Here is a 115,343-nt window from a genome sequence, read left to right on the forward strand (position 1 = left end):
GGATTTACTTAGTGTCGACAGGCCCTAGCAAGAAGATCGTTCTGTTATAAAAACGCATAAAAAAACCGGGTAAAAAACCCGGTTTTGCATTTTAAGGTGACGTTAAATAACGCGGACGTTAACGCAACAGCGCTTCAATATCGTCGTCACCGGGAATGGTAAAACTGGAGTTGGAGCTGATGATCTGACCGTCGCGGTTAATCAGGTATTTGTAAAAATTCCACTTCGGTGCTGTGTCCTGGCGGGCCACTTCTTTAAACAGCGGATGAGCGTTATCGCCTTTTACCGGCACGGTCGCCAGCATGGTAAAGCTGACACCAAAATTCTCGAAGCAGATGGTCGCCGCTTCTTCTTCTGATTTGGCTTCCTGATCAAACGAGTCCGACGATACACCAATCACCACCAAGCCACGATCTTTGTATTTTTCGTGAATGGCTTCCAGATCGCCAAACTGCTTGGTGAAGCCACAATGACTGGCGGTGTTGATTAACAGTACCGGTCTGCCCTGCACCACTTCACACAGATCCAGCGTTTTGGAACTGTGCAGCTTTTTCATTTTGTGCTGAAAAATCGGTGCACAGGCATTGCCCTCAGCGGTGGTGGTAAAAGCACTGCGATCGATGGCAACCGCCTGGGTTGAACAGGCACTGACACTGAGCAGCAAAGCGCCCATGGCGAGTCGTTTAAGCAGGGGAATAACAGTCATGGTGTTCTCCGCAGGAAAGGGTTGATGTCACAGAACATCAACACTATACAAAACCTATACAACAAGCAATGAGCGCCGCTAAAGGCGGGTTTATTCCATCGCCTCGCGCAGGGCTTCGTCGAGCTCATTCGGCTCAACCAGCAGCGCTTCTTCTTTCAGGTTGGGGAACACCACCAGATAGGTTTCATCGGCGGTCAGGCCCGCTGTCCAGCGCTCCAACCAGACGTCCAGTGGCACGACTTTGGGGGCACAGTCTTCCCACTCGCCGTTTGCCCATTCAGCGGCATAGTCTGCATGGGGCCAGACAGGCAGGCAGTTATCGCCTTCTGAGGTCAGGGTTACCCAGCCTTCGTCGTTGGCCAGACTCCAGATTTCGCCGTGCGCCACGACCTTGTCGATAAAATACTGATAGCGCTGATGATTCGACAGTTTCAGGCTGGCCTGATGTTCTTTCTGACTGAGGGTATAGCTCATGATGCGTGCCTTAATGCGGGCGTTAAAAAGCGCACTATAAGGACTCGTAGCGGTTAAGTCATTACAGATATTCAGCGTCCGGATCGCTGCCCGCTCCGTTCAGCTGCTGCTCCAGATAATCAATCAGCAGGCGCACCTTGGGCGATAAATTGCGGCTTGGCGGATACAGCGCCCAGATACCTTCACGCGAGGGGCGGATGGCCGGCAGCAGGCTGATCAGCTCGCCGTGCTCAATATAGGGCTGCACGTAATAATCCGGCAGTTGCACGATACCGATGCCTTTCAGCGCCGCATCCAGCAGCGCCGGGCCACTATTAGCACTGAGACTGCCGCTGATATGCACCACCCGCTCGCGACCCTGTTCCTGAAAACGCCAGTAATCGAGGGTACCGGCCAGGCAATTATGCTGCTTCAGTTCCGCCAGCGAATGCGGCTCACCATGGGCCGCCAGATAGCCCGGCGAAGCGCAGGTGTACTGCTCACGCGATGCCAGACGCCGCGCCACCAGCCGATCGTCATCGAGTTTGCCAAGTCGCACGGCCATATCGTAACCGCCGCCGACCAGGTCGAGCTTTTCGTTGGTGAGCAGATAATGCAGCTGAATCTGCGGATAACGCAGAGCGAAGTCATTTAACAAGGGCGCAATATGGCGCTCGCCGTAGCTCATCGGCGCAGTGATGCGCAGCTTACCCTGCGGCGTAGCCTGCAGATTGCCCAGCGCCAGCTCCGCCTCGGCCAGACCATCCAGCAGCAGGCGGCAGTGCTGGTAATAGAGTTGTCCGGGTTCGGTCAGCGCTACCCGTCGCGTGGTACGGAACAGCAACTCACTGCCGAGACGCTGCTCCAGCGCCCGCACCTGACGGCTCACCTGCGCGGTAGACAACCCAAGCTGCACCGCCGCCGCGGTAAAACTGCCGGATTCCGCCACCGCCACAAACTCACGGATGCCCTCCCACTGGGGTATTGATTGCATCTTTCTCGCCCGATTATTACCAATATGTAAAAGTGATTTTATAACCAGCAGGATTATCTCACCAAAAGAAATGATTACACTGCCTGTTCAGAATTTTTTACTCATCATCTTTGCTGTTGGAGATACACCATGACCGCAGAAACCATTACCTGCCGCGCCGCTATTGCCTGGGGCCCGGGCCAGCCGTTATCCGTCGAAGAAGTTCAGGTAGCGCCACCCAAGGCTGGTGAAGTGCGTGTGCGCATCGTTGCCACCGGCGTCTGCCATACCGATGCCTTCACCCTGTCCGGTGAAGACCCTGAAGGTATTTTCCCAGCCATTCTCGGCCACGAAGGCGGCGGTATTGTGGAATCCATTGGTGAAGGCGTGACCAGCGTTGCCGTTGGCGACCATGTGATTCCGCTGTACACCCCGGAATGTGGCGAATGTAAGTTCTGCCTGTCGGGTAAAACCAACCTGTGTCAGAAAATCCGTGCCACCCAGGGCAAAGGCCTGATGCCGGACGGCACCAGCCGCTTCTCACAAAACGGCAAAACCATTTATCACTATATGGGTTGCTCAACCTTTTCTGAGTACACCGTGCTGCCGGAAATCTCTCTGGCCAAGGTCAACCCGACGGCGCCACTGGAAGAAGTCTGCCTGCTGGGCTGTGGCGTCACCACCGGTATGGGCGCGGTGATGAACACCGCCAAAGTAAAAGAAGGCGATACCGTGGCTATTTTTGGTCTGGGTGGTATTGGTTTATCGGCGGTGATTGGTGCGGCCATGGCCAAGGCCTCGCGCATCATCGCTATCGACATTAACGAAAGTAAATTCGAACTGGCCAAGCAGCTGGGTGCGACCGACTGCGTAAATCCGAAAAACTTCGATAAGCCGATTCAGGACGTGATCGTCGAAATGACCGACGGCGGCGTGGATTTCTCGTTCGAATGCATCGGTAACGTTAACGTGATGCGCTCAGCACTCGAATGCTGCCACAAAGGCTGGGGCGAATCGGTGATTATCGGTGTTGCCGGTGCCGGTCAGGAAATTTCCACCCGTCCGTTCCAGCTGGTTACCGGCCGCGTCTGGCGCGGTACCGCCTTTGGTGGTGTGAAAGGCCGCAGCGAACTGCCGGATTACGTTGAGCGTTATTTAAAAGGCGAATTCAAACTGAGTGATTTTATTACTCACACCATGGGTCTGGATGCCATTAACGACGCCTTCGATTTAATGCACGAAGGCAAAAGCATCCGCAGCGTTATTCATTACAACCAGTAAGGGGCTGTTATGACGGACGTGAATACCGATGTTGAGCGCCTCAGCCAGAACAAAAGTTTTGGCGGCTGGCATAAGCAATACCGGCATCAGTCGGCGGTGCTTAACTGCAGCATGCGCTTTGCGATTTTTCTGCCGCCACAGGCCAGTAACGACAACCCGGTGCCGGTGCTTTACTGGCTGTCCGGCCTGACCTGTAGCGATGAAAACTTTATGCAGAAGGCCGGCGCCCAGCGCCTGGCCGCTGAGCTGGGCATTGCCATCGTCGCCCCGGACACCAGCCCGCGTGGCGACGGCGTGGCCGACGATCCGCAGGGCGCTTACGATCTGGGCTTGGGTGCCGGTTTTTACCTGAACGCGACTCAACCACCCTGGGCCGCGCACTACCGTATGGAAGATTATGTACTGCAGGAATTACCAGCCTTAATCGAGGCGCTGTTTCCGGTAAACGACAAGCGCGCCATCAGTGGTCACTCTATGGGTGGACACGGTGCGCTGACGCTGGCTCTGAAAAATCCGCAGCGTTTTACCTCGGTGTCGGCGTTCAGCCCGATCAGCAACCCGAGCCGCTGCCCCTGGGGCATCAAAGCGTTCAGCGCGTATCTGGGCAACGACCGCGAGCAGTGGCTGGCTTATGACAGCAGCGAGTTAATGCGCAACAGTCCTGCGTCAGCGCATTTACCCGCGCTGGTCGACCAGGGTCTGGCCGATGATTTCTTAAGCAACCAGCTGCACCCGGAAACACTGGAAGACGCCGCCAAAGCCAGCGGCTATCCGCTGACCCTGCGCCGTCATGAAGGCTACGATCACAGCTACTATTTCATCAGCAGTTTTATTGATGATCATCTGCGTTTTCATGCGCAGTATCTGGCTGGCTGATCAGCCAGAACGGTAAAACAAAAAAGGCAGTGGATTGCTCCACTGCCTTTTTTATTGCCCGCGATCTTCAGCCGGCGTTTTGCGCACTCTCTATCAGTGCACAAAAATTACTTTCAGCAATAACAGCGCCGACAGCACCCAGACACCGACAGACAGTTCACGCGCTTTACCGCCCAGCACTTTCGCCAGTGCATAGGTGATAAAGCCCAGCGTGATGCCATGGGCAATGGAGAAGGTCAGCGGCGTCATCAGCAGCACCACAGCCACCGGCGCGGCTTCGGTCAGGTCTTCCCAGTCCACTTCTTTCAGCGTGAACAGCATCAGAATCGAGACGTAAAAAATCGCACCGGCCGTGGCATAAGCCGGGATCATACCGGCCAGCGGTGCGAAGAAAATGCTCAGCAGAAACAGAACGCCGACCACAACCGCCGTTAAGCCGGTACGGCCACCGGCGGAAACACCGGCCGCACTTTCGATATAACTGGTGGTGGTTGAGGTACCCAGCATGGCACCGGTCACGGTCGCGGTACTGTCAGCCAGCAAGGCCTGCTTTAAGCGCGGCACCTGACCGTCACTTTTGGTCAGACCGGCACGCTGGGTCACGGCAATCAGGGTGCCGGAGGTATCGAACAGATCAACAAAGAGAAACGCGAAAATAACGCTCAGCATCGCCACATCGAAGGCTTCTGCCAGATTCATCTGCATAAAGGTCGGCGCGATGGACGGCGGCGCAGAAACAATGCCCGTATATTCCACATGGCCGGTGGCTACCGCGATAACACTCACCAGCAACACCGCCAGCAGTACCGCACCGTGGATATTGCGCTGGGTAAAGGCAACAATCAGGAAGAAACCAAGGATGGCCATCGCAGGGCCGAAATCACCTAAATTGCCCAGACTCACCAGCGTCGCCGGATGCGCCACAATAATGCCGGCATTCTTCAGAGCGATCAGTGCCAGAAAGGCGCCGATACCGGCAGCAATGGCTTTTTTCAGCGTGACCGGAATGGCATTGATCGCCCATTCACGGATCTTAAACAGACTGAGCAGAATAAAAATACAGCCCGACAGGAAGACTGCACCCAGTGCGGTCTGCCAGCTGTACCCCATACCCAGTACAACACCGTAGGTAAAGAAGGCATTCAGCCCCATCCCCGGTGCCAGAGCTACCGGCAGGTTGGCCCAGAAGCCCATAATAAAGCAGCCAACAGCCGCCGCCAGACAGGTCGCCACAAATACCGCACCATGGTCCATACCTGCATCGGCCAGCATCGACGGGTTAACGAAAATAATGTACGCCATGGTCAGGTAGGTGGTAACACCGGCCAGCAGCTCGGTGCGTGCATTGCTGCCGAAACGCGACAGCTGAAACAGCTTTTCCAGCATGGGAAGAACCTTTGTTGGTTAGCGAAACAAGCCCGGCAGCCAGCATTCATGCGGCCTCGACTCAGGCAGACTGCTGCCATGAGCCATCCGCATCCGGCGAAGGGAGACTTTTTGTGGCCGCGGATTATAATGCCCAGCTGGCCAAAGCCCAAGAAAACCTGACTGAATGGTCGGTTCTTTTGCCGGCCAGCACCGCAGGCCATACGCCGCACCCGCTCTTATATCCACGTACATTGCCGTACCCGAACCGACAGAGACAGACCATGAGTGCCTACAGCCAGGAAATTAAAGACGCCATCCGTACCGTAGCCAACTGGCCGGAAGATGGAGTGATGTTCCGCGACATCATGCCGCTGCTGCAGAACCGTGCCGTATTCCGCAAGCTGATCGACAGCTTTGTACACCGCTATCAGGACCAGCAGCTGGATGCCATCGCTGCCATCGACGCCCGCGGCTTTATCCTCGGCGCGCCGCTGGCCTACGAGCTGGGTCTGAGCCTGGTACCGGTGCGCAAGAAAGGTAAACTGCCATTTAAAACCGTGACCCAGAGCTATGATCTGGAATACGGCAGTGCCACCATAGAACTGCATACCGATGCCTTTAAAGCCGGCGACCGCGTACTGGTGATGGACGATCTGATCGCCACCGGTGGCACCATGCTGGCGGCCTGTGAACTGGTGCGCCAGCTGCAGGCCGAGGTGGTGGAAGTCGCCGCCATCATTGACCTGCCAGACCTGAAAGGCAGCGAAAAACTGCGTAACGCCGGTTTCGACGTTTATGCCATCTGCGAATTTGACGGACACTAAAAGTGTCCGCTAAGAGATAAAAAATCATGAGCCTGCGCCATTTTGTAACCCATCAGATCAGCAAAGACATCAAAGACCCGGCAGCAACGCTGGTATGCAGTGAACAGGAAGCCGATCTCGACAGCGAACTGGTCGCCCACTTCTACGCCCAGACTGCGGCGCAGCTAAAAGCCGTGCTGACCCAGCGCGCGGGTAAGCGTTACGGTATTTTTCATCCGGAAATTACCCAGGCACGGGCGCAGATTCAGGACTGGCAGGGCGAGCGTCAGAGCTTTGTTGCCCTCACCCGCCGCCTGAGCAAACAGTTCGCCAACGCCCTCGACAATACCGAGCTGGCACTGGAAGGCTACCTCGCCTTCTTTTACGAGCAGCTGGCCGACAGTGACCGCCTGTACATGTTCCACCTGCGGCGCAAAAGCAGCGTATCGATTAATACCGATATGACGCTGAGCGAAACCCATTATCTGGATTTTTCCAATACCGGTTTTGGTGTCATGCTCAACATCACCGACTGGCTGGCCGATGACGACAGCAAATACCTGACGTTCAGTTTTGGCCGCGGCGATAAACCGCTGCAGAACCAGTTTGCCGAATGCATTGGTTTTACCGATACCTTAAATACCGCTGCCGAAACCGAAGAGTTTCTGGAAATTGTTGACGAGTTCAGCCAGACCCTGAGTCCGGAAGACAGCTTTGAATACAAAACCAAGGTGGTGGATTACTGTATTGAGCAGGATCTGCGCGGTGAACCAGTCGTGTTCGATGAGCTGGCCAGCTATATGGAAACCCAGGTCAAAGCCGAACCGGCCAAAGCCTTTGCTCACTATATTGTCGACAAACAAAAAGAACGCCAGCAAAGCCAGCGACAAAACAGCGGATTAACGCCGGAGCAGCTGGCGGCTCAGGGAGCTTCACAACAGGTAGTGGCGGAAGCCATTAAAACCGAGCTGATTCCCGATCGTAAAAAGCTGCGGGGATTTATCCGCTACAGTGGTAAAAATAAAGACCTGAGTCTGAGTTTCTCTGCCAGCCTGCTGGATAAAGATATTATCTTTGATAAAAGCAGTAACGAGCTGCGCATCACCAAGGTGCCGGAGTCGCTACTGAAACAATTAAAAGAATCCTGATTACCGGCAACGCCGAAGAATAAAAATCCGGACATAAAAAAAGCCGCAACTGCGGCTTTTTTTATGCTTTTAACTCAGGATTCAGCACTGGCTTCGGGCTGCAGTTTCTTCAGTAATAACTCACGAATGGAGTCACAGGTGCGGGTCACAATAAAAACGGCTGAGCGTTCGTTATAGGCCAACAAAGTACTTTCCAAAAAGCCCCACTTGCGCTCAACCTGGGTACGTAATTCCGCATCATCCAGTTCGGCAGTTAACGCCTTGAAGAGTTTATTCTGTTGTTCGATACCGGTATCCGTCACCGACAGACCACCGAAAATATTGATATTAAAAAACAGATAAGCAGAAACCATATGTTCAAGACTATCGAGCATATTTAATATGCGCCGGGTTTCATTATCCAGTACCGAGGTATCAGGAATACTGCCATCGAGTACCGCATACAGTTTGTTGTAGTTTTCATTCAGACGGATGGAAAAACTAACGTCTTCCGCTTTTGCTGCAATTGCACGGTTGCTGTCAACGAACTGAGTCATGTCTTGCCAGGCAGGTGCCAGCTCTGGCCAGGTTGCTTTAAGAGCGTTCGCCAGAGCCTGCCCTTCAGCCAGTACGGCATCCAGACGCTGTGCGGATTTACGATCACCATGCTGTAAAGAATAAAGGCTGAATTCAGCACTGCTGCGATAGGCCAGAGTCTGCAATAACAAGCGCTGGCGCACTGTGTCGGCGCTCAGGTTTACCTGAGGCTGGCTTGTATTTACCGGGTTTTCATCAGCATTCACCTGAGCTGTATTCATCAATACTGACCCAAGGGCCATCATCAGTAACAACAGATGCTTCACTCGTTCGTACTCCTTGTTTGCGGTGTTTGCTTAATACAGAGACAGGACAGTTAATCTGCCGCTTGTTGTTTTTTCATTGGCTGAACCTTCTCTTTAACCGGGCCATGGTGTCAATAGTGGTTTGTCATAAAGGCGGACACTAACCCCCGGAATTTTGTGGTACGTCCTTTTTGCCGGTAAGTGCGATAAGATTGTCGCGATACACCATGAAATCTGGGCATACCGTTCCAATTTAGCGGAAGTCATATGCCAAATGTATGACAGGGGTTTTAATGACCGAACACAATATCAGCCATTGGCAACACCCACACCACTTCAGTGGCAGCAATCCGGATGGCGAGCGCAATACCTTTTATGTACTGATTCTGACCGCCGTTACCATGGTGGCAGAAATTATCGCCGGCGCCTGGTACGGCTCCATGGCACTGCTGGCCGATGGCTGGCATATGGGCACCCATGTGGCCGCCTTTCTTATTACATTATTCGCTTACCGTTATGCGCGCCGCCATGCCAACAATCCGGCCTACAGTTTCGGCACCGGTAAGGTGAATGTTCTGGGTGGTTTTGCCAGTGCAGTGGCGCTGGCGGTGGTGGCCCTGGTGATGCTGGTTGAATCGGTGGTACGGGTATTTGAACCGCACGCCATTCAGTTTGATCAGGCAATTCTGGTGGCTCTGCTGGGCTTAGCGGTTAATCTGGTCAGTGCTCTGTTGCTGAAAGACCATCATCATCACGGCCATGCGCACCACGATCACGATCACGATCACGATCATCATGATGATCACAGCCATACTGGCCATGACCATAATTTACGCGCCGCTTACCTGCACGTACTGGCGGACGCCATGACCTCGGTGCTGGCTATTGCCGCGCTGCTGGGCGGAAAATTCTTCGGCCTGAACTGGCTTGATCCGTTAATGGGTATTGTCGGTGCACTGATTATTTCACGCTGGGCGATCGGTCTGGTTAAACAAAGCGCACCGGTATTACTCGACGCCAGTATCAGCGATCAACAGCGTGCCGCTATCCGTCAGACCATTGAACAGGATGGCGATAATCAGGTGGCCGATATTCATATCTGGAAAGTGAGTGGTAATGATTACGCGGCGATTATTTCGCTGGTTACCCACCAGCCACGCCATACCGATCACTACAAAGCATTGCTGAGTGATTTCCGCCAACTGGCACATATCACCATCGAGGTGAATGAATGCCGGATGCCGGAGTGCCCGGTTAACCGTCCGCAACATTAGGGCCTGTCGACACTAAGTAAATCCGGCCTGCTGAGAGCCAGTTTTTCTCAGAACAAGGAGAGAGGAGTGATATTAGCGGGCTAAATGAATGACGAGCGACGATGTTGATGGGAAAAACTAGCCTCAGCCCGGAGGGTTATGGCTAAAAATCCCTCATCCTGCGTTGCTGTTCGTTCGCTTAACCCGTTAGGCCACACTCTCAGCGCCTTGTCTGAGGAATTTTTAGCCGATAACAGGCCTGTTTAATTAGTGTCGACAGGCCCTAAACAGAACAAACATAAAGCAGGGAGTGCGATGAATAATCTTGCAGATAATATCTGGTCTTTTGACGGGGAAGCGGTACCTTTTTTCACCCTTCCCTATACCACCCGCATGACAGTGATTCGCCTGTCATGTGGCTCGCTCTGGATACACAGTCCAATCCGCCTGGATGAGACACTGAAGCAGCAGATTGATCAGCTTGGCCCCGTTCGCTATCTGATAGCACCCAACCAGCTGCATCATCTTTTTCTGCCCCAGTGGCAGCAGCAATACCCTCAGGCGCAGCTGTTCGGAACTCAGGGTGTGCAACAAAAACGTACCGATATCCGCTTTGACGGAGTGTTCACCCCCGACTTTACCGCCCCCTGGCAGGAGGATATAGAACAACTGCTGTTTACCGGCTCTGCGGTGATGGAAGAAGCCGTATTCTTTCACAAAGCATCAAAAATACTGATCGTGACAGACCTGATCGAAAACTTTGCCCCGGATTCTTTTACCCCACTGAAACGTCTGCTGGCCAAAGCCGCAGGGATTCTCGCCCCCAACGGTAAAATGCCGGCCGACTGGCGTTTAAGCTTTTTGTTTCACAAAGCTGAAGCCCGCGCTCATATGCTACGGATTATCAACTGGCAGCCGGAGAAAATCAGCATGGCACACGGCCTGATGGTTGACAGCAATGCCGTCACTTTTTTGCGCCGTTCATTCAACTGGCTGAATCTTAAACAAGAGGATGTGCAATGAGAGCGTATACAGGTTCCTGCCACTGCGGCGCTGTAAAATTTTCTTTTAGCCATGAAGAAATAAGCGAAGGCCTGCGTTGCAATTGCTCCATCTGCATCCGTAAAGGCGCCTTAATGACCAGCTTTGTACTGGCCGCGGATGAGATAACCATCGACGTACAGAATGACGCCCTGGCCACCTATGAATTTGCCAGCGGCATCGCCAAACATCACTTCTGCCGCCATTGCGGTATTTATACGTTTCACCAGACCTTGCGCAAGCCTGGCCATTACCGCGTGAATATCGGCTGCATTGAAGGTATAGACCCGTTCAGCCTGCGTACTGAAGTATTTGATGGTGCGGCGCTGTAAAACGCCGCCTGCAGCGGTTAAAACGCCTCAGCTCTTTTTGCCGGACTCATCAGCAATACGTTTCACCACCCGGGCGGCGGCAACAAAACCAAAGGTACCGGTCACCATGGTGGCCGAACCAAAACCCGATGAACAATCCAGCCGCGTGCTGTCGCCGTCAAAGGATTTGGTCTGACAGACACTGCCATCCGGCTGCGGGTATTGCAGCTGCTCGCTGGAAAATACACAGGGAATAGAATAATTACGCGCCGCATTACGCGAAAAATTATATTCACGCCGCAGTAAAGAACGCACCTTGCGCGCCAGCGGGTCATTAAAGGTTTTATTTAAATCCGCGACCTGAATCTGCGTCGGGTCAGTCTGACCACCAGCAGCACCGGTGGTAACGATACGGATTTTATTGCGTTTACAGTGCGCAATCAGCGCGGCTTTATTCTTCACGCTGTCGATGCAGTCGATCACATAATCCATGCCGGTATGGATTAATTCACGCTGATTATTGACGGTCACAAATTCCATCAGCGCATGCACTTTGCACTCCGGATTAATGCGACGGATACGCTCGGCCACGGCTTCGACTTTCAGCTTGCCGATATCACCGCCCAGCGCATGAATCTGACGATTGGTGTTGGTGACGCAGATATCATCCATATCGATCAGGGTGATTTCCCCAACGCCGGAGCGCGCCAGTGCTTCCGCCGCCCAGGAGCCCACGCCGCCAATGCCGACCACACAGACATGGGATGCGTGCAGACGCTGAAGACCGGCAACGCCGTACAAACGGCCAATACCACCAAAACGATCAAGATAGTCGGGAGTCATGCACACCTTTTGAGCAATAGCAGATCAATACCAGAGCAATATCAGGCGAACACAAAGAAGCGCCGCCGTTAATAACGGCGCGCAGTATATCAGAGGGTAGAGACGCGGGCTGCCTGCAGATTGGCAGATGTTGATGCCTGAGCATTGACCATTGGCTCTTTACGGCGCAACCAGCGAGCCGTTTCGGCAATACGGCGCAGCGAAGGCTCACCACGGTCATATTGCAGTAACAGAGTCTTGGCTTCGGATGCCGGCAACTCGCCCAGCAGACCGGCTTTCAGTTCCGGAATCGGGGCAATACGTGCGGTCAGGGTACTGACAAGTAACGGCAGGAACGCAGACGATAACCGTGCATGTTCACGATAATTAAGGGTTACAACAGCAGCGTCGCCTTCCTGCTCGATAACCAGATGGTCATTGGTCTTCAGCGGCCCTTTCACCAGCTCAAAAAAAGCACTGAGGTCGGCGGCATAGGTGTTCCAGACATCATCACCGTGAACCACCGCAAAAGCTTCCTGCCACAGCTGGCGGAAACGGTAGGCGCTGATCTTGTCTTCCAGCACTTTAAATTCAAGGCGTTCCGGCTCTGCAACAGCGGACTCGGTGGCGGCAGTCTTATCAGCCGCACTGACCTCAGCGGTATACAGTGCAGTCAGAAACCAGGGTTTATTGAGCGTCTGAAAAATACCAACGCCCTGTAACTCAGCCGCCTGACTCTGGACGGACCAGATCAGGGCAACAATAACGGTTAACAGATTACGCATGGTGAAGCCTCCACTCCTGCTTTCAAACAACTCAATAAACACCCGTATAATGTTCCCTCAATCAACGGGCCTCAACGACCCTTTGCGCCACCAGAGAAAGGTTTTGCAACCTCTTAAAATGTGAACTAATTCCTTGTTTTTAATCACAAAAATAAAGTCAGTTGCGGGCAAGTACAAAGCGGAAAGGGATATCAAATTCGAAGTTTTCTCCCTGCAGAAGCTCCGGCACCGGAGGGTATGGCGCGGCTTTTTTCGCAGCCCGTAATGCTGCCCGGTCGAGCAGACTGACCGCCGAACTTTCACTGGTATCGGCAAGCAGTAACTCCCCCTCGCGATTCAGCTGCAAACTCACACGTACCGTGCCTTCCAGCCGTTTTCTCAGTGCCTGATCCGGGTACTGAACCTGGCTATTGGCCAGCCGTAACAAGGCACGGTAATACTGCATCTCAGCCTGCTGCCGGGCGATCAGCTGCGCTCGCGCGTGCGCCTGTTCGGCTGCTGCCAGAACACGCTCTTTTTCGCGTTTTTCTGCCATTCTGGCCGCCAGATCCGATGCCGTTTCCGGCTGTTTTTTCCGCTCCGACACCTCCGGCAGCGACACCTGCTCTGTAACCGCTGGCGGCGTTTTTACTGCAGGTTGTGACAATTTTGGTACATTTGATTCCACTTTTTGCGCCACCACCGTTACATTTTCGGCTGCGACAGGTCGCGCCGCTGTGACCGGTTGTGCCCGGGCGGTGTGATCCGCATCACGTTTCAGCCAACCAGCAATAACCTCTGCCCGTCCCGGTTTCATTTGTCTGGCATCCCAACTGGCTTTCAGCTCGCTGCGCTCCGCTGCTTTCATCCGCAGCAGGTCTTCACGAAATCCGGGAGACTGCGGGAACTTGCCAATCCAGGCAGCCAGCAACAGACGCACAAAACTACCATCCTCAATCAACAGCACTTCCACATCATTGATCAGCACACGGCAGGGACCGCTTTCATTACTGATCAGCATCCGGTCTCCCTCACGCAAATCATCTTGCAGCAGATTGGTAAAGCGGCTGATATCTTCCAAACGCGCATTCATTTCCGCTTCACTCAGATTGATGGCCAGCCCTTCATTCCACAGCCGGTAAAAACGGCGCGGCGATATGCGCTCCGCCAGCACACGGATTTCCAGAGCCAATGGCTGCTCTGCGCTCAGCCACTGCTGGCTGTCGTTCAGATCGCTGTAGACAGCCGCCAGATACACATCGTTATTCAGACGGCGATAAGTTCCCATCGCCTGTAACTCAAGCGCCTGGGCAGGAGCCAGCCAAAAAGTCAGAAAGAAGAGTAAGAAGCGCATCGTCGGTCATCCTGAAAGATTTCCGGCGATTCTAATAAGAAAAGATGACAGAAAATTGTCGGCAGCAAGACCTGTGTCAGGACAGATTCACCAACTCAATAAAGGAAGTCAGCGGTAAGGCATCGCGCACCAGCTGCTCCTGACGTTCCGGATTACGGATGTCCTGTAAAGTTACCCGTGCCAGTACCTGGGTAATCAGCTGATTAATACCGCCCCAGTTAGCCGATAACGAGCAACTGGCCGTGATATCGCACTGGTGATCATCAGCAGCACATTCGGTCAGGGCAACCGGCCCTTCAAAAGCCTGCACCACATCCAGCATACGGATCTGCCCCGGAGCCCTGGCCAGGCGGTAGCCGCCACGGGCACCACGCTGTGCAATCACCAGCCCACTGTCGACCAGGGCTTTCATCACTTTACGTACCGTGGGCAGCGCCAGCCCGGTCAGACCGGTAATGTCATCGGTCGACAGCTTAACCGCACCGGCCTGCGCCAGCTCATTTAATACCACCACACCGTAATCGGTAAGCTTGCCTATTTTCAGCATAAACCTGTCCTGCCTGATTCCTGAGTCAGAAGACCATCCAAACGAGAATATGTCGCGATTGGTCAGAATTCATCCGCTTTGCTAGAATGCGCACATCCATTAAAGCATACCAATACGGTATTGATTAATATACCCGACTAAATTACTCTGTTATTACCCTGATCTGCGTTAGAATACGCGCTAAAAGCGCACTACACATCAGGCATCCCCCGGGACGGAGCGGATGAACATCAGGGTAAACGCCAGACGCGGGTCCGGCGCACAGCGGTTTCACTGAGCGGAACTGCAGGCAGATCGGGCCGCATCCATATGAGAGAGTTCACTATGAGCAGCAACGCTGAAATCGAACGCCGCATTGGTAATGACTACCAGGCCGGCTTTGTTACCGACATCGAGTCAGACACCATTGCACCGGGCCTGAGCGAAGATGTGGTGCGTTTTATTTCCGCCAAAAAAGGTGAACCCGAGTGGATGACCGAATGGCGTTTAAAAGCCTTCCGTGCCTGGCAGGAAATGGCTGAGCCAACCTGGGCGCATGTGCACTACCCGGAAGTCGATTTCCAGGCGCTGTCTTATTATTCCGCGCCGAAAAGCATGGCTGACAAGCCGAAAAGCCTCGACGAAGTCGACCCTGAACTGCTGCGTACCTACGAAAAGCTCGGTATACCACTTCATGAGCAGATGGCACTGGCCGGCATCGCCGTCGACGCCGTATTCGACTCGGTATCCGTTGCCACCACCTTCCGCGCAAAACTGGCGGAAGCCGGTGTTATTTTTATGCCGATATCCGAAGCCGTGCATGAGCATCCGGAACTGGTTAAAAAATACCTCGGCACCGTGGTGCCACAGCGTGACAATTTTTACGCAGCGCTGAACTCAGCCGTATTTTCTGACGGCTCCTTCGTGTACATCCCTAAAGGTGTACGCTGCCCGATGGAGCTGTCCACTTACTTCCGTATTAATGAAGCCAAAACCGGTCAGTTTGAACGTACCTTAATTATTGCCGACGAAGGTTCCCACGTGAGCTACCTCGAAGGCTGTACCGCACCAATGCGCGATGAAAATCAGCTGCATGCAGCGGTGGTTGAACTGATCGCGCTGGACAACTCCGAAATTAAATACAGCACTGTGCAAAACTGGTATCCCGGCGATAAAGAAGGCAAAGGCGGTATTTACAACTTCGTAACCAAGCGTGCCGTTGCCCATACCAATGCCAAAGTGAGCTGGACTCAGGTAGAGACCGGTTCTGCCGTGACCTGGAAATACCCAAGCTGTGTATTAAAAGGCGATAACTCGGTCGGCGAATTTTATTCCGTGGCGTTAACCAATAATTACCAGCAGGCCGATACCGGCACCAAGATGATTCATCTGGGTAAAAACACCCGCTCGACCATTATTTCCAAAGGTATTTCTGCCGGTAAAAGTCAGAATGCCTACCGCGGTCTGGTGCGTATGAATCCGACCGCCGCCGGTGCGCGTAACTACACCCAGTGTGACTCGCTGTTAATCGGTGATCAGTGCGGCGCCCATACTTTCCCTTATATCGAAAGCAAACATCCTTCTGCGGTCGTGGAGCACGAAGCCACCACCTCAACCGTCAGCGACGACCAGTTATTCCTCTGCCGTCAGCGTGGTATTGATACCGAGAAAGCCGTTTCCATGATCGTTAACGGTTTCTGTAAAGAGGTATTCAAAGAGCTGCCGATGGAATTTGCGGTGGAAGCCGGCAAGTTACTGGAAGTGTCACTGGAAGGTTCTGTCGGCTGATTAAGGCCAGACTTAACCGCGACTAAAAAATTGAAATTTATCTGCCACTGCGCGGATGACAGACTGAAAAAAGGTACTGCTAACCATGATCAGCATTAAAAACCTGCACGCCAACGTTGAAGACAAAAACATTCTCAAAGGTCTGAACCTGGAGATTAAACCCGGTGAAGTGCACGCCATCATGGGTCCGAACGGTGCCGGTAAAAGTACTCTGGGCAACGTTCTGGCAGGTCGTGATGGTTATGAAGTGACCGACGGTAGCGTCACCCTGAACGGTAAAGATATTCTTGAGATGGAGCCGGAAGAACGTGCCCGTGAAGGTTTGTTTCTGGCGTTCCAGTACCCGGTGGAAATTCCCGGTGTCTCCAACCTCGAATTTTTAAAAGCCTCTGTTGATGCCGTGCGCGCTCATCAGGGCAAGCCTGCACTGGACTCCGTTCAGTTTTTAAAACTGGCGCGGGAAAAATGCAAAGCCGTTAACCTCGACCAGAGCTTCCTTAAGCGTGGTGTGAACGAAGGCTTCTCCGGCGGCGAGAAAAAACGTAATGAACTGATGCAGATGATGCTGCTCGAACCGTCCCTGTGCATTCTCGATGAAACCGACTCCGGTCTGGATATCGACGCCCTGCAGGTGGTGGCCGAAGGTGTTAACGCCATGCGCGATGCCAACCGCAGCTTTATTGTGGTGACCCACTATCAGCGTCTGCTCGACTACATCGTACCGGATTACGTTCACGTACTGGCCAACGGCCGTATCGTTAAATCCGGCGGTAAAGAGCTGGCACTGGAGCTGGAAGAAAAAGGCTACGGCTGGCTGGAAAGCGCAGACAACGGAGCGGCGTAACATGGCAGAACAGTTTCACGCACAACAGCTGGCGCTGGCCACAGAGCAGGCCCGCAACCCGCTGCTGGCTGCCCTGAATGCAGCCGGTCAACAGGCCTTTGCCGCAGCGTCTGTGCCCAACCGTAAAACCGAAGCCTGGAAATACACCTCGCTGCATAACCTGCTGACCGGTGATTTTCAGCGTACTGCCAGCCAGTCGGACTTAACCGCCGGGCTGCGTGAAGTGGCTACTCTGGGCAGTTTAAAAGCAGCACGACTGGTATTTATTAATGGCCAGTTAAGCAGCGAATTATCCGATGCCCTGGCGCTGCAACAGGTTACCCTGTTCAGCCAGGCAGATGCAGAGCAACAGGCATTAATCAGCCGGCATCTGGGCACTGTACTGGCACAGGCCAGCAGCAATAACAGCGGCAGCGCGCACTTATTTAATGACCTGAATAATGCCGCCCTGAACGATGGCGTACTGATTCTCGTCGGCAAAAACCAGCGCCTCGAACAGCCGCTGCAGATCAGCTGGCTGAGCAGCAATAATCCGCAGCCTTTCAGCATCACCAGCCGTCTGTTAATGGTACTGGAGAGCGGTGCCGAAGCAACGCTGGTTGAGCATTATGCTTCCGATGAACAGCCGCAAAACAGTTTTACCAACGCCCTGACCGAGCTGGTGATTGGCGATAACGCCCGCCTGCAGCATTACCGCCTGCAATTAATGCAGGAAGATGCCCTGCACATCGGCAGCACTCATGTTGATCTGGCACGTGACAGCCAGTACAGCGCTTTTCATCTGGGCCTGGGCACCCGCCTGACCCGTAACGATATTGTGGTTAATCACAATGTTGGTGGTTCGCACTGCGAACTGAACGGCGTGTATATTCCGCAGAACCAGCAATTGCTGGATTTCCACACCTGCATTGAACACAAAGTGCCGCACTGCACCAGCAATGAAGTATTCCGCGGCATTATGAATGATAAGGCCCGTGCCGTATTTAATGGCCGTATTCATATTCATCCGCAGGCGCAGAAAACACTGGCCGAGTTAAGCAATAAAAACCTGTTGCTGACCAACACCGCCGAGATTTACACCAAGCCGGAACTGGAAATCTACGCCGACGACGTAAAATGTGCCCATGGTGCCACCGTTGCTCAGCTGGAAGAAAAAGCCATGTTCTATATGCAGAGCCGCGGCATCAGCAAAAAAGAAGCTGAAGTCATGCTCAGCTTTGGTTTTATTAACGAATTACTGGAAGCGTTACCGCACGAAGACATCGCGCTGGTATTGCGTCCGTTACTGGCGCACCGTTTTGGCCGCGATCAGTCGTTAAGCCGTCATCTGCTGGAAAATGAAACCGCCGGTCTCAGCGGAGAAAGCGCATGAGTACAATCAGCCCGGAACAATTAAACAGTATCCGCGAACAGTTCCCTGCCCTGCATCAGGAAGTGAACTGCAAGCCACTGATTTATCTGGATAACGGTGCCACCACGCAAAAACCGAAAGCGGTTATCAATGCGCTGAGCCGTTATTACGAGCACGATAACTCCAATGTTCACCGTGGTGCTCATACCCTGAGCGACCGCGCAACTGAATATTTTGAAAATGCGCGTAAAACCGTACAGCGCTTTTTAAATGCGGCCAAAGCGGAAGAAATTGTCTGGACCCGCGGCACCACCGAAGCCATTAATCTGGTAGCCGCCACCTGGGGCAGAAGCAATATTAAAGCCGGCGACCGTATTCTGGTCTCTGGTATGGAACACCACTCCAATATCGTGCCCTGGCAGATGCTGTGCGAACAAAGTGGCGCCGAATTACTGCCGATTCCGGTACTGGAAAACGGCGAGCTGGATATGGCCGCCTTTAAAACCCTGCTGACTCCCGAAGTAAAACTGGTTTCGGTTGTACACGTATCCAATGCCCTCGGAACCATTAATCCGGTAGCCGATATTATTGCTCTGGCCCATGCCAACGGCAGTAAAGTGCTGATCGATGGTGCGCAGGCCGTTGCTCACTGGGATATCGACGTGCAGGCGCTTGACGCCGATTTTTACGCCTTCTCCGGCCATAAACTCTTTGGCCCAACCGGCATCGGCGTACTCTATGGCAAAGAAACTCTGCTCAATGCCATGCCACCTTATCAGGGCGGTGGTGAAATGATTGAGCACGTCAGCTTCAGCAAAACCACCTATAACGTTCTGCCGTATAAATTCGAAGCCGGTACGCCAAATATTGCCGGCGCCATTGGTATGGCAGCCGCCATTGATTATTTAAATACCCTCGACCGCAAAGCTCTGGCAGCCCATGAAGATGCGCTGCTGGCGCGCGCCAACGAGCTGGCCGCAGAAATGGGTGGCATCCGCATTATCGGTAATGCCGCCAACAAGGCCTCGGTATTCAGCTTTATTCTTGAAGGTGCGCACCCGGCCGACGTCGGCACCCTGCTCGACCAGCAGGGTATTGCGGTACGCACCGGCCATCACTGCGCCATGCCGGTGATGGAGCAATTTAAAGTTCCCGGCACCGTGCGGGCGTCTTTCTCCTTCTACAATACGCTGGAAGAAGTGGACGCACTGTTTAAAGGCCTGGAAAAAGCCAAACTGTTTTTACTCTGAGGATGGAAGGACAATGAGCACCGAAACCTTTGATCCAAAAGCACAACCGGCCACCTACGACCCAAATGCGGTTGCCAGCGCCAGTATGACGGAAGCGGCTATCAGCCATATCCGCAAACAGCTGGCGAAAAATCCGGCGATGAAAGGTATTCGTCTGGGTGTGAAAAAAAGCGGTTGTTCCGGCTTTAAATATGATATCGAATTTGTCGAACAGGCTCATGACGGCGATCAGACCATTCGGGTGGCCGACGATATACTGCTGTTTATTGCCGCCGATGCTGCACCTTATGTGCGCGGCACTGAAATTGATTTCAGCAAAGAAGGGTTGAACAGCACCATTAAGTTCAACAATCCGAATGCCAAAGATCTCTGCGGCTGCGGTGAATCATTTTCGGTTTAACCGAAGCTGCTGAGGTTTGTTGAAAAACGTCACGGCAGTAGCAACATTCATGAAGCGTCACAAGCGCAGTAGCTTCATACAGGAGTCAACGTGGAAAGAAGAATGGTCGTGGCACATGCCACCTGCCCCGCCCGTATGGTGCCATCCGGTACGCCAACCACCATTCCGGCCGGCAGCTTTGTCACCATCAATCAGGCTCTGGGTGGCAATTACACCGTGACACTGAACGGCAATATGCTGCGCGTTGACGGTACCGATGCCGCGGCTCTGGGTCTTGAAGCCGAAGAAATTGAATTTGAACAGCGCAGCGACGGTCTGGTGCATGAAGATCAGATCCGTCAGGCGCTGCGCACCATTTATGATCCGGAAATTCCGATCAACCTGCTCGATCTGGGTTTGATTTACGGTATCGATATCGACAATAAAGCGGTAAAAATCCGTATGACCTTAACCGCGCCAACCTGCGGTATGGGCCCGGTACTGATCTCCGATGTTAAATACCGTGTGGCCAAGGTACCGAATGTGGAACGCGTTGAAGTTGAACTGGTGTTCGACCCGCCGTGGAGCCGCGACATGATGACCGAAGAAGCCCAGTTAGAAGCGGGTTTATTCTTCTGATAAAAAAACGGGGCATCAGCCCCGTTTTTTTATTTCCGCTTTAGCCTCAGGCTTCCGGCTCTTTGGTTCCCGCCGGGTTCAGATCCAGCAGCATGTGTCCATAAATGGACTGGCTCTGCAGATCCACCACAATCACCATCGCTACTCCCTGATACTGGCTGTTGATCAGCACGTGTTCGTACTTATCTTCCATACGGTACACATGGGTAACGTTACCGGCCCGGCAATCTGCAAAGGCAAAATCTTCGGGTGGAATCGCGGCAACGTATTCCCAGAAATCAACCACTGGCTCACCGGCCTCAACCCGCTGTGGGTTGATACGGGTTTCATGAAATTCCAGCGGGTTCAGCTTACGGGTCTGCATCGTTATCTCTCGTTAAAACAGGTTCTTCAGTTTGTCTTTAGCTTTTTCTGCAGCTTCTTTTTTCTTGCGCTCAGCTTCCGCTTTAGCGGCTGATTTTTCCGCATCCAGCTTGGCTTTAACTTCAGCTTTTTCCCGCTCTGATTTTTCGCGGGCTTCACGCTCTTTCTGCGCCTGATAATCTTCAAGGTTCTGACCAGCCAGCTCTGACACCTTGTTCAGGCGCTGATCCAGCGTGCCATCCAGCTGGTTAAACTCACCCAGTTTTCCGCCGTAGTCACCGATATAACTCTGCAGTTTCTGCTCCAGTCTGGCCTGCAGCTTCGCTTCAAGCTCCGCCTGTTTATCTTTGAGGCGGGCACCAAAAGCGGCATTTAATTGCTTATCCAGATCTGAACCTAAACTGAAATCCGGCGAGGTGATTTTACCACTGGCTTTGGCATTCACATCAAACTGCTGCACTTTCGCCAGTGCCAGTCCCAGTTCTTTGGCAAAGGTTGTTTTACCCTTACTGCTGAATTGAGTACGGCCAAACTGTGCATCACTCTGGGCATTCAGTTTACCCTGACTGACAACGGCCAGACCCTGTAACTGTACCAGTGACGAAGCCAGTTTGGCGCCGGCAACGCCCAGATTCATATCATGCAGTTGCCAGTCTTTAATATTCAGCGTCAGTGTATCGGTACCCGGCGTTTTACGGTGGTCGAGTACAATATCCACGCTCATATCTTCAACCTGCTTTAAGCCTGAGCCATTGATCAGAACCCGCGTCGGACGACCTAACACCCGCGGCTCACTGGTAATATCCTGCGCACTGATCAGCAGATTTCCGGAAGCTGTGCTTGCTGTCAGCTGTGCATTACGCAGTAAAAAGCCCGGCCATGGATTATCCGACGGAAAATGCACAAAGCGGCCATCCCGCGGAGCTTCTGGGCTTTCTTCCTCTGCCGCACTGTCTGCTTCATCTTTAGCCAGATACGGCTTTACTTTTTCATACCAGTACAGGGCTTTTTCCGCCCATTCACCAGCCTGCTCGCCGAAGAGTAAGGCACTCATATTGGCAGCACCACCGGCACTGAGCTGATATTTTCCACGAATACTGTCGAGGTCTTCACCCGGAGCTGCTTTTAATGCTTTGAGTTTGTCACTGATATCGCTACGGGCCTCAGCCACTGCTTTTTTGGCCGTTGCAATTGCGGCTTTGTCATTTTTGAAACGGGCTTTCAGTTCATCCAGTTTTTTCTTACGCGCTTTAAAATCATCCAATGATTTAAAGCTGCCGGAGGTCAGCGCTTTGATTTCCTGCTCGTACTGACTCAGGGCTTTATCATCGGGGACATTGCTCAGTGCATTATCGACAGCATTTTTATTGCTGGAGTAACTTTGCTGGAATTCGGTACCGGCCTGCTCGGTGCGCAGGGATTCTCGCGCCAGTATTTCTTCGGCACTGGGGAGGTCCACACTGCTGAAAGACGAAGCCGCCTCTTCTTTGGCTGCAACCTGCTCTGCTTCGTCTTCTTTAACCGCCTTTTTCTCCAGTGCACCGGAAGTCGTACGTGCAGTACCGAACTGCAGATTATCCACGGCCAGATCACTGATAATGGCTTTACCAAGAAACAGTGGCGCCAGTTCCAGTTCTGCGGTCGCTTTATCCAGCTGCAGCACATTGGTCATTGGCTTACGGCTGTCAGCAACCGTCAGATCATGAATAACAAAGCCCAGCGGGCTTAAACTGAGCGACACACTGTCCACTTCCACTTTGGCATCGGCGGCATCAGAGCCAAACGATTCAATGCCTTTTTCGATTAACGGGCCGGCAAGAAACCAGAACAGGGCAACCAGAACCAGGGAAATAACGATAAATGCGGCCAGGCCTGACCAGCGAATCCATTGCTTCATAGCCTTACTCCGCGATTGACTTATACAGGTTGTAGAATTTCGAGGCTTTTAATACCTGAGCAATTTTCAGTTTATTAAACCAGGCCAGTAAGCGATGACGGTACAGATTGATCAGTACTTTGCTGAGCACAAAAACCGGAACCGCGGCCAGCAAGCTGATGACCAACCCACCCAGTACCAGAGAATGATTAAACGCGGTCATACGCCAGAAATCGCTCTGATACATATCGCGCCAGGTGTCCACTAACGCCGGATTTGCCAGCAGACTTTCGCCCAGACGTGCTGCATAAGGATCGATAAACCAGGCCAGTGCAGAGAAGGCTGCGACCGCAAGGAAAAATGCACTCAGATTGATGCGCAGAATAAATGCCAGCAACATAATGAGGGCATTGTGCGGTGTAAACATGGGGGTCAGTGCGACGATCAGGGCTAATGAAAAGGCCAGCGCAATCTGGCCCGGTGCTGATTCAGAATTCAGCGCTTTCAGCAGTTTTGCCAACATACTCAACATAATGCATTCCCGGCATCCTATTTAATGCCGCACACTATAGCATGTGACCTGTGACGAAACAGTGGACGTCACGGGTCAGATAAAATGAGCCAGGGCCTGTTAACACTAATTAAACAGGCCCTAGGAATGCACTCAGCCGGCACGGAAACGCAGTGCGATAAATACGCCGCCAATAATCAGTGCCATCGCCAGAATACTGAGCAGATCCGGCAATTCAGCCAGAATCAGACTGCCCATTAATGTTGCCAGAACCGGAACCAGCAACTGCAACTGTGCGGCCCGCTGTAACCCCAGCGCCGGCAACAGGCGATACCAGCCCCAGTAACCTAAACCCGATGCCAGAACGCCCGAAGTCAGTGCCAGCAGAATTCCCTGCCACGGCAGCGCATTTTGCAGTCCGCTTGTTACCGGATCAGCAAACCAGAATAGCCAGACCATCAGCAACGGCAGCAATAACAGGGAAGCGCTGACAAAAGCCCCCTGCACATCGCGCAGCGGTTGTGACGAGCCCTGCCCCAGCACCACAAACGCCGCCCAGCCCAGACCGGATAACAGCATTAATAAGGAAGGCCCCGGATCCGGCAGCTCATTGCCCGGCAGCAACAACATAACCAGCCCGACAAAAGAAAGCATAACCCCCGCCAGCGCCATACCCTGCAAACGCTGACCCCGCAGGTGGGCTACCAGTAATAAGCTGAGCTGCACGGTGGCAAATAAAATAAAGGCACCAACTCCGGTATCCAGTGCCAGATAGGCGTAAGCAAAAGCCAGGGCGTAGGTCAGCAGCGCAGCACCGGTATAAGCATCACGCCACTGCAGAGCCGGACGGCCGCCAAATGTCAGTAATAACGTCAGCGTCAGCGCCCCACTGCCAAGGCGCAGCGCACTGAACAACAGAGGATCCAGCTCATAAACCGAGAGCGCCCAGCGGCACAGCAGGGAGTTGGCGGCAAAAGCCAGCAGGACAAAAGTAATCAGTAACGGCACAGGCCCTCCGCGGGTGACAGATTAAGCCGATGAATGGGAATCATATTTTTTTGTCTTCTTTATCAATTAACATTTGTACTGCTCAGCAAGATCGTTGAATATTTGCAACTGTTGCACAAAAGACAGTAATTCGCCGCATCAGTCTCTTCTGTTTTCCCGATGACGATCACCCTGCCACCGATTGTCCTCATTGGAGCAAAAGAGCAAATTCTGCTTGCACCTGCCAGCGGTATTGTGAGCAATTTGGTTCACTATCAGCTCAAAGAGAACCTGTCTGACCAGCAAAACTGGCCCGCCAGATAAATCAGGTTCATAGTAAAAGCCACGCTCCGGGCCACTCAGGATGAAGCCTGGAGCGAATCAGAGCGGCGGGCAATGAGTAGTAAATCAGTAAAACAACGGATTGTGATTATTCCATACAAGTAAACAATCCATTCCGTATGGCTCACCTAGTCACCGCCGGGGTGAGCCGTTATAAATCTGCCATCAGATTAACAGCAGTATTCTGTGGGCCTGTTGGGAAATATCCCGGCCTATTCCACCACACCAGATCAACAAGACTGCTCAACGACGCACCGTCACTTTACGAGGACATTATGGGAAAATTTGAACCACGTATCCGCTACAGGCTCCTTCTCGCAGCAGCCAGCGCAGCATTGCTGACTCTGGCCGGATGCAGTGAGCAGCAAGCGGCTGCACCACAAGCCATGCAGATGCCACCACCAGCGGTCGATGTCGTCACCTTACAGAGCCAGCCTCTGGAGCTGAAAGACACACTGGCCGGACGTGTATCGGCATTCCGTACTGCGGAAATCCGCCCTCAGGTTAACGGCATTATTCTCAAGCGCTTTTTTGAAGAAGGCGCGACGGTAAAAGCCGGAGACAAACTGTATCAGATTGACCCGACGCTTTATCAGGCTGCTCTGGCCAGTGCAGAAGCTCAGCTGACCGTGGCTGAAGCCAACGCTTACGCTGCCAGCCTGAAAGCCAAGCGCTACAAAGAGCTGTCGAAAAAATCGGCGATCAGTGCCCAGGAAGTTGATGACTCAGAAGCCGCTGCCAAACAGGCTGATGCTCAGGTAAAAGCAGCCCAGGCCGCAGTGCGCAGTGCCAGAATCAATCTGGGATATACCGAGATTACTGCGCCGATTCCCGGTGTTATCAGCCGTTCAACCATTACTGAGGGTGCGCTGGTTTCTGCTCAGCAGGCAACCGCTCTGACCACCATCCGCCAGCTGTCACCTGTGTATGTTGATATTCAGCGTCCGGCCGCGTCTCTGGTGAAGATGAAAAATCCATCACTGTCGCGCGTTGTTACTGTTGAGCTGGATGACGGCACCCCTTACAGCGAATCCGGTGAGCTGCAGTTTGCCGATGTCAGCGTTGATCCGGGTACCGGCACCGTTAACGTCCGTGCTCAGTTTGATAATAAAGAAGCACTGTTGCTGCCTGGCATGTTTGTCCGCGCCAACGTACCAAGCCAGCGTATTGAAAACGCCATTCTGGTACCGCAAATCGCCATCATCCGTCAGGCCAACGCAGTTACCACTGCCATGGTTGTTAATGAAAGCAATACCGTCGAAATGCGGGTTGTTGAAGTCAGCCGCGCAATTGATGACCAGTGGCTGGTTAAAAGCGGCCTGCACAACGGTGATCGCGTGATTGTCAGCGGACTGCAAAAGGTAAAACCGGGCATCGTTGTGGCCCCGGAAGAAGCCAAGACGACCAGCGCCAAGCCTTAAGGAGAATCCTGAAACATGGCTAAGTATTTTATCGACAGGCCGATTTTTGCCTGGGTGATCGCCATCATCATTATGCTTGCGGGCGTGATGTCGGTGATCACGCTGCCGGTGCAGCAGTATCCGACCATCGCCCCGCCATCTGTGCGTATCAGTGCGGTGTATCCGGGTGCCTCGGCACAAACACTGGAAGACAGTGTGACTCAGGTTATCGAACAGAACATGACGGGTCTGGATAACCTGCTGTACATGTCCTCTCAAAGCAGCAGTGCCGGTAGTGCCACTGTGACTCTGACCTTTGCCGCCGGTACCGATCCGGATATCGCGCAGGTACAGGTACAGAATAAACTGGCGCTGGCCGAAGCCCTGCTGCCACAGGAAGTTCAGCAACAAGGCGTCAGCGTTACCAAGGCTTCCACATCGTTCCTGATGGTGGTCGGTCTGGTTTCAGAAAACGCCGGTATGAGCCGTGCTGACCTGGCCGACTTTGCCTACAGCCAGCTGAAAGATCCGCTGTCCCGTACCTCTGGTGTCGGTGAGATCCGTGTCTTTGGTTCGCAGTACGCCATGCGCTTATGGCTGCAACCGGAAAAACTGAACGCCTATGGTCTGACGCCGCTGGAAGTTAAAGCGGCCGTCGGTGAACAGAACACGCAGTTTGCTGCCGGCCAGCTGGGTGGCCTGCCTTCGGTGCAGAACCAGCAGCTGAACGCGACCATCATTGCTCAGACCCGTCTGGAAGCGGTGGATCAGTTTGAAAATATTCTGCTGAAAGTGAACACCGATGGTTCTCAGGTACGCCTGAAAGACGTTGCCCGTGTTGAACTGGGTGCAGAAGACTACTCAGTATCCAGCTTTTATAACGGCAACCCCGCAGCCGGTATCGCTATTCAGCTGGCTTCCGGTGCGAACGCTCTGGACACCGCCAAGGCCGTACGCGAGCGCATCAGCGAGCTGTCAGCCTTCTTCCCGGAAGGGGTTAAAGCGGTGTACCCGTACGACACCACGCCGTTTGTACAGATTTCTATCGAAGAAGTGGTTCAGACCCTGATCGAAGCCGTTGTACTGGTATTCCTGGTGATGTACCTGTTCCTTGGTAATTTCCGCGCAACCCTGATTCCAACCATTGCCGTTCCGGTGGTTCTGCTGGGTACTTTTGGGGTTATGGCCGCCTTTGGTTACAGCATCAACACGCTGACCATGTTCGGTATGGTTCTGGCCATTGGTCTGCTGGTGGATGACGCCATTGTTGTGGTGGAAAACGTTGAGCGGGTAATGGATGAAGACGGCCTGCCGCCAAAAGAAGCCACACGAAAATCCATGGGACAGATCACCGCCGCACTGGTCGGTATTGCTCTGGTTCTGTCAGCGGTATTTGTACCTATGGCCTTTATGAGTGGTTCTACCGGCGCGATTTACCGTCAGTTCTCACTCACCATCGTATCGGCTATGTTGCTGTCGGTGATGGTCGCCCTGATTCTGACCCCGGCGCTCTGTGCCACACTGCTGAAACCTGCTCACAAAGGTGAACTGGAACATCAGAAAGGTTTCTTCGGCTGGTTTAACCGTACCTTTGCCAAAGCGACCGATAAATACATGGGCGGCGTCAGCGCTACCCTGAGCCGTCCGGTTCGTCTGGTGGTTATTTACATCATCATGCTGTTAATCATGGCGTTCCTGTATGTACGTCTGCCAACCTCCTTCCTGCCGGAAGAAGATCAGGGCGTACTGATCAACCTGGTGCAGCTGCCACAGGGTGCAACTCTGGAACGTACCAACAAGGTCATGAAAAAGCTGGAAAACCACTTCCTCAGTGAAGAAAGCGTTGAATCTATTTTCACCGTTGCCGGTTTCAGCTTTGCCGGTCAGGGTCAGAACATGGGTCTGGCATTCGTTAAACTGAAAGACTGGGATGAACGTAAAGACCCGTCACAATCCGCTAATGCGATTATTGGCCGTGCCTGGGGCGCTGTCAGTCAGTTTAAAGATGCAACCGTCTATCCGATTAACCTGCCACCGATTCCCGAACTGGGCGTTGCTTCAGGCTTTGATGTAATGCTGCAGGATCGCAATAACCTGGGTCATGACAAGCTGGTCGGCATCCGTAATCAGCTGCTGGGCATGGCGGCACAGGACTCTCGTCTTGCCGGTGTGCGTCCGAACGGCATGCAGGATGTACCGATCTTCCGTATCGATATCGACTACGAAAAAGTGAAGTCTCTGGGTCTGAATATCAGCGACGTTAACTCTACGCTGAGCACCGCCTGGGGTGGCTCATACGTGAACGACTTCCTTGATCGCGGCCGGGTAAAACGCGTCTACCTGCAGGCTGATGCACCGTACCGCATGCTGCCGGAAGATCTGGAGCAATGGTATGTGCGTAACCGCGACGGTGAAATGGTGCCTTTCAGTGCCTTTATCACCACTCGCTGGGACTTTGGCTCTCCGCGTCTGGAACGCTATAACGGTGTTCCTGCGCTGAATATTCAGGGCCAGGCGGCACCGGGACTGAGTACCGGTGATGCAATGCAGGCGATCGAAGAGATTGTGGCCAAGCTTCCGCCTGGTGTCGGCATTGAGTGGACAGGTATGTCCTATCAGGAACGTGTGGCTGGCTCACAGGCTCCGCTGCTGTATGCCATCTCGCTGCTGGTGGTATTCCTTTGTCTGGCGGCATTGTATGAGAGCTGGTCGGTACCCTTCTCCGTCATTCTGGTGGTACCACTGGGGATTCTGGGTGCACTGATTGCGGCCAACAGCCGTGAACTGGCGAATGACGTTTACTTCCAGGTAGGCCTGCTGACAACCATTGGTTTGTCAGCCAAGAACGCCATCCTGATTGTAGAATTCGCCAAATCGCTGGTTGATCAGGGTAAAGGTATTGTGGAAGCGACTCTGGAAGCAGCCCGTATGCGTTTGCGCCCGATTCTGATGACCTCCATGGCCTTCATTCTCGGTGTACTGCCGCTGGCCATCAGCACCGGCGCTGGCGCCATGAGCCGTCAGGCCATTGGTACCGGTGTGATTGGTGGTATGTTGGCAGCAACCTTCCTGGCCATTTTCTTTGTGCCACTGTTCTATGTGCTGGTGATGAAACTCACCCACAAACTGCGCGGCCAGAACGCACAGTAAGAACCAGCGCCCGGCATCGCCGGGCGCTTTTTTCTCCCCTCATTATTGATACCTGACAGGTCATAAAGAGACAGCTGCATCTTTCGCTTGCACTTTTTGTCCTCATCGCACTACCCTCTGCACCAATACGATAAATAACAATAAGAAGGTTCCCTATGTTACGCACTCTGATGATGACACTGCTGTTGACGGCGACGGGCCCGTTATGGGCAATCACCGTAGAGAATGTTGATGTTCCTGACGTTGTTCCGGCAACTGCCGACTCGCCGGAAATGACACTGCGTGGCGCTTCTGTACGCCGGGTATATGGCTTTGTTGAAGTCTATGTTGGTGCTTTATATCTGAAGAACAGCGCCCTCGAAGATAAAGAAATTATCCGGGTCGATGATCCACGCCGCATGGTGTTCTACGTTACCTCCGAGCGTGTCAGTGCACGACGCTTCACCAACGCGATTCAGGAAGGTCTGGCCATTAATATCACCACCGGTGAAATGGCAGCCATGAGCGAACGTGTAAACCAGCTAGTCAGCCTGTTTGATCACAAGTTTGTTGAAGGTACTGTGGGTTATATCGAGTGGGTTCCGGACCTGCAGGAATCCCGCATCGTCATTGACGATACCGTGCGCGGCAGCGTTCCGGGTAAAGACCTGAATGATGCTTTACTGAAAATCTGGATCGGCGATCATCCGGTCAGTGAACGTTTTAAAGAAGAAGTGCTGGGTCACCGTGACAGCTGAGTAAACCCTAACGGCAGTATTTTTTTATCCTGTCGTTCAGAGCATCACGTCGTTGACGCTTTTTCTGCATTGCTTCAAGGCTGGTTGAACCATAAGGTTTGGCACTGAACAGGCGCAGATCGTAGCGTGCTTTTTCACATTTAGCCGCACGTTGCTGCGCCTGCTTCTGTTCTTTTTCCTGTGCCAGACGCTGAGCTTTGCGTCTGGCTTTATCCGCCTTTTCTTCTGCCCGGTAATCCCGCCCTTCTGTCAGCGAACGTCCCTCCCGCCTGGCCTCATCCGGTTCATACCGATTCAGCGGTTCAAGCTCTACGGTTTCGGCATGTTGCTGTGATGGCGGACGGTCAGAAAACTGCACCTGCCCCTGCTCATCCACCCAGCGATAAATATCAGCCTGTGCAGACAGACTGTTTAACAGCAATAAAGCGATCAGATAGTGAAAACTCATCCTTGAGTCCTCCGTCAGAAAATTACATCTGCGCCACCAGATTACGCACCAGCAGCTGCACGCTCTGGCGTCCGCGGAATTCATTAACATCCAGCTGAAACACGCAATGCGCCCACTCCGCCTGTGGTTGCGGCCAGACTTTGGGGTCGATATTAAACCAGATGGCATCCAGCGCCAGGTCCGAGCCTTTGGGCTGCAACACCAGCTTCAGATGACGTTCGCCAACGATACGCTGCTGCACTAAACGGAAATCGCCACTGAACAACGGCTCAGGAAATGCCTGCCCCCAGGGCCCGCCCCAGCGCAGCAGCTGCGCCAGCTCAAGGCTGAATTCCGCCGGACTCAGCTCACCATCGGTTTCAATCCGCTGCTGTAACTGCGCCTCACTCAGATGACGACAACAGACCTCATCAAATAAGCGCGAGAACTCTGCCAGCCCTTCAGCATGCAGAGTCAGCCCTGCCGCCATCGCATGACCACCAAATTTTTTCATCAGATGTGGCGCGCGTTTATCAACCTCATCCAGTGCATCACGCATATGCAAACCGGGGATAGAACGCGCCGAGCCTTTCAGCATGCCCTGTTCATCCGCTGCCAGGGCAATGACCGGGCGATGTACTTTTTCTTTGATGCGCGACGCCAGAATACCAATCACACCCTGATGCCAGTCCGGCTGAAACAGACACAATCCGGTAGGCAGATTGTCGTCCGCCTCAAAACGGCTTAAATACTGCAACGCTTCCGCCTGCATACCCTGCTCGATTTCACGCCGGTCACGGTTCATCTCATCCAGCGTCTGTGCCAGCTGCGACGCCCGTCCGGCATCATCACTCAACAGGCATTCAATCCCCAGCGACATATCGTCCAGCCGGCCGGCGGCATTCAGACGCGGGCCAATAGCAAAGCCAAAGTCGGCAGCAATAATGCGCGACGGCTCACGCCCGGCAACCTGCAACAGCGCCAGAATGCCTGCACTGGCATGCCCGGCACGGATACGACGTAAGCCCTGTTCCACCAGAATGCGGTTGTTGTAATCGAGCGGGACAACGTCGGCGACGGTTGCCAGTGCCACCAGATCCAGCAGCTGCGCCATATTCGGCGCCGGCTGTGGCAATTGCCCCAGCTCAGCCAGACGCGCGCGCAGCGCCAGCATCAGATAAAACACCACCGTACAGCCACAGGCCGCTTTACTGGGAAACTCACAGCCCGGCTGATTTGGATTAACAATGGCCGCCGCCTCCGGCAAGGTTGCTCCCGCCAGATGGTGATCCGTCACCAACACCGGAACTCCGGCCGCCTGTGCAACCTGAATTCCCTCATGGGAGGCAATACCATTATCCACCGTCATGATCAGATCCGGTTTCATCGACAATGCCACCTGCACCAGTTCCGGTGACAGGCCATAGCCAAAATCGAAGCGGTTAGGCACCAGATAATCCAGATGGCGCGCTCCCAGCAAGCGCAAAGCACGAATCGCCAACGCCGTGCTGCTGGCACCATCGACATCAAAGTCTCCGACCACCAGCAAACGCTTCTGCTGCCTCACTACCGGCAATAACAGCTCCACCGCAGCGGTGATGCCTTTCAGTAAAAAAAATGGCAGCAGCCCCTGCAGGCTGAGCTCAAGCTGTGAAGCTTCGGCTATACCACGGGCAGAATAAACGCGCTGCAAAACAGGGTGCACTCCGGGTAACTGCAACCCGACAGAGAAAGGACGCTGACTGATCTGAACCATGAATTATCGTCTGAGAAAAGAGGTGAACCTGCGTGCATAAGCACGGATACCGAACTGAGACCGGCAGTTTAACAGCCCCGGCTTTTCCTGTCCGGCTGGCAGCGGGATAAAGGAGCCGCTACTCCTGCGGTCTTACCCGTACAAAACGGGCAAAACGAGGTAAACCATGCTCCGTCAGACCGTTATAAGAGAACGTTACCTGCGCACCGAGCGGTGGTGGCGAAAAACGTTCATCATCACTGAAGCCGGTTCCCAGACGGAATTCGCGGCCATCGGCGGTACGTACAATCAATGCCCCCAGTGCCCCACGGTATTTACCTTCGCCGGCAACATAGCCAACAACTTCGGCTTCATCGTCCTGACTCAGCTTCATTTTTAATAAGTCATCACTGCGCGCTACCTGATACAACGACTGACTGCGGCGCAGCATTAAGCCTTCTCCACCGGCAGCAGTAATGATCTGCAGTTTTTTTTCCAGTTCCTGCTCGCTGCTGACTTTACTCTGGTCAAGCACTTTAAGCTGCGGGTTGGACTGTTGTGCTACCAGTGTGCGCAGCACCCACAGCCGCTCAGTAAAAGGGGCTGCCATTTGTGGCAGATCGAAGACCATGTATTTTACTTTCATCCAGTCATCGTCATTTGCATGATGACGTCTGACCAGACCACTGACAAAAGAGAACTGCCCGCGACCAGCCCATAATTCGCCGTCCAACGGATTTTTAGGTAACGCGGAAAGGAACCAGGCGGGCGCATTAATCGGTCGGCCACTGCGGGTTAATAATTGCTGACCATTCCAGTATGCACGGACACCATCAAGCTTTTCACTGACATAATACTGGCTGACGTCGATACCTTTGCTGTACACCTTGGCCAGCATCAACGGTGGCGGGATCAGTTCCGAAGCCATCAGCAGCTGTGGCCAGAACCCGACCAGCAGCAACATCAGCAGCGCAATTACATTATCCATGGCCAGTCCTCCCTGAACACACCATTGGTCTTTGCCGACAATCCAGTCAATCAAGCAATTGCTTCAGCCAAATACCAGCATTTACTGTAATTTTCACACTTTCAGACGAGTCTGCCCTGCTTTCATCTGTCTGCAGGCTGCGCGCTTGACAGAATAACGCTGAACGCTAATCCTTGAGCTTCCTTAATGTACATCAATATTATGCAATTTTATTTACTTGGCCTTGGCAGCAATATCGACCCGGAACAGCATCTGTTAAAAGCACGTGACGCACTCGCGTCTCTTGGCGTGATTTGTGCGGAATCAGCGATACTGAGAAGTGCTCCGGTCGGCGATACTTTTCATTTTGAATTTAAAAATCAATTGCTGATTCTGTCGTCAGAATTATTACCCGGGCCGCTGAAGCAACGACTGCAGAAAATTGAAGTGGATCTTGGCCGTGAGCCTAAAAATCCATCGCGCAAAGTCAAAGACCGCACAATAGATATTGATATTTTATGCACCGCAGCGACAGAAACCGACTGCCGCCACGCAATTCTGGAAGAGAGCTACTACCGCGAATTACAGCAATTGTGGAATCAGGAAGAAAACGTCTGATCGTAGCGGTTGGCAACAAAGCGCCCACCATCGACGCGCATCACCGTACCGGTTACCGCCTCAGCCTGCAGTAAATAATCGCAGGCACGGACAATTGCACCATAACCCAACTCTTCACCGATCAGCGATTGCGACAGCACTTTTTTCCGGTACGCCTCATCATGCTCAGGTAAAAACTGAATCGGCCCGGGCTGAATAATATTCACCCGCACCCTGCCCGCCAGACGCTGCGCCATGCTCAGGGCAAAATTCTGTAACCCGGCTTTTGCGGCGCAATATGCGGAAAAACGCTGGTTAGGAATATCGGCATAAATATCACTGAGACACACCATTGATGCGCCCGGATTCCATGCGCTGCTCAGCGCTTCGGTAATCAGCGCCGGTGCCAGTACATGAACGCGCTGGTGCATTTCATGATGGGCAATCAGATCACTTGCGGCGGCATCGGGGACAAAGCAGGAAGCATTATGAATAACCGCATCAAAATTACCCAGCGCCGGTAATTTCAGAGCCAGCTGACGGATATCCTCACGGTCTGCCAGATTCGCCCGTACACTGGTCAGTGCCGCATGATCGGCTAATTCATTTGCGCTGTTGTAGTGCGCAACAACCTGCCAGCCCTGTGCCAGATAATGTTCGGCCAGTACCTTTCCCAGCCGCCGCCCGGCACCGGTAATCAGAATACGTTTGCTCATGACTTTTCCACGCGCAGAAACAATAAAGCCGGTACGTTAACCGGCTTTATTGCAGCTGTCACGGATGACGGAAATTACTCTGCGTGCAGTACACGTTCATGACTGAAGTGCGCCCTGACTTTTTCCGCATCGTTAAAAGGTAAATTGCGGTTTTTACGTGACAGCCAAAGCTGAATACCGTCGTCATAATGTGACGATGCCGGATTACCGGACTGCCCACCGGCAACAATCAGATTCAGCGGTTCCGGCTGACTGAAATCGACGATCATACGCATTGCCGGAATATTCCAGACGGCATAATCCGAGCCCAAATCGTAGCCTGCCACATTCAGCGTATTACGGTTACCACCAGCCGGATACGGTCCGCGGTCGGTGTAATCTGCCAGACTTTCCACCGCCGCAGCTTTCAGACCGGAGAGAAATGGCAGCATGTGCGTGGTTTCGGTTTGCCAGTGATAAAACGCCAGATCACCCCAGCGCCACTGGCTGTCATCCTCACCTAACTGTTGCTGCAGATAAGGCCAAGTCGCCGCCAGTGCGCGGGCAATAATCTGCCCCGGCAATTCGCTATCAGCGGTATTCATATCATCCCAGAACGGTGCCCAATTGCTGCCCTGTGTACGCCCAAGTAAATGATCCTGATAACCGGAATAGGCACGGCCATTCATCGCCAGAAATGCCTGCCAGAGCTGGCCGTCTTCAGGCCCCAGTTCATCCATAAAAATCGCGCGGATCAGATTATGCTCAAAGCCACCCCACACCGCTGCGCTGCGTGAGCCTTCCGCCATATCGCCGTCAAAGCTGCGGATAATCTGCAGCACGTTCTCAGCATCAGCCTGCTGTGCCTGTGGTAAAGCTGCAATGCCATCGCGGATCATATTTCGCCACGCTTCAGTACCCCAGAGCTGCTGCACCTTGGCAACCAGAATATCGCGCCGGTCAGCCTGCATGGCTTCCATGCTGGCATAGTCGTGGCCACCCTCCTGCTGCGTCAGCATTTGCATAATGCGCTCGGAACGTTCCGGGTAATACCAGGAGCTGGTCAGACGCGGGCTGTAATCGGCTGCCACCGTGCGGTTATTACCTGTACCTAAATAACCGCTTTGCGGGTTACGTGAACGCGGTGTATCGGCCCCACCCCAGTAACCCTGCCAGTCATACTCGCCGGTCCAGCCAGGGCTTGGAAAATGGCCGCTGCCGGCTTTGCGTTTGGGGTAATTACCCGTGACCTGCCAGGCAACATTGTCTTTGTCGCCATAAATCACGTTCAGGTGAATAAAGCCGACGCCATTTAATGCCTGCTCGGCTTCATCCATGGTTTTGGCTTTACCCAGATTAAAAAAGGAGTCGATGGTGTTATCCGGAAATTGCGCCGTCCAGCTTAATGCCAGACCAAATTCCGAGCTGGCCGGAATAGCGATCATCTCATGTTTGGGTTTGCCCTTAATCGCCGCATTCAGCAACGGGCCATGGCGTGTGGACTGCACTTCAATGATCACCGGCTCTGCACCTTTAACCTGAATGGTTTCGCTGCGGCTGCTGACCGGATACCACTGCCCCTGATACAGATATTCGGTTTTACCATCGCGCTCGCGTAATTTCTCCAGAAACACGTCCTGGGTATCCGCCATCACCATGGTTTCACCCCAGCCGATATGGCCGTTGTAACCGGTGACCAGCGCCGGAATTCCCGGCAAGGTAATGCCCACGCCGCTGTATTCCGGGCTTTTCACGCCCATCAGAATCCAGGTCGACGGATGCGATAACAACAGGTGGGTATCGTTGGCGACCAGTGTCGCGCCGGCGGCGGTTTTATCTTTATGTACGCCCCAGTTATTGGAGGCGGCAATGCCCTGACCGTTAATCCGCTTCAGCTTCTGCTCAACCGCAGCCAGATAGCTGAGCTGTTCTTTAAGGGCAGCCACAGAGCTTTCCGTGCCGGATAAACCCACACCGGCAAGTTTATTGGCTTCTGCCACATCAATGGATTCATCCGGATAAATAGGCGCCAGATACGCCGCTTTTTCCACGCCCAGTTTTTCTGCCAGCTGCAGAAAGCCCAGCTCTTCGTGCAGATTAAAACCCACCCCCAGGTTGAGCATCACAAACAACCCCAGCGTATTAGCGGGCTGCCAGGCTTCCGGCTGATAATCGTTGATGGTCAGCTCCAGCGGCAGACGATCACGGTGGCTGTTAATGTAAGCGTTAACTCCGGCAGCAAAGCCTGTGAGGTGCTGTTTCAGCTCCGGGCTTAATGCGGCATAGCGTTCTTCAATAATCTGCGGAATACCCAGGGTGCGCATGTAGATATCCATATCCAGCGCGATATCACCGGTCATCTCCGCTAAGCGGCCACGCGCCAGCAGATTCATCGATACCATCTGCGCCAGACGGTCTTCTGCCATGGCATAGCCGATGCCGAAGGTCAGATCCTGCAGGCTTTGCGCTTCGATAAAGGGCACGCCGTATTCATCGCGACGGATACTGACATCTTCCTGCAGACCACGAACCTGAACCACACCCACAGAAGGATCAAGATTGCGTTCGCTGATCCAGTCAAATACCTGGCCGCAACCCGCTAATAAAGTGGAAGCTGCCAGAAGCGGCAGAAACAAGGCCTGACGCAGACCCATGTGCTGTTTGTACTTTTTATTATTCACAGAGATACCCGTGCCGCAGTTGCGACTCATAAGAAAAGGTGAGAACGCAGCGGATTATGGCGGGCAGGCCAACAGGCGAACAGGGACTTTTGTGCCAAACGGACACGGAATGACAAGCAATAAAAAAGCCCGTATGCGAACATACAGGCTTTTTATCAATTTTGGTTGCGGGAGCAGGATTCGAACCTACGACCTTCGGGTTATGAGCCCGACGAGCTACCAGACTGCTCCATCCCGCGACAATTGCTTCACTACTTTCTGACGTTACAACCAACAGAAGCGGTTGGTTGCGGGAGCAGGATTCGAACCTACGACCTTCGGGTTATGAGCCCGACGAGCTACCAGACTGCTCCATCCCGCGTCAGAGGCTGCGAATAATACGGATGACCCCTTATGCTGTCAAGCCTAACATTTTGTTTTTTAGGTATTTTTCCCGCAACGACCAGGAATTTACAGAAAAGTTGCATCATCGTCTGGCGTGTATGGAATACAGGTGGTACGTTATCTGAACAAAAAATAACAACAATAAAAATCGAGCATATGAGTTCGCATCCGACCAATACTTTGACGACGGCGGCTTTGCAGCCATTGTTGCGTTTGTTGGAAAGCAAAGGTTTCTCCGGCATGGATTTGCTGTCACCAGGCCAGGAGGCCAGAACCGAGCATGTTTCCAGTCAGCGCATGTCCATCAGCCAGTTCGACCGGCTATTGGAACAGGCCAGCAAACTGCTTAACGAACCTGCCATCGGCCTTGCTGCCGGACAGCACCTCGACCTGCCCAGCTTTTACCTGCTGGGATTCCTGCTGAGCAGTTGCCAGACCGGCCGGGAAGCTCTGACCATTCTGCGCCGCTATTATTCGCTGATCAGTGATACCCGCTCACCCGATCTCTTTGTCGGTCATGAAAGCATTAAGGTGTTGTACTACGTTGCCGATGGCAGCGCCTTTGGCAGCCATGCCCGCAGCGAGTTTATTGCGGCCAGCATTCATACCGCAGGGAAAGCCTTCGGTGGCAGCTATTACCAGGTTCAGGGCGTTGGCTTCCGCTTTCCGGCACCTTCCTACCGTGACCGGCTGGAACAGTTCTTTGGTATACCGATTCAGTACAATCAGCCGCACAACTGGATCTCGTTTTCCGGCAAACTGCTGGATAAACCACTGGCTCAGGCCAACCCTGAACTGTTCAATGCCCTTCGCCGCCAGGCAGAACTATCGACGACCCGCTTCAGCCAACTACAGGCTTTCAGCCGCAAGGTGATGCATATCCTGTATCAGTGGCCGGACTCCATTCCGATCACCAAAGAGGCGGTCGCCGATCTGTTGAGTACCAGCAGCCGTACCCTGACCCGTCGCCTGCAGGAAGAAAACTGCCAGTTCTCTTCCCTGCTGCGTGATGTACGGCTGGAGAAGGCCAAGCAGGCTCTGGAACGCGGTCATACCGACGTGCAGCAACTGGCCATTGAGCTGGGATTTTCTGACCGTAGGGGGTTTGAGCGGGCGTTCAAACAATGGACGGGCGAAACTCCGGCCGCCTACCGGCGTAATTGCCGTTCACGTCAGGAAACAGTGGAAGATATGGCTGAGGCAGACTGACTCAGCCAATAAAAAAAGCGGCCAGTAGCCGCTTTTTTTATTGCCGGGTGCTGTGCTGTTCTACCAATCACTGGCAGACAGGGCAGCACGGACGGTACGCATTTTTTCAGACTCTTCCAGTGCAATCAGATTTTCAAACAATTGCCGTGAGTCGTTATTGGTCGCCTCACTGAGCATCTGCCGGTACAGGCCGATCAGATAATCATCGATTTTCAATGCAACCCTGGTTAACTCATCCACCGAAATATCCGGATGCAGATCGCGGCAGCCTTTCAGAGCATCGCTGATTGAACCTGGTTCAAACTGGTGCCACTCCGTCAGAACTTTCTGGCTGACATGTTCCTGCATACTGACCATCGATTTGGCCAGAGTATCCTCATGAGCAGCCAGCAGCTGCAGCATCATATCGACCCTCTCGCGCTGCGTCTGATCCCGCAATTGCTGGTACAGGTTACGCGCGTGCTCGTGTAAGCGACGGCCGTATTCAAGTACATCTTTGACCGTGGAGTAACTCATATCTCTGCTTCCTGTTCAAAGGCTCTGGCTCAACGTTCAAGCTTCAAAAACCCCTGTGGCCCTCCGGCACTATCACCTGAAGGCATAAAACACAGTGGATAGTTAAAGCATAGCGTCCGCAGCGGCATACGCCATTGCGCAGGATCAAGCAGAGCAGCCAGCGCAGGCTTTATTCGTCGTCATCACCGGATTCTGCAAACTGATCAGCCAGCTGCTGACGGAAAGGACGCACAGCGGATTTATCCTGCTCGCTGACATTTTCCACCGCACGCATCATCATCAGCGAAGCGCCCATCATTTGCTCCATCATCATTTTCTGTTCAGCAGGCATACCTTCAGACTGACGGATCTGTTCGAGCTGGGCTTCCAGTTGTGACAGGCTGACTTGCTCGTTTTCCATTTCCAGCGCCATATAGCCCATGGTTACACGACGGGAAATTTCAGCCCAGTGTTCGATATTCTTATAACCGCCAGCCTTTACCTGCTTGCTGAAGTCGTCGTACAAACCAGCGGCTTTCAGTTGCTCAATCCCTTTATTGAACATCGCATCAATGCTGGATTCACCGGCAGTGAAGTCTTCTTCCGGCAGCTGATCTTCATGCTGGTCCAGCCAGTTTTCGAGTGCAGGCATGGCTTCCATCCAATGTTTTACATCTTTTTCTGTCAGATCAGCGGCCATTGCCAGTGGTGCCAACAAGCTGAACAACAGCGTCATAACGATGCGCATGAGTATCTCCCTGAGAGTGTTTATTAAAACGTTATTAATGATAAGTCGGTTACGTTAGTCGAGATTGACCTGCGCGGCAATAAATCTCAACCGCCACCGCTTCATCAAAATCACCAATGGCGGGAAGTGTCGAACTGACCATGGAATGCAGGCAATCCAGCTCAACAAAGTCCGGCGCAACAAAACGACTTTCGGCCAGAATCCAGTCGGGAATACTCAGCATCAGCTGTTTAAGATCGGCACTGGAGCTGATGTCATACAGCACATCGCTGGCCAGCAGCAGATCGACCTGCGGCCACTCCCCTTTTACCGGCCAAACCTTTACCCCATTCAGCGCGGCATTTTCGGCTGCGGCCTGCAGTGCATGATCATCCAGATCGGCAACCCAGACCTCAGCAGCTCCGGCCTTTGCTGCAGCAATCCCCACCAACGCTGAGCCACAGCCAAAATCCAGTACCTTCTTTCCGGCAACAGCATCAGGATTAGCAACAATCCATTGCGCCAGTGCACGCCCGCCTGCCCAGGCAAAGGCCCAGTACGGCAGACGCTGCCAGAAAGCTCCGATGGCCTGCGTATCCAGAGTTAATTCACTGTCCGGCAGGCTGAGCAGCCACAGCGTTAACTGCTCCTGTATGAGTTTTTCCGTAACAAGCTGCGCCCCAGGCAATATCAATGCCTGCTGCAGCTGTTTTAGCGGTGCATGGTTGATTGACATAAAGAACTCAGAACTCGCCGGTTTAAATTATTAATATGCACAAAAGCAGACCAGAGAACGCTTACAGCCAGTGTTTTTTAAAAGCTATCACTTTTTCCAGATAACGCCGGGATTCGGCTTTCGGGTGTTTGTGCACAATCATGCGGTAAACCTCCTCGGCCGACATTGAATTAATGCGCTGAACAGCTTTTTTACGGTCTGGATGAAATGCTTTAAGCAGGTTTCCTGCACCGCCGTTATAAGCAGCAATGATGCAATACTCCCGCTTTTGCCATCCCTGAATATCACGCAGATAAACATCCCGCAGAATCGATAAATACGCACTGCCAGCGTCAATATTATTCGCCGGATTTAACAGGTAGCTGCGTGTCGGCCGGTCATCACGGCCATAAATACGCTGATAGACATCACGCCCCGCAGTGTTCTGCATCACCTGCATCAGGCCATAGGCGCCGGAATGTGAAACGGCAAAAGGGTTAAAGCTGCTTTCCGTTTCAATCACCGCCAGAATTAATGCCGGCGACAATTTATAGCGAGTTGCAGCCCGCTCCACCTGTGGTCGGTAGCCTTCCGCACTACGCTGCTTATGGCTGCGCACCATGGCGACGTCCACCCAATAGCGTGCGCCTTTATGTTGTACTTTATGCTCGGTCAGGTACTGCGCGAAACGCTCTGCCCGCCAGGGGTATTCAATACTTTTGCCGTCCTGATCAAGCACCTGCCCGGCCAGAAAAGGTTTGCCGGTAATACCCATATCGGCAGCCGTGTACAGATCCACGGCAGAAGGATCCGCCGGAGTCAGCAGCGTAGCCACCAATGCCTGACGGATTGCCGTTAACGGCGTTTTACTGCGCTCACTTTCTACACGGATACGCCCGGCTGCAAAGTCGATATGAACCCGGGTGTGGTAATCATCCAGATATTTCACCATCGCATGGGCCGATGCTTCTTCGAAGTCCTGTCCCCAGACCTGATTGGCTTTTTCCGAAAAGAAGGCGTACTCAAGAATCACCGCCTGCACATCATCAGAGAGTTCAGCAAAGTTATCCGGCAATCGTCCGTCGTCTGCCACCGTCGGCAGACAAAAAGAACACAGCGGCAAACAAAGACAAAACAGCGACAGTCTTAACAGGCGGGAATAAGAAGAGAAAAACGGGAAGAGATTTAAAGTCACAAAATACACGGGCAGCAAAGATTGCTGCCCAGTGTAATCGCCATACCGCTGAATGTCAGCGCACAGCCTCGCGGCGGATAGCATTCGGCGAAAAGTCGTCGGCATCCAGCTCCTGGCTGAAATCGATAGTGGCGCCACGTTCGTTATCCAGCCCCTCGGCGTAGTAACGACCACTCTCAAGATCGTAGGTTACTTCCAGAGTCGGATAAACCAGCTGAACATCATAGTAGTTAATGGTGTGTGCTTCGGTAACCTGCCACAACTTGCCTTCTTCATCGTACTCTTCGGCGTAGATAATCGACCATGAGTCTTCATCCACGTAGTAACGACGGGTTGAGTAACGATGGCTGTAACCAAGACGCAACTTTGCTTCAACCACCCACACGCGATGCGCTTCGTAACGCAACAGTGACGGGTTAATGTGATGATCCTGCAAAATATCATCAATTTTCAGCGTGCCCTGATGAACCTTGTAAGCGTTGTACGGAATATAGATTTCACGCTTACCTTTCAGCTCCCAGTCATAGTAATCCGGTGCGCCGTTAAACATATCAACCTGGTCGACGGTACGGATGGAGTTGGTGTTGGAGTCAGCGGTGTCATACGCCAGATCAGGAGTGCGGCGCAGACGACGCTGGCCCGGCACATAAATCCAGGATTTACGTGGTGAACGAACCTGATCCAGCGTTTCATGCACCAGCGTAATACCACCGGCAAGCTGTGCCGGTGCCAGTGTTTTACGCTTCAGGAAGAAAATTTTGTTATCCAGATCGGTAGGTTCTGCACCCGGAATGCTGTACTGAATAAAGTATTCGTATTCACGTAATGCATCAATGCGCTGCCCGCCCTGAGTTACCGATGATGCAACAGCGGTATAGGCCATAGAGTGGCCTCGGAAGCGTAAGGTATGGTTCCACAACACTTCCAGACCATTCTCGGGCACCGGGAACGGGGAAGACATCGTCGCACCGGTAACACCAGCGCCGTATTTCATCAGTTCAGCACGACTGGCGTTGGTCTTAATCGCCTGATAAACGTAGTCAGGATAAGACGCGGAGCGATGAGTCGGATAAACCTCAAAGTAGAGATCAGGAAAACGCTGCAGCAGTGCGACCTGACCATCAGTCAGACGCGAACGGTGCTCTGCGATATTAGCGGAAGTAATACGGAAGCGTGGTTTGTCGGCAGCAAAAGGATCGGCATGAAATGCGCCGGGTTTATGCGTTTTATCGAGAGGAAGACCACCTTTCCAGGCAGGAATATCTTTACCATTACCCAGTTTGTCGGCACCAACCGGCGTCAGGTCTTTCCCAAGGCGGGCAATATCTTCCGGCGCAACGGCAGCAATGGCCGGTAAAACAGAGCACATCAATGCAGCAAACAAAAACCGTCGTTTCATCACATCACCATTGAGCCATATTCAGGGGGCGTGCAGGCTACTGATTGGTGATTCTATGATCAACCACGTGTTACAAAATCACTACAAAACTCTGTCTGCCGCGGAAGGGGCGCAAAAAGTCCCTCCGCGGCCGATGAGCACTACATGCAGTCAAACAAATGCTGGCGCCATTCCCATACCCCATAGGATAACGGTTACCGCCATACATCCGACCAGCGCACAAAGCCCTACAGTGAGCATCGAGCTGGCAAAAATGAATCCGCGCTCTTCCGGGATATCCATAAAAATGGGAACACCCGAATACAGCAGGTAAACGCTGTAACAAACCGCAGCCAGCACGACCATGACATCCAGCCAGAGAATCGGTAACAGACCAATAAAACCAGACAAGAACATAGGAGTGGAGGTAAAGATGGTAAAAATCAGACAGCGCTCATAGCTGGCACTGACACCAAAGGTCCGCTCCATCCAGAACATTGCGTAAGCCACCATCGCCACGCCGAACAGCAGAGCAAAATAGAAAGCGACAGCCATAGGAAGAGCGCTTTCAGCACTGAGTTTTACCACATCACCGCCGGCGATACTCCAGCCATATTGTGTGGTACCGATATACAGCGACACCGGCGGAATCAGTGCCAGAAATATCAGGTTACGGACAAACACTTCCAGAATGGAACCGGCCCGCTCCCGACGAATTTCATCCCACTCACGACGTGGATGGTACAGCAGTCCGAACATATGATTTGCAAACATAGTGCTCACCTCTTTGTGTGACTACGTTACAAGGATTATGCGCTCTGAACAGACAAAGCAAGCTGGCACCGTTTTATGCAATAAGCTTGTCTAAAAACCCGCGCCTTCAGCATCAGCAGCAATAAAGGAACGCAAAATGGCTCATTCGGCCTTATCCCACCGCCATCATACGTGGGAACGTTTGTCGCAAATTTTGCTCCAGCTGCACTGCTAATACCGGCAGGCTCAGGTGATGCTGACTGGCCAGAATTGCTGCCAGCAGTGGAATACTGGCCGGACTGTTGTTATCAGGCCCCCAGAACGCCGGCTTCATATCCGGACTATCGGTTTCCAGCAACCAGCAATCCAACGGCAGAGAAGCCACTGTACGCCGTAACTTATGCGCCCGCGGATGACTCATTGCCCCGCCAATCCCCAGACGAAAACCCAGCTTACGCCAGGCTCTGCCCTGCTGTTCACTGCCACTGAAGGCGTGCACCATTCCACCGCAGGGGAACTGTTGCTGACGCAGATAAGATACTGCTTCATCATGTGCTCCGCGGATATGCAGAACCAATGGCAGCTGATATTTTTTTGCCAGCATCACTTGCGCCCGGAACCAGAACCACTGCTCTTCGCGCTGTGTCGCATCCGTCGCCAGCACCCAGTCGAGTCCGGTTTCTCCCAATGCCACAAGTTTCTGACCAGAAAGCTGATCCTGCAGGGTTTGCTCAAGCCAGTTCAGGTCATCCTGCTGATGCTGAGCGATAAAGTACGGATGCAATCCAAGAGCATAATAGAATGGCCGCTGACGACAGAACACCGCCAGCTGTTCACACTGAGAACGCTGTACGCCGGGAACCAATAAACCACGAACCCCCAGACGCTGAGCCAGCGCCCATTGTTCGTCACGTTCGTCATCCAGGCGGGCGAAATCAAAGTGGCAATGACTGTCGAACCAGCCCGATACTGTGTCATGCATTAATGTCATTTATTGGAATGCCACATTAAAAGCAAAAATTTCATTCCACTCATGGAGTATCTGCCGCTAGTCTGCTATCAATAATCGAGGTTTAGTTGCGGAACTGCCCATGGAACTGGCTTCACAAGAACTGCGTGAGCGCATTGTTCGCCCAACCCTGCACTATCTCGGCAAGCATTGCCATGCCTCCGAGAATATTCTGGTCGCCATTGCTCAATGGCAGCAACAACATCCTCAGGGACGCACCGAAGGTATCTACCCGATTGACGCCGGACTGCACCAGAAGGTATGGAACCAGCACCTTGCGTTTGATCCTGAGCTGGCCAGTAAAATCCGCGGTCTGGCCTCACAGCGTGAATTCCTCAATAATCCGCACATTGAGCTGATTACCAATCTGGCCTACGCCACGGCTATTGCCTGGGCAGTGTATCTGGCCTTTCCACAGGTAAAGCACGCGACAACAGCCTGCACATCAGGCAATTCCAAACCGTCCCCTTGCCCACTGACTGAAAGCACGGCACCGCTGTCCGGAGTCAGCGCAGGTTAAGCTTAGGCTTCAGCGCCTTCCACAACGCCTGATAATTACGTGCCAGCGGCACCGCTGGCTGCTGCTCTACAATCGGGCTGCGCAACTCCAGCATACGTTCAGCACTGGCGGAAAAGGCCACAAAAGTACGCAACACTTCCGGATAATTCTGCAGCTCGGTATTCACCCAGCGCAGATGTGCCGGCTTACGCCGGTCAATCATGGTAACAAAGGGCAGCCACTGGGATTTTTTCGCCCAGTCAAACTGGGATTTGATCTGGTCGTAGGCACGAATCGATAACACCGAAGGCTCAACCGGAATCAGGATGCGGTCCACTGCCCGCAAGACGCCCTCCATCTGCGGCGTAATCATCGGCGGGCAATCGATAATAATCAGGCCATAGTCTTCGGCCAGACGACCGAGCGCTTCCGCCATCCGTTGCCGGGCTTCTTTTTTACCGCTCAGACTCTGATGAAATTTACGCAGCGAACTGTCGGCCGACAGTACATCCAGGCGCGGTACCGTACTGGGCTGAATGTAGCGGCTGATGGGTTCATCACTGCTCCATAAAGCATCCTGTTTATGGCCCTTATCGATGCCCAGAATCCAGCTTGCAGCCCCCTGCGGATCGAGATCCCACAACAGGGTTGGAATCTTGTCCCGCGCTGCCAGCGCCGCCAGATTCACTGCAGTAGTCGTTTTACCAACCCCGCCCTTCAGCTGATAAACAGCCATTGCCCGCATGATTAACTCCTTGTTAAAAAACCTGCCGCCCTGAGCGGTCAGTCAAAACTGACGTTACAGCCGCCCAGTCCACAATAGCCATTGGGATTTTTAGCCAGATACTGCTGGTGATAGCCTTCGGCCAGATAAAATGGCACATCAACCAGAATTTCGGTGGTGATATCCCCCATGCCGGAGGCGTATAAGCGCTGCTGATAGTGCTCCCGGCTGGCCTCAGCCCTTGCCAGATCTGCGGCCTGCGCCAGATAAATGCCGGAGCGGTACTGGGTGCCGATATCGTTGCCCTGACGCATGCCCTGAGTCGGATCATGACTTTCCCAGAACACCGCCAACAGTTTCTCCAGCGTCAGCTGCTGCTCATCAAACCAGACCCGCACCAGCTCATTGTGGCCGGTCATACCACTGCAGACTTCCTCATAGGTCGGATGCTGCGTATGCCCGGCGCCATATCCCACCGCCGTTGAATAAACACCGTGCAGAGACCAGAACTTGCGCTCAGCCCCCCAGAAACACCCCATGCCCAGCAGAATCTCACTGACTCCGGCCGGACGTTCACCGGCGATAAGGTTACCGTTCACATAATGCTGCAGCGGCACCTGATACAGAGGTTCAGCCCTGCCCGGCAACGCCTGATCGGCTGTGGGGATAGACATCAGTTTTGGACGCCACATAATGCACCTCATTTCTCTGCGCTGATATGGCCTATTATGACCCGAAACGCATCCGATTATTCGCTCAAATTTCTGGGTACCGGCAGCGGCGGCCAACCCGACATGGGCTCCGCCGCCGCAGTGCTGGAACTTAACCAGCAACCCGTACTGCTGATTGACTGTGGTTACGGCACTTTAAGTGCTTACCAGAAACACTATAAACGCCTGCCGCAAGCGATCTATATCACCCACGGCCATCTTGATCATATCGCCGATCTGGAGATTCTGACGGTTCAGGCACGCCTGCAGGAGCACCCTCCCATTCGCTTATATATGCCGCTCAATCTGATTACCTTACTGCATCAGCGACTGGCAACCTACCCGGGCGCCATGGCCGAAGGCGGGCACAACTTCTGGCAGTCCTTTCAGCTGCTGCCGGTGACCGATACTTTTATTCATCAGGATCTGACCTTCCGCCTGCACGCCACACGCCATCACCAGCCCGGTTCCAGCTATGCCCTGCATTTGCCCGGCGTATTGTTTTACAGTGGCGACACCCGTCCAATACCGGAAATACTTTGTCATGAGCTGAGCGGTCAGGAACGGATCTTCCATGACTGCGGCCTTCAGCCCAATCCTTCCCATACCGGTCTGGACGATCTGGCGCGCGAATATCCGCCCGCACTGCGTCAGCGCTTCGTGCTTTATCACTATGCCAATGAACAGGCCGCCGCAGCGCTGGAACAGGCTGGCTATCAGGTCGCCCGCCCCGGCGACAGCATCAGCCTTGGCACGGAAAGCAACCCATGAATACCAGCTCACAGCCACACCACAAAGAACAGGATGAGCAGCAGCTTAACCAGGCCATCAGTGCCATGCTCGACGATGCCCGCGTCAGCGCACAGTCACTGCCACAATGCCCGCAAATCAGCCTCTGGCTGGTTGAACCTGAGAGCATGCGCCGGGCGTTCAGTCAGGAAGAAATCCTGCGTATTCAGACCTACCCCGCTTACTGGGCCTTCTGCTGGGCCAGCGGTCAGGTGCTGGCGCGGGAGATTCTTGCCAACCCGCACTGGGTCGCCGGTAAAAAGGTGATGGACTTCGGTGCCGGTTCCGGTGTGGTCGCCATCGCCTGTGTATTAGCCGGCGCGCGCGAAGTCATCGCCTGCGATATCGACCCTGATGCGCTGTTATCCTGTGCTGCCAATGCACGGCTGAATAACGTTGGTTATCGCCTGCATCCGGACTTATTCGCCTTTGACGAAGACCTCGACCTGCTGATTGCCGCTGACGTGCTGTACGACCGCGCCAACCTGCCATTACTGGAAGTGTTTCGCCAGAGAGCGCAGCAAGTCATCGTCGCCGACTCACGCGTTAGGGATTTTCATTTTCCACCTTATGTGGCCACCGGCCGCAGTGAATCCTTCACCGTACCTGACCTCGACGAGCTGGATGAATTCCGCTGGGTAAACCTGTACCGGGCATAACAGCAAAAAGGCCGCGATTGCGGCCTTTTATTTACCCTGGAAACACCGGATCAGGGAGCCAGAGGAACGTCAGTCAGGGTACGGTTACCGTAACCTGGTTTGACCTCCATCTTCTTCTGTACTGACGCGGTGTAGGTTTCGCTGGTGATGGTATCGACATAAACCCACTCACAGCTGGATTTCGCCGGAGTAAATTCCACCAGCATATAACCACGCTGGGCGGAGTTCAGATACTCCAGATCATCCACCAATGTTGTTACTGCCTGCTCAAAACCCGCCTGCTGAGCAGCACGAACGGCCGGATCAGGGATAGCACCAAAACCGACATAGGTTTCAAAGCCGGGCGAGGTAACCGATGAGGTTGCAAATTCTACCCCGACCGAACCATTACTACGTACGGTCTCTCCGCTTGCATTCGCCGGATACAGATCGCTGGCCCAAGCGTTATGGGTATCCCCCGCCAGAACGACCAGATTCTTATCCAGCAACTGCGCTCCCTGCAGAATTTCTTCACGCGCCGGGAAATAGCCATCCCAGGCATCCAGATTATAGGGAGCCTTCTCCTCCACACTTGCACGTTCAGCTGCAGATACCGTTGGATCGCCAAGAGCAATGCGCCCTTTAATCGTTGCCAGATCAGTAAGCAATTTTGCAACCTTCGCCTGCACCGCAGAAGCGTCCTCACCCTTTTTAATTTTTTCTTCAATTTCACCAAGGCCAGTTAACAGTTCGAGGGGTATAAAAATACGTCCCATCAGCACCTGCTGACCCAGCACCTGCCAGGTGGCTGTACTGTTAAGCATGGAGCCCATTGCAAACTGCTGCTGCTCTGTTCCCAATAAGCCACGGTTGAGGTCCCCCAGAGCGGCGCGGAATGCAGCGGTATCAACATCAAACTTTGATGAATCCACTTCGTTTGGCACCAGATAATCCTGATAGCTCAGCGGCTTATCACGGGCATACATACGCGTATCCAGCATGGTCAGGTTGACCAGATTACCGAATTCAAAAGCACGCCAGATTTTGGCGGTATCGCCGCCGCTGCGGATCGGCAGCCACTCGTGGTACGCCTGAATGGCTGCAGCACGACGTTCTTCAAAAGAGCCTTCGTCTTCATCGTGGTTTTCAGCGCCACCTTTCCAGGTATCGTTGGCCAGTTCATGGTCATCCCAGACACAAATAAACGGCTTTTTCTGATGTGCCAGCTGCAGCGCGGTATCGGTACGATATTTGGCGTAACGGGCGCGGTAATGGGTCAGGGTCAGGGTTTCGACCAGCGGGTCCGGGTCACGGACCTGAGCGGCAGCAGGTGGATACTCATTAGCACCGTACTCATAGATATAGTCCCCCAGATGCACCACAACATCGGCATCGCTGTTAGCAATTTCGTTGTACACGTTGAAGTAACCGGCGGGCAGGTTGGCGCAGGAGCACACCGCCAGTTTCACACTATCCACACTGCCGACTGGCAGAGTGCGGGTCTGACCAACCGGAGTGACAGCGCCGTCTTTACCGGCGAACTGGTAGTAGTACAGCGTATCGGCATTCAGGCCGGTAACATCGACTTTCACGGTGAAGTCGCGGCGGCTGTCGGTGTAAACAGAGCCACTGGCCACCACGTTGCTCATGGCTTCGTCGGTTGCCACGACCCAACCTACCTGAGCTTCAGCACCAGTGTCGGATGGGGTTATGCGGGTCCAGATAATCACACTGTCAGCCAGTGGATCACCAGAGGCCACACCATGACCAAACACCGTCAGGTCACGTTTGTTATCATCATCGCCAAAACAACCGGTTAAGGCGGCAGGAACGGAAACTGCGCCAGCACCGGCGGCAACAGACTTTAAAAAACTACGGCGGCTCAGATCAGCTCGGTTAGACATTAGATCACCTTGTATTGTTCTATTTTGTTATTGGAATAGGACTACATTTCTAAGTCAGAAGTATTACAAGGACACCGTCTTTTCCAGCGCAAAACACGGTTTGGCTCAATAAAGCACTGCACTGTCCGCTTAGGTGAATACATTTGGTACATATGAACCACTTAAAGCGGAACAGATTCACAATCCGATGTTCCCCTGCTCCGCGGTAGCTCTGAACGGCCCGATCCAGTAAACTCCTGCTCCTTTATTTTCAGTCATGGTCCAGTGCGGATGCTCGATAAAAACGCCCTCTCGCAATTACAGTCGTTGAAGCAGGAAATCCAGTTGAGCACGCCCCACTTTGAGGGCCGGGTACGCTCTACCGGTGGCCGCTTTGGTTTCGTCAATACCGACGATGGCCAGCAGTTTTTTCTCGCCCCGGATGAAATGGATAAAGTCCTGCCCGGCGACCGTATTGAATTCCGGGTTGAACCCGCAGGCGAAGGCAAAGAACAGGCAATTATTGAAAAACTGCTGAGCACCGAGCTGAACGAATTTTTCGGCAAATACATTGTGCGGGGTAAAGGTCACTTCGTGGAGGCTGATCACCCTACTCTTAATCGCTGGATTTTTGTGCCGCCGGCCAAGCGCATGAATGCCAGTGATGGTGATCTGGTAAAGGCTCATATCAGCCAGCATCCATTCCCGAAAGGTAAAGCTCAGGCAGATATCGATACCATTATCGGTAAGCCAACCGACGCCCATATTGAGCAGACCTTTATCAAGGCCAAGTGGCAGTTACCTACTGAGTTTGACGATGCCGTCAGCACTCAGGTCGCCGAGCTGACCGCTAAAGGGCTGGACGATATTCTGAGCGAGCGCACAGACCTGACTCATCTGCCCTTTGTTACCATCGACTCTGCCGGCACCCGCGATATTGATGATGCACTCTATGCCGAAGCCCGCAGTCAGGGCTGGGCTCTGTGGATTGCCATTGCCGATCCGGCGGCGTTAATTCAGCCCGGTACAGCGCTCGATCATGCGGCCCTGCAGCGCGCGACCTCGGTGTATTTCCCCGATCAGGTTGTACCTATGCTGCCAGCGGAATTATCTGAACAGCTCTGTTCGCTGCAGGCTGACCAGTTGCGTCCGGCCATGGCGGTTGAACTGCGCATCGGTGAAGCCGGTGAGATCGAACAGATTCATATCTATAACGCCACCATACGCAGCCGCGCCAAACTCAGTTACAACCAGGTTGCACAATTAATTGATGGCGAAAGCAGTGATATTCCGGCCGAACTGCATGGTCATCTGGTGCACCTGGATAACTGCGCCCGCGCACTGGCCGCCTTCCGTAAGAACCACTGTCTGGTGATGGAAGACCGCCCGGACTTTAAACTCATCACCGATGAGCAAGGCAAGGTTAAAGACATTGTGCGTATCGAGCGCAATCAGGCCCATCGTCTGGTAGAAGAATGCATGCTGGCCTGTAACCGTGCGGTTGCCGGTTGGCTGGCAGAAAAAGGCAGTGGCTTCTTTATTGAACACGCCGGTGTCCGTACCGAACGCCAGGGTGAAGTGGCTGCGTTATTAAAAGAACATCTGCCACTGGAGAAAAAACCCAGCCTCAACAGTCTGGAAGACTATGTCAGCCTGATGCAACAGGCAGATGCCAGCAACAGCGACTTACCATTGCGTATGATTATCAGTCGCCAGCTGGAGCGCAGTAATTTATCGCTGGATGCCAAGCCGCATATGGGTCTGGGCTTTGCGTACTACACCACCTTTACTTCACCGTTACGCAAGTACAACGACCTGCTGATTCACCGCATTGTAAAAGCCTTGCTGACAGACAGCAGCGTGCAACTGCCGGATGAAAGCATTCTGCTTAATATCCAGAATGCGCAAAGCAATGCCCGTATGGCCGCCAATCAGGCGGAAACCTGGCTGAAACTGCTTTGGCTCGCACAACAGGATAAAGAACAGCTGTACGACGCCAGCATTGTGCATATGAACTCAACCGGTTTCACCGTACGTCTGGACAATACCGGTATCGAAGGAACAATCGACCGTCGTAAGGCTGGTAACGGCTGGACATTCGAAACCAAAACCCTGACACACCGCAACGAAGAACAACGCTTTATCCTTGGCCAGTCGGTACGGGTAAAACTGACGGACGTACAACCTCAGGCTCGTATCGCCCGCTTTGTACTGGCATAGAAGCAGTTAATATCTGCAACAGATAATAAAAAAGGGAGCTAAGCTCCCTTTTTTATTAATCGCTAATCACTGTAATGGATTAATCGATTTTCCAGGTACGAACAACGGCAAAACCGTGCAGCTCAATCCATTCGTCCAATTGACGTGGATTACGCTTAATTTTTTCGACTTTTTCCTGAGTCGCCGGATTACGGTAAGTACCTACCGGCAGCTTTGGTTTTGGCAGAGAAGATTCTTTCTCAGTTTTAACGGCTTTTGGTCCGCGTGGCGCAGTGCGGGCAAAATGCTTTTTCAGATTGTTATAAATTGAGGAAGGGTTGTCCTGCTTGGCCATACCAACCAGCCAGGCTTCAATCTGCTCTGAGCGGGAAACGTACAGTTCTTCTTCCGTCAGACGATTCTGATTACACAGACGTTTAATGGTAACGTCGAACTCTTTCAGGCCTTCCAGCTTATGTTCCTGATCTTTACGCAGTTGCTCCAGCTCCTGAATTTTTTGCTGGTGCTGTTTAATCTGCTTATCAATATCAATGTCAAATACGCTCACTGCTTAACCTCTGTGTGTTAACGGCATAGTAATACGACTGATATCTGTAAATAGGATATCAATACTAAGAATAGGGTATTCACGCGGACTATTACGGCAGACGCCGTACAGTTCGGAGATATTACGTTCCGCCGTGATTATAGCGGTGCCGTCATATATTAAACAATCAATAAAACTCAACATATAAATGACAACAGACTGTTTTATAAACACATACGAATAACGCAGGAACTTATTGGTTAAAGCACCAATAAATTGCACGACCTTGTCATGAGACAATGGAATCTATGAATAAGCGCAGGGCCTCTTGTGCAATCAAATGATAAACATTATCATCTTTTCTGTTTACTCCTTCCCGCCGGATCAGCATGACATCGCAAACTCTTGATCAGCTCAGCGTTGGTACCCAGGCCCGTATCATCGGATTTACCGCCACCGAAGCCAACTTCCGCCGTAAACTGCTGGCCCTCGGGTTGATGCCGGGTGCTCAGATTGAAGTACGGCGCTTCGCTCCGTTAGGTGATCCGATGCAGATTCAGCTGCGCGGCGCCTCTGTTAGCCTGCGTAAGCAGGAAGCCTCCATTATTCAGGTAGAAGTCATCGTATGAACCGAGCTGTTATTGGTGTCATCGGCAATCCGAACTGCGGTAAAACCACCCTTTTCAACGCCCTGACCGGTGCCAAACAAAAAGTGGGCAACTGGCCTGGCGTAACCGTTGAGCGTAAAGAAGGCAATCTGGTATTGCGCGGTGTCAGCCATAAACTGGTCGACCTGCCCGGCACCTACGCCCTCGACAGCCACGACGATGAACTGTCGACCGATGAAAAAATTGCCCGCGAATTTGCCTTAAGCGGCGAAGCCCAGCTGATCATTAATATCCTTGATGCCAGCAATCTTGAACGTAATCTGTTCTTAACCTCACAGCTGCTGGATATGGGCGTACCGGTTATCTGTGCCGTTAATATGCTCGATGTTGCCGAGCGCGAAGGCATTCATGTTGACACTCAGCTGCTGTCACAGCAGCTCGGTGTGCCGGTGGTGCCTATTGTTGCCTCTACCGGGCGCGGTATCGAAGAGTTGTGCCGCATCCTGGCCCATCATCTGGAACATGCCACCGTTGCCACGCCACTGCTGCGTCTGGATAGCGACTTTGAGCAGGCCGTTAACCAGCTGAAAGAACAACTGCAGGAAGCCGTGGCCAATCCGTTCTGGAGCGCTACCCGCGTACTGGAAAACGACATCTACGCCAGCGAAGTGCTGCCGGTCGAACGCCGCACTGCCGTTCTGGCATTAGCCCAGCAACTGCGTCAGTCGCTGGAAAAACAGCATGGTCAGCCGATTGACGTATTAATGGCCAACAGCCGTTACCGCTCGATTCAGCATATTCTGCAGCAGTCACTGACGGTCAATACCAAAGGCCGGACACTGAGTGAACGCATCGACGACTGGGTACTGAACCGCTGGCTGGGTATACCGTTCTTTTTTGGCGTGATGTACCTGATGTTCACCTTCGCCATTAACATTGGCGGTGCCTTTATTGATTTCTTTGATATCGCCTTTGCCACGGTGTTTGTTGACGGCACACATTATCTGCTGGATGGCATCGGTGCCCCGCAATGGCTGGCAACCCTGCTGGCCGATGGTCTCGGTGGTGGTATTCAGCTGGTTGCTACCTTTATCCCGGTAATCGGCGGTCTGTACCTGTTTTTATCGGTGATCGAAGATTCCGGCTATATGGCCCGCGCGGCCTTTGTGATGGATCGCCTGATGCGCGCCGTCGGCCTGCCGGGTAAATCTTTTGTGCCGCTGATTGTCGGTTTCGGCTGTAACGTACCCGCGGTGATGGCCGCACGCACCATGGATACCCATAAAGACCGTCTGCTCACCATTGCCATGGCGCCTTTTATGTCCTGTGGTGCGCGCCTGTCGGTGTACGCCCTGTTTGCCGCCGCGTTCTTTACTGAAAACGGTGCCTTTATGGTGTTCAGCCTTTACGTGCTGGGCATTGTGATGGCCCTGCTGACCGGTATTGCGCTGAAGAACACGCTGTTCAAACCGGATCTGACGCCCTTCGTTATGGAGCTGCCGGCTTACCATATTCCAACGGTGAAAGGCATTCTGATCAAAACCTGGGAGCGGCTGAAGTCCTTCTGTCTGCGCGCCGGTAAAACCATTATTACCGTGGTAGTGGTACTGAGCTTCCTTAACTCACTGGGCAGTGACGGTTCCTTCGGCAACCAGAATAAAGAAAACTCAGTGCTGTCGAAAATTGCTCATGTGATTACCCCGGTCTTTAAACCGCTGGGCGTACAGGAAGATAACTGGGCTGCCACCGTCGGTATTATCACTGGCATCTTCGCCAAAGAGGCTGTCGTGGGCACACTGGATGCGTTGTACAGCCCGGAGACCAGCGCCGACAGTGAATACTCGCTCAGCGCCGGCTTGCTCGAAGCACTGCAGACCATCCCGGATAATATTGCCGGCCTCGCCGATAACCTGCTTGATCCGCTCGGCCTGAGCCTGATCAGCGCCGACCAGGGTGAAGAACAGGGGGTACATACCACCACCTTCTCGACCATGGATGCGCTGTTTGGCAGCCAGCTGGCCGCTTTCTCCTATCTGGTATTTGTACTGCTCTATACCCCTTGTGTTGCGACCCTTGGCGCGATGGTCCGGGAAGCCGGTTTACGCTGGATGCTGTTTGTCGCCGGCTGGAGCACCGGGCTGGCCTATACCACCGCAGTGATTGTGTATCAGCTTGGCAGCCTTCCTCAGCACCCGCTCAGCTCTGTGCTGTGGGTAGGTGGCAGTATTGCCTTTATCGCTCTGAGTCTGTGGCAGATGCGCCGCTACGGCCAGCAGCACAGCGCCCGTCTGATACCTCTTACCCCCGTCTGATTTACAGATCATGTACTGCGGTGACTGAGCTCACCGCAGACAGACCTTTTTTGACAAAAGTTCCCCTTCAACTAAGAAACAAGTTCTAGGCACTTCGCCATGCCTGCGTTAGAATGCGCGCGCTTTTTTTCGAGGAGTTCACAATGGAACTTATAGCCGACCAGGGACATTTATTTATCATCCTGGCCTGCATTTTCGGTGTATTTATGGCCTGGGGAATTGGTGCAAATGATGTTGCCAATGCCATGGGAACGTCAGTTGGTTCCAAAGCCATCACCATCAAGCAAGCTGTCTTTATTGCCATTGTCTTCGAATTTGCCGGTGCGTTTTTTGCCGGGGGCGAAGTCACCGCAACCATCCGTAAAGGGATCATTGATCCGGCGGTCATGTCGGGGCACCCCGAGCTGCTGGTATTCGGCATGCTGGCTTCTCTGCTCGCGGCAGGAACCTGGCTGTTAATCGCCTCTTATGCAGGCTGGCCGGTATCCACCACGCATTCTATCGTCGGTGCTATTGTTGGTTTTGCCGCCGTCGGTATCTCCATGGAAGCCGTTGAATGGGGCAAGGTTGGCAACATCGCGGCCAGCTGGGTTGTATCCCCTGTGATTGCCGGCTCGATTTCTTACGTCCTCTACAAAAGCGTCAAACATTTTATTCACGACACCAAAGACCCTTTTGCTCAGTCCAAGCGTCTGGTGCCGTTCTACATTATGCTGGTCGGCTTTGTTATCTCCATGGTAACCCTGCTGAAAGGCCTCAAACATCTGGGTCTGAAGCTGGATTTTACCGATGCTATCTGGATCTCTCTGCTGATCGGTGTTGGCGTTATGGCGATTGGCCGTTTCTTTGTCAGCCGCATCCATGCCGATCCGGAAGTGTCTGAAGAGATCCATCTGGCTAACGTTGAAAAAGTATTCGCTGTTCTGATGATCTTTACCGCCTGCGCCATGGCTTTTGCTCACGGCTCCAACGATGTGGCCAATGCCATTGGTCCGGTTGCCGCGGTATACAGCGTGGTCAGTCACAGTGGTGAAATTGCCGCCAAAGCAGCAGTTCCTATGTGGATTCTGCTGGTCGGCGCGGTGGGCATTGTGATTGGTCTGGTGACCTTTGGTCATCGTGTGATCGCCACCGTCGGTTCCGGCATTACCGAACTGACCCCTAGCCGTGGCTTTGCCGCCACCCTGGCTGCCGCCACCACCGTTGTTGTTGCTTCCGGCACCGGCCTGCCAATCTCCACGACTCATGTTCTGGTTGGCGCAATCCTGGGTGTTGGTCTGGCCATGGGTACCGATGCCCTGAACTACCGCAAAATCGGCTCTATCTTCGTTTCCTGGCTGGTAACCCTGCCTGCTGGTGCGCTACTGTCGATTATCTTCTTCTTTATCTTCCGCGCGATCTGGCTGTAACCAGCCCGCCGTTGATAATAAAGCGCCTGTATGGCGCTTTTTTTATGCCTGTAATCTGTCAGGCAGCGAACTCATCACCTCCTCACAACCCCCTTAAGACCGGCCAGTGCAGGTCACCTGCGGCCAGCTTCTGGGTTGAATAAAGCGGCTGTGGCATAACTGGATCATGACGCTCTTAAAAAAATATGGTACATATGTACCACCAATAAAAAGAAACATCAGTGATCAGCCCCATGCTTATAGCGGAACAGTCCATGACTCAAATGTATTTTCAGAATCTGACACGGGGTTTACAGCAGGCTGGTATCTGCACCCCCACACTGGTTATCGATAAAGAACGCCTGGATCGCAACATTGATCATTTGATCGATGTGCTTAACCGCGGCTTCGATTACCGCATTGTGGCTAAGTCGCTGCCTTCCATTCCAATGCTGCAATACGTGATGCGCCGTACCGGCACTCAGCGCTTAATGAGTTTTCATCTGCCGTTTCTGATGCATCTGGTTGAACATATTCCGGCTGCAGATGTATTGATGGGTAAGCCAATGCCGATTGCTGCCGTACGCCATTTTTATCAATGGCACAGCCAGCAAACCAGCAGCATGTGCTTTGCTCCGGAACTGCAGCTGCAGTGGCTGATCGACAGTAACGAGCGCCTGCAGCAATACGCAGCTCTGGCCCAGGAGCTTAACCTGCGCTTGCGTATCAATCTGGAAATTGATGTAGGGCTGCACCGTGGAGGCTTTCAGCCTGATGAATTGTTTGTCCGCGCGCTGAAAACCATTGCCGCCTCTCCTCTGCTGACACTGTCAGGTCTGATGGGCTACGAAGCTCATATCAGTAAAATTCCGGCCTTTCTCGGCGGTAGCGAAAAAGCGCTCGAACAGGCAAAGAACAGCTATCGCCAGTTCACCACACTGATTACAGACACCCTTGGCAGTGACGCTCTGGAAGGGCTTTGTCTGAATACCGGCGGCAGTTCAACCTATCCGCTCTACGAGCAGGACAGCATTGGTCTGGTTAACGAAATTGCCACGGCCTCAGCACTGGTTAAGCCGACCGATTTTGATGTATTCACACTGGAGCATCACCAGCCGGCGGTCTTTATTGCCGCACCGGTATTGAAGGTGGTTAAAGACCCGGAAATCCCGATGGCCAGTGGCTTATCCCGTCTGCTGCGGGTATTTGGCCGCCTGCCTCATCAGGCCTGTTTTATTTACGGCGGCAATTGGCTGGCACAACCCTGCTATCCCGCTCCGTGCCAGCGCGCCAGTATTTTTGGCCATTCCAGTAACCAGGAACTGTACGAGTTACCGGACGGCCATGACATTAAACCTGACGATTATCTGTTTTTCCGTCCGACCCAGAGCGAATCCGTATTCCTGCAATTCGGCAATATTGCTTTGTATGAGCAGGGCCGGATCAGCGAATGGTGGCCGGTATTCAGTTATCCGGACAAGTTCCCGCCCACCAGCCAGCTGCAGAGCCTGCCGGGCACAGAAACCCTGAATGCCTGACCAGCCATTATCCCTACAATAAAAATACCGAGGAATCATCGTGTCTGCTGTTATTACCCTGATTGCCTACCTGTTAGTACCGGCGCTGTTGGTTGTTCTTTGCCAGCGTGTCAGCTGGCTGGATAAAGCCGGCGTGGTTGTGCTGTCATTTGCCAGTGGTATTGCTCTGGCCGCCACCGGAATGTTGCCGGACCTGGCTGGGGCCGAAGCCCTGAAAACCGTACAAACCAATCTGTCAGAAATTGCCATCGCACTGGCCTTGCCGCTGCTGGTGTTTTCCATTGATGTGAAAGCATCATTCGGTATGGCCGGCGACACGATGAAAAGCATGGGTGTGGCCTTAATTGCAGTCATTATTGCCAGTGCCGCCGGGGCTTTTATTTATGCGGATTCGCTGGCCAACGTCTGGCAGATTGCCGGCATGTCGGTCGGCGCTTACACCGGTGGTGGGCCGAATATGGCCGCCATCAAGACCGCTATCGAAGCCGATGAAAATACCTTCACCACCATGATCACCTACGACATTCTGTTGTCGGCACTGTATCTGATGTTTGTGATGACACTGGCCAAGCCGATTTTCAGCCGTTTCCTGCGCCCTTACCGCAGTCAGGGCGAACACGCTTATCACAGCGAAGAAGAAAAGTTTGGTCATATGGCCGATGAAACCGCCAACGCCTACAAAGTGCTGGCTAATGTCAAAGCGCTGCCAAAGACCGCACTGGCTCTGCTGCTGTCCGCCGTCAGCGTCGTCATCGCGCTGGGCGTGGCTTCACTGGTGCCGGGCAGTATGAGTTCTGCGGTGACCATCATTACCATCACCACACTGGGCGTGCTGGCGTCTTTTGTGCCGGCCATCCGCAATCTGCCCAACAGCTTTCAGCTGGGGATGTACCTGATTCTGGTGTTCTGTTTCACCACCGGCACCATGACCGATACCAGTATTGTTACCAACCTGAACGTCGACCTGTTTGCCTATATCAGCATTATTCTGGTCGGTTCACTGATTCTGCAGGCCATCATTTGCCGCCTGCTGAATATTGATACTGACACGTTTTTAATCACCTCATCGGCCGCCATTATGTCGGTGCCTTTTATTCCGGTGATTGCCGGAGCGCTGAAAAACCGCGAGATCATTCTGCCGGGCTTTGCCGCGGCCATCATCGGCTATATCGTCGGTAATTATCTCGGTGTCGGCGTCGCCTTCTTTACCCGCTGGCTGCTTGGCGCCTGAGATGTTATTCCGGCGCAGCACCAGGCTCCCGCAAAATCAAACCATCCTCCTTGCCGGTGCATCCGCCGGCATGGCCCGCCAGCTCGCGCTGTTACTGGCACAGAGGCCTAACCGTTTTATTCTGTTTGCCCGCCGCCAGCACGAACTGCAGGAGCTGGCAGAGCAATTACGCGCACAGCAGTGTGAGGTACTGACAGTCTGCGGTGATGCCTGCCGGGAAGAAGACACTAACAATGCCGTATCTCTGGCAATGGCTCAGTTCGGGCGTATTGATCTGGCGTTGCTGAATGTCGGTGCTGGTCCTGAGCAGCGTATGGCAGAAACCTCCGTTGCCGATATCCGCCAGTGTATGGAACTGAATTACCTGAGTCTGGCGAATTTTCTGCCGCCGCTGATCACTGCCATGTGCAGCCAGCAGGCGGATAAACGCGGATTACGTGGCACCATCGCTCATACCAATTCTCTGGCCGGATTTATTGGCTTACCCATGCAGGGGCCGTACAGCGCAGCCAAAGCCGCCGCCCGCTTGCTGATGGACAGCTGCCGGGTTGAGCTGGAACCTGAAGGGCTGAAATTTATTTCGCTGTATCCGGGCTTTGTGCAGACCGCACGGGTTAACCAGTACGATATGCCCGCCCCTTTTGCCATCAGCGAAAGCAAAGGCGCAGAACGGATGCTGCAGGGCCTTCTGAGTGGCCGTGACGACTATCTGTTTCCCGGCCCGTTAAGCTGGCTTATCCGTCTGGCACGTGTCCTGCCCAAATGCGTCAGTAAGCGGCTGTTGCGGCGCGTACTCTGAAAATGCACCGTGTGCTCTGAAAAACGCACAGACAAACAAAGCGTTATACTGGCCACCTTATTCGTGGAGCCATTTATGACCAGTCCAACCTATCAGCGCCAGAATTTTCCCGACCGCATCGTACTGGAACCTTCAACACCAGCCGACAGCTGTATTATCTGGCTGCATGGTCTGGGTGCCAGCGGTGATGATTTTGTCCCGGTGCTGCCGCATTTGTTACAGGCTCTCAATACCACTCAGCCCCCCGTGCTGCGTGCCATTTATCCGCATGCACCACAGCAGCCGGTAACCATTAATGGCGGCATGGTGATGCCCAGCTGGTACGATTTACTGGCCACCAGCCCCAGACGTCAGATTGATGGCCAGCAACTGAGCGACTCCGTACAGCGCATCCACACTCTGATCGATCAGCAAATTGCCGCGGGTATCGACAGCCGCCGGATTCTGCTGGCCGGTTTCTCTCAGGGCGGAGCCGTTGCTTATGAAACCGCCTTCAGCTACCCGCAACCACTGGCCGGCTTGATGGCGTTATCAACCTATATTGCCCGCCCGCTGCAGATAAACGCCGCCAATCAGCATCTGCCGGTGCTGATTGCTCATGGTGATTATGATGCCGTGGTCAGCCCGGAGCTGGGCGAAGAAGCCAGCCGGTGGCTGGCACAGTCTGGTATCAATGCAGAAAGCCACCGTTACCCGATGGCGCATGAAGTGTGTCTGCAGGAGATTGAGGATTACGGCCGCTTTGGAGGCCGCTGTTTAAGCACAAGGGTTTAGGCACAAGGCTTTAGGTGCTATTTCGGGCTGAGCACAAACTCAGCCGCCAGGCTAGTCAGTTTGCCGGCCAGCTCCCGCTGCTCTTTCGCCGTTTTTCTCATAAAGTTAGACGTCGCGACGGTGTGCTCGGCAATTTTATAAATACTGCGCACACTCCCGGCGACTTCCTGATTGGTGGCCACCTGCTCTTCGGCCGCTGCGGCTACCTGATCGCTCATATCACGGATGGTTCGCACCGCACTGCGGATATGGCCCAGCTCCTCGTCCAGCGATGAGGCCAGTTTTACCGTGTGCTGTACCGCTTCCTGTGATGATTCTACCGCCACAAAGGCCTGTTTCGATTCCTGCTGAAAACGGCCGATAATGCTTTCAATTTCCGATGTTGAATCCTGCGTCCGCTGTGCCAGCGTGCGCACTTCATCGGCGACCACAGCAAAGCCCCGCCCCTGTTCTCCGGCCCGCGCAGCTTCAATAGCAGCATTCAGTGCCAGCAGATTGGTTTGCTCGGCAATGGATTTGATCACATTCAGCACACCACCAATGGCACCGCTGCTGTCGTGCAGGCTGCGGATTACCGTCGATACCTGATTCATCTTTTCATCCAGCTGACCGATGTAATTCAGACTGCTCTGCACCGCTTCGCCACTTTTGTCAGCCGTGTGGTTAGCCGCATCCGACTGATCAGCGACCCGCTGGATATTGCCGGCAATTTCTTTGGTGGCAACCTCCAGCTGACCAATAGCGGTAACGACCTTCGCGGTTTCATTCTGCTGCAGATCCATTCCCTTAGTACTGAGTGAAATGGTGACGTGGTTCTGCATGGAAATCAGCGTCAGCTGCTCAGAGATCGCGGTGATGTGTTCTACCATCGATGCCATCCGCGCCATCATCTGATTACAGGCGCGTGCGGCTTCGCCCAATTCATCATCCAGCAATACCGGCACCCGCTGGTAAAGGCACAGATCATTTCCTGCGGCGGTCAGGCCGATATGCAGTTGTCGTATCTGCTGGTACAGCAGATACGACAACCAGAAGGCCAGCAATGCGGTAACACTGACGGTGATAACAGCAATCAGTATTCCCAGCCAGAATTCCTGCCGGGTGTCCTGCAGAATCCCGCTGGCATTATCCAGCAGCGCTTGCTGCTGCCCGTCTTCCAGAATTTTTAATGCCTCAATTCTCTCTGTCGCTGCCGCAAACCAGTCGGTGGGAGATACCCCGAAGCCGCTGTCGCCCTGCAGCGCTTTTTCACGTAAACGTGAGACGTTCTGCACTGCAGCTGACTGCTGGAATTGACGGTACGCTGCCAGAGCCTGAGCATCCGCAATGCGTTCAAAGCTCTGCAGAAATGCATCCTGCTCCGATACCAGACGAACAAAGCGGGCGAACAGTTGTGGAGTAAAAGCATCTCTGGCAAATACATTACTTAAAACCGCCCGCTCAATACCTGCCCGCTCTTTGCCCTGCAGAAAACTGTAATACGCCTGCAGCTGGCGCACGGTTTCACCATGGCCGGTAAATTCGCTGGCCAGTGCCGGCACAATCAGCAGCCGGTCTATGGTTTGGGTATAAAACGCCAGAACATCAGGCAACGCTGCGGTCTGCGACAGTACACTCTGGCGCAATGTATTTAGCGTTTTCAGATTAGCCTGTGCATCATTGATGGCCTGATTCAGCTTGGGGTAAGTATTGAAACTCTGCTGTTGCAGAAAGTCGCTCCAGCCACGGATGCGCTCATCGGCTATGCGCTGTTGCTGCGGCAACGCCTGAACAAACGTCTGCCCTTTACTGCCCAGAAAACCTGCGGACATACCACGCTCTTTCTGCAGCTCGTGCGCCAGCGCACTGTTCAGTGCTGAAATCTGCACCAGTGCCTGAATATCGGACAGCTCCTGCATATGATTCAGATTGCTGAGCAACCAGCGCCCCTGCAACGACAGCAATGCCAGTAAAGGCACAGCAATTAACAGCAGTAATTTGCCTTTTACGCTTAATGATTTCAGCAGTCCCATGCTGAGTCTCCCTGTGAACCCGGTGTCTGGCATTCAGAATAGACAGATTGACAAAACTCACAGGTAGGGTGATTGACAGATACGACAAAAGCCTCAGATATCTGTACGAACTGGCGGATATATATCCAGAAATAAGGCTGATATGGCTAGCGGAGAGTATTAATCTGACAAACCGGCTGAACGGGCGCAGTTACGGCCATCATGTTTGGCACGATAAAGCTGTTCATCGGCCATATTGAGCAGGTTTTCAATACCGGAAGTGGAATCCGGCAGCAGTGTCGCAACACCGGCGCTGATGGTCAGGTGCTCACCAGCAGACGACATGGCATGGGGAATCTTCAGCGCCCGGACGGAATCCAGCAGACGCTGTGCCAGTAACGTGGCTCCGCCATTATCAGTATCGGGCAACAAACAGGCGAACTCTTCTCCGCCGTAACGGGAGAGGCTGTCATGCGGACGCTGTAATGCAGAACGCAGAGCATGGGCAACATCGCGCAATGCTTTATCACCGGCCAAATGCCCGTAGTGATCGTTATATTGTTTAAAATGATCAATATCGATAAGAATCAGCGACAACGGCTTCTTATCCCTCCGTCCCTGACGCCAGTGCAACTGCGCCTGCTCATCAAAACGACGACGGTTTGCCACACCGGTTAAGCCATCCTGCATTGCAATTGAATGCAGAATATCACGCTGCAATTTCACCACCACGTGAGTCCTCACCCGGACAGAAACGAGCGCTGGGTTGATTGGCTTGGTTATAAAATCGACGGCACCCACATCAAATGCCCGTACTTCGTCGACGACATCCTGCTGTGCGGTAACAAATATCACCGGGAAGTTTTCCAGCGTCTGGTCGGCCTTTAATGCCGTGCAAACCTCATAGCCATCCATATCCGGCATCATAATATCAAGCAGCATAATATCGGGTGGGTTCTCGCTGCACATATCCAGCGCCTGACGGCCACTGGTGGCCATAAAGACGTCAAATTCTTCTTTCAGGATTTCATGCAGCGTGCGGATAACCAGTGGCTGATCATCAACAATCAGCAAACGTGGTTTATGCGCCAGACCAGGGATTAACTCCGCCAGTGTCTTTCCTGAATTCATTCCCACTCCTGCACATCGGTTAATGTGTGCTGTGCTGCCCTGAAATCCAGCTGCTCAATCTGCTCCAGCAACTTACTGAATTTTAGTGTATTTCCGGGAAAACGCGCCCGCGGCCATTGTTCAATCAAGGCCAGTGCCGCCATATTGTTTTCCCGCAGCAGGATACCGAGCTGAGTTAACGCTGCGCGCCAGCGTTCGGCCGGCCAGTTATCACTCGTTTGCTGTTGTGGTTGTTGTTCTTTCTGCTGCTGAGCATCAGCAGAAGAAGTCATATCCACCAGCGTCTGATGTGAAACCTGCAGCAACTGCTCAAGCTCAGCGAGCAGAGCTTCACCATCGGAATCCTCAGCTGCAACATTATCTGCAGCACTTATTTCTTTAAATTGCTCTTCCAGCTCGCTGCTGCGCCGCGCCAGAGCAACAGCCCCCATGGTTGCGGCAGTACCCTTAAGGGTATGCAGGGTCGCGCTGCTGTCCTGCCAGAGCCGCTGCTGCCATTGCTGTCTCAGTGTCTGCAGCAGTGCGCTCATATCCGTCAGGAAGCGTTCGGTCATACTGGCCAGCAAACGGCGGTTATGGCCAAAGCGCCGTAACAGGGTGTCCATATCCTCAACTATAGTCATTGCCACAGGCTCCGGCGCTGAAGGGACCCCAACCAACTGCCGCAGAACATGTACCAGATCATCCAGATTGACTGGTTTACCTACGTGGGCATTCATTCCTGCAGCAACACAAGCCAGCCGGTCAGCTTCTGAAACATTAGCCGTCATCGCCACAATTGGCAGCCCGGCAAAGCGGCTGTCAGCACGGATACGCCGTGTGGCTTCCAGACCATCGATATCCGGCATCTGCATATCCATAATCACGGCGTCATAGCCCCTGTTCTGGCTGACAACCTTATTAACACCCGTTAAACCGCCTTCAGCCAGATCCACAACAGCCCCTTCTGCCTGCAGGAGTTCAAAGGCAATTTCACGGTTAATTTCATTATCTTCCACCACCAGAATTTGCAGGCCCGCAAGGCGCTTCTCGCTTTCTGAAGGAAGCACAGAGGATGGTTCAGGCAGGCGCAGTGCACGGGCGACGGCCTCTGACAGCTGCACCGGAGTCAAAGGCTTGCTGAGAAATTCGCGGAATGGTGGATTGTCACTGCAGAGAACCTCAGCCAGAAACTCCCGTCCATAGGCGCTGATCAGTATTACCGCCGGTGCCTGCTCAGCCAGAGCATCGCTGATGGCCTGAGCCACTTCCACTCCGTCAGCATCCGGCAGACGCCAGTCCAGCAGCACGGCCTGATAAGGTTTTCCCTGACGATGAGCGGCAACAACCGCAGCCACTGCTGCGTTACCATCCGGTTCCAGATCAACCTGCCAGCCCAGTGAACGGCCATCGCGCTGCAGAAGTTCTGCACTCAGAGGGTGATCTTCCACCAGCAGAATCCGCGGTTCCGCTAGTGCCGGAGCGAAAACCGGCGGCTTATAAGGTTCGGCCAGCACAACAGGTAATTCCAGATCAAACCAGAAGCAGCTGCCTTTGCCCAATTCGCTGCGCAGATTCAGTTCAGAGCCCATCATCGCAGCCAGACGTTTGCAAATCACCAGGCCCAGGCCGGTACCGCCAAAGCGGCGACTGGTTGAAACTTCTGCCTGGGTGAAACCTTCAAAAATACGCTGTTGATTCTCCGCAGAAATACCAATACCGGTGTCTTCAACTTCTATACGGAAGCAAACATCTGCAGCCACCATTTTCAGCTGCCGCACACGGACTCTGACGTATCCGTTCTGGGTGAATTTCAGCGCGTTACCAGCCAAGTTAATTAATATCTGTTGCAGACGATTGCTGTCTCCCAACAGGGTTTGTGGCAGCGACAGATCCAGATCAAATACCACCTCGACCGGCTTACTGCCCAGATTGCCGGAAATCACCACGGCCAGATTGCGCATGATTTCATCAAGGTTAAACGGGTGAATATCGAGCTGCAGTTTGCCCGCTTCTATTTTTGAGTAATCAAGAATGTCATTCAGCAGGCTGAGCAGCGAACCTGCTGCACTCTGTGACTTAGTGACATAGTCCCGCTGCCGTGCGCTGAGGCTGGTCTGTGCCACCAGTTTCAGCATGCCCAGTACAGCATTCATCGGAGTACGGATTTCATGACTCATATTGGCCAGAAACGCTGATTTTGCCGCACTGGCAGCATCCGCAGCATCTTTGGCTTCACGCAGGCGGGTTTCGTACTGCAACTGCTCGGTGATATCGCGGTTAATCCCGGTTACCCGCAATAAGGTGCCATTTTCCAAGCGCTCAACCGCTGCTCCGGCCTGAATACTGCGTTCACTACCATCCGGCAGCACAATGCGGAAAACCGGATCATAAACACCGCGGCCTTCGACAGCAGCCTGCAATGCTTCCTCTGTGCGGGCCAGATCATCCGGATGAAGGCGCATCCGCCAGTGTTCATACTTCAGACCATTGCTGCGCAGGCTGAGCGGTTGCTGGTACAGCTCAAACATACGGTCGTTCCATTGCAGCTCATTATTTTCCGGCGTCCAGGACCAGACCCCTAATTCGGCAACCTCAGTCGCCATTGCCAGCTGAGCGGAGGTTGCCGCCAGAACCTTCTGCTGCGCCCGTTCTTCACTGATATCGGTCATAATACCGACAACAATGCGCTCCCCTCCCAGGTTCATGGCACCAAGGCTGATCTGTACCGGAAAGACGCTGCCATCTTTACGCCGGGCCTGAATTTCGCGGTTAATACCAATCACCCGGTTGCCGGTCATTTCACGGAAACGCTGCATATAAAGGTCGTGACGTGAGGCAAAAGGTTCTGGCATCAACAGGCTGACATTCTGGCCAATTACCTCCTCAGCCAGATAGCCGAACGTTTGTTCACCGGCCGGATTGAACGAGCGGATGGTGCCAAAACTGTCGATGGTAATAATCGGATTAACTGCGGTATCAAGAATAGCCTGAGTAGTCACCAGACTTTTTTCCAGTGCTGCTTCACTGGCTTTACGCGCGCTGATATCGACTGCAATGCCCAGATAACCAACGATCTCACCTGCAGTATCGCGCATCGTCGTTACCGACAGGCTGACCAGCAAACGCTGACCGTTTTTGCGTATGTACGTCCATTCGCGGGTTTCGGCACCCGTCCGTTCCGATTGATGAACAAAAACGCGAAAGCCGCGGATTTCTTTGCCATATTCGCGCTCCAGTTCAACCGAACGGGCTTCAATCTCTTCTGCGGCGTGCAACACCGCCGGCGACTGAACACCGACAAATTCTTCCGCGCGATAGCCCAGCATACATTCAGCCCCCTGATTAAACAGAGTGACGATACCGTCTTTGTCGGTGGCAATAATTGAAACTTCAGAAGCAGAATCAAGCACGCTTTGCAGCAGCTGACTGAGGCGTTGTGCCTCACCGGCACGCTCTTCCACCTGACGTTCCAGATTGGTGTTCAGCTCGAGGATTTTCGCCTGCGCGGCTTTTTGTCCGGAGATATCGCGGACGCTTTCCGACACCCCTACCACTTTACCTTCCGTGTTACGGATTACGGCATAGGAAACCGACACATCCAACAATGAACCGTCGGCACGGCAGCGCTGTCCCTCCTTCGGCAGCAAGTGTTCCCCCTTTGAGGCAGCAACGCATACCTGATGCTCTTCTTCCTGTAATTCAGGTGGAATAATCAGCTCCATTAACGGGCGTCCCAGGGCATCCGCTTCAGCAATACCAAACATTCTGGCCGCTGCCGGATTCCAGCTTTGTACATGACCATGGCAGTCCTGACTGATGATGCCATCGGCCGAGCTTTCAACGATGGAAGCCAACCTTCTCTGCTGCGCCAGAAACTCTCTGCGCCGCACGCGGCTGTTGATCTGCATCGCCAGCAGCGCACTGATAAGCACACTGATAAGAGAACCCAGGGCAAAAACAATCGCTGGCGAAGGCAGATTCAGTTCACGGATAAAAGAGGGATAAACCCTGAAGCGGAATTGCCAGTGGCGACCGTAAATGGTGCGCTCAATCTGATAGCTGCCAATATTTGCAACCGCAGCGGGTGTTTGGTTATTAAAAAAGCTGACCGGTTGCTGTGCATCGGTAATATCGACAATTTCCAGCGCCAGCTTATGCTCGTGCAAGCGCAGATCTTCCATCACTTCTGCCATTAACAACGGCGCATAACTCCAGCCATAGCCAAACTGTTCACGCCCGGCCTGGGTCTGCGGCGTTTTACCGCCCTGATAGACTGGCATAAGAATCAGAAATGACTGTTGTGGGCTGCCGGTTGCCTGCACCAGCGTAATCGGTCCGGTTAGGCGTACCTCACCACTGAGCAGGGATGACCAGGCCGCTTCGCGGCGATTATGTTCTGACGCAATATCCAACCCGACCGCCGCGTCGTTACGCTCTACCGGCTCAATATACTGAATAACAAAGCGTTCACCGCCATGAGGGGTGAGCTGGCGGATACGGAAGTCCGGCCAGCCATCAGCCTGAGCTGTCTGTATAAAGCGTGCTTCATCAGCTTCCGCCACCCGGCGAATAAAGCCAAAGCCGCGGGCGCCGGGGAATTCTTCATCAACATCGCGGGTGGCACTGTAACGCTTTACCAGATCGCGGCTCAGATCATCACCCGCGGTAAGAATGGCGCCGCGCATACCTCTGAGGCCGTATTGATAAAGCTCAATGCGGCGCTCTACCTGAGTGGTCAGGCCATGCGCCTGCCTGTTCAGCGAGTCGTGCAAACGTTCTGCATTTAACTGCCTGATTTTGACCGACAGAAACAGGCTGATCAGCAGCCCCAGCGTCAACGCCAGCAATACCCAGCGCCAGAGCTGGCGATGCTTCCCTTTGGTTATAACGTTCGGCACGCAGACGTCTCCTTATTGTCCCCAAAAAAAGCGCCTTCGCGCGCTATCGCCAAGCCTTTTAAGACTAGCTATCCCGGCAGGGATCACCAGCGGCTGAACCCTTTCCCACCTTCTGGTATCCTTGCGCCTCTTTTTTGCCAGAACGCCAATGCCAGCGTTCAGCCACAATGTTCATCCGCAAACAGGAGCGTACCGTGATCACCATGTACGGCATTAAAAACTGCGACACCATCAAGAAAGCCCGTAAGTGGCTGGAAGACGCCGGTGTTGAATACCAGTTTCATGACTACAAAAAAGACGGCTTAAGCCCTGAATTACTCGATGGCTGGATCAGCGAACTGGGCTATGAAGCCCTGCTGAACAAGCGCGGCACAACATGGCGCAAACTGGCAGACGACATCAAAGACAATATTGATGAAAGCAGCGCCCGTGCAGTGATGCTGGATAATCCGTCCATCATCAAACGCCCGCTGCTGGATACCGGCAGCCGCAAAGTACTTGGCTTCAGTGTTACCGAATACACCGATCTGAACTTCTGAACTGACTTAAATAGAACGCGCATCAGCGCCCGATCTGAGGAATGACTATGACAAACGCATTTGCCCTGGCCATTGGTGTCGGCACCAAAAACAGCAAAGGTGACTGGCTCGAAGTATTTTACCCGCAGCCGCTGCTGAACCCGGCCGCTGCCCTGATTGACGCGGCCAAAAGCGCTCTGGGCTATGAAGAAGGCAACGTTGCCCTGGATGTTGACGGTGGCGAACTGGAAGCCTTTGCTGCGGCACTCGACAGCGCCGATCCGCTGCAGGCTGCCCTGGCCCGCGCCTGCACCGAAAGCGAAAAGCCGGTTGTGGTGACTATTCTGGCCGCCGACGAACAGGCTACATCCACGCCTGAGGTTTACCTTAAGCTGCACCTGCTGTCTCACCGTCTGGTAAAACCACACGGTCTGAATCTGGCCGGTATGTTCGGCCTGCTGCCCAATGTGGCCTGGACCAATAAAGGCGCAGTCGACCTGGATGAACTGCCGGCCGCACAGCTGGAAGCCCGTCTGAACGGCGATCTGCTGAGCGTAAACAGCGTGGATAAATTCCCGCGCATGACCGACTACGTGGTACCGAAAGGCGTGCGTATTGCGCACACCGCGCGCGTGCGTCTGGGCGCTTACATCGGCGAAGGCACCACCATCATGCACGAAGGCTTTGTTAACTTTAATGCCGGTACTCTGGGCGTTTCTATGGTTGAAGGCCGTATCTCTGCCGGTGTTGTGGTCGGTGACGGCTCTGACCTGGGCGGTGGCTGCTCCACCATGGGCACACTGTCTGGCGGCGGCAACATCATTATTTCTGTCGGTGAAAAATGCCTGCTCGGCGCCAACGCCGGTATCGGTATCCCGCTGGGTGACCGCTGCACCGTTGAAGCCGGTCTGTACGTCACCGCCGGTACCAAAATTCAGGTACTGGACGATCAGAAAAACGTGGTTGAAGTGGTTAAAGGCCGTGATCTGGCCGGTAAATCCGACCTGCTGTTCCGTCGTGATTCCATCACCGGTGCCGTTCAGTGCGTTACTAACAAGAGCGCCATTCAGCTCAACGAAGAACTGCACGCCAACAACTGAGGCAGCAGTATGTAATGCGGCTGAGCGTTCTGCTCAGCCCGTTAATGAGCCGCAAACCAGTGCGGATGCTGCAGATACCAGCGAACGGTATCCAGCATCGCAGCGGCAAAATCATGCTGCGGCATAAATCCTAATTCTCTGCTGATTTTTCCGGCATTAATGGCGTAACGCACGTCATGCCCCGGCCTGTCCTGCACATGGGTAATCAGCTGTTGCGAACGTCCGGCGATGGCACTCAGGGCCTGCGGATAACGTTCTGCCAATAAAGCATCGCGGGCAAACTCATCATTGAGCAGGCCACACAACAACTGAATAAACTGCAGATTCGTCTGTTCATTATGGCCGCCGATATTGTAATTACTGCCTGTTTTTCCGGCGCCAAGAATACGATCGATACCTGCTGCGTGATCCTTTACATATAACCAGTCGCGTACCTGCTGACCATTACCGAATACCGTTAAAGGCCGCTCAAACAGAATGTTGGTAATCATCCGTGGCATCAGTTTTTCGGGATACTGATAACGGCCAAAATTGTTGGAACAATTCGATAAACTCACATTCAGCCCGTAGGTTCTCGCCCAGGCATTTAACAAATGATCAGACGCTGCTTTGGTGGCGGCATAAGGATTACTCGGCTGATAACGGCTGTGCTCGCTGAAAGGTTCACCCTCTTCACCCAGATCACCGAACACTTCATCGGTTGAAACATGATGAAAACGATGCGGCAACACCGTATCGCCCGCCTTAAGCGGTTCTTCAATCCAGACCTGCCGGGCTGCCTGTAACAAATTCAGCATGCCGACAATATTGGTTTCGACAAATTGTTCCGGTGCACTGATCGAACGGTCGACGTGGGACTCTGCAGCGAAATTAACAATCGTATCCAGGCGATAAAAAGCCAGTAAATATTCAACCAGGCTGCGGTCGTTAATACTGCCCTGTACAAATACGGTATTCGGCCGTTTTAACGCCTCAGCTAAATTGGCTTTATTACCGGCGTAACTGAGGATATCGAGCACCACAATAAAATCCTGCGGATGCTCTTCCTGCCAGTATTCAACAAAGTTGGCCCCGATAAATCCCGCACCGCCGGTTACCAGTAAACGTTTCATCAGAGAGATTCCAGACTACGCTGCAGGCTTGCGCGCCAGCAGACAGGTTGACGTTGCAGCCGGGCATTTAATGCCGCCGAATCAAGCGCGCTAAACGCCGGACGTTCGGCGAGAATCGCCGGATTATTTGCCGCATAGGCAACACTGCTGAGCGGGGTAATTTCGACCTTTTGTGTTAACCGGCCGGAGCTAAGCGCCTGCCGCTGTATTTCACAGGCAAATTCATACCAGCTGGCCACACCGCTGCCTGCCCAGTGATAAATCCCCTGTAATTGCCCGTTATAAAGCAGCCACGCAGACTGCCAGATAACTTCAGCCAGCTCTGCTGCGGAAGTCGGTGACCCATACTGGTCATTCACCACCTGCAGATCACGACCGGCCTGCATTAAGTTGAGCATGGTGCGTAAAAAATTATGGCCATAATGGCTGTACAGCCAGGCGCTGCGGATAACCAGCAGATCGTCTTTTAAAATACCGACCGCCTGTTGTTCACCCGCTAATTTAGACTGACCGTAAATATTCAGCGGGCCGGTTTCAGCCTCTGGCGTCAGCGGTGTATTGCCGCCTGCGGAAAACACATAATCGGTGGAAAGATGCAGTAAACGCGCGCCCTGCTGACGACATATTTCGGCCAGAACTGCAACGGCCTGAGCATTAACGCGGTGCGCTTTTTCTGGCTGAATTTCCGCCTGATCGACGGCGGTAAACGCCGCACAGTTAATCACCAGCTGCTGTCCTTCACAGGCCTGGCGCAATGCGTTGTCGTCGCAGATATCCAGTGCCTGATGATCGCAGGCGCGCAGTCTGACCCAGTCCGGGCAGCTTGCCTGTAAGCATTGCCCCAGCTGGCCGCCGGCGCCGGTCAGTAATACGTTAACCGGCGTCATACGAAATAATCGGCCTGTTTAAAAGAGGAGCCTCTGGCGTCTTTTTCAGACAATATGGGCTCGCCCTGTAACGGCCAGCGGATAGCAAGATCCGGGTCGTCCCAGCGCAGAATGCGTTCACTTTGTGCGTGAAAATATCCGCTACAGCGATACAGACATTCGGCCCGTTCACTCAGGGTATAAAAGCCGTGGGCGAAACCCGGCGGCACCCATAACTGGTGGCGGTTCTCAGCGGATAATTCGAAGCCCTGCCAGCGGCCAAAGGTTGGCGAAGAGCGGCGCATATCGACAATCACATCAAACACACGGCCTGCCACCACACGCACTAATTTGCCCTGCGGCTGTTCCAGCTGATAGTGCAGTCCGCGTAAAACCCCCTGATGGGAAGCCGAATGATTATCCTGCACAAAAACCGCGCCCCCGGTCAGATCGTCCAGCCATTCCTGACGGAAGGTTTCCATAAAGAAGCCGCGCTCATCTTCATAGAGTCTGGGTTCAATAATGTACACATCGTTAAAGACGGAAGACGGCGTCAGCATGGTGGTATCCACAAAAGAAAACGGCAGCGGAGCAAATAAATACGAAGCGCGCGTTATAGCACGCGTCCGCTTAAACCAACAGTGTGACGCGGCGGGAAAGCACAATGGTCAGGTTATTCTACCTGCAGTGTTCGCCGGTCAAGCTCGCCCTGGGCATCCATCACCACCACTTCCTGTTCACCGGTCACGCTGAAGCGGTAACTAAGGGTTTCGGCCTCGCCACTGCTGCCAACGTGCAGGCCATTTACATACCAGTCGCGTGGACCCAGCCCGCCCTGAGCATGCAGCGAGATTTCCGGTAAGGCAGCGCTGCCGCCGGCACGGGTACGGCTGGAGCGTAAAATCAGGCCATCCTGAATACCGGTAATCTGCAAAGGCTCCAGTGCCAGCGCCGGAGGCTCGCTGCAGCGCGGATCAACGGCGGGTAAACGGTTACGCAGGCGCTGACTGGCCGGAAGCCAGTGTTCCAGTGGCCGTGGCCAGAGTGCCAGCTGGTGTGCTGACCGTGCGGATACATCACAGCTGCCATCGACCAGCAGGCCGCGCTCGCTGGTCCAGTAAGTTAACGGGTTGCGCCATAAACCATCGCTGCGTTCATCGCGTAAGGTCGGCGGCAGCTGACGCCGTACCAGCCAGGCTTTATGGGTCTGGAAGCACTGATCGGCCGGTGTTTCCGCGGCACTCTTACCCAACGGCCAGCAAATGGTTTCCTGACTGACCTGCTCTGGCTGCGGCAACAGCTCAGGTTTATGTTCGATGCGGTCAAATAGCTGGAACAACACCGGCAGCGCACTGAGCGCACCATAATGGCCGGGCGATGGCGTACCGTCCGGGCGGCCAAACCACACGCCAATGGTATAAGCAGGAGTCACACCCACCGCCCAGGCATCACGGAAGCCATAACTGGTGCCGGTTTTCCAGGCAATGCTGCGGTCGTTATCCTGCAGGGCATAACTGCGCGCACGGTCCGGACGCGGACTGCGCAACATATCATTCAACACCCAGGCGGTTTCTGCCGAAAATAACCAGCGAGAGCCGGCAGCCGATGGTAATTCTTCCGTCAGATAACGCAGCGGCCACACCTGCCCCTGATTAGCGATGGAGGAATACAGCTGCACCAGCTGCGCCAGCGATAATCCACCACCACCCAGCGCCATACTCAGGTTGGCTTTACCGTCACCGGGAATACGGTAGCGTGCTCCGGAATTGGCAAGAGCGGCGGCAAAGCGCTCCGGAGTAACGGCTTCCAGCACCTGCACGACCGGTAAATTAAGCGACTGCCGTAACGCCTCGGTGGCCGACACCGGGCCGGAAAAATGGCGGGTAAAGTTTTCCGGCTGATAATCGGTAAAATAACGCGGTACATCACGCAATAAACTGGCGGAGTGAATCAGCCCGTCTTCTATCGCCAGACCATAAATAAAAGGTTTTAAGGTTGACCCCGGCGAGCGCTGCGCCTGCACCATATCGACATGGCCGAAGCGTGAATCGTCGGCAAAATCGGCCGACCCGGCATAGGCGCGCACCTCGTGGCTGGCATTATCCAGCACCAGAATGGCGGCAGAATGACTGGGCGGAAAACGCTGAATTTCCTGCGCCAGATAATCTTCTATCTCGTACTGTAAATCGGCATCCAGCGTGGTTTTAATCAGGCTTTTATCGGCATTTTGCCGGCGTAATTCCCGCGCCAGTAACGGTGCCAGCTGCGGTGTATGCGGCTGATAAGCCAATACAGGTTCCAGCAGCGCCTGCTGATAATCCGTCGCTGTAATCACGCCAAATTCCAGCATCCGCTGCAGCACTTTATTACGTGCATTTAATGCCCGCTGCGGATAGCGGTCGGGGCGCAAACGCGACGGTGCCTGGGGTAATACCGCCATTAATGCCGACTCGGCCAGCGATAAGTCCAGTGCCGGTTTATCCAGATATAAACGACTGGCCGCCCCTACCCCTTCAATCACGCCGCCCATGGGCGCGTAATTTAAATACAGAGTGAATATTTCATCTTTGCTGTAATGCCACTCCAGCTGTAATGCCCGCAGTGCCTGTTCCAGCTTGCCACCGACGGAACGGGAATGCGGGTGAAAACGCCGCGCCACCTGCATGGAAATGGTCGAACCACCGGATACCACACAACCGCAGCGCCAGTTTTGCCAGGCGGCACGCAGCAGCGCGAAAGGATTTATTCCGGGGTGATAATAAAACCAGCGGTCTTCGTAATTCAGTAATGCGTCTTTATAAAAAGGCGATACTTCGTTCAGTTCTACCGGATAGCGCCAGACACCATTGCTGTCGGCAAAGGCACGCAACGGCCGTTCATGGCGATCAACCACCAGCTGGGCAAAATCATTCTGCGCGCCTTCTGTCTGGCGTTGCGGATCGGGTACGGCCAGTGGCCATAACCAATCGGCACTTTTTAACAGCAAACAAAAAAATACCAGCCACAGCAAATATCGTGTTGCTCTGGTGCGTGGCAGGCGGAAAAAACGTGCCGCGTTAAACGCGGCACGGTTGGCGGGTATGTTACTCACTCAGAGGACTCTTCTGACTGACACTTCAACATCAGAGAGTCAGGGCTGAGTAACAAACAGAATATCCGGCGTGGTACCCAGCGCACGGGTTTCCGGGTCGTACATATCTTCGACCAGCGGTACCGGCACCTGATAATTACCCGGCGTTACCGCCCGCACCAGATAAAATACCCGGGTGGTGCTGTAAGAATCGGCATCAATAGCGGCGACATAACGGTCGTCACGGTATTCCTGATGAGAAATACGTGAACGGCGCTGCCATTCTGCCACCGGCTGAGTATCGATATTGATTTCATCCAGTTTGATCGATGCGCTTAAGTTCTGATTTTCCAGCTCCAGACCGGCCGGTAATAAATCCACCAGTAATAAATCCGGACGGCGTTTATCGGCTTTTACTTCCAGCTGCACCAGCATCAGCTCACCGACTTTCATGCGCAGCGCACCGTCATCTGGAATAATTGCCTGACCATCGGTAGTGAAATAACGGCGCTGAATACTCACACCATTACTTTCTGCCGGCGGTGCCAGTTTGCTGTGGCCCTGATACATCAGTGTGGCGAATAACGGATCGCTGCTGGTATTGCTCAGTGTTACGCCATCACGCAGGCTGCTGCCACTTTCCAGCAAGTTAAATTCACCGGCCTGCTGCAGGGTTTTTAATACGCTGCCCATGCTCAGTTCACCACTCCACTCATCGCCCGGCACACGATCCAGCTGTACCGCCGCCATAAAGACCGCATTACGTTCCTGGGTGCTCAGATAGGTACGGCGCTCCAGCATACGCGCCAGCGCTTCAGCACGGCTGAGCGCAAAACTCTGCTGCTGGCGGTACTGCAGTAACAGGCGTACGACCTGTGCAGTATCACGCACGCGTGAGCCGTAATCACCGAGGTAATAATTTTCTTCACGCTGTACGGTTTTCAGCTTTTCCATTAACTGATCTGACAGCTGCTGGTCGCCCTGTAATTTCGCCGCCAGTGCCAGATGCAGTAATGGCAGTGCCGGTAAATCCAGACGCGCCTCACCCGCCAGGCGACGGATATCACTCAGCGATGCTTTTTTATGCCGCGCCAGAACATAGGCCGCGTAACTCTGATAAATCTGACGGTAGAGTTCCGGACGATCATTCCAGCGTTCGCTGAAATTACCGCGGCCACGCAGATATTCCTGCAGACGGCTCAGGGTTTTACGCAGTACATCGGCATCAACACGTACACCTTCATCCTGTGCATCGGTGAGGAAATCACCGGCATAGGCGGTCAGCCAGTGCTGCTCATAATCATCATGGTTTGACCATAAGCCATAGCCGCCATGATTCATCTGGCGCTTAACAATACGATCCATACCGCTGTCCAGCGCGCTTTCACGCTTACGACCGGTACTGTTTTTCAGACCCAGATCGGACAGCTGGTCAGGCGTTGCATAAATCCACGGATAGGTGGAGCTTAACGATTGCTCCAGACAGCCATACGGATAGCGCAGCAGATATTCGAGCTGGCTGCGCGGGTTTAAATTCACGCGGTTATTCACACTGAGCAATGCTTCCAGCGACTGCGGAATCCAGCCATCCATCTCGCTGCCGTCCAGCACCAGACGTTCGCCCGGCTGCAGTACCATCTGTTTCTTTTTGGTCAGCGCCGGATGGGCGGCACGGCTGTTGAGTTTCCAGCTCTGGGTCAGTGAGTAATCACCGGCACCGGTTAACTGCAGACCAATTTCAATCTGTCCGGCCGGAAATTCTGCACGCAGAGGTAATAACAGGGTTTGTTTTTCACCATCGGCCAGCGTCAGCTGCTGGGTTAATGGTGTGTTGTCACGCACGACTGCCGGGCCACTGAGGCTGAATTGCAGAGTCAGTGCCTGCTGTTCACCACTTAAATTGGTAACGTCCAGCGCTACGCTGGTTTCATCACCCACGGCGACAAAACGCGGCAACGACAGTTGTGTAACCACCGGCGCTGCGACCGTGACTTCCTGTTCCAGACTGCCGAAGCGTTCGTCATCAAAGGCCAGCGCCATTAAACGCAGACGGCCATTAAAATCGGGTAATTGCAGCGGAATGCGGGCAACGCCATTTTTCACCGCCACCTGACCGGAAAACAGCGATACGATCTGTACTTCGGCGCGGGCTTTTTTACCGCCACGGCTTAATTCCGGGGCATCACCACCAAAACGCTGAGTCGCCATGCGGTTGTTATTCAGACCAATTAAATGGCTGTACATGTCGTACATATCCACCAGATAACGGCGCGGGCTGAAGAACCAGGTAAAAGGGTCGGGGGTTTTAAAATCGGTGATCGACAGCACACCAACATCCACCGCCGCCAGGGTTACCCAGGCATTGTTTACCGCTGCGCCATTGCTGTCACTGATCTTCACTTCGGTGACGACACGCTGGTTCGGCGTCCACTTTTTCGGGGCATCGAGGGCAATATTCAGACGGCGTGGTTCACGATCCAGTTTCAGATGCATCAGCCCCACGGAACGGGTCGGGGTAATGCGCTGTTTGTTGTCGGCCGGCTGTAAATGCAGCGCGCTGATATAAATATCGTGACGGTTCCAGGATTCATCGACCGGAATATCCAGCGTGGCTCCCTCAGCCGGCGTCGTAACCCGGGCACTCCACAACAGCTGATTACTTTCAATCAGCACCAGGGTTTCACCGGCCGCTGGCGGTACAATTTTCAGTTGTGCGACATCACCGGCGGCATACGCAGCTTTATCCAGCGCCAGTACAACTTTATCCGGGCGTGCGCCCTGTTCGGCATCCTGAGCATCTTCCCAATACCAGTACCAGTCTTCACCGGCATCAAAGGTCATGCTGCTGATTAAACCGGTGCTTTTATCGGTAATTTCCAGACGATAGCTGCCGAAGCTGACCGGCACCGATACTTTTTCGGTATTACCGGCAGTGATGCTGCGTGTCAGTGTCAGTTCATTAAATTCACGCTCGCTGGTTTCCACATACCAGCCGCGGTTGCTGGAATAACGCCAGTGGTAACGGCGATTCTGATTTATTAACCGTACCTGCAGATTATCGGCCGCCAGTTTTTCACCCTTGGCGTTGGTTTTAACCAGTTCAAATTCGGCCTGTGAATTACGTGCCGCACGGTCGCCAAACAGCGGGCGGATACCGACCAGCTCATTACCTGGCAATACGCGGGCAACATGGCGGCGCACCACCGGGCGACCGCCGGACTCGAACAGGCTGCCGGTGACGGTAACGGCCAGCGGCGATTTGGCACCGTCCCAGCGGGAATCGATTTGCAGAGTGATTTTGCCGTCTTTATCCAGAACCGCACCGTTTTCAATAAACTGCTGATTCCAGTCGGTTTCACGTACATTGCCAAAATGGAAATCCGGCCATTGTTCAAAAGGATGCGCCAGTGACGATACACGGATGCTGGTATCAAAACGGTTACCCGCCGCTGGTGCACCGTATAAATATTCGCCCAGTACCGGAATATTCAGACGCTCACGGCTGGTGAAATAACGGGTGGTGTTCTGCCCCGGATTAAAGGTCAGTTTCAGACGCTCAGGCATAAAGTCTTCGACTTTAAACTGATACACCACGCGGTTTTTACTCACGCCTTCAACTTCTAAACGCCAGTTACCGGTCTGGGCATCGGCCGATAGCGGATATTCATACTGATAATAACCACCGGCAGCCGGCTGCCAGTTGATGTCTTTTACTTTCTGACCATCCGGGCGGATGATGCGGCCTTTTAATGGCCGTGAATTAACACTCTTACCATCATCGTCACGCAACAAAGCGCTGAAGGTAGCAGTCTCGCCGCCACGGTAAATATCGCGCGGTGCATAAATAAAGAGTTCGGCACTGTTATACGGACGATCAGCCAGACGGAAATCGGACAGGTCGAGCGCCGGAGTATTTAAATTTACCAGACTGACGGATTCATCTTTACGCACCACCAGCACCTGGCCGTAATCAATTTTACGGCGAACGCTGACACGTCCTGCAGCACTGCTGCTTGCTTCGAAGGCAACACTGCCGTTGCTGTTTAACAGCTGAACCTGCGCGCCTTCGACCGGCTCCGGGCTGCCCAGGGTATTCAGATAAACATCAAAGCCGTTGCCGTAATTGCGGATATGCACACCGATATCGGTAACCATGAAATAGGTGACGGCAAGTTGGTTATCGTACTGTCCGGGACGGGCCATCACGGCCAGATAAACACCCGGTTCACGCAGCGCCGGAATATCCTGCAGCGGTAAATTAATCTGGCGGCGCTTGTTACGCTCGGCCGGCAGGGTGAAGCGACCTTCGTGCACTAAATCGGAGAACTGTGGCAATTCATCCAAACGGTAATAGCTTTCGCTCTGGCCACGGTTTTTCCAGTTAACCAGACGCACCAGTTTATCCGGATTAACCCGGTGAAAAGCCACATTGGCTTCGCTGACGTTTAAGGCATACAGCGGCAGACCGGTATGCAGATTTAACGGCAAGAAATGGCCATTACTGGCAAAAGCGAGACTGGCACTCAGCGAACCGAATTTCACATCACCACGGCTGGGTTTGTGCAGGGTTTCACCGTTAATCGCGCGGATACCGGCATCAACGGTTACCCAATAGCGGCTGTCTGGCTCAACACTTTCAAAATACGCGGTACGGCCATCATCGGATAACACCCAACCACCATTCACCGGCTCGCGTTTGCTGTTATCCAGTTCGCGTTCAACCAATAAATAGCCCTGAAAGTTTTTGCTGCCATCCAGCGGCACAGAAAAGGTAATTCCTATGGCACTGCCATCGTCATAATTCTGCTCGCTGATATCCGCTACCTGTAAAGGTACGCCAGCGTACAGTTCGGCCGTTGTCAGCTTTTCGCCGGGGGCTTTAGCATCGGCCTGGGCTTTTGTCCCTGCCGGAGCGACGGATTCAACCGGAATGGCGCTCGACGCCGGAGCCTCGGCTACCTGATCAAGTGACGGCTCACTGACTGCCGGAGCAGAACTGGCTGACGAGCTGCCGGAATCATTATCGCTGCATCCTGCAAGCAATAGCGCAGAGGTAAAAATGGCGACAAGCGCCAGACGTGGGCTGATCATGATGTAGTCCTTAGAAGTACCCTTAACCGGGCCTGTAGTCCATTGTGCATTCGCTGCTGACAGCAGAGCCGCCATCCTGAAAACGACAGAAGCCGCTTTATTGATAAGCCGCGAAGTATATCCGAGGGGGAAGCCACCTTCACCTGAAAATTCTGCCGCAAAAGCGGTCTATGTCACACATTAACGTCGCCGTGCAGCTCCTTGCAGCAAGCGCTCTTCGGCTACGATGGCACGGCCATGGGTGCCCGCCCCGGCTATTCCTGCCGCATCTTCAAGGCGGACTTCGAATTCGTAAAAGTCGGCCGGTTTGCCCAGATACTCAGCGCTGACTTTCACACTCGCTCCGACTGGCGTCGGCGCTATATGGGTCACATTCACATGCACTCCGACCGAAAGTTCACCCGCAGCCAATAATGGCGTCATCAGCCGTGCCGCAGCCAGCTCCATTAGGGCAATCATTTTGGCTGTTGCCAGTACCTCAGGAAAACGCTCTTCTATTGTTGTGCACAATCCCTGCGCCGTATACATCGCGGTAATTTCTGCTTCCAGCTCGTAACGGTCACCAATCTGCATAGGGGCTGCTCCGGAGGAAATAGGCGTTTTATCGCAGATTCGTTGCCATTCTCCAACACAATGTTGCAATTGCGGCCAGCACAGACGTCTATAGTTAGGGTCTGTCTTACTATTAATGACTTTGAGATTAACTTTGCCTTACCTCAGCTCTCTGCGTCCGGCAGCCCTGCCGTTTATTGTTCTGCTGGCAGCTTGGTTTTCTCTGCCTTACATGCCTCGCTGGCATGCCGACTACGCCCTGCTGCTGCAGGCACTGCCGTATGGCTTGGGTGTATTGCTGCTTTTATTAACCCAGCTGTTTAATCAGGGCCGTATCGGCCAGATGGCCATCCTGACGCTGGTGACCTACGCACTGGTACAGCAACGCTTACAGGTTCAGCTGAGTGACGCTGACACTTACTGGGTATTTTTCTGGCTGTGCCTGCTGTGGCCAGTCAATGTGGCGCTGATCCGCTATTTACCCGAACGGCGGCCGTTCTCTCTTGGCGGCATAATATTTCCCGCCATCCTCAGTCTGCAGTTTCTGGTGCTGGCGGCACTGAGCGTCAGTGACTGGTATAGCGCCAGCCTGAACTGGACTGCCGACTTCCGTGAACAGGCCAGCGCCGGCCTGTTGCCACTGCCAGCGTGGATCAGTTTTACCCTTAGCGCCGCGCTGATTATCAACCGTCTGCCACAACAGAGCGATACACCACTGGCCCTGCTGGCGCTTTTGCTGTTGCATGGCTGGTTATTTTACCGGCTGGATGCGAGCCAGATTTCTGTGCTGGTCAGCAGCCTGTCGCTGCTTTTATTGTTTGCCACTCTGCTGATCAACAATCACCACCTGGCCTTTATTGACGAGCTCACCGGTCTGCCCGGTCGCCGGGCCCTGATGAATGACCTGAAACACCGTCATGGCCGCTACCTGCTGGTGATGGCCGATATCGATCATTTCAAACAATTCAACGATACCCATGGCCATGATGTCGGCGATGACGTACTGCGCCTGGTTGCCGCCCAACTGAATAAAACCAGCGGTGGCGGACGCGCTTACCGTTATGGTGGCGAAGAATTTACCCTGATATTTCCGTCATCTGAGCTGAGCCAATGCCTGCCTTTTATTGAGGCAACCCGCGCGCGCATCGCCAGCTATCCGCTGGTTGTACGCAACCGTCAGCAACGCCCCGAGACCCAGCGTCAGGGCAAAAAACAGCGCGGCCAAAGCAATAACAGCAAAACCCTGAATGTCACCATGAGCTTTGGTGCCGCGCGGCGTAACAGCGGCGAAAGCATCGAGGACTTAATGAAGCGCGCCGACAAAGCGCTGTACAAAGCCAAAGAAAATGGCCGCAACCGGGTGGAAAAGGCGAAATAGAACAGGATCAGCGTTATCATAGGCGCTGATTCTTTCAGCCTGTTATCTGCATGAATAAAGAAAAACGCATCGAAATATTTTCCCGCCTGAAGGCCGAAAATCCGCACCCGGAAACGGAACTGGAATACAGCACGCCCTTCGAACTGCTGATTGCCGTGCTGCTGTCGGCTCAGGCCACCGACGTCAGCGTCAACAAAGCAACACGCAAACTCTACCCGGTAGCCAATACCCCTGAAAGTATCCGCGCGCTGGGGGAAGAAGGTTTAAAGCAATACATCAAAACCATCGGCCTGTTTAACAGCAAAGCCAAAAACGTCATCAGGTTGTGCGAGATTCTGCTTGAACAACATGGCGGCGAAGTGCCACAAACCCGTGAAGCACTGGAAGCCCTGCCCGGTGTCGGGCGCAAAACCGCCAATGTTGTGCTGAACACGGCCTTTGGCCAGCCAACCATTGCCGTCGACACCCATATTTTCCGCGTCTCTAATCGCACGAAAATTGCGCCGGGTAAAAATGTTGATGAGGTGGAACAGCGCCTTATGCGGGTCGTGCCAAAAGAGTTTCAGCTCGACGCCCACCACTGGCTGATTCTGCATGGCCGCTATGTCTGCGTGGCGCGCAAACCCAAATGCGGCGCCTGTATCATCGAAGACCTGTGCGAATTCAAACAAAAGACATCTGACTAGGAGCTTCCCATGCGACTGTTACACACCATGCTGCGCGTCGGCGATATGGACCGCGCCATTGAGTTTTACACCAAAGTGCTGGGCATGACCCTGCTGCGCAAGCACGACAACGAAGAATACCAGTACACCCTGGCCTTTATCGGTTATCAGCCGGAGAGCGAAGGCGCAGTGCTGGAGCTGACCTACAACTGGGGCACCAGCGAATACGATCTGGGCAGCGCTTACGGCCATATCGCCATCGAAGTGGATAACGCCGCCGAAGCCTGTGAACGCATCCGTAATCATGGTGGCAATGTCGTGCGTGAAGCCGGCCCGGTTAAAGGCGGCACCACGGTGATTGCCTTTGTTGAAGACCCGGACGGCTATAAGATTGAACTGATCGAGAAACGCGCCGACGCCCATAATTTCTGAGCGGCGGCACGCTGTATAGCTCAGGGCTGGTAGCGGAAATGCAGTACCTTTAAGCCGCGCCCGGCCTGCGCTTCAATAAAGACCGGCGGATTGGCCAGCCGCTCCACCAGCACACAGTGCGGAGCATGCTGAGCCACTTCTGCCAGCAGAAAATCGTCGCCCAGATCCGGGGCATTCAGACACAGCAGGCAATCACCACCGGCGACCATCAGCTCCGGCAGTCGCCGCAGCAGCTTGGCGTAATCACGGCGGATATCAACACTGCCTTTCTGAAAGGTCGGTGGATCGCAGATCAGCAGATCATAGGGGCCATGCTTTTTAAGCCGGCCAAAAGATTTAAAGATATCCACCCCTTCAAACACCACGCGGCTCAGATCGTGGTCATTCAGACGATGATTCTCGCGGCCATGACTCAAGGCCGCGCGGCTCATATCCACATTCACCACTTTACTGGCACCACCGGCCAGCGCAGCCAGTGAGAAGCCACAGGTATAGGCAAACAGATTGAGTACCCGCTGCCCATCACTGTGCCCCCGCACCCAGCGGCGGCCATTGGCCATATCCAGAAACAGCCCGGTATTCTGCGAACGGTTAAGGTGCAGCCAGTAGCTCAGACCATCCTCTTTAATTACCAGCTGTTCCGGTAGTTTGCCGCACAGCAGGGTAAAAGGCGCGCCAGGACGACAACGGTGCTGCACCACCACACTGAGCTGACCGGCATGATCGGGACGGCAACGCTTAAGGCCTGCCAGCAACTGTTGTTCAAGCTCTGACAGCCAGGATTCGTCCACTTCGGCGTACAGGGTGACCAGTACCAGAGGCGCATACCAGTCAATATTAAGGTGCTCGAAGCCCGGCCAGGCATGCCCGCGGCCGTGGAAAAGTCGTTGTGCCTGATCGTCAGCAGGCCACTGAATATGCTGAAACACCGGGCTTTCCTGTGATTTTGGGCGCGCAAGTTTAGCAAAAGATCGCCACCTGCGCCTGTAACTGCCAGACAGTTGCAAATAGTTGCCAAACTGCCTTGCTAAGGCTTGGTAAGGGGGAATAAGTAAGATACTATAATCGCGCCTGTGCAGGTGTGCAGGTGTGTTGGCGAGTGCTCCATATTCGTAAGATATGCAAGATACTGGTCGATAGCGGCATTTATTGATTGTCTTCCCGGTTCGCCGGCCAGTATCGATGAAAATGCCAGAAGATATAGCAAGGCCGATCGTTGATTGGCGCATTACTCAGGAAATAAAGCATGGCAAATTTAGTTCAAGGCACCGTCAAGTGGTTCAATGACGAAAAAGGTTTCGGCTTCATCGAGCAGGAATCTGGCAAAGATGTATTCGTACATTTCAGTGCTATCAACGGCGGTGGTCGTAAGACTCTGCAAGAAGGCCAGAAAGTAACTATGGAAGTTACTCAAGGTCAGAAAGGCCCACAGGCGGAAAACGTAACTCCTCTGTAAGCCTTTCGCCTGATCTGACTTTCGGGTCAGATCAAGCATCTTCTGGCAGCCCACATGCACTCCGGTGTTTGTGGGCTGTTTCATTTCTGCCTCCCCTGTTTTCCTGCCGCTCACGGTACAGAATTGGCCTGCCCAACGCTTTCCTGCGACGCAGAACCTGTTAATCTTGGGTCATTATCAGCTGATTGTTACTCCGATGATTGATCAGGGCGAACTCTTTGACATTCCCAGTCCTTGCCGCCGTATCTGCGAACTGAACAACCGCGGCTACTGCAAAGGCTGCTTCCGCAGCCGTGACGAACGTCTCTACTGGAACCAGTTTACGACCTTCCAGAAGCAACTGGTGGTGAATCTGTGTGAAAAGCGCCGCCTTAAGGTGCTGAGCGCCAAACAACAAAGTACAGCCAGCAACGAAGAAGAAATTGTCATACCGCAGCTGGATATGTTTGCCCCGCAGCAGGATATGCCTGTTGCACCAGCAGATACTGCTAGTCCGGACACCGACATCCGCGCAAGCATTGCTGAACCGGAACACAGGGCTACTACCGAAAGCCATCCTTCCGTAGCCAAAGCCGAAAAGCGTGAGCATGACGTGAATGTCAGCCTGTTCGAAGAGCCCATAAGTACTGACACAGACACGCCTGCCAGCAGCGCAACAGAGAACGCTGCACTGCAACAGATAATCACGGCTCAAGACAGCAAAGAAGAGAAAGAAGAGAAGAAACCACGCGCCCGGTCACAGACCAGAACGCGCAAAGCCGATGATTCTCAGCTGGATATGTTCAGCTGAGCCGGCTCATTCTGTCAGCTATCTATGAACAAAGGGCGACATTCACCGCCAGATCACGCTTCCACTGCATGGTCATAGAGGTTGCCCGTGTTGGCTTATATTCAGCGCCAACCCAGCCTTTATAACCCGAGGTTTCGATACAGCGGAAAATAGCAGGAAAATCCAGCGTGCCACTGCCTGGCTCGCCGCGTTTTGGTATATCAGCAAACTGAATATGACCAATTTTCGCGGCATGCAGATTAATAAAATCGCAGACGTTATGCCCCATCAGCGCCATATGATAAATATCAAATTGCGCTTTAATCGCCGGATGATTCAGCTCGGCGATAATATCCAGCATCTGCTGGCCCGATGAAATAAGAAAGCCCGGCATATCGCGGGTATTGATTGCTTCAAAGGTGGTGGTGATACCAAAAGGCGCCAGGCTTTCAGCGGTTTTCAGCAGATTCTTTTTAAATGTATCGAGGTAAAAAACCCGTTTATTTTCGTCGTTACAACGCCCCGGCAAGACATTCACACACGAGACTTTTAATGCCCGCGCGTAGTACAGGCATTCAACCATCGCGGCTGCGTATTCGGCGGTTTTTCCCGGTACAGCAGCCAGCCCCTCACCGCCTTCCATTAAATCGCCGGCCGGTACATTAATCAGAACGCAGCGCAGATTATTTTCGCTCAGCGCCTGCTGAATGTGTTCTATCGGTGTGTCGTAAGGAAACTGGATTTCCACCGCCCCGAAGCCATCATGGTGCGCTGCGGCAAAACGCTGCAAAAATGGCAGCTCAGTGTACATCAGGGACAGATTTGCGGTGAGTTTCACCCTTGTTTCTCCGTATACATAGTCACCAGAGTGCAGGGATCCTTTTCTGCGTTACCCTGGCTTGCGTGCAGACGCATTAATTCTGCACCCAGTCCGGCCATTGGAATGGCACTTTTCATTATTCTGGCCAGATCATTGGCCATATCCAGATCTTTTAACAGCGTCTTTACGTGCCACTTCACAGGGTCAAAATCGCGTTCTGCCATACGCGGGCCGGTCAGCTGCAGAGGCACTGAATCGGCAAATCCGCCTTTAAGAGCCGCCGGAATCTGTGCCGCATCGACGCCGGATTTTTCCGCCAGCGCCATCACTTCAGCCATGACCAGTACATTGCAGCTTACCAGCATCTGATTACAGATCTTGGTCACCTGTCCCGCTCCCACAGGCCCCATACGGGTAACCCGCTGCGATAGCGGTGCCAGCAACGGGCGCAGCATGTCTATCAGCGTTTCGTCACCACCGGCCATAATCGCCAGAGTGCCCTGTTCCGCCCCGGCCACACCACCGGAAACCGGCGCATCAATCCAGCGCATGCCGCAGGCCGCTTCCAGACGCTCGGCCATCTCCCGGGTCGCCGCCGGGTCAATACTGGAGAAATCAATCAGCACCTGGCCGGTACGACCATGAGCTGCAATACCATCAGCCGCGAAAACAACAGATTCAACCGCCGCGGTATCGGTTACGCAGAGCATCACTACATCGCTTGCTGCCACAAGCTCAGCAACAGAAGCTGCAACCTGCGCTCCCGCCTGAAGCAGAGCAGTGGTTTTATCAGGGTTACGGTTCCAGACCATAAGCGGATAGCCAGCAGCTAACAAACACTGACTCATGGGTACACCCATCAACCCCATGCCAATAAAACCGATTCGTTGTTGCTGCATAACCTGTTCTCCCGAAGTCATCCAATAATATCAAAGACTTAGCGTTGCTGTATGTGGATTTATTGGCGCTTTCCGCCTTTTATGTGACATTTTTTACTGTCCGGAGCAGCAGTATTTTCCCACCAGGACAGATTCAGAAAATTACAATAAAGAATCACCACAGATTACCCGTTCCGGATTCCTCGCCTATGCTTTATTGCAGTGAAACCCAAAGGAAGTATAACTATGAGCATGGCTAACATTTTCGCTGAGTCCCAGACACTGCCCCATATTCCACGCGTCGTGCAGGAATTAATTGAAAGTTTCCGCGATGAAGACGTTAACGTTGATGACATCAGCAATAAAGTGGCACTGGATCAGGCACTCACCGCAAAGGTTCTGCGTCTGGCCAATTCCGCCCATTATGGTGTGTCACGCACAGTTTCCAATCCCCACGATGCCATTATGCTGCTCGGCTTTAATACTCTGCGTACCATGGTACTGGCCTCCGGCGTCACAGGTGCTTTCAAGGCACCGGAAGGCTTTGATCAGAAAAAATTCTGGCGTGATTCTTTTGCTATTGGCGCGTTATCCAAGTGGATTGCCGGCTATGTTAAAGATTGCGACCGGGAAACTGCCTTTACCTGCGGCATGTTGCACTCCATCGGTACCTTGCTGATGCATATGGTCATTCCTGATGAACTCAAAAGCATTGATGATGCTGAAACGCTGGGCGCAACACGCAATACACTGGAAACCAGCCTGCTGGGCTACAACTATGCGGATGTTGGCGCAGAGCTGGCCAAACGCTGGAAATTCCCGGAAGAAATGCAGCAAGCCATACTGCAGCAACATAATCCCGAAAGTGACCAGCCTTATTCTCAGCTGGCGGGCGTAATTTACATCGCTAAATATCTGAAAGATGCTCACGAAAAAAACTGGACTGACGAGCAGATTATTGAACAGTTCCCTCTGGCCGTTGCTGAAGTGATTGGCATGGATACGACCCGGGCTTATGCGGATGTGGCGAAAACCACCTCACTGGAATCCGGCCTAGACAGCCTGCTGGAATAAACGCGGTCAGCGCAAAAGAAACAATAAATAAAAAGGCCCGGTTGGGCCTTTTTATTTATTTTATGTTTCTGATAATTCAGCTGAACCCACCTGTTGCAACGGATCTGCCGCAAACCACTGGCGGCTTAGCTCTACCCTCTCCGCTGCCGGCCGGAAAATATCAGCATCGGACAGAGCATCAATTTTGCGTAAGCGTGGTAACAGACCACAACCGTTAGCAACCTGAATGGTCAGTCCCGGACGGGCATTTAACTCAAGCAACATCGGGCCGTAACGACGGTCAAGAACCATATCGGTACCCAGATACCCCAGACCCGTCTCCTCATAACAGCGCGCTGCCAATTCCAGCAGTTGCCCCCATTGCGGGATAACCAGCTCTGATAATTCCCGTCCGGTATCAGGGTGACGCTCAACACTTAAACCATCCTGCACCGCATTTAACGGCCGCCCGGTAGCAATATCCAATCCGACACCAACCGCTCCCTGATGCAGGTTTGCTTTGCCATCAGAACTGCGGGTAGAAAGACGCATCATCGCCATCACCGGATAACCACGGCAAACAATCACACGAATATCCGGCACACCTTCAAACGAATAACCACCAAGCTTGGGATCAAATTCGATCAGCTCTTCAATAATGGCAATATCCGGACTGCCGCCAAGACTGTATAAACCAGAAAGAATATTCGATACGTGACGCTGTAATTCCGCCAGGGTCACCAGAGTTCCGCTGTTTTTGACGTACTGCTCATCATCATACCGGCTGAGAACCAGAATGCCTTTGCCACCACTGCCTTTCGCCGGCTTAATGGCAAAGCCCGGAACATCACGTAACAGATCAGCAAGCAAAGAAACATCGTGCTGACTCTGAATAGTACCAATTAATGCCGGCGTGGTTATTCCTGCTTTTTGTGCCAGTAATTTGGTCTTCAGTTTATTATCAACCAGAGGATATAAACGGCGTGGGTTATAACGGCTGATATAGCTGATATTACGCCGGTTCATGCCCAGAATTCCGCGCCGTTCAAGACGCCATGGCAAGGTAAACACGTTAGTTCCCAAACGCCTTGAAGCGTTTCAGCTCCAACAGACGATAGCCGGTGTAAGAACCGATCAGCAGTACCAGTGCCAGAACAATGAACTGAATGCCAATAAAGTTGAATGTTAAATGCCGCACCCAGGGGTCACTCATCGCCCAGTAAGCCAGCACAGCAGTCAACAGACTGCCACCGCCCTGCACCATTACCTCACGACCACCTTCTTCCTCCCACAGAATCGACATCCGTTCGATGGTCCAGGACAGAATAATCATCGGGAAAAAGGTAATTTTCAGACCTTCAGTCAGCCCCAGTTTATAAGACAGAACACTGAAAATACTGATAATGGCAATCACGGTAATAATCACAGCGGTAATCCGCGCCACCAATAATAAATTCAGACGGGATAAATAACCGCGGATAAATAATCCTGTGGCAACCACCAGTAAAAAACCGACCAGACCGGTAACCAGAGAAGTCTGAATAAATGCCAGAGCAATCAATACCGGCATAAAGGTGCCCGAAGTACGGATACCAATAACAATACGCAGAATACAGACAATCAGCGCACCGATAGGAATCAGCAGAATGGTTTTAAACATCGCCTGCTCTTCCACCGGCAGACTGTGAATCGAGAAATTCAGGAAATCATGCTGACTGGAGAGATTTTCAGCAATATTTGCGTAAGTGGACTCTTCCCGTTTCAGCATTGAGAAACGGATACTGGAATCGGTACCGCCGGTAACATCCAGAACCGGAGCCCCGCGCTGCTCCCACAATAATAACGGCGTATCAGCAGCCAACAATACCGAGGCGCTGCTCTTCTCGCCTGGCAACTCAAATATCTGGCTGTCGTTGCCATTCCACACCCGTAACAAAGGCGTCAGACTCTGGCGGCGACGGCCATCCTGCAGGTTAAGACCATACACTACCGATGCCGGCACACGTGCTTTATGCAGCATTTCTACCCACAGTTCCGGCAGCTGATCGGCATAGTGGGTACGAAGTAATTCAATATGCTGTGCGGTTTCATCTTCACGGAAACGCTTTAATAATTCCCGCGTCAGGCTGTAGTTATCAGCCGAGGTGGCATAAGCCGCGGCCAGCACTTCACTGACGGCACTGGCATAAGGCTCCGGCCAGCTGACCGGATCGATTGCCGGTGGCGGCAGATCGGCACCAGACTGCATCTGGCTGACCAGAATTTCGGCACGATAAAACAGTTCCTGTTTCCCTTTGGCACCACGCACGGTCCACTCGGCACGGGGTTCATCACTGTCCATAAAATTCAGACCATAACCTGGTGATGCACCGGCTTCTTTTAATACGGTAAAGCCATCCTGTGCCGACGGACGAGCCATCGATACTTTGACCGGCCCGCCATGCGCATTAAATTCGACCTTGGCTTCCACCGACCAGATGGTCTGGGTTTCGCCATACACCAGCGGTACTTCATACATCCAGTGACGATGCAATGTCAGTACGATACCGACCACCAGTAAAAAACCAACCAGCAGAAAAAAAGGCGCGCGGGAAAATGACAGGGATCGGATGTTCATAATATTGGCATCGCAGGCTACGGTGTGTTGGGAGCCGGTTCAGCGTTCACCGGAGGTTCTGCAGTGGCCGGCTTGCTGCCATCCACAGCATCTGCCGCCGGGGCTGAAGTACTGTTTTCAGGAGCGGCTTTTATCGGCGTTTTAACATCCGGCTCCGCTGCTTTCTTTTTCAATTCAGCCGGTTCGCTTGTTGCGGGAGTGGTAGCCGCGGGCGGCGATTTTTTGGCCGGAGCAGCAGGCGGTGCTGTTACCGTTGGCGTTTTTGCTGATGGTACAGGCGCTTTTGTCACCGGTGCAGTATCCGGTACAAACTTGGCGTGCAGGAAGCGACGGCCAACATCAATCAGGGTTACGTCACGTAAAAACTCACGGCCCAGCAAAATGGGATAGGTCATCTGTGAACGGTCAGTGAGGGTAAACTCGGTATCCTGCTGCAGCGCTGAGCCAAGATTTACTGTCAGGGAGACCACCGGCCGGCGGTCTACTTCATCGCTGGAAGCCTGACGGATCAGCACATGACGCACCAGCGGTGCTTCGATCTCAATCGGTTCAGCCTCATCATCGTGCTGCAGCCAGAAACGCACCCAACGCTTACCATTGCGTTCAAAACGCACAACATTCACGGCACTCAGTGATGAAGTTGCCGCACCACTGTCAATTCGCGCCTGATAATGATGGCCTGGCGGAGACAGGTAAATCCATTCGCTGGCACCAATAATGGTTTTGCCATCCATCAGGGTCGCCGGAGCTTCCCGTGGTGGGCACTCAGCACCGGAAAAAGTCGGCGATGCGGCCGTCAGCGCCTGCAGTTGTTTATTCATACGGACCAGCTGTAAACGCTGACGACGAAGTTTGTCATCCAGCGCAGCAACGTCTGTACAGGCCGCAGCAGCAGGCACCGGTTGAGCAACCGGCATCTTCTGATCCAGCAGTTGTTCAATGTCTGCCAATGTCAGTTCACGGTGTTCCCGGCCTGGCCAGACAGAACAACCCGAAGTGATCAGGGCAATACAAGCTATGAGGAAAAACGATGCCCGAGGGGGCATAACAACCTCCACCAACAGAGAAATGCGTGCGGCATTTAACCACAGAAAGCGGGGGAATCTGAACACAGGTACAACCTTTTACCGCGTTATTTACAGTGATACTGATTTATCCCCGGTTCAGAGCCAGGGCTCCTGCAGCAACAGATCAGGCGCATACGGCGGGGTTCGACCGGCACATAACAAAAAAGCTCCCGATGGGAGCTTTTTTGTGAGCAACAGGCTGTTCCGGTCAGGACATCTGCGACTGCAGATAGTTAGGCAGGCCGATTTTGTCGATCAGACCCAGCTGCTGTTCCAGCCAGTGAGTGTGATCGTTTTCGGTATCATCCAGCAGCACCTGCAACATATCACGGGTCTGATAGTCCCGAACCTGTTCACACAGGGCCATGACTTCCCGCAGATCGACGATAACCTTGTACTCCAGATCAAGATCGCTCTTCAGCATTGCCGGTACGTCTTTACCGATATTCAGCGGCACCCGGGTTACCATATCAGGTGTCCCGCCCAGAAACAGAATGCGCTCAATGAGCTTTGAAGCGTGGCCCTTTTCATCTTCGAACTCGTGATCAATGCGCTCGTACAGTTTTTTCAGTCCCCAGTCATCGTACATACGGGAATGGATAAAGTACTGATCCATGGCGCTTAATTCACCGGCCAATAACTCGTTTAATTTGGCAATAACCTGTGCGTTACCTTTCATATCCGGCCTCCTCTTACATCATGGACTGTTGATAATTTTCGATGCCAACCTGGGCAATCAGAGATTGCTGGGTTTCCAGCCAGTCGAGGTATTCTTCTTCGTATTCCTGAATCTCTTCCAGCAGCTCGCGGCTAACGTAATCTTTAACCGATTCACAATAGGCAATGGCTTCTTTGAGGACTTCCAGCTGCTCGACAATCTGATCCAGATCGCACTGCAACATTTCGGCGGTATTTTCGCCAATGCGCAGACGATTCAGCTTCTGCAGATTAGGCAGACCTTCGAGAAATAAAATGCGTTCAATCAGTTTGTCGGCCTGTTTCATATCCTTGATGGATTTTTTGTAAGCCTTTTCATCCAGCTCAGAAAAACCCCAGTTTTTAAACATGCGGGCATGGAGAAAATACTGATTAATCGATGTGAGTTCGATGCTGAGAAGCTGATTCAGATACTCGTTTACTTTGACGTCACCCTTCATGGCCGCGCTCCTTAAAAACTGAATAAACCAGTCTATGAATTAGCGCCGGGCTGCGCAAGCGTTGGTCAGAAGAAGACAATATAAATGACTTCGATTATTACCTGCATTGGTAACAAGCGAACGGACGGCCACTGTGAGCTCAGTGGTCCGCCGGTTTGGTGCCGATATGGAAGCTGCCATCGGAGTGAAACTGTATAACCTGCGAGCGTTTTTTCCCTAACAGAAAAGGTTCGTCGTCGTAGAATAAAAAATTCTTCCAGTAACGGCGGAATATTTTCCAGCTGGTCTGCACCACATGCTCGGAGTGATAGCAGAAATACACCACCGTATTGTCGTCCCAGCTTAAATGCGCAGCAATCAACTCAGGTAATTCATTGCTGTCACTGTCCCAGCATGTCTGCCAGTCGCCCTGCTCTGCCCAGACGCCATTACGTGCCGGCCAGTCATCACCAAGAAAGTGGCTGGCATGGGTCGCTTCTTTACTGATGTTCTGGCGCCAGAACTGCAAGGCGGCTACGGCAGTCAGCGGTTTGATATGTTCCAGATCTTCTGCAGCCACGGGCAACTCCCGATGGCGGAAAATCCAGCCTTGTTTGTAATCCGGCCAGGCAAGGTAGTTCATACAGACTCACAGCGAAAAAGAGCCATAAGGGTAACATTTTCAACGGCAACTGCGGAATTGATCCGCGGGAATTATCGCATGACCACTGAGCGGCGGGGCTCAGCCAATAATGCGGTTACGGCCCAGCGATTTGGCACGGTACAGCGCTTTATCGGCACTCTGCACCAGATTTTTGATACTTTTTCCATGCTCGGGACAAGCCGCCAGACCCGCACTGACCGTCAGCGGGATACGGCGGCCAGATGCTTTAAGGCTGGCATTTTCCAGTTGCTGGCGCAGCTCTTCACACACACTCAGACCAGCCGCAAGACTGGTATCCGGCATCAGCAACAGAAACTCCTCGCCTCCCCAGCGCATCAGAGTGTCACTCGCCCGCAGCCGTGAACGGAAGGTGTCAGATGCCAGTCGCAGTGCCCTGTCACCCACCTGATGTCCAAACTGGTCGTTGATGTTTTTAAAGGTATCCAGATCCAGTAAAGCAATCGTGAGCACGGTACGTTGCCGGATCGCCAGCTGTAACTGCTGTTCAAAGACCGCATAACCGGCACGGCGGTTCAGCAGGCCGGTCAGTTCATCAATGGTCGCCAGTTCCCGCAACCGGACTTCCAGCTTTTTGTATTCATCAATATTGTGCACCATGCCCACCACCCGCAGTGCCCGGCCATTATCATCGCGGGCACAGACATAACCGCGGTCATGTACCCAGATATAGTCGCCGTTGCGGGTTCTCAGACGGTATTCAATATCGTAAATATCCTGTTTACCGGAGACGTATTCTTCGGTTTCGGCCAGAATGTGTTCGGCATCCTCCGGATGCAGACTGTCTTTCCAGGTAAACAGAGTGTGCTGCACTTCGTAAGGGCCGTAACCCAGCATACGTTTGAGCTGAGGGGCATAAAACACGTCGTTGGTGGCCAGATCCCAGTCCCAGATACCGTCCGAGGCTTCATTGAGAACAAACTGCATGATCGGCTCAAGATCATGCAGTGTTTTCTCGATTGCCTTACGCTGGGTAATATCGCGTACCGAAGACAGCAGATATTCCGTACCATCCCAAACCACCACATGGCTGGAAACCTCTACCGGAAATTCGCTGCCATCTGAGCGGATATGGCGGCCGGAAAAGACATAGTCAGGGTCTGAGCGGATTGCCTGCACCACCAGCTGCCAGTGAGCAGAATCGCGGATATCCCGCTGCTGATCAAAGACCGTGCGCTGCACCAGCCGCTCACGGCTGAGCTTCTGCTGGCGGCATGCTTCGTCATTCACTGCCACTATTTCTGCAGTCTGCGGATTGACGATGTAGATGGCTTCTTTCAGCTGGTCGAATGCCTGCAGATAACTGAGCAGCTCCGGACCATATTCATGGGTCATATCAATACCTGTTCAGGCGGTATTTCCGGCAGGACAATCCAAACCTTTGTCTCAAAGAATAGACCAATTGTGCCTCTGTACAGGAATGCCAGATATAAAAAAGGCCACTCAAGAGTGGCCTTCAGCAGCACCGTTTAAGGTATCAGTCCTTAAAGGTGTTTTTTGCGATAAAGCTTTGTACCGTTGCCAGATCAGCAGGCAGCACATTCAGACGCTCTTCACGTTCCATCAGATCGGTCAGGTGATGCGGCAGTTTTGGCATATCGAAACCGGCACGCAGTACCGCTTCTTCAAACTTAACCGGATGCGCAGTTCCCAGAGTGATCATCGGAATGTTCTGGTTACGACGGCACTCGCGCGCTGCTTTCACGCCGATGGCGGTATGCGGATCAAGCAGATATCCGGTTTCACCGAAGACTTCCTGCATAGTGGCGACCGTCATATCTTCACTGACGGCATAGCTGTCGAACAGTTCACGGGCTTTGGCAAGCTTATCTTCGTCCAGAGACACCACATCTTTTTTGGCGTTCATGCGTGCCATCAGATCCGCCAGTTTGGCACCGTCACGGTCATACAGATCGAACAGCAGACGCTCAAAGTTGCTGGATACCGCGATATCCATCGACGGCGTGATGGTGTGCTGCAGCGGGTGTACTTCGTACTGATTCTTGCTCATCAGACGATGCAGAACATCGTTGCTGTTGGTGGCGATGATCAGCTGTTCAACCGGCAAGCCCATTTTCTTCGCCATGTAACCGGCGAAAATATCACCGAAGTTACCGGTTGGAACGGAATACGCCATTGGACGCAGCGGGCCACCCAGGTTCAGTGCGGAATAGAAGTAGTAAACGATCTGCGCCATGATGCGCGCCCAGTTGATGCTGTTTACGGCTACCAGTTTGCGCTCACCACGCAGGAACTGCTGGTCACCAAAGCTGGCTTTAACCATGTCCTGCGCCTGGTCGAAGTTACCTTCGATGGCGATATTGAAGATGTTGTCACCTTTAACCGTGGTCATCTGGCGACGCTGAACTTCAGATACCTTGCCGTGCGGATGCAGAATAAAGATGTCGACGTTACGACAGGCTTTGGTGCCTTCAATCGCGGCAGAACCGGTATCACCGGAGGTGGCCCCCATGATCACCACTTTCTCGTGGCGGCGTTCCAGCACGTAATCCAGCAGGCGACCCAGCAATTGCAGAGCGAAGTCTTTGAATGCCAGCGTCGGGCCGTGGAACAGTTCCAGTACGTATTCGTTGTGGTCAATCTGCTGCAGCGGAGCAACCGCTTTATGACCGAAGCCTGAATACACCTCATTCAGCATTTTCTGCAATGCGGCGGAATCCACACAGCCTTCCACGAACGGGTAAATCACCTTGTGTGCCAGTTCGGTGTACGGCAGGTCACGCCAGGATTCGATCTCTTCGAGGGAGAATTGCGGTACGTCTTTCGGCACATATAAGCCGCCGTCGGTGGCCAGGCCGGTCAGCAGTACGTCTTCAAAGGTCAGTTCCGGCGCATTACCGCGGGTAGAAATGTATTTCATCATGGGCGAAAGCCTGCGTGTCTTCCAAAGGTATGAAAAGGGGTGTGTAAAAAATGCGCGTAGTTTACATGGTTAAGGCCGCCGCTGCATCTTGCCTGCGGCCTGTTTACCGACAACGGCCGGCTACAGCTGCTCAAGCAGCTCCGGGCGGTAATCATCCACGCTCGGCGTCAGTCCCAGTCGCTCAATCTGCTTCTCCAGCTGGGCAATCTGAGTGTTCAGTTCATCCATGGTCAGCGTGTTGTCTTCCAGCTGGTGCAGATGCTTTGAACCGTGCAGGAAATAGTACTGAATGGTCACCGCCAGCGGGTTATCAGCCTCCAGCGCCGCATTCAGCTTTGCACTGGCCCGGTAAATCCGGTTCAGCGCCTGCTTCAGGCGCCAGACGTACATTACCTCAGTCAGCGCAGGATGATCTTTAAAGCGGTTAATCAGCGCCGCAATCACTATGGCGGCGGTTGCCACTCCCGCCGCGTTGAGCCAGAAATTGGACTCTGCACTGCCCCACAGGGCGATATATAACGTTGAAAACCCCAGCGACAGAACCAGCAGCGTTGCGACCAGTGCCGCCTGAAAACGGTTCAGATGTTTTTTAAAGCGGGCCTTATCAATATTCTCAAGTTTCATGCTTACTCCTGCGACGACAGCGGACGAAAGAAATCGCCCAGCTCGCGGTATAAATCTTCGTTTAAAAAGCAGGACACATATTTGCCCTGTTTTTCGACCCGGATCAGCCCGGCATCCACCAGCGCTTTTACATGATGAGAGACGGTCGGCGCGCCAATGCTGAGCTTACTGATAAAGTCAGCGACACCACAGCCAGCTACCGGGGCCGGTAAGCCGGTGCGGCTGTGCTCTGTTAAGGGCTGTTCCGCCTGATGATGACGCACAACTTCCAGATACATCTGCAAACGGTTGGGATGAGCCAGTGCTTTAAAGGCATCGGCCAGCAGGTTCACCCCTTTATCGGTCAGTCGGCACATAGATTCACTGTGAACATCCGGAAAGTGGGCGGCAGTGTACTTCAGCCTCCGTCGTTTTAACACGATGGCAGGATAACACTTTGACAATCATCAAACTGTTTCTTAGCATCCGGTCAGTTCGACAACTGTCAAACTATAAACAGCCGCAAAATAAAAATAACCGTATCAGCCAACGGAGTTCTGCCATGCGCACCTTCCATAACAAAACCGCTCTGATTACCGGTGCCTCCAGTGGCATTGGCGAATCCTTTGCCCGCCAGCTGGCCGCCGCCGGTTGCCATCTGATTCTGGTGGCACGGCGCGAAGACAAATTACTGGCGTTAAAACAGGAGCTGGAGCACAGCGCAGGCATCCGCGTGCAGGTGATCAGCCAGGATCTGGCTCAGCCCGGCTCGGCCACAGAGCTGTTTAATAAAACCCAGGCACTGCAGCTGCCCGTCGACCTGCTGATTAATAACGCCGGTTTTGCCCAGCATGGCTATCTGCTGGACGTGCCGATGCCGGTTCACAGTCAGATGATCCAGCTGATGGTCACCACCCTGACCGAGCTGACCTGGCTGTTCGCCGCCGATATGAAACAACGCGGCGGCGGCCATATTCTGCTGGTGTCATCCCTGCTGGGCTTCTTACCCGGCCCGCAGTTTGCCAGCTACGCCGGCAGCAAAGCCTATGTACTCAACTTTGCCGAATCGCTGGCGCGGGAACTGCGCCCGCACAAAATTCACATCAGCGCTCTCTGCCCCGGCGGTACGGCCACCGAGTTTATGGATGTATCCGGACAGAAGATTGAAGGCCTGCGCACCCTCGCCATTATGAGCAGCGACTCAGTCGCACGAGCCGGTCTGAAAGGCGTGATAAAAGGCCGGGCCAGCGTTGTCCCCGGGCTGCTGTATAAAGCCTCGGTGTTTGGCATCCGCTTTATTCCGCGACAGCTGCAGGCTATTTTCGGTGAAGCGGCAACGCGCTAAGCGTTGCTGTTCTGCTGATCCAGCCATGCCTGAACGGCAGGGCCTGTGCCTATGGGCCAGGCCTTCAGCTTATTAACCGCAATGTGCTTATAGGCGGCCAGCTCGCTGGTATCCATCACGATTTCCCCTTCGGCGTGCACCTCATACACCAGCAACAGCTGGTTGGCCTGAGCGAAGGGGTAATGACCCAGAAAACGGACGGCGGTACTGCTGAGCCCCAGCTCTTCTTTAATCTCGCGCACAATACCCTGTTCCGGCGTTTCACCAGACTCCACAAAACCACTGACCAGCGCCAGCATCCCCTCCGGCCAACCGACATTATTCACCAGCAGTACATGCTCTTGCGTTTCTGGCTGCGGCCGGTGCAGAACGATTGCCGCAACCACCGGAACCGGGTTATTCCAGTGGATAAACCCACAGCCAATCCGCACGCAGACCCGTCGCTGATCCACCTTCCCGGGTTGCAGCTCAGCCGCACAATGCGGGCAATAACGAAATTCCGGCATTCTGTTTTCTCCTGAAACATCAATGTAACGCTGCGATGAAATGCTGAAACGAAACGCAGCAAAACCGGCGCCACGCACATCCCACGTTTCCCCAGTTATAACTGCTTAAACCTGACAGCAACATGAACCGTTGCAAAAAGCAGTGGCTATCTGCCGACTTCTGGCACAAATGCCTCCTGTAAGCCTACCTACCAGTAGGTAGGCTAATCACAGTCGATACTAACAAACGCCCAGAGCGATGCCGCAATGACCACAAAATCCGCCAATGCCCGCCAGACCCGTCAGCAGCTGATTGATGTTGGCGCTGACCTGCTCTGCCGCCGTGGTTATACCGGCTTCAGCTATCAGGATCTGGCGCGCGAACTGGGCATCAGCAAACCCAGCGTGCATCACCACTTCGCACAGAAAGCCGACCTTGGCCTGGCACTGTGTGACTGGACCGAACAATGGCTGCGTGATGGTTTCGCGCACTTTGATCAATATGGGCAAAATGCACCGGACAAACTGCAGCGTTATCTGCGTGCCGCCGCCAAACATACCTTTAACGAACATAAGCAGTGCCCACTCAGCGCCCTGCACAGCGATCTGGCGCAACTGCCGGATGCCATGCGCGCACGCCTGAGTGACCTCAGCCGGCTCGAAGTGGATTGGGTTGCTGCGGTGTTCAGCCAGGGGCTGGCAGACGGCGAGCTGCAGGCTCCGGCCACTGCCAGTGCCCAGGAACTGGCGCAGTTATTTATTTTTGCCTGCAAAGGCGCGCTGTATTACGCCCGCCTGTTAGGGCGTGAACACTTTGAGCAGAGTATGTCGCTGTTGCTGCAACAGTGGCTGCCGGATGCACAACCGGCGCAATCACGTACACCCCTTTAACAATTTCCGACAACCTTTTAACCATTTCCGAAACAGTAAAAAACAGCCAACAGGAATACCGATATGAGCAATGTCCACGGCGCCGTCAGCGCCCTGTTTGAACCCATCACCCTCGGCCCGCTGCAACTGAGCAACCGTATTGTTATGGCTCCGATGACCCGCACTTACTCGCCGGGCAACGTTCCCAATGAGCTGGTCGCCGCCTACTACGCCCGCCGTGCCGAAAATGAAGTGGGTCTGATCATTACCGAAGGCACCTGTGTTGGCCATAAAGCCGCTAACGGCTATCCGCGCGTCCCTTTTATTTATGGTGAAGACGCACTGGCCGGCTGGAAAAAAGTGGTCGATGCAGTACACGCCAAAGGCGGCAAAATCGCTCCACAGCTGTGGCACGTTGGCGCCATCCGTAAAGAAGGCGTGGAGCCTGATCCGTCAGTACCGGGTTACAGCCCGTCCGGTCTGGTCAAAGCCGGTAAAGAAAATGGCGTAGCCATGAGCAAAGAAGATATTCAGGAAGTGATTGAAGCCTTCGCTCAGGCAGCTGAAGATTCCAAACGCATTGGCTTTGATGCGGTGGAAGTACACGGCGCCCACGGTTATTTAATCGACCAGTTCTTCTGGGAAGGCTCTAACCAGCGTACTGACGAATACGGTGGTGATCTGGTTGCCCGTACCCGTTTCGCCTGCGAAATTGTCTCTGCCATCCGCGACCGTGTTGGCCCGGATTTCCCGATTATTTTCCGTTTCTCCCAGTGGAAACAGCAGGATTACAGCGCCCGTCTGTGTGAAACCCCGGAAGAACTGGAAGCTTTCCTCAAGCCACTGGTCGAAGCCGGTGTCGATATTTTCCATTGCTCAACCCGCCGTTTCTGGGAAAAAGAATTCGCAGGTTCCGACCTGAATCTGGCCGGCTGGACCAAAAAAATCACCGGTAAGCCGGTGATTACCGTCGGTTCTGTTGGCCTGAATGCCAGCTTTATTGATGAAGACAAACGCGACATGGTTGACGCCTCCGGTGTTGCCACCGCCTCCATCGATGAACTTGGCCAGCGCATGGCGGCCGGTGAGTTTGAACTGGTGGCCGTTGGCCGTGCACTGTTGCAGGACCCGGAGTGGGTATTGAAAGTCAAGGCTGGGCGTTACGACGAACTGGAAGACTACGATAAAAAATCGTTAATGCAGCTGGTGTAAATACCACGCAGATAACGCAGAACGGGCCTGATCAGGGCCCGTTTTTATTTCTGTCCGTTAACCCGGGCAATAAAAACGCTTTTATATTTTCCCGCCAGCGACAGAGTAGGCATTTGCGCAACCATCTGGCATGCTGCTGTTTTTATCCATCCGGATTCCCGCAATATGCCTGCTTCTCATACCAGCTGCCTCTGTGGTGCAGTAAAAATAACCGCAACCAATATCAACCCTAAATTTACGGTATGCCACTGCCAATCCTGCCGCACCTGGGGAGGCGCGCCTTTCTTTGCCGTTCAGTGTGGTACAGAGGTTACGTTCGAAGGCGAAGACAATGTGAAAATGTACCAGTCATCCGCCTGGGCATCTCGCGGATTCTGCAGTGAATGCGGCACTCACTTGTTTTATAAATTAAAAGAAAGCGGTGAATACAACATGCCCGTTGGCCTGTTTCCAAAGTTGGAAGGATTGAAAATGGTGATGCAATATTTCAGTGATGCCCGGCCTGATTACTACTGTTTTTCAAATGAAACTCAGGAAATGACAACCGCTGAAATCATGGCGTTTTTTGCTGAAAAAATGTAACCGCACCACCAGTAACCAGCTCAGCAGCAATCCGTCCCCTGCGCCATCCTGCGCGTTGCTGACACAGCCAACCATCAGGCAGTGTCAGCATTGACCAGCAGCCGAAGCCCCGGCATAGTTCAGCCAACTTTTCAGGCTGTACGCAGGACGCTTTATGAACTGGATATTCAACAACCTCTTCAGCATTATTCTGGCCATTATTATTATCAGCCTGAGCTGGAAACTATGGCGTAAAATCGCCATTAAATTGCGTGCCCGGCATATACAGAATTATGCCTTTCCCGGCACCTTAAAACGCAAGGTGGCACAGCGCTACCCCCATCTGGACGAAGCTCAGTTGGCGCTGGTAATGGACGGACTGCGCGAATATTTTCAGATCTGTAATATCGCCGGACGTAAACCCGTTGCCATGCCCTCGCAGGTGGTCGACCTCGCCTGGCATGAATTTATTCTGTTCACCCGCAAATATCAGGAATTCTGCCGTTCCGCTTTTGGCCGTTTTCTGCACCACACACCGGCCGAAGCCATGAGCACGCCAACCACCGCCGCCAACGGCATTAAACGCGCCTGGCGTATTGCCTGCGCGCGGGAATGGCTGTCAGCCAAACAGCCCAACAAACTGCCGTTACTGTTTGCGCTTGATGCCCAGCTGAATATTGATGACGGATTTTTTTACCAGCTCAACTGTCAGATGGCAGCAACAGGCCCAAACAAGAAAACACAACACGACACAACGCCTTACTGTGCCAGCCATATTGGCTGCGCTTCCGGTTGCTCCGGCAGTGGCGGCTGTAGCGGCAGTTGCTCATCGGGCTCCGACAGTGGCTGCAGCAGCGGCTGTGGAGGAGATTAAACGAGAGTGATCAAACACTCACAATCACAACAAAGGACTCAAGCATGTTAACGGATACAACCGGGCTGTTTTTATCGCTGATTTTTGGCTCCATCGGTTTTGGTTATTTTATTTACGGTAAGCGCCAAAGCCATAAAATCGCACTGTGGAGCGGCGTTGCCCTGATGATTTACCCCTACTTTGTATCTAATCACTACGCCATGGTGATGACCGGAATTGGCCTGATGCTGGTGCCCAGGTTTTTACGTCTGGACTAACCCCGGCACTCATACTGTCCAGCAATGCTGCGCTCATAATGCAGACGCAACCCAGCCAGCCCCATACACTCAAATGCGCTTCTCCCAGCCACCAGGCCGTTAATACCGCGGTGACCAGTTCCATAATAATAATCAGCGACGAGCGGCTGGCAGGTAAATGACTGACGCCCCATTGCGAGCCGAAGGATACCGCCAGAAGCCAGGTTGCACCGTACAGCATGGCCAGCAAAACGGCATTTTCCGATACCTGCAACAGCTGATCGGAATTCTGTGTATCCGTCTGCCAAAGCCAGCTCAGCAACATAAAAAATGCGGCCCCCAGCAACATACTTTCTGCTTTTAATACCAGCGCAACCTGCTGCCCTTTACGGAATAAAATATTATTCGCTGCATAGGTAAAACCGGCAATCAGCCCCAGAGTATCGCCTGTTCCCCAGGGCGTTTTCAGTAAGGCCGCCTGCCAGTCACTCCCCGGCTGAATACCCGCCACCAGCACCACCCCCAGCAAAGCCAGCATAATCATCAGCGCTTTGCCGGCACTGACGGTCTCATGCAGAAATAATCGTCCAAGCAAGGTGCTCCACACAGGTAACAGATAAAACAGCACCATGACCCGCACCACATTGCCTTCCAGCAGCGCCAACGAAAAACTGGCATTGGCCAGACCACCGACCAGAAATATTCCTGCTAACAACGCTTTATTCTGCTGCCAGTGCACCAGCACCCTGTGCCACTGACGCCACAGGATCACCGCGGTCAGCACACTGGCCACGCTGTACGCCAGTAGCAGCAGTAATGAATGACTGATTCCGGCGTTTTCAATAGCGTTCAGTGGTATCCAGGCACTGCCCCAGAGAACCGACGCCAGAAACAGCACCGCCGCAGGATTCAGAAATTCACGCATACACACTCCCCGAAGCACCAAAACAAAACATGCGGATAAAAACTGCCCTTAAATGCGGCATAATTTTCTGTTTCAGATTTATTGATATGTTTCTCGCCCGACAATTTAGGGCATTTCTGTATGCCCTGTGCGCAAAAATCATTCATTTCCGTGCTTTGTAAGAATTGGCACACCATTCGCAAATACCGTTGAGATGCGAAAACAATGGGGTGTTCTGCATCGCTCGCGGAATTGCTACACTGAGTTCCGTTAATAGGTCGCTAGGGTTCCGGTTTGTGTTGTTAAACACGAACGACTGGTCCGAGAGCAACCGACCTCAGCCGCGTGCGGGGGTTACACGGAGGGATAAAAGCCCGGGAGATCACTGGAACATTCGCTCAGGCCAGCCTGTGCAATGCCCCTTGTATCCGCTCCGTTAACCCGAACAGGAGTGCGCTTATGCGCCGGCTGATTAATCAGAGAATTTCCCGCCCACTGGCTTTTTTTCTGGGCGCCCTGCCCTTCATTATCGCCATCCTGCTCTATATGGCAGCCTCAACCGAGCGCCTGAGCGAAAATCCGAATGACAAATTACTGCCCGCCTTCAGCACCATGGGCGACACACTGCTGCGCATGGCGACCGAAGAAAATAAACGCAGCGGCGATATTCTGCTCTGGGTCGATACCCTCGCCAGCCTTGAACGCCTGGCCATGGGCGTTGGTATCAGTGCAACTATTGCTCTGTTATTTGGTTTAACGCTGGGTGCCCTGCCGCTGCTGCGCGCAAATTTATCACCCTTTACCACCGCCATCTCGATGGTGCCGCCCATGGCCCTGCTACCGGTACTGTTTATTGTTTTCGGTCTCGGTGAAGTATCGAAAGTGGTGCTGATTGTGATTGGCATCACGCCATATTTAATCCGCGAATTACAAAGCCGTGTGTCTGAACTGCCGACCGAACAGTGGATTAAGGCCCAGACGCTGGGCGCCAACAGCTGGCAATTAATGCTGCGCATGGTGCTGCCGCAAATGCTGCCACGCCTGGTCGATGCGCTGCGCCTGTCGATGGGGGCTGCCTGGTTATTTTTAATTGCCGCCGAGGCCATCGCCTCAACCGAAGGGCTTGGCTACCGGATTTTTCTGGTACGCCGTTATATGGCAATGGACGTCATCCTGCCTTATGTGGTGTGGATCAGCCTGCTGGCGATTATTTCTGATCAGTTACTGAAACAACTGAACCGCAAATTATTCCCCTGGTATCAGCCGCAATAAATGCACTGATCTTCAGACGCAGGATAACCACAAGGTGGAATATTTATGAGTTTTATCGAATTTAAAAAAGTCAGCAAAACCTACGGCGATCAGCCGGTGCTGGACAATATCAATCTGAGCGTTAAAAAAGGCGAATTTGTGACCATGGTCGGAGCATCCGGCTGCGGCAAATCGACCTTTCTGAAAATGCTCTCCGGTCAGGAAAGCGCCAGTAAAGGCCAGTGTCTGCTGGATGGTCAGCCATTAACCGACGAGCCCAGTGTCGACCGCGGTATTGTGTTCCAGAAATACTCGGTATTCCCCCATCTGAGCGTACTGGACAATGTCATTCTCGGGCTGGAATTTGCCCAGAGTAAATTGCTGGCCCGCCTGTTTGGTAAAGCCCGTGCCCAGGCCAGAGAAAAAGCCATGGATCTGTTGCAGCGGGTAGGACTGCACAGTGCCGCTAATAAGTATCCGCATGAACTGTCCGGCGGTATGCAGCAACGCCTGGCCATTGCTCAGGCATTAATTAAAGAGCCAAAAATCCTGCTTCTGGACGAACCCTTCGGAGCCCTTGATCCGGGTATCCGTGCCGATATGCACCAGTTAATTCTGGATTTATGGCAGCAGACCGGTACCACTATTTTTATGGTCACCCACGATATTGGTGAGGGTTTTTATCTCGGCAGCCGTTTATTGGTATTCGATAAAGTCCGCCACGACCCCATGGTTCCCAATGCCTGGGGGGCGACCATTACCTACGATTTAAAACTGAACCAGAGCAATCATGGCCAGCTGGCTAAAAGCGGCGACAGCGCTCAGGAACATTCTTTATACAACGATATTCAGCACTCCGTTCATGCCACAGCCCGTGTGCAGGACGAAGCTGGCATCGGGGCAGACATAAGCGCCTGAAGGAGAACATATGACTCAGTTAAGCAAAAAACATCAGCAATTTTATCAGGGCGAGGCCGTTTATCAGGATACGCTGGGAGGCGGATGCCACTGGTCGATGCGGGTAAAAAAAGGCACGGTCATCACCTTTACCGACCTGCACGGCGGCGCCAACCTTGGCCTGTTAATGTTTAACCCATACGACCTGCTGGAAAAGTACAACGCACCGGATACCTTAAAATGCCAGCATACCTTTAAGCTGACTCAGGGCCACTGCCTGTATTCCGACATGGGCCGTATTTTTGCCTCTGTTGTGGCCGATGACTGCGGCTGGCACGACACCGTCTGCGGCAATATTAATAAAACCATGGTGGCAGAAAAATGGGGCATTAAAACCTATCAGGAAGCCCGTAATGGCTGGACACAGAACGGCTATGACAGCTTTCTGGTGGAGTTCGCCAAATACGGTCTGTCACGCAAAGATATGGCCGCCAACCTCAATCTGTTCAGTCAGGTTCAGACCGATGATCTGGGTAATATGCGCTACATCGGCGATGCATCAAAGGCCGGCAATGCCATCACTTTACGTTTCGAAATGGACACCCTGCTGATCATGCACACCTGTCCGCACCCGTTAAACAATGCCACCGAATATCCTGTGCGGCCGGTGCACTACCATCTGGGCAGAGCCGCCGCCATTGCCAGCGATGATGAGTGTAAAAATCACTGTGCAGAAAATCAGCGCGGTTTTCACAACAATTTTCTCTATAACTTCTGCGAAGCCTGAGGAGCCGAATCATGATTAAAGCAAGCACACTGCAGCCCCAGGATGCCAGTTTCCGCCAGACAGTACTGGCCGGTGATTATTTTATTCACCGCATCGAAGCCGGACAGACTCTGCGTATTCTCGATCTGGAAGGTAATCAGGCCGCCGATACGCTGTTTTATAACGCCGATGATCCGGGCGAACGCTACAGCGCCACCGATACCATCCGCGCCCAGGGTAATGTGTATCTGACGGCAGGCTCGGTATTAATGACTAACGAAAACCGCCCGCTGCTGGAAATTGTCGCCGATACCTGTGGTCGGCATGACACCTTAGGCGGTGCCTGCGCCACCGAATCCAATACCGTGCGCTACAGTCTGGAAAAAAAGTGCATGCACGCCTGCCGTGACAGCTGGATGCTGGCCATTAACGAGCATGAAGAATACGGGCTGGATAAAGCCGATATTACCCACAATATTAATTTCTTTATGAATGTACCGGTCACCGCTAAAGGCGGACTGACCTTTGCCGATGGCATTTCCGATGCCGGCAAATATGTCGAACTGAAAGCCCTGATGAACACCATCGTGCTGATATCCAACTGCCCGCAGCTGAACAACCCCTGCAATGCCTATAACCCGACACCGATTGAAGTGATTGTCTGGTAATCCTGCCTGCCGATCAGAAAATTCATATTTCAAGCAGCCGGACGACCGGCAGGCTTCAGTATTTATGCAGGACGACCTGCCTCTTGTGCAACAACATACGTGAAGTGAAACAAGACATTTAAGAATGAGGCAAGACCATGTTTAAAAAAGTCTTAATCGCCAACCGTGGCGCCATTGCCAGCCGTATTATCCGCACCCTGAAAAAAATGAATATTCAGGCGGTTGCGGTTTACCATCAGGCCGACCAGCATTCGCTGCATGTCCAGCAGGCCGATGAGGCTTACTGCTTAGGTGATGGTACGGTCGCGGATACCTACCTGAATCAGGAAAAAATCCTGCAGATTGCAAAAGACTGCGGTGCTGAAGCCATTCACCCCGGTTATGGATTTTTAAGCGAAAATACCGGCTTCTCCCATGCCTGCGATCAGGCTGGCGTGGTCTTTCTTGGCCCCACCGCCGCACAAATGGATGCCTTTGGTTTAAAGCATTCGGCGCGTGCACTGGCGCAGGACAATAAAGTTCCGCTGCTGCCGGGCACCGAACTGCTGACCGATATTCACAGCGCCATCCGTGAAGCCGGGCGCATTGGTTATCCGGTGATGTTAAAAAGCACCGCCGGTGGTGGCGGTATTGGTATGCAGCTGTGTTACAGCGAGGCCGAACTGCAGCAGGCGTTTGCCTCGGTAAAACGTTTAAGCGCCAATAACTTTGCCAACGATGGCGTATTTATCGAAAAATTTGTCGAAAAAGCCCGCCATATCGAAGTACAGATTTTTGGTGACGGTAAGGGCCAGGTACTGGCATTGGGCGAGCGCGACTGCTCCATTCAGCGCCGCAATCAGAAAGTGCTGGAAGAAACACCGGCACCGGGTTTAACCGCACAACAACGTGAAGCCTTGCACAGCACAGCAGCGCGTCTGGGCCGCTCGGTTAATTACCGCAGTGCCGGTACAGTCGAATTTATTTACGATGCCGATTCCGGCGAGTTTTATTTTCTCGAAGTGAATACCCGCTTACAGGTTGAGCACGGCGTTACCGAAGAAGTCTACGGTATTGATCTGGTGGAATGGATGGTGCGCCTCGGTGCCGGAGAAACGCTGCCACTGACAGAGCATTTCATACCCAAAGGCCACAGCATTCAGGCACGGATTTATGCCGAAGATCCGGCACAGGATTTTCAGCCCTGCGCCGGATTATTAAGCAATGTCCGCTGGCCTCTGATAAAAGAGACTTCCGGTTGGCCATCACTGCGTATTGATACCTGGGTAGAAAGCGGCTCAGAAGTACCGGCTCTGTTCGATCCTATGCTGGCCAAAGTGATTGCCACCGCCGCCAACCGCGATCAGGCGCTGGCAACCCTGGCAGAAGCGCTGGCCAACACGGAATTGTACGGACTGGAGTGCAACCGCCGTTATCTGCTCGATATTCTTAAGGATAAGCGCGTACAAGCCGGTGATGTGTACACCCAGTTATTAAAAACACTGCAACACCAGCCCACCAGCGTGCAGGTATTAACCGCCGGAACACAAACCACCCTTCAGGATTTACCCGCGCGCATTGGCTATTGGGATATTGGTGTGCCACCGTCAGGCCCGTTCGATGGCTATTCTTTTGCTCTCGGTAACCGTTTACTCGGTAACGCAGAGCAGGCCGCGGGTCTGGAAATTACCTTAAAAGGCCCGGTGCTTAAATTTAACGCACCGACAAGGATATTACTGGCTGGTGCCACCACCAACGCCAGCCTGACCCGAGCGGGCCTACCCCCTGGCAGCCTGAGCCACAACAGTACAACCAGTGATATTGAATTCTGGCAGGTCATTGATATTAATGCCGGCGATATTCTCGACTGCGGCAGCGTTGGCAGTGCCGGTGCACGGGCTTATTGTTTAATTGCCGGTGGTTTTAACTGTCCGGATTATCTGGGCTCAAAATCCACCTTTACGCTTGGTCAGTTTGGCGGCCATAACGGTCGCGCATTATTACCGGGCGATGTGTTGCATTTTTCCGCAGATAATAAAGCAGAACCTGCAACCCTTAACGATCCGGCTTTGCTGCCCACGATTGCCAATGAATGGGAATTACGGGTTATTTACGGCCCACACGGTGCACCTGAATTTTTTACCGACAGCGATATTGAACGCTTCTTTGCCCACACCTGGGAAGTGCACTACAACTCCAGCCGTACCGGTGTGCGCCTGATTGGCCCAAAGCCAGAATGGGCACGGGCCGACGGTGGTGAAGCCGGGTTACACCCATCCAATATCCACGACAATGCCTACGCCATTGGTACCGTCGATTTTACCGGTGATATGCCGGTGATTTTAGGGCCGGACGGCCCGAGTCTGGGCGGCTTTGTCTGCCCGGCCACGGTGATAACCGCGGATTTATGGAAACTCGGCCAGTTAAAAGCCGGTGATAAAATCCGCTTTCTGCCGGTGAGCCAGCAGACTGCCGTTGTCTTAAACCGCGCACAGCAAAACAGTCTGACAACACTGAGGGCAGAGGATTGTGCGGTTGAACGCTGGTTACCGGACAGCCCGATTGTGCACAGCATCGCTTATACCGGTCAGGCAGACTCACACCCGACCGGTGTCGTTTATCGCCCCAGCGGTGATCAGTACTTACTGGTGGAATACGGCCCGCTGCAGCTGGATATCCGCTTGCGCTTCCGCGTTCATGCCTTAATGCAGTATTTAAACACACAGAATATTACCGGCCTGTGGGAGCTGACACCGGGCATCCGCTCGCTGCAGCTGCACTACGATTCCAGCCGCTTAAGTCAGCAGGAATTACTGCAGATATTAATTGCCGCCGAAGATCAGCTGGGCGACTTGCAGGATGCCGAAGTGCCGTCGCGCATTGTTCACCTGCCACTGTCGTGGAACGACGAAGCCTGCCAGCTGGCGGTGAATAAATACATGCAATCGGTACGGGCCGACGCGCCCTGGTGCCCGGATAATATTGAATTTATCCGCCGCATTAATGGCCTGAACTCCATTGATGAAGTGAAAGATATTGTCTTTAACGCCAGTTATCTGGTGATGGGCTTAGGCGATGTGTATTTAGGTGCTCCGGTGGCAACACCCATGGACCCGCGCCACCGTCTGGTCACCACCAAATATAATCCGGCGCGTACCTGGACGGCGGAAAACTCCGTCGGTATCGGCGGTGCTTATATGTGTATTTACGGTATGGAAGGTCCGGGCGGTTATCAGCTTGTTGGCCGTACCTTGCAAATGTGGAACCGCTATAAAACCACCGGCGAATTTACCCAGCCCTGGCTGCTGCGCTTTTTCGATCAGGTACGTTTTTACGAGGTCAGCCACGACGAACTGATGACGATCCGCCAGCAGTTTCCCCATGGCCAGTATCCAATAAAAATCGAAGAAACCCGCTTTAACCTGGCGGAATACGAACGCTTTTTGCAGGAACAGGGCACAGGTATTTCAGCCTTCCAGCAGGAACGGCAAAAAGCCTTTCAGGCAGAACTTGAAGAATGGAAAGCCTCAGGAAAATTCCATTACGACAGCGAACCTTCGGTGCTGGAAGAAAGCGATGAGCGCCCGCTGGCAGACGGTGAATTCAGCATCGACAGCCATGTATCCGGCAACGTCTGGCAATGTCTGGTTAAACCCGGCGATCAGGTCAGTGCCGGTCAGCCTCTGGTGGTGCTGGAATCCATGAAGATGGAAATTGAAGTCAGCAGCCATCAGAGCGGTACCGTGGTGGAAGTGCTGCGCACAACCGGCCAGAGCGTCAGTCCGGGCAAAGCCCTGGTCATTCTGCAAACAGCCGGTCACGGGGAGTAATTACTCCCCACTTCTCTGTGGCAGGTACTGGTAATGCCCTGATCATGCTGCAAACAGCCGGTAACGGGGAGTAATCACTCCCCACTTTTCTGTGGCAGGTAATGGTAATGCCCTGGTCATTCTGCAAACAGCCGGTAACGGAGAGTAATCACTCCCCACTTTTCTGTGGCAGGTACTGGTAATGCCCGGTAATCCGGTAACGGAATAACATATCCTCCAGCACCGGACCGGCGCCAATGTTATGCACGATTAACGGCCTGCCGGAGCCTGACGCATAGCGGTCACTGACCACGCCAATATGCGGCAGGTTGCCCGGCAGCATCCAGGTGACCAGATCCCCCGGCTGATAATCGGCCGGGTTATCACTGACGGCTAATGTCTGGCCATTACGCTGAAAAAACGCCTGTAAATTCGGCACCCGGCGATGGTCAATATTTGTATCGGTACGGGTCATACCCCAGATACGGCGCGATGGGTAAGCGGCAAAATCAGCCACCATATCTTCGTGCACCCGTTGCTGTAAATCGATCCCCAGGGCGCGGTAGCTGCGGATCACCACATCGGTGCACACGCCAATGTCTGGCGCCACATCACCATTGGGATAGGCAATTTTCTGGTAAGCGCCGTCATAGCGCACCTGCTGAGTCGTACGCTGCAATGCTGCGGCCACCAGCTCCTGACGGAAAGCCGCGGCGCTGCCCTCCCCGGCATTAACCTGCACTGTGGCCAGTATAAAGACCAGCAGCGTTATGCCGGGCAACCATTTGAATGTCTGCATCCTGTTCATAACCTGAGATTCCTTTCGTTAATGGTCAGCGGATATCTGAGCATCATAAGGCATAACCCTAGCCTTACCCGCATCAGGATTGACCAGAATTCCCGCCGTTAGTGCCAACGGCAATAAACGCCAGACCTCGGTTTCAACCAGCAATCTGTGCATATTGATCATTGCTCTGTTATTCCGGGTTTGCCATCATGCCCGCCATACTGAACCGATGAGACCATCCCTATGTATCAGGACATTACCTACAGTCTGGAAAACGGCATTGCCGTAATTACCCTGAACCGCCCAAAAGTGCTGAACGCCATCCGCGTACAGACTTATAAGGACGTTATTGCCGCCCTGCACGACAGTGATGCCAACGATGAGGTTAAAGTCATCGTGATGACAGGCGCCGAAGGCCGTTTTACCGCCGGTAACGATCTGGCCGACCTGCTGCCTGGCGGCGATCTGCCTGCAGTTCAGGACGGTGTTGCCGGCATTTTTGATGCCTTCGCCGGTCTGCAAAAGCCTCTGATTATGGCGCAGGAAGGTGTGGCCATCGGTATTGGCGCCAACATGCTGCTGCATGCCGATATCGCTTACGCCGGTAACAGCATCCGTTACAGCCTGCCATTTGCCAAAATCGGTGTCACTTCTGAAGGTGCCTGCTCGGTACTGCTGTCTGAAGCCATTGGTCCTAAGCGTGCGGCAGAACTGCTGTACACCGGCCGTTTCTTCTCCGCCGCCGAAGCCGAAAAATGGGGCCTGCTAACCGCCGCTGTGGAAGACGGTAAAGCACTGGAAACAGCGATGGCCACCGCCAACGAGTTACTGAAAAACTCTCAGGATTCGATCCGCGCCATTAAAAAACTGGGTCGCGCCGAAGGCCACCGTGAGCGTGTTAATAAAGCCGTTAAACTGGAGATGGAATTATTCTCCGGCCTGCTCGGCACACCAGAAACTCAGGCGCGTATTAATCACGTGCTGAAAGGCGGTAAATAAGTTCAGTACTTTTAAAGCACTACTGAATAAATAATTCAGCGGTGCTTTAACACTGAACCGTTTAAGACGTTCAATAAAAAACCGCCGATTGCGAACAACCGGCGGTTTTTTATTTTAAGGCAGGCACTGTATCCCCGTTTAAGCACAACAGAGCACACTACGAATAAAACGTCGCGCTGACCGCGATCAGGATATTGATTTTCCTGGCATCAGAATCCAGATAAGTACCATAATCGGCAGGTTTTTAACCACTGGCGCAAACGGATGCCACCAGAATTCAGGAGCAATAACCGACAGCAGTACGCTATAAACCGCAATAGTGATCAGCTGTATCTGAAAACACAGACGTTGCGCCCAGGGCAGTAACAGCCATAGTCCTAAAAGCGCATCCACAATACTGCCACCATAAAGCAGCCAGGGAGCCAGAGCATCGGCTACGCCACCCTGCTGTAAGATCACCAGACCAACATCCTGCGCCGTCGCGACCGACACCAGCGCCGTAATAAGCCAAAGCAGGCTCAAGGTCCAGCGACCGAACGTTTGCTGTAATGCCGTCATATTACCGCCAGAGGCTTAGCCACCATCAACCAGAAAAGCACCAGCATTGCAGCGAATGCCGGTATTCCCAATGCAATCCAGAGTCGCATCAGACGTTTAAAGCGTGCGCTTAAAAAACCATTTTCCATACAGGCTTCGCGGTGTAACTGATACTGAATCCAGACCACCGGCAGCCAGCAGCAACCAATCAATATAAACAACCCGGCGACCGTCAGAAACCACGGCGAGGTAAAACTGACATTCAGCAGAGACATCAACCACACACCGGAGATTAGCTGCACTAAAACCGCCGGAGCGGTAAACAACCAATCCGCCAGAATAACGATCCGGCTGACATTACGGATTGTTTCCTGACTGCGGCTGAGAACCGCCATTAACATAAAAAAAGCAATGCCACTGCCGGTGCCCATTAATACGACCGCCGAGAGAATGTGCAGCGTTTTCAGCAGAAAATAATCAGTCACCCTGCTCCTCCCTGATCACCAGCCCTAAGCTCTGTGCATAAGGGTAAAATTCCGGTAGTGAAAATTCACCGCTGCAGGCTCTGGCACCTGGATTCACCTGCCCTGCCAGCAATTGTCTGGCGATGATGATGGTCGACAATGTGGGGATAAAAGGGCCAATACCATCATAAGCCTCCAGACGCCAACAAAGCCTGCTGGCTGCAC

At 53.3% G+C, this 115,343-nt stretch carries 106 protein-coding genes, 2 tRNA genes and 1 riboswitch (1 of these 109 running past the window's edge); of the genes, 49 read left to right on the top strand and 59 right to left on the bottom strand.

Features of this window, described 5'->3' with window-relative positions; all coding sequences use genetic code 11:
• Positions 1-118: 118 nt before the first annotated feature.
• The 3 genes from HUF18_RS01390 to HUF18_RS01400 form a co-directional block, all read right to left on the bottom strand.
• Positions 119-706, bottom strand: a complete 588-nt coding sequence (locus HUF18_RS01390; RefSeq protein ID WP_225690872.1) for a glutathione peroxidase — start codon at positions 704-706, stop codon at positions 119-121.
• Between the two features lie 90 nt (positions 707-796).
• Entirely contained in the window at positions 797-1,180 is a 384-nt protein-coding gene (locus tag HUF18_RS01395) for a DUF2750 domain-containing protein (protein ID WP_225690873.1), read from the bottom strand.
• A 61-nt stretch (positions 1,181-1,241) separates the two neighbouring features.
• Positions 1,242-2,153 carry a LysR substrate-binding domain-containing protein gene (locus tag HUF18_RS01400; protein WP_255605535.1) on the bottom strand — a complete coding sequence of 304 codons (912 nt, stop codon included), beginning with the start codon at positions 2,151-2,153 and terminating at the stop codon, positions 1,242-1,244.
• A 129-nt stretch (positions 2,154-2,282) separates the two neighbouring features.
• Between HUF18_RS01400 and HUF18_RS01405 the strand changes: the two genes are divergently transcribed.
• Both HUF18_RS01405 and fghA read left to right on the top strand, forming a co-directional pair.
• Positions 2,283-3,413, top strand: a complete 1,131-nt coding sequence (locus tag HUF18_RS01405; protein WP_145470110.1) for an S-(hydroxymethyl)glutathione dehydrogenase/class III alcohol dehydrogenase — start codon at positions 2,283-2,285, stop codon at positions 3,411-3,413.
• Positions 3,414-3,422: 9 nt separating this feature from the next.
• On the top strand, positions 3,423-4,289 hold the full coding sequence (gene fghA, locus HUF18_RS01410; protein WP_225690874.1) for an S-formylglutathione hydrolase: 867 nt from the start codon (positions 3,423-3,425) through the stop codon (positions 4,287-4,289).
• Between the two features lie 93 nt (positions 4,290-4,382).
• Here fghA and HUF18_RS01415 read toward each other — a convergent pair whose 3' ends face one another.
• Positions 4,383-5,675: an NCS2 family permease gene (locus tag HUF18_RS01415; protein WP_225690875.1), complete on the bottom strand. Its 1,293-nt coding sequence runs from the start codon at positions 5,673-5,675 to the stop codon at positions 4,383-4,385.
• 263 nt (positions 5,676-5,938) lie between these two features.
• On the opposite strand from HUF18_RS01415, the gene HUF18_RS01420 reads away from it, so the two are divergent.
• The gene (locus HUF18_RS01420; RefSeq protein WP_145470106.1) at positions 5,939-6,481 is read left to right on the top strand and encodes an adenine phosphoribosyltransferase; all 543 of its coding nucleotides are present in this window, start codon (positions 5,939-5,941) and stop codon (positions 6,479-6,481) included.
• A gap of 26 nt (positions 6,482-6,507) precedes the next feature.
• Positions 6,508-7,608, top strand: coding sequence for a nucleoid-associated protein (locus tag HUF18_RS01425; protein ID WP_145470105.1), 1,101 nt, complete (start codon positions 6,508-6,510; stop codon positions 7,606-7,608).
• Positions 7,609-7,682: 74 nt separating this feature from the next.
• Here the strand turns inward: HUF18_RS01425 and HUF18_RS01430 are convergent, their stop codons facing one another.
• Positions 7,683-8,450: a hypothetical protein gene (locus HUF18_RS01430; protein ID WP_225690876.1), complete on the bottom strand. Its 768-nt coding sequence runs from the start codon at positions 8,448-8,450 to the stop codon at positions 7,683-7,685.
• Between the two features lie 272 nt (positions 8,451-8,722).
• Here HUF18_RS01430 and dmeF point away from each other — a divergent pair, with 272 nt between their 5' ends.
• The 3 genes from dmeF (at position 8,723) to HUF18_RS01445 (ending at position 11,055) form a co-directional block, all read left to right on the top strand.
• The gene (gene dmeF, locus HUF18_RS01435) at positions 8,723-9,703 is read left to right on the top strand and encodes a CDF family Co(II)/Ni(II) efflux transporter DmeF (RefSeq protein ID WP_225690877.1); all 981 of its coding nucleotides are present in this window, start codon (positions 8,723-8,725) and stop codon (positions 9,701-9,703) included.
• A 294-nt stretch (positions 9,704-9,997) separates the two neighbouring features.
• Positions 9,998-10,705, top strand: a complete 708-nt coding sequence (locus HUF18_RS01440; RefSeq protein WP_145470102.1) for a DUF4336 domain-containing protein — start codon at positions 9,998-10,000, stop codon at positions 10,703-10,705.
• Entirely contained in the window at positions 10,702-11,055 is a 354-nt protein-coding gene (locus HUF18_RS01445; protein WP_446751460.1) for a GFA family protein, read from the top strand. Before HUF18_RS01440 ends, HUF18_RS01445 begins: the two co-directional genes overlap by 4 nt.
• 27 nt (positions 11,056-11,082) lie before the next feature.
• Here the strand turns inward: HUF18_RS01445 and tcdA are convergent, their stop codons facing one another.
• From tcdA to HUF18_RS01465, 4 genes are all read right to left on the bottom strand, one after another.
• Positions 11,083-11,877, bottom strand: a complete 795-nt coding sequence (gene tcdA, locus HUF18_RS01450; RefSeq protein WP_225690878.1) for a tRNA cyclic N6-threonylcarbamoyladenosine(37) synthase TcdA — start codon at positions 11,875-11,877, stop codon at positions 11,083-11,085.
• Positions 11,878-11,966: 89 nt separating this feature from the next.
• Entirely contained in the window at positions 11,967-12,641 is a 675-nt protein-coding gene (locus HUF18_RS01455) for a hypothetical protein (RefSeq protein WP_225690879.1), read from the bottom strand.
• 157 nt (positions 12,642-12,798) lie between these two features.
• The gene (locus tag HUF18_RS01460; RefSeq protein WP_225690880.1) at positions 12,799-13,974 is read right to left on the bottom strand and encodes a TonB family protein; all 1,176 of its coding nucleotides are present in this window, start codon (positions 13,972-13,974) and stop codon (positions 12,799-12,801) included.
• 76 nt (positions 13,975-14,050) lie between these two features.
• A complete protein-coding gene (locus tag HUF18_RS01465; RefSeq protein ID WP_145470097.1) occupies positions 14,051-14,521 on the bottom strand; it encodes an SUF system Fe-S cluster assembly regulator in 471 nt (156 codons plus the stop codon).
• A 324-nt stretch (positions 14,522-14,845) separates the two neighbouring features.
• Between HUF18_RS01465 and sufB the strand changes: the two genes are divergently transcribed.
• The 6 genes from sufB to sufT all read left to right on the top strand — a co-directional run bounded on the left by sufB (position 14,846) and on the right by sufT (position 20,751).
• Complete coding sequence (gene sufB / locus HUF18_RS01470; RefSeq protein ID WP_145470096.1) at positions 14,846-16,288, top strand: Fe-S cluster assembly protein SufB; 1,443 nt, start codon at positions 14,846-14,848, stop codon at positions 16,286-16,288.
• Positions 16,289-16,373: 85 nt separating this feature from the next.
• Complete coding sequence (gene sufC, locus HUF18_RS01475; protein WP_145470095.1) at positions 16,374-17,132, top strand: Fe-S cluster assembly ATPase SufC; 759 nt, start codon at positions 16,374-16,376, stop codon at positions 17,130-17,132.
• Position 17,133: 1 nt separating this feature from the next.
• Entirely contained in the window at positions 17,134-18,504 is a 1,371-nt protein-coding gene (sufD, locus tag HUF18_RS01480; protein ID WP_225690881.1) for a Fe-S cluster assembly protein SufD, read from the top strand.
• The gene (locus HUF18_RS01485) at positions 18,501-19,733 is read left to right on the top strand and encodes an aminotransferase class V-fold PLP-dependent enzyme (RefSeq protein WP_225690882.1); all 1,233 of its coding nucleotides are present in this window, start codon (positions 18,501-18,503) and stop codon (positions 19,731-19,733) included. Before sufD ends, HUF18_RS01485 begins: the two co-directional genes overlap by 4 nt.
• Before the next feature lie 13 nt (positions 19,734-19,746).
• Positions 19,747-20,133 carry a HesB/IscA family protein gene (locus HUF18_RS01490; RefSeq protein WP_225690883.1) on the top strand — a complete coding sequence of 129 codons (387 nt, stop codon included), beginning with the start codon at positions 19,747-19,749 and terminating at the stop codon, positions 20,131-20,133.
• Between the two features lie 90 nt (positions 20,134-20,223).
• Positions 20,224-20,751, top strand: coding sequence for a putative Fe-S cluster assembly protein SufT (sufT, locus tag HUF18_RS01495; protein ID WP_225690884.1), 528 nt, complete (start codon positions 20,224-20,226; stop codon positions 20,749-20,751).
• A 46-nt stretch (positions 20,752-20,797) separates the two neighbouring features.
• On the opposite strand, the gene HUF18_RS01500 is transcribed toward sufT, so the two are convergent.
• From HUF18_RS01500 to HUF18_RS01515, 4 genes are all read right to left on the bottom strand, one after another.
• Positions 20,798-21,115, bottom strand: a complete 318-nt coding sequence (locus HUF18_RS01500) for a hypothetical protein (protein ID WP_225690885.1) — start codon at positions 21,113-21,115, stop codon at positions 20,798-20,800.
• Positions 21,116-21,127: 12 nt separating this feature from the next.
• Positions 21,128-23,011 carry a TIGR03545 family protein gene (locus HUF18_RS01505; RefSeq protein WP_225690886.1) on the bottom strand — a complete coding sequence of 628 codons (1,884 nt, stop codon included), beginning with the start codon at positions 23,009-23,011 and terminating at the stop codon, positions 21,128-21,130.
• Between the two features lie 4 nt (positions 23,012-23,015).
• Positions 23,016-23,522: a TIGR03546 family protein gene (locus HUF18_RS01510; protein ID WP_145470089.1), complete on the bottom strand. Its 507-nt coding sequence runs from the start codon at positions 23,520-23,522 to the stop codon at positions 23,016-23,018.
• Between the two features lie 132 nt (positions 23,523-23,654).
• Entirely contained in the window at positions 23,655-24,509 is an 855-nt protein-coding gene (locus tag HUF18_RS01515; RefSeq protein WP_225690887.1) for a DMT family transporter, read from the bottom strand.
• 596 nt (positions 24,510-25,105) lie between these two features.
• On the opposite strand from HUF18_RS01515, the gene HUF18_RS01520 reads away from it, so the two are divergent.
• From HUF18_RS01520 to HUF18_RS01530, 3 genes are all read left to right on the top strand, one after another.
• Positions 25,106-26,251 carry an efflux RND transporter periplasmic adaptor subunit gene (locus HUF18_RS01520; RefSeq protein ID WP_225690888.1) on the top strand — a complete coding sequence of 382 codons (1,146 nt, stop codon included), beginning with the start codon at positions 25,106-25,108 and terminating at the stop codon, positions 26,249-26,251.
• A gap of 15 nt (positions 26,252-26,266) precedes the next feature.
• Positions 26,267-29,380 carry an efflux RND transporter permease subunit gene (locus tag HUF18_RS01525; RefSeq protein WP_145470086.1) on the top strand — a complete coding sequence of 1,038 codons (3,114 nt, stop codon included), beginning with the start codon at positions 26,267-26,269 and terminating at the stop codon, positions 29,378-29,380.
• Positions 29,381-29,535: 155 nt separating this feature from the next.
• Positions 29,536-30,117: a chalcone isomerase family protein gene (locus tag HUF18_RS01530; protein WP_145470085.1), complete on the top strand. Its 582-nt coding sequence runs from the start codon at positions 29,536-29,538 to the stop codon at positions 30,115-30,117.
• A 7-nt stretch (positions 30,118-30,124) separates the two neighbouring features.
• On the opposite strand, the gene HUF18_RS01535 is transcribed toward HUF18_RS01530, so the two are convergent.
• The 3 genes from HUF18_RS01535 to HUF18_RS01545 form a co-directional block, all read right to left on the bottom strand.
• Complete coding sequence (locus HUF18_RS01535) at positions 30,125-30,565, bottom strand: DUF4124 domain-containing protein (protein WP_225690889.1); 441 nt, start codon at positions 30,563-30,565, stop codon at positions 30,125-30,127.
• 22 nt (positions 30,566-30,587) lie between these two features.
• Entirely contained in the window at positions 30,588-32,300 is a 1,713-nt protein-coding gene (recJ, locus tag HUF18_RS01540) for a single-stranded-DNA-specific exonuclease RecJ (protein WP_225690890.1), read from the bottom strand.
• Between the two features lie 118 nt (positions 32,301-32,418).
• Positions 32,419-33,267, bottom strand: coding sequence for a DNA ligase (locus HUF18_RS01545; protein ID WP_145470082.1), 849 nt, complete (start codon positions 33,265-33,267; stop codon positions 32,419-32,421).
• Between the two features lie 201 nt (positions 33,268-33,468).
• Between HUF18_RS01545 and folK the strand changes: the two genes are divergently transcribed.
• Entirely contained in the window at positions 33,469-33,864 is a 396-nt protein-coding gene (gene folK / locus HUF18_RS01550) for a 2-amino-4-hydroxy-6-hydroxymethyldihydropteridine diphosphokinase (RefSeq protein ID WP_225690891.1), read from the top strand.
• Here folK and HUF18_RS01555 read toward each other — a convergent pair.
• The 4 genes from HUF18_RS01555 to HUF18_RS01570 form a co-directional block, all read right to left on the bottom strand.
• Positions 33,846-34,559 carry an SDR family oxidoreductase gene (locus tag HUF18_RS01555; protein WP_225690892.1) on the bottom strand — a complete coding sequence of 238 codons (714 nt, stop codon included), beginning with the start codon at positions 34,557-34,559 and terminating at the stop codon, positions 33,846-33,848. The genes folK and HUF18_RS01555 overlap by 19 nt on opposite strands.
• A 74-nt stretch (positions 34,560-34,633) precedes the next feature.
• The gene (locus tag HUF18_RS01560; protein ID WP_225690893.1) at positions 34,634-37,219 is read right to left on the bottom strand and encodes a penicillin acylase family protein; all 2,586 of its coding nucleotides are present in this window, start codon (positions 37,217-37,219) and stop codon (positions 34,634-34,636) included.
• A gap of 162 nt (positions 37,220-37,381) precedes the next feature.
• Positions 37,382-37,458 (bottom strand) — tRNA-Met (locus HUF18_RS01565).
• 45 nt (positions 37,459-37,503) lie between these two features.
• Positions 37,504-37,580 (bottom strand) — tRNA-Met (locus HUF18_RS01570).
• Positions 37,581-37,759: 179 nt separating this feature from the next.
• Between HUF18_RS01570 and HUF18_RS01575 the strand changes: the two genes are divergently transcribed.
• Positions 37,760-38,812 carry an AraC family transcriptional regulator gene (locus HUF18_RS01575; RefSeq protein ID WP_186435995.1) on the top strand — a complete coding sequence of 351 codons (1,053 nt, stop codon included), beginning with the start codon at positions 37,760-37,762 and terminating at the stop codon, positions 38,810-38,812.
• A gap of 60 nt (positions 38,813-38,872) precedes the next feature.
• Here HUF18_RS01575 and HUF18_RS01580 read toward each other — a convergent pair whose 3' ends face one another.
• The 7 genes from HUF18_RS01580 to HUF18_RS01610 all read right to left on the bottom strand — a co-directional run bounded on the left by HUF18_RS01580 (position 38,873) and on the right by HUF18_RS01610 (position 45,066).
• Entirely contained in the window at positions 38,873-39,328 is a 456-nt protein-coding gene (locus HUF18_RS01580) for a hypothetical protein (protein WP_145470077.1), read from the bottom strand.
• Between the two features lie 169 nt (positions 39,329-39,497).
• Positions 39,498-40,055 (bottom strand): hypothetical protein, encoded by a 558-nt coding sequence (locus tag HUF18_RS01585; protein ID WP_225690894.1) that lies wholly within the window; start codon positions 40,053-40,055, stop codon positions 39,498-39,500.
• Positions 40,056-40,104: 49 nt separating this feature from the next.
• Positions 40,105-40,770, bottom strand: a complete 666-nt coding sequence (locus tag HUF18_RS01590) for a class I SAM-dependent methyltransferase (RefSeq protein ID WP_225690895.1) — start codon at positions 40,768-40,770, stop codon at positions 40,105-40,107.
• A 61-nt stretch (positions 40,771-40,831) separates the two neighbouring features.
• Positions 40,832-41,944, bottom strand: a complete 1,113-nt coding sequence (locus tag HUF18_RS01595; protein WP_225690896.1) for a murein transglycosylase domain-containing protein — start codon at positions 41,942-41,944, stop codon at positions 40,832-40,834.
• Between the two features lie 55 nt (positions 41,945-41,999).
• Positions 42,000-43,343, bottom strand: a complete 1,344-nt coding sequence (locus HUF18_RS01600; protein WP_225690897.1) for a DUF1329 domain-containing protein — start codon at positions 43,341-43,343, stop codon at positions 42,000-42,002.
• Between the two features lie 150 nt (positions 43,344-43,493).
• Positions 43,494-44,096, bottom strand: a complete 603-nt coding sequence (locus tag HUF18_RS01605) for a Yip1 family protein (protein WP_145470073.1) — start codon at positions 44,094-44,096, stop codon at positions 43,494-43,496.
• Positions 44,097-44,247: 151 nt separating this feature from the next.
• Positions 44,248-45,066 carry a TatD family hydrolase gene (locus tag HUF18_RS01610; RefSeq protein WP_225690898.1) on the bottom strand — a complete coding sequence of 273 codons (819 nt, stop codon included), beginning with the start codon at positions 45,064-45,066 and terminating at the stop codon, positions 44,248-44,250.
• Between the two features lie 100 nt (positions 45,067-45,166).
• Here HUF18_RS01610 and HUF18_RS01615 point away from each other — a divergent pair, with 100 nt between their 5' ends.
• Positions 45,167-45,604, top strand: coding sequence for a hypothetical protein (locus HUF18_RS01615; RefSeq protein ID WP_145470071.1), 438 nt, complete (start codon positions 45,167-45,169; stop codon positions 45,602-45,604).
• On the opposite strand, the gene HUF18_RS01620 is transcribed toward HUF18_RS01615, so the two are convergent.
• Complete coding sequence (locus HUF18_RS01620; protein ID WP_145470070.1) at positions 45,591-46,328, bottom strand: ParA family protein; 738 nt, start codon at positions 46,326-46,328, stop codon at positions 45,591-45,593. The two genes, HUF18_RS01615 and HUF18_RS01620, sit on opposite strands and share 14 nt — an antisense overlap.
• A gap of 38 nt (positions 46,329-46,366) precedes the next feature.
• On the bottom strand, positions 46,367-46,999 hold the full coding sequence (gene msrA, locus HUF18_RS01625; protein WP_225690899.1) for a peptide-methionine (S)-S-oxide reductase MsrA: 633 nt from the start codon (positions 46,997-46,999) through the stop codon (positions 46,367-46,369).
• Between the two features lie 36 nt (positions 47,000-47,035).
• Between msrA and HUF18_RS01630 the strand changes: the two genes are divergently transcribed.
• Both HUF18_RS01630 and HUF18_RS01635 read left to right on the top strand, forming a co-directional pair.
• Positions 47,036-47,788 carry an MBL fold metallo-hydrolase gene (locus HUF18_RS01630; RefSeq protein WP_225690900.1) on the top strand — a complete coding sequence of 251 codons (753 nt, stop codon included), beginning with the start codon at positions 47,036-47,038 and terminating at the stop codon, positions 47,786-47,788.
• Positions 47,785-48,465, top strand: coding sequence for a class I SAM-dependent methyltransferase (locus tag HUF18_RS01635; RefSeq protein WP_225690901.1), 681 nt, complete (start codon positions 47,785-47,787; stop codon positions 48,463-48,465). Before HUF18_RS01630 ends, HUF18_RS01635 begins: the two co-directional genes overlap by 4 nt.
• Positions 48,466-48,515: 50 nt before the next feature.
• Here HUF18_RS01635 and HUF18_RS01640 read toward each other — a convergent pair whose 3' ends face one another.
• Positions 48,516-50,348: an alkaline phosphatase D family protein gene (locus tag HUF18_RS01640; RefSeq protein WP_225690902.1), complete on the bottom strand. Its 1,833-nt coding sequence runs from the start codon at positions 50,346-50,348 to the stop codon at positions 48,516-48,518.
• 270 nt (positions 50,349-50,618) lie between these two features.
• Between HUF18_RS01640 and HUF18_RS01645 the strand changes: the two genes are divergently transcribed.
• On the top strand, positions 50,619-52,547 hold the full coding sequence (locus HUF18_RS01645) for a VacB/RNase II family 3'-5' exoribonuclease (RefSeq protein WP_225690903.1): 1,929 nt from the start codon (positions 50,619-50,621) through the stop codon (positions 52,545-52,547).
• A 79-nt stretch (positions 52,548-52,626) separates the two neighbouring features.
• Here the strand turns inward: HUF18_RS01645 and HUF18_RS01650 are convergent, their stop codons facing one another.
• Positions 52,627-53,094 (bottom strand): hypothetical protein, encoded by a 468-nt coding sequence (locus tag HUF18_RS01650; RefSeq protein WP_145470064.1) that lies wholly within the window; start codon positions 53,092-53,094, stop codon positions 52,627-52,629.
• Positions 53,095-53,462: 368 nt separating this feature from the next.
• Here HUF18_RS01650 and HUF18_RS01655 point away from each other — a divergent pair, with 368 nt between their 5' ends.
• From HUF18_RS01655 to HUF18_RS01685, 7 genes are all read left to right on the top strand, one after another.
• Positions 53,463-53,702 carry a FeoA family protein gene (locus HUF18_RS01655; protein ID WP_145470063.1) on the top strand — a complete coding sequence of 80 codons (240 nt, stop codon included), beginning with the start codon at positions 53,463-53,465 and terminating at the stop codon, positions 53,700-53,702.
• Complete coding sequence (gene feoB / locus HUF18_RS01660; RefSeq protein ID WP_225690904.1) at positions 53,699-55,993, top strand: Fe(2+) transporter permease subunit FeoB; 2,295 nt, start codon at positions 53,699-53,701, stop codon at positions 55,991-55,993. Before HUF18_RS01655 ends, feoB begins: the two co-directional genes overlap by 4 nt.
• Before the next feature lie 143 nt (positions 55,994-56,136).
• On the top strand, positions 56,137-57,402 hold the full coding sequence (locus HUF18_RS01665; RefSeq protein ID WP_145470061.1) for an inorganic phosphate transporter: 1,266 nt from the start codon (positions 56,137-56,139) through the stop codon (positions 57,400-57,402).
• A gap of 254 nt (positions 57,403-57,656) precedes the next feature.
• Positions 57,657-58,919 carry a DSD1 family PLP-dependent enzyme gene (locus tag HUF18_RS01670; protein ID WP_225690905.1) on the top strand — a complete coding sequence of 421 codons (1,263 nt, stop codon included), beginning with the start codon at positions 57,657-57,659 and terminating at the stop codon, positions 58,917-58,919.
• A gap of 40 nt (positions 58,920-58,959) precedes the next feature.
• Positions 58,960-60,150 carry a DUF819 family protein gene (locus HUF18_RS01675; RefSeq protein WP_225690906.1) on the top strand — a complete coding sequence of 397 codons (1,191 nt, stop codon included), beginning with the start codon at positions 58,960-58,962 and terminating at the stop codon, positions 60,148-60,150.
• 1 nt (position 60,151) lies between these two features.
• Positions 60,152-60,949 carry an SDR family NAD(P)-dependent oxidoreductase gene (locus HUF18_RS01680; protein ID WP_225690907.1) on the top strand — a complete coding sequence of 266 codons (798 nt, stop codon included), beginning with the start codon at positions 60,152-60,154 and terminating at the stop codon, positions 60,947-60,949.
• Between the two features lie 75 nt (positions 60,950-61,024).
• Entirely contained in the window at positions 61,025-61,723 is a 699-nt protein-coding gene (locus tag HUF18_RS01685) for an alpha/beta hydrolase (RefSeq protein ID WP_225690908.1), read from the top strand.
• Positions 61,724-61,740: 17 nt separating this feature from the next.
• On the opposite strand, the gene HUF18_RS01690 is transcribed toward HUF18_RS01685, so the two are convergent.
• The 3 genes from HUF18_RS01690 to HUF18_RS01700 all read right to left on the bottom strand — a co-directional run bounded on the left by HUF18_RS01690 (position 61,741) and on the right by HUF18_RS01700 (position 69,725).
• Positions 61,741-63,735 carry a methyl-accepting chemotaxis protein gene (locus HUF18_RS01690; RefSeq protein WP_225690909.1) on the bottom strand — a complete coding sequence of 665 codons (1,995 nt, stop codon included), beginning with the start codon at positions 63,733-63,735 and terminating at the stop codon, positions 61,741-61,743.
• A 159-nt stretch (positions 63,736-63,894) separates the two neighbouring features.
• Positions 63,895-64,845: a diguanylate cyclase domain-containing protein gene (locus HUF18_RS01695; RefSeq protein ID WP_145470055.1), complete on the bottom strand. Its 951-nt coding sequence runs from the start codon at positions 64,843-64,845 to the stop codon at positions 63,895-63,897.
• A complete protein-coding gene (locus HUF18_RS01700; RefSeq protein WP_225690910.1) occupies positions 64,842-69,725 on the bottom strand; it encodes a PAS domain S-box protein in 4,884 nt (1,627 codons plus the stop codon). Before HUF18_RS01700 ends, HUF18_RS01695 begins: the two co-directional genes overlap by 4 nt.
• Positions 69,726-69,928: 203 nt before the next feature.
• Here HUF18_RS01700 and HUF18_RS01705 point away from each other — a divergent pair, with 203 nt between their 5' ends.
• Both HUF18_RS01705 and dapD read left to right on the top strand, forming a co-directional pair.
• A complete protein-coding gene (locus tag HUF18_RS01705; RefSeq protein WP_255605610.1) occupies positions 69,929-70,264 on the top strand; it encodes an ArsC family reductase in 336 nt (111 codons plus the stop codon).
• A gap of 47 nt (positions 70,265-70,311) precedes the next feature.
• Entirely contained in the window at positions 70,312-71,343 is a 1,032-nt protein-coding gene (dapD, locus tag HUF18_RS01710; protein WP_225690911.1) for a 2,3,4,5-tetrahydropyridine-2,6-dicarboxylate N-succinyltransferase, read from the top strand.
• Positions 71,344-71,384: 41 nt separating this feature from the next.
• On the opposite strand, the gene rfbB is transcribed toward dapD, so the two are convergent.
• From rfbB to HUF18_RS01740, 6 genes are all read right to left on the bottom strand, one after another.
• Positions 71,385-72,455: a dTDP-glucose 4,6-dehydratase gene (gene rfbB, locus HUF18_RS01715; protein ID WP_225690912.1), complete on the bottom strand. Its 1,071-nt coding sequence runs from the start codon at positions 72,453-72,455 to the stop codon at positions 71,385-71,387.
• A complete protein-coding gene (gene rfbD, locus HUF18_RS01720) occupies positions 72,455-73,342 on the bottom strand; it encodes a dTDP-4-dehydrorhamnose reductase (RefSeq protein ID WP_225690913.1) in 888 nt (295 codons plus the stop codon). The genes rfbB and rfbD overlap by 1 nt, the downstream gene beginning before the upstream one ends.
• Positions 73,339-73,881 (bottom strand): dTDP-4-dehydrorhamnose 3,5-epimerase, encoded by a 543-nt coding sequence (rfbC, locus tag HUF18_RS01725; RefSeq protein ID WP_225690914.1) that lies wholly within the window; start codon positions 73,879-73,881, stop codon positions 73,339-73,341. Before rfbC ends, rfbD begins: the two co-directional genes overlap by 4 nt.
• Positions 73,882-73,994: 113 nt before the next feature.
• Positions 73,995-76,412, bottom strand: a complete 2,418-nt coding sequence (gene pbpC / locus HUF18_RS01730; RefSeq protein WP_225690915.1) for a penicillin-binding protein 1C — start codon at positions 76,410-76,412, stop codon at positions 73,995-73,997.
• A gap of 39 nt (positions 76,413-76,451) precedes the next feature.
• Positions 76,452-81,482 (bottom strand): alpha-2-macroglobulin family protein, encoded by a 5,031-nt coding sequence (locus HUF18_RS01735; protein WP_225690916.1) that lies wholly within the window; start codon positions 81,480-81,482, stop codon positions 76,452-76,454.
• Between the two features lie 180 nt (positions 81,483-81,662).
• Positions 81,663-82,055: a thioesterase family protein gene (locus tag HUF18_RS01740; RefSeq protein WP_225690917.1), complete on the bottom strand. Its 393-nt coding sequence runs from the start codon at positions 82,053-82,055 to the stop codon at positions 81,663-81,665.
• A 115-nt stretch (positions 82,056-82,170) separates the two neighbouring features.
• Between HUF18_RS01740 and HUF18_RS01745 the strand changes: the two genes are divergently transcribed.
• The 3 genes from HUF18_RS01745 to gloA are packed head-to-tail and all read left to right on the top strand — an operon-like array spanning position 82,171 to position 84,509.
• Positions 82,171-83,412: a GGDEF domain-containing protein gene (locus tag HUF18_RS01745; protein WP_225690918.1), complete on the top strand. Its 1,242-nt coding sequence runs from the start codon at positions 82,171-82,173 to the stop codon at positions 83,410-83,412.
• 50 nt (positions 83,413-83,462) lie between these two features.
• A complete protein-coding gene (gene nth, locus HUF18_RS01750) occupies positions 83,463-84,098 on the top strand; it encodes an endonuclease III (RefSeq protein WP_145470044.1) in 636 nt (211 codons plus the stop codon).
• A gap of 9 nt (positions 84,099-84,107) precedes the next feature.
• A complete protein-coding gene (gloA, locus tag HUF18_RS01755; RefSeq protein WP_225690919.1) occupies positions 84,108-84,509 on the top strand; it encodes a lactoylglutathione lyase in 402 nt (133 codons plus the stop codon).
• A 20-nt stretch (positions 84,510-84,529) separates the two neighbouring features.
• On the opposite strand, the gene HUF18_RS01760 is transcribed toward gloA, so the two are convergent.
• Complete coding sequence (locus HUF18_RS01760; protein WP_225690920.1) at positions 84,530-85,438, bottom strand: class I SAM-dependent methyltransferase; 909 nt, start codon at positions 85,436-85,438, stop codon at positions 84,530-84,532.
• A 317-nt stretch (positions 85,439-85,755) separates the two neighbouring features.
• Here HUF18_RS01760 and HUF18_RS01765 point away from each other — a divergent pair, with 317 nt between their 5' ends.
• Together HUF18_RS01765 and HUF18_RS01770 are read left to right on the top strand one after the other, a co-directional pair.
• Entirely contained in the window at positions 85,756-85,965 is a 210-nt protein-coding gene (locus HUF18_RS01765; RefSeq protein ID WP_145470041.1) for a cold-shock protein, read from the top strand.
• Between the two features lie 166 nt (positions 85,966-86,131).
• The gene (locus HUF18_RS01770; RefSeq protein WP_225690921.1) at positions 86,132-86,755 is read left to right on the top strand and encodes a DUF1289 domain-containing protein; all 624 of its coding nucleotides are present in this window, start codon (positions 86,132-86,134) and stop codon (positions 86,753-86,755) included.
• A gap of 22 nt (positions 86,756-86,777) precedes the next feature.
• Here the strand turns inward: HUF18_RS01770 and HUF18_RS01775 are convergent, their stop codons facing one another.
• Complete coding sequence (locus tag HUF18_RS01775) at positions 86,778-87,572, bottom strand: hydroxypyruvate isomerase family protein (RefSeq protein WP_225690922.1); 795 nt, start codon at positions 87,570-87,572, stop codon at positions 86,778-86,780.
• On the bottom strand, positions 87,569-88,453 hold the full coding sequence (locus tag HUF18_RS01780) for an NAD(P)-dependent oxidoreductase (protein ID WP_255605545.1): 885 nt from the start codon (positions 88,451-88,453) through the stop codon (positions 87,569-87,571). Before HUF18_RS01780 ends, HUF18_RS01775 begins: the two co-directional genes overlap by 4 nt.
• A gap of 225 nt (positions 88,454-88,678) precedes the next feature.
• Here HUF18_RS01780 and HUF18_RS01785 point away from each other — a divergent pair, with 225 nt between their 5' ends.
• Positions 88,679-89,506: an HDOD domain-containing protein gene (locus HUF18_RS01785; protein ID WP_225690924.1), complete on the top strand. Its 828-nt coding sequence runs from the start codon at positions 88,679-88,681 to the stop codon at positions 89,504-89,506.
• 60 nt (positions 89,507-89,566) lie between these two features.
• On the opposite strand, the gene HUF18_RS01790 is transcribed toward HUF18_RS01785, so the two are convergent.
• From HUF18_RS01790 to HUF18_RS01835, 10 genes are all read right to left on the bottom strand, one after another.
• Positions 89,567-90,556: an alpha-L-glutamate ligase-like protein gene (locus HUF18_RS01790; protein ID WP_225690925.1), complete on the bottom strand. Its 990-nt coding sequence runs from the start codon at positions 90,554-90,556 to the stop codon at positions 89,567-89,569.
• Position 90,557: 1 nt separating this feature from the next.
• A complete protein-coding gene (locus tag HUF18_RS01795) occupies positions 90,558-92,102 on the bottom strand; it encodes an inactive transglutaminase family protein (RefSeq protein WP_225690926.1) in 1,545 nt (514 codons plus the stop codon).
• Positions 92,103-92,119: 17 nt separating this feature from the next.
• On the bottom strand, positions 92,120-93,148 hold the full coding sequence (locus HUF18_RS01800) for an ATP-dependent zinc protease family protein (RefSeq protein WP_225690927.1): 1,029 nt from the start codon (positions 93,146-93,148) through the stop codon (positions 92,120-92,122).
• 229 nt (positions 93,149-93,377) lie between these two features.
• Positions 93,378-93,848, bottom strand: a complete 471-nt coding sequence (gene bfr, locus HUF18_RS01805; protein ID WP_145470034.1) for a bacterioferritin — start codon at positions 93,846-93,848, stop codon at positions 93,378-93,380.
• A gap of 13 nt (positions 93,849-93,861) precedes the next feature.
• Positions 93,862-94,326 (bottom strand): bacterioferritin, encoded by a 465-nt coding sequence (bfr, locus tag HUF18_RS01810; protein WP_225690928.1) that lies wholly within the window; start codon positions 94,324-94,326, stop codon positions 93,862-93,864.
• 139 nt (positions 94,327-94,465) lie between these two features.
• Complete coding sequence (locus HUF18_RS01815) at positions 94,466-94,948, bottom strand: DUF2947 domain-containing protein (protein WP_145470032.1); 483 nt, start codon at positions 94,946-94,948, stop codon at positions 94,466-94,468.
• A gap of 99 nt (positions 94,949-95,047) precedes the next feature.
• Positions 95,048-96,322, bottom strand: coding sequence for a sensor domain-containing diguanylate cyclase (locus tag HUF18_RS01820; protein ID WP_145470031.1), 1,275 nt, complete (start codon positions 96,320-96,322; stop codon positions 95,048-95,050).
• 142 nt (positions 96,323-96,464) lie between these two features.
• On the bottom strand, positions 96,465-97,868 hold the full coding sequence (gene thrC, locus HUF18_RS01825) for a threonine synthase (protein ID WP_225690970.1): 1,404 nt from the start codon (positions 97,866-97,868) through the stop codon (positions 96,465-96,467).
• Between the two features lie 123 nt (positions 97,869-97,991).
• Entirely contained in the window at positions 97,992-98,495 is a 504-nt protein-coding gene (locus HUF18_RS01830; RefSeq protein WP_225690929.1) for a DUF3087 family protein, read from the bottom strand.
• Between the two features lie 2 nt (positions 98,496-98,497).
• Positions 98,498-98,851, bottom strand: a complete 354-nt coding sequence (locus tag HUF18_RS01835) for an ArsR/SmtB family transcription factor (protein WP_225690930.1) — start codon at positions 98,849-98,851, stop codon at positions 98,498-98,500.
• 185 nt (positions 98,852-99,036) lie between these two features.
• On the opposite strand from HUF18_RS01835, the gene HUF18_RS01840 reads away from it, so the two are divergent.
• A complete protein-coding gene (locus tag HUF18_RS01840) occupies positions 99,037-99,819 on the top strand; it encodes an SDR family NAD(P)-dependent oxidoreductase (protein WP_145470028.1) in 783 nt (260 codons plus the stop codon).
• On the opposite strand, the gene HUF18_RS01845 is transcribed toward HUF18_RS01840, so the two are convergent.
• Positions 99,816-100,325 (bottom strand): NUDIX domain-containing protein, encoded by a 510-nt coding sequence (locus tag HUF18_RS01845; protein WP_225690931.1) that lies wholly within the window; start codon positions 100,323-100,325, stop codon positions 99,816-99,818. The two genes, HUF18_RS01840 and HUF18_RS01845, sit on opposite strands and share 4 nt — an antisense overlap.
• Positions 100,326-100,571: 246 nt before the next feature.
• Here HUF18_RS01845 and HUF18_RS01850 point away from each other — a divergent pair, with 246 nt between their 5' ends.
• The 5 genes from HUF18_RS01850 (at position 100,572) to HUF18_RS01870 (ending at position 104,078) form a co-directional block, all read left to right on the top strand.
• Positions 100,572-101,195 carry a TetR/AcrR family transcriptional regulator gene (locus HUF18_RS01850; RefSeq protein ID WP_225690932.1) on the top strand — a complete coding sequence of 208 codons (624 nt, stop codon included), beginning with the start codon at positions 100,572-100,574 and terminating at the stop codon, positions 101,193-101,195.
• Positions 101,196-101,258: 63 nt separating this feature from the next.
• Entirely contained in the window at positions 101,259-102,386 is a 1,128-nt protein-coding gene (locus tag HUF18_RS01855) for an NADH:flavin oxidoreductase (RefSeq protein ID WP_145470025.1), read from the top strand.
• A 165-nt stretch (positions 102,387-102,551) separates the two neighbouring features.
• Entirely contained in the window at positions 102,552-102,968 is a 417-nt protein-coding gene (locus HUF18_RS01860; protein WP_145470024.1) for a GFA family protein, read from the top strand.
• A gap of 154 nt (positions 102,969-103,122) precedes the next feature.
• A complete protein-coding gene (locus HUF18_RS01865) occupies positions 103,123-103,821 on the top strand; it encodes a glycine-rich domain-containing protein (protein WP_225690933.1) in 699 nt (232 codons plus the stop codon).
• A 44-nt stretch (positions 103,822-103,865) separates the two neighbouring features.
• On the top strand, positions 103,866-104,078 hold the full coding sequence (locus HUF18_RS01870; protein ID WP_225690934.1) for a hypothetical protein: 213 nt from the start codon (positions 103,866-103,868) through the stop codon (positions 104,076-104,078).
• Here HUF18_RS01870 and HUF18_RS01875 read toward each other — a convergent pair.
• Positions 104,008-104,982, bottom strand: coding sequence for a DMT family transporter (locus HUF18_RS01875; protein WP_225690935.1), 975 nt, complete (start codon positions 104,980-104,982; stop codon positions 104,008-104,010). The genes HUF18_RS01870 and HUF18_RS01875 overlap by 71 nt on opposite strands.
• Positions 104,983-105,231: 249 nt before the next feature.
• Positions 105,232-105,344, top strand: a riboswitch (guanidine-I (ykkC/yxkD leader).
• A 76-nt stretch (positions 105,345-105,420) separates the two neighbouring features.
• On the opposite strand from HUF18_RS01875, the gene HUF18_RS01880 reads away from it, so the two are divergent.
• The 5 genes from HUF18_RS01880 (at position 105,421) to uca (ending at position 112,352) form a co-directional block, all read left to right on the top strand.
• The gene (locus tag HUF18_RS01880; RefSeq protein WP_225690936.1) at positions 105,421-106,233 is read left to right on the top strand and encodes an ABC transporter permease; all 813 of its coding nucleotides are present in this window, start codon (positions 105,421-105,423) and stop codon (positions 106,231-106,233) included.
• Positions 106,234-106,278: 45 nt separating this feature from the next.
• A complete protein-coding gene (locus HUF18_RS01885) occupies positions 106,279-107,130 on the top strand; it encodes an ABC transporter ATP-binding protein (protein ID WP_225690937.1) in 852 nt (283 codons plus the stop codon).
• 10 nt (positions 107,131-107,140) lie between these two features.
• Positions 107,141-107,896, top strand: a complete 756-nt coding sequence (locus HUF18_RS01890; RefSeq protein ID WP_225690938.1) for an urea amidolyase associated protein UAAP1 — start codon at positions 107,141-107,143, stop codon at positions 107,894-107,896.
• A gap of 11 nt (positions 107,897-107,907) precedes the next feature.
• Positions 107,908-108,543: an urea amidolyase associated protein UAAP2 gene (locus tag HUF18_RS01895; protein WP_225690939.1), complete on the top strand. Its 636-nt coding sequence runs from the start codon at positions 107,908-107,910 to the stop codon at positions 108,541-108,543.
• 137 nt (positions 108,544-108,680) lie between these two features.
• Entirely contained in the window at positions 108,681-112,352 is a 3,672-nt protein-coding gene (gene uca, locus HUF18_RS01900) for an urea carboxylase (RefSeq protein ID WP_225690940.1), read from the top strand.
• A gap of 148 nt (positions 112,353-112,500) precedes the next feature.
• On the opposite strand, the gene HUF18_RS01905 is transcribed toward uca, so the two are convergent.
• Positions 112,501-113,139: a DUF1287 domain-containing protein gene (locus HUF18_RS01905; protein WP_225690941.1), complete on the bottom strand. Its 639-nt coding sequence runs from the start codon at positions 113,137-113,139 to the stop codon at positions 112,501-112,503.
• A gap of 222 nt (positions 113,140-113,361) precedes the next feature.
• Here HUF18_RS01905 and HUF18_RS01910 point away from each other — a divergent pair, with 222 nt between their 5' ends.
• On the top strand, positions 113,362-114,117 hold the full coding sequence (locus tag HUF18_RS01910) for an enoyl-CoA hydratase/isomerase family protein (RefSeq protein ID WP_225690942.1): 756 nt from the start codon (positions 113,362-113,364) through the stop codon (positions 114,115-114,117).
• 186 nt (positions 114,118-114,303) lie between these two features.
• Here the strand turns inward: HUF18_RS01910 and HUF18_RS01915 are convergent, their stop codons facing one another.
• The 3 genes in view from HUF18_RS01915 to HUF18_RS01925 are tightly spaced (each overlapping or abutting the next) and all read right to left on the bottom strand, a layout consistent with a single transcriptional unit that may run on beyond the window.
• Complete coding sequence (locus HUF18_RS01915) at positions 114,304-114,675, bottom strand: DoxX-like family protein (protein ID WP_145470013.1); 372 nt, start codon at positions 114,673-114,675, stop codon at positions 114,304-114,306.
• Complete coding sequence (locus HUF18_RS01920; RefSeq protein WP_225690943.1) at positions 114,672-115,139, bottom strand: DUF2269 family protein; 468 nt, start codon at positions 115,137-115,139, stop codon at positions 114,672-114,674. Before HUF18_RS01920 ends, HUF18_RS01915 begins: the two co-directional genes overlap by 4 nt.
• Positions 115,132-115,343, bottom strand: partial view of a saccharopine dehydrogenase family protein gene (locus tag HUF18_RS01925; protein ID WP_225690944.1) — the end only. Its footprint extends 907 nt past the window's final position; 212 of the gene's 1,119 nt are visible here — the last part of the coding sequence; the start codon falls outside the window, past its right edge; it ends in the stop codon at positions 115,132-115,134. Before HUF18_RS01925 ends, HUF18_RS01920 begins: the two co-directional genes overlap by 8 nt.

Source organism: Thalassolituus sp. ST750PaO-4 (assembly GCF_020320405.1).
Lineage (GTDB): Bacteria > Pseudomonadota > Gammaproteobacteria > Pseudomonadales > Oceanobacteraceae > Venatoribacter > Venatoribacter alkanivorans.

Bases quoted from the DNA above. Each gene is read 5' to 3' on its own strand.
- thrC (WP_225690970.1), bottom strand. From the start codon at position 97,868: ATGAAATACATTTCTACCCGCGGTAATGCGCCGGAACTGACCTTTGAA.
- HUF18_RS01630 (WP_225690900.1), top strand. From the start codon at position 47,036: ATGACCCGAAACGCATCCGATTATTCGCTCAAATTTCTGGGTACCGGC.
- HUF18_RS01845 (WP_225690931.1), bottom strand. From the start codon at position 100,325: ATGCCGGAATTTCGTTATTGCCCGCATTGTGCGGCTGAGCTGCAACCC.
- rfbD (WP_225690913.1), bottom strand. From the start codon at position 73,342: ATGACGCCGGTTAACGTATTACTGACCGGCGCCGGCGGCCAGCTGGGG.
- HUF18_RS01835 (WP_225690930.1), bottom strand. From the start codon at position 98,851: ATGTGCCGACTGACCGATAAAGGGGTGAACCTGCTGGCCGATGCCTTT.
- HUF18_RS01615 (WP_145470071.1), top strand. From the start codon at position 45,167: ATGGAACTGGCTTCACAAGAACTGCGTGAGCGCATTGTTCGCCCAACC.
- bfr (WP_145470034.1), bottom strand. From the start codon at position 93,848: ATGAAAGGTAACGCACAGGTTATTGCCAAATTAAACGAGTTATTGGCC.
- HUF18_RS01740 (WP_225690917.1), bottom strand. From the start codon at position 82,055: ATGCAGATTGGTGACCGTTACGAGCTGGAAGCAGAAATTACCGCGATG.
- HUF18_RS01590 (WP_225690895.1), bottom strand. From the start codon at position 40,770: ATGTCAATCAACCATGCACCGCTAAAACAGCTGCAGCAGGCATTGATA.
- HUF18_RS01600 (WP_225690897.1), bottom strand. From the start codon at position 43,343: ATGAAACGACGGTTTTTGTTTGCTGCATTGATGTGCTCTGTTTTACCG.
- HUF18_RS01785 (WP_225690924.1), top strand. From the start codon at position 88,679: ATGAGCATGGCTAACATTTTCGCTGAGTCCCAGACACTGCCCCATATT.
- feoB (WP_225690904.1), top strand. From the start codon at position 53,699: ATGAACCGAGCTGTTATTGGTGTCATCGGCAATCCGAACTGCGGTAAA.
- HUF18_RS01545 (WP_145470082.1), bottom strand. From the start codon at position 33,267: ATGGATAATGTAATTGCGCTGCTGATGTTGCTGCTGGTCGGGTTCTGG.
- HUF18_RS01910 (WP_225690942.1), top strand. From the start codon at position 113,362: ATGTATCAGGACATTACCTACAGTCTGGAAAACGGCATTGCCGTAATT.
- HUF18_RS01860 (WP_145470024.1), top strand. From the start codon at position 102,552: ATGCCTGCTTCTCATACCAGCTGCCTCTGTGGTGCAGTAAAAATAACC.
- HUF18_RS01765 (WP_145470041.1), top strand. From the start codon at position 85,756: ATGGCAAATTTAGTTCAAGGCACCGTCAAGTGGTTCAATGACGAAAAA.
- HUF18_RS01555 (WP_225690892.1), bottom strand. From the start codon at position 34,559: ATGAGCAAACGTATTCTGATTACCGGTGCCGGGCGGCGGCTGGGAAAG.
- HUF18_RS01665 (WP_145470061.1), top strand. From the start codon at position 56,137: ATGGAACTTATAGCCGACCAGGGACATTTATTTATCATCCTGGCCTGC.
- HUF18_RS01705 (WP_255605610.1), top strand. From the start codon at position 69,929: ATGTACGGCATTAAAAACTGCGACACCATCAAGAAAGCCCGTAAGTGG.
- HUF18_RS01610 (WP_225690898.1), bottom strand. From the start codon at position 45,066: ATGACATTAATGCATGACACAGTATCGGGCTGGTTCGACAGTCATTGC.
- HUF18_RS01870 (WP_225690934.1), top strand. From the start codon at position 103,866: ATGTTAACGGATACAACCGGGCTGTTTTTATCGCTGATTTTTGGCTCC.
- HUF18_RS01425 (WP_145470105.1), top strand. From the start codon at position 6,508: ATGAGCCTGCGCCATTTTGTAACCCATCAGATCAGCAAAGACATCAAA.
- HUF18_RS01780 (WP_255605545.1), bottom strand. From the start codon at position 88,453: ATGCAGCAACAACGAATCGGTTTTATTGGCATGGGGTTGATGGGTGTA.
- HUF18_RS01530 (WP_145470085.1), top strand. From the start codon at position 29,536: ATGTTACGCACTCTGATGATGACACTGCTGTTGACGGCGACGGGCCCG.
- HUF18_RS01735 (WP_225690916.1), bottom strand. From the start codon at position 81,482: ATGATCAGCCCACGTCTGGCGCTTGTCGCCATTTTTACCTCTGCGCTA.
- HUF18_RS01580 (WP_145470077.1), bottom strand. From the start codon at position 39,328: ATGAGTTACTCCACGGTCAAAGATGTACTTGAATACGGCCGTCGCTTA.
- HUF18_RS01510 (WP_145470089.1), bottom strand. From the start codon at position 23,522: ATGTTGAGTATGTTGGCAAAACTGCTGAAAGCGCTGAATTCTGAATCA.
- HUF18_RS01895 (WP_225690939.1), top strand. From the start codon at position 107,908: ATGATTAAAGCAAGCACACTGCAGCCCCAGGATGCCAGTTTCCGCCAG.
- HUF18_RS01905 (WP_225690941.1), bottom strand. From the start codon at position 113,139: ATGAACAGGATGCAGACATTCAAATGGTTGCCCGGCATAACGCTGCTG.
- HUF18_RS01645 (WP_225690903.1), top strand. From the start codon at position 50,619: ATGCTCGATAAAAACGCCCTCTCGCAATTACAGTCGTTGAAGCAGGAA.
- HUF18_RS01890 (WP_225690938.1), top strand. From the start codon at position 107,141: ATGACTCAGTTAAGCAAAAAACATCAGCAATTTTATCAGGGCGAGGCC.
- HUF18_RS01745 (WP_225690918.1), top strand. From the start codon at position 82,171: ATGACTTTGAGATTAACTTTGCCTTACCTCAGCTCTCTGCGTCCGGCA.
- HUF18_RS01885 (WP_225690937.1), top strand. From the start codon at position 106,279: ATGAGTTTTATCGAATTTAAAAAAGTCAGCAAAACCTACGGCGATCAG.
- HUF18_RS01620 (WP_145470070.1), bottom strand. From the start codon at position 46,328: ATGCGGGCAATGGCTGTTTATCAGCTGAAGGGCGGGGTTGGTAAAACG.
- dmeF (WP_225690877.1), top strand. From the start codon at position 8,723: ATGACCGAACACAATATCAGCCATTGGCAACACCCACACCACTTCAGT.
- HUF18_RS01505 (WP_225690886.1), bottom strand. From the start codon at position 23,011: ATGAAGCAATGGATTCGCTGGTCAGGCCTGGCCGCATTTATCGTTATT.
- HUF18_RS01575 (WP_186435995.1), top strand. From the start codon at position 37,760: ATGAGTTCGCATCCGACCAATACTTTGACGACGGCGGCTTTGCAGCCA.
- HUF18_RS01795 (WP_225690926.1), bottom strand. From the start codon at position 92,102: ATGAACATCCGATCCCTGTCATTTTCCCGCGCGCCTTTTTTTCTGCTG.
- HUF18_RS01585 (WP_225690894.1), bottom strand. From the start codon at position 40,055: ATGCGCATCGTTATGACGCTGTTGTTCAGCTTGTTGGCACCACTGGCA.
- recJ (WP_225690890.1), bottom strand. From the start codon at position 32,300: ATGGTTCAGATCAGTCAGCGTCCTTTCTCTGTCGGGTTGCAGTTACCC.
- HUF18_RS01390 (WP_225690872.1), bottom strand. From the start codon at position 706: ATGACTGTTATTCCCCTGCTTAAACGACTCGCCATGGGCGCTTTGCTG.
- msrA (WP_225690899.1), bottom strand. From the start codon at position 46,999: ATGTGGCGTCCAAAACTGATGTCTATCCCCACAGCCGATCAGGCGTTG.
- HUF18_RS01485 (WP_225690882.1), top strand. From the start codon at position 18,501: ATGAGTACAATCAGCCCGGAACAATTAAACAGTATCCGCGAACAGTTC.
- HUF18_RS01635 (WP_225690901.1), top strand. From the start codon at position 47,785: ATGAATACCAGCTCACAGCCACACCACAAAGAACAGGATGAGCAGCAG.
- sufD (WP_225690881.1), top strand. From the start codon at position 17,134: ATGGCAGAACAGTTTCACGCACAACAGCTGGCGCTGGCCACAGAGCAG.
- bfr (WP_225690928.1), bottom strand. From the start codon at position 94,326: ATGAAGGGTGACGTCAAAGTAAACGAGTATCTGAATCAGCTTCTCAGC.
- HUF18_RS01840 (WP_145470028.1), top strand. From the start codon at position 99,037: ATGCGCACCTTCCATAACAAAACCGCTCTGATTACCGGTGCCTCCAGT.
- HUF18_RS01685 (WP_225690908.1), top strand. From the start codon at position 61,025: ATGACCAGTCCAACCTATCAGCGCCAGAATTTTCCCGACCGCATCGTA.
- HUF18_RS01695 (WP_145470055.1), bottom strand. From the start codon at position 64,845: ATGAATTCAGGAAAGACACTGGCGGAGTTAATCCCTGGTCTGGCGCAT.
- fghA (WP_225690874.1), top strand. From the start codon at position 3,423: ATGACGGACGTGAATACCGATGTTGAGCGCCTCAGCCAGAACAAAAGT.
- HUF18_RS01915 (WP_145470013.1), bottom strand. From the start codon at position 114,675: ATGACGGCATTACAGCAAACGTTCGGTCGCTGGACCTTGAGCCTGCTT.
- uca (WP_225690940.1), top strand. From the start codon at position 108,681: ATGTTTAAAAAAGTCTTAATCGCCAACCGTGGCGCCATTGCCAGCCGT.
- HUF18_RS01500 (WP_225690885.1), bottom strand. From the start codon at position 21,115: ATGCAGACCCGTAAGCTGAACCCGCTGGAATTTCATGAAACCCGTATC.
- HUF18_RS01535 (WP_225690889.1), bottom strand. From the start codon at position 30,565: ATGAGTTTTCACTATCTGATCGCTTTATTGCTGTTAAACAGTCTGTCT.
- rfbB (WP_225690912.1), bottom strand. From the start codon at position 72,455: ATGAAACGTTTACTGGTAACCGGCGGTGCGGGATTTATCGGGGCCAAC.
- HUF18_RS01400 (WP_255605535.1), bottom strand. From the start codon at position 2,153: ATGCAATCAATACCCCAGTGGGAGGGCATCCGTGAGTTTGTGGCGGTG.
- HUF18_RS01855 (WP_145470025.1), top strand. From the start codon at position 101,259: ATGAGCAATGTCCACGGCGCCGTCAGCGCCCTGTTTGAACCCATCACC.
- HUF18_RS01460 (WP_225690880.1), bottom strand. From the start codon at position 13,974: ATGCGCTTCTTACTCTTCTTTCTGACTTTTTGGCTGGCTCCTGCCCAG.
- dapD (WP_225690911.1), top strand. From the start codon at position 70,312: ATGACAAACGCATTTGCCCTGGCCATTGGTGTCGGCACCAAAAACAGC.
- HUF18_RS01815 (WP_145470032.1), bottom strand. From the start codon at position 94,948: ATGAACTACCTTGCCTGGCCGGATTACAAACAAGGCTGGATTTTCCGC.
- HUF18_RS01445 (WP_446751460.1), top strand. From the start codon at position 10,702: ATGAGAGCGTATACAGGTTCCTGCCACTGCGGCGCTGTAAAATTTTCT.
- HUF18_RS01405 (WP_145470110.1), top strand. From the start codon at position 2,283: ATGACCGCAGAAACCATTACCTGCCGCGCCGCTATTGCCTGGGGCCCG.
- HUF18_RS01850 (WP_225690932.1), top strand. From the start codon at position 100,572: ATGACCACAAAATCCGCCAATGCCCGCCAGACCCGTCAGCAGCTGATT.
- sufC (WP_145470095.1), top strand. From the start codon at position 16,374: ATGATCAGCATTAAAAACCTGCACGCCAACGTTGAAGACAAAAACATT.
- HUF18_RS01395 (WP_225690873.1), bottom strand. From the start codon at position 1,180: ATGAGCTATACCCTCAGTCAGAAAGAACATCAGGCCAGCCTGAAACTG.
- tcdA (WP_225690878.1), bottom strand. From the start codon at position 11,877: ATGACTCCCGACTATCTTGATCGTTTTGGTGGTATTGGCCGTTTGTAC.
- HUF18_RS01605 (WP_145470073.1), bottom strand. From the start codon at position 44,096: ATGTTTGCAAATCATATGTTCGGACTGCTGTACCATCCACGTCGTGAG.
- HUF18_RS01655 (WP_145470063.1), top strand. From the start codon at position 53,463: ATGACATCGCAAACTCTTGATCAGCTCAGCGTTGGTACCCAGGCCCGT.
- sufB (WP_145470096.1), top strand. From the start codon at position 14,846: ATGAGCAGCAACGCTGAAATCGAACGCCGCATTGGTAATGACTACCAG.
- HUF18_RS01525 (WP_145470086.1), top strand. From the start codon at position 26,267: ATGGCTAAGTATTTTATCGACAGGCCGATTTTTGCCTGGGTGATCGCC.
- folK (WP_225690891.1), top strand. From the start codon at position 33,469: ATGCAATTTTATTTACTTGGCCTTGGCAGCAATATCGACCCGGAACAG.
- HUF18_RS01865 (WP_225690933.1), top strand. From the start codon at position 103,123: ATGAACTGGATATTCAACAACCTCTTCAGCATTATTCTGGCCATTATT.
- HUF18_RS01440 (WP_145470102.1), top strand. From the start codon at position 9,998: ATGAATAATCTTGCAGATAATATCTGGTCTTTTGACGGGGAAGCGGTA.
- HUF18_RS01820 (WP_145470031.1), bottom strand. From the start codon at position 96,322: ATGACCCATGAATATGGTCCGGAGCTGCTCAGTTATCTGCAGGCATTC.
- gloA (WP_225690919.1), top strand. From the start codon at position 84,108: ATGCGACTGTTACACACCATGCTGCGCGTCGGCGATATGGACCGCGCC.
- HUF18_RS01490 (WP_225690883.1), top strand. From the start codon at position 19,747: ATGAGCACCGAAACCTTTGATCCAAAAGCACAACCGGCCACCTACGAC.
- HUF18_RS01520 (WP_225690888.1), top strand. From the start codon at position 25,106: ATGGGAAAATTTGAACCACGTATCCGCTACAGGCTCCTTCTCGCAGCA.
- HUF18_RS01465 (WP_145470097.1), bottom strand. From the start codon at position 14,521: ATGCTGAAAATAGGCAAGCTTACCGATTACGGTGTGGTGGTATTAAAT.
- HUF18_RS01670 (WP_225690905.1), top strand. From the start codon at position 57,657: ATGACTCAAATGTATTTTCAGAATCTGACACGGGGTTTACAGCAGGCT.
- HUF18_RS01640 (WP_225690902.1), bottom strand. From the start codon at position 50,348: ATGTCTAACCGAGCTGATCTGAGCCGCCGTAGTTTTTTAAAGTCTGTT.
- rfbC (WP_225690914.1), bottom strand. From the start codon at position 73,881: ATGCTGACGCCGTCTTCCGTCTTTAACGATGTGTACATTATTGAACCC.
- HUF18_RS01420 (WP_145470106.1), top strand. From the start codon at position 5,939: ATGAGTGCCTACAGCCAGGAAATTAAAGACGCCATCCGTACCGTAGCC.
- HUF18_RS01690 (WP_225690909.1), bottom strand. From the start codon at position 63,735: ATGGGACTGCTGAAATCATTAAGCGTAAAAGGCAAATTACTGCTGTTA.
- HUF18_RS01455 (WP_225690879.1), bottom strand. From the start codon at position 12,641: ATGCGTAATCTGTTAACCGTTATTGTTGCCCTGATCTGGTCCGTCCAG.
- HUF18_RS01415 (WP_225690875.1), bottom strand. From the start codon at position 5,675: ATGCTGGAAAAGCTGTTTCAGCTGTCGCGTTTCGGCAGCAATGCACGC.
- nth (WP_145470044.1), top strand. From the start codon at position 83,463: ATGAATAAAGAAAAACGCATCGAAATATTTTCCCGCCTGAAGGCCGAA.
- HUF18_RS01880 (WP_225690936.1), top strand. From the start codon at position 105,421: ATGCGCCGGCTGATTAATCAGAGAATTTCCCGCCCACTGGCTTTTTTT.
- HUF18_RS01680 (WP_225690907.1), top strand. From the start codon at position 60,152: ATGTTATTCCGGCGCAGCACCAGGCTCCCGCAAAATCAAACCATCCTC.
- HUF18_RS01875 (WP_225690935.1), bottom strand. From the start codon at position 104,982: ATGCGTGAATTTCTGAATCCTGCGGCGGTGCTGTTTCTGGCGTCGGTT.
- HUF18_RS01830 (WP_225690929.1), bottom strand. From the start codon at position 98,495: ATGAAACTTGAGAATATTGATAAGGCCCGCTTTAAAAAACATCTGAAC.
- HUF18_RS01800 (WP_225690927.1), bottom strand. From the start codon at position 93,148: ATGCCCCCTCGGGCATCGTTTTTCCTCATAGCTTGTATTGCCCTGATC.